General features: G+C 41.6%; 103 protein-coding genes, 1 tRNA gene, 5 pseudogenes and 4 riboswitches (2 of these 113 only partly in view). Of the genes and pseudogenes, 32 read left to right on the forward strand and 77 right to left on the reverse strand.

Annotated elements, in window-relative coordinates:
* The 3 genes and pseudogenes from D0466_RS04520 to D0466_RS04530 all read left to right on the forward strand — a co-directional run.
* Positions 1–133 carry the final stretch of an RDD family protein gene (locus D0466_RS04520; protein WP_158555829.1) on the forward strand. Its footprint begins 422 nt before the window's first position, so the window shows 133 of its 555 coding nt (coding positions 423–555); its start codon lies beyond the left edge, outside the window; its stop codon occupies positions 131–133.
* A gap of 422 nt (positions 134–555) precedes the next feature.
* Positions 556–1,256 (forward strand): annotated as a pseudogene (locus tag D0466_RS04525) (IS1595 family transposase); the annotation flags it as partial.
* A 52-nt stretch (positions 1,257–1,308) separates the two neighbouring features.
* Entirely contained in the window at positions 1,309–2,184 is an 876-nt protein-coding gene (locus D0466_RS04530) for an alpha/beta fold hydrolase (RefSeq protein WP_117321351.1), read from the forward strand.
* A 115-nt stretch (positions 2,185–2,299) separates the two neighbouring features.
* Here the strand turns inward: D0466_RS04530 and D0466_RS04535 are convergent, their stop codons facing one another.
* Positions 2,300–2,779: a metal-dependent hydrolase gene (locus D0466_RS04535; RefSeq protein WP_117321352.1), complete on the reverse strand. Its 480-nt coding sequence runs from the start codon at positions 2,777–2,779 to the stop codon at positions 2,300–2,302.
* 367 nt (positions 2,780–3,146) lie between these two features.
* Complete coding sequence (locus D0466_RS04545) at positions 3,147–3,701, reverse strand: HD domain-containing protein (protein WP_117321354.1); 555 nt, start codon at positions 3,699–3,701, stop codon at positions 3,147–3,149.
* 216 nt (positions 3,702–3,917) lie between these two features.
* Between D0466_RS04545 and D0466_RS04550 the strand changes: the two genes are divergently transcribed.
* Positions 3,918–4,385: a low molecular weight protein-tyrosine-phosphatase gene (locus tag D0466_RS04550; RefSeq protein ID WP_117321355.1), complete on the forward strand. Its 468-nt coding sequence runs from the start codon at positions 3,918–3,920 to the stop codon at positions 4,383–4,385.
* Positions 4,386–4,841: 456 nt separating this feature from the next.
* Positions 4,842–5,588 carry a hypothetical protein gene (locus D0466_RS04555; RefSeq protein WP_117321356.1) on the forward strand — a complete coding sequence of 249 codons (747 nt, stop codon included), beginning with the start codon at positions 4,842–4,844 and terminating at the stop codon, positions 5,586–5,588.
* 143 nt (positions 5,589–5,731) lie between these two features.
* On the opposite strand, the gene D0466_RS04560 is transcribed toward D0466_RS04555, so the two are convergent.
* The 24 genes and pseudogenes from D0466_RS04560 to shc all read right to left on the reverse strand — a co-directional run bounded on the left by D0466_RS04560 (position 5,732) and on the right by shc (position 36,366).
* Positions 5,732–6,772, reverse strand: a complete 1,041-nt coding sequence (locus D0466_RS04560) for an autoinducer 2 ABC transporter substrate-binding protein (protein ID WP_117321357.1) — start codon at positions 6,770–6,772, stop codon at positions 5,732–5,734.
* A 68-nt stretch (positions 6,773–6,840) separates the two neighbouring features.
* Positions 6,841–7,809, reverse strand: coding sequence for an ABC transporter permease (locus D0466_RS04565; RefSeq protein ID WP_117321358.1), 969 nt, complete (start codon positions 7,807–7,809; stop codon positions 6,841–6,843).
* A gap of 15 nt (positions 7,810–7,824) precedes the next feature.
* Positions 7,825–8,808: an ABC transporter permease gene (locus D0466_RS04570; RefSeq protein WP_117321359.1), complete on the reverse strand. Its 984-nt coding sequence runs from the start codon at positions 8,806–8,808 to the stop codon at positions 7,825–7,827.
* On the reverse strand, positions 8,805–10,364 hold the full coding sequence (locus D0466_RS04575) for a sugar ABC transporter ATP-binding protein (protein WP_117321360.1): 1,560 nt from the start codon (positions 10,362–10,364) through the stop codon (positions 8,805–8,807). Before D0466_RS04575 ends, D0466_RS04570 begins: the two co-directional genes overlap by 4 nt.
* Positions 10,365–10,387: 23 nt before the next feature.
* Positions 10,388–11,350 carry a ribokinase gene (rbsK, locus tag D0466_RS04580; RefSeq protein WP_117321361.1) on the reverse strand — a complete coding sequence of 321 codons (963 nt, stop codon included), beginning with the start codon at positions 11,348–11,350 and terminating at the stop codon, positions 10,388–10,390.
* Between the two features lie 15 nt (positions 11,351–11,365).
* Positions 11,366–12,052 (reverse strand): ribulose-phosphate 3-epimerase, encoded by a 687-nt coding sequence (gene rpe, locus D0466_RS04585; RefSeq protein WP_117321362.1) that lies wholly within the window; start codon positions 12,050–12,052, stop codon positions 11,366–11,368.
* A 13-nt stretch (positions 12,053–12,065) separates the two neighbouring features.
* Positions 12,066–13,742: a ribulokinase gene (locus D0466_RS04590; protein ID WP_117321363.1), complete on the reverse strand. Its 1,677-nt coding sequence runs from the start codon at positions 13,740–13,742 to the stop codon at positions 12,066–12,068.
* A 181-nt stretch (positions 13,743–13,923) separates the two neighbouring features.
* Positions 13,924–14,715, reverse strand: a complete 792-nt coding sequence (locus D0466_RS04595) for a DeoR/GlpR family DNA-binding transcription regulator (RefSeq protein ID WP_117321364.1) — start codon at positions 14,713–14,715, stop codon at positions 13,924–13,926.
* A gap of 374 nt (positions 14,716–15,089) precedes the next feature.
* Complete coding sequence (gene rhaA, locus D0466_RS04600) at positions 15,090–16,349, reverse strand: L-rhamnose isomerase (protein WP_117321365.1); 1,260 nt, start codon at positions 16,347–16,349, stop codon at positions 15,090–15,092.
* Positions 16,333–17,790 (reverse strand): rhamnulokinase, encoded by a 1,458-nt coding sequence (gene rhaB, locus D0466_RS04605; protein ID WP_117321366.1) that lies wholly within the window; start codon positions 17,788–17,790, stop codon positions 16,333–16,335. Before rhaB ends, rhaA begins: the two co-directional genes overlap by 17 nt.
* A gap of 237 nt (positions 17,791–18,027) precedes the next feature.
* Positions 18,028–18,792 carry a DeoR/GlpR family DNA-binding transcription regulator gene (locus D0466_RS04610; RefSeq protein ID WP_117321367.1) on the reverse strand — a complete coding sequence of 255 codons (765 nt, stop codon included), beginning with the start codon at positions 18,790–18,792 and terminating at the stop codon, positions 18,028–18,030.
* Between the two features lie 184 nt (positions 18,793–18,976).
* The gene (locus tag D0466_RS04615) at positions 18,977–21,046 is read right to left on the reverse strand and encodes a bifunctional aldolase/short-chain dehydrogenase (RefSeq protein WP_117321368.1); all 2,070 of its coding nucleotides are present in this window, start codon (positions 21,044–21,046) and stop codon (positions 18,977–18,979) included.
* Between the two features lie 441 nt (positions 21,047–21,487).
* Positions 21,488–22,687 carry a phosphoglycerate dehydrogenase gene (locus D0466_RS04620; protein WP_117321369.1) on the reverse strand — a complete coding sequence of 400 codons (1,200 nt, stop codon included), beginning with the start codon at positions 22,685–22,687 and terminating at the stop codon, positions 21,488–21,490.
* Between the two features lie 175 nt (positions 22,688–22,862).
* A riboswitch (ZMP/ZTP riboswitch) is annotated at positions 22,863–22,941 on the reverse strand.
* Between the two features lie 116 nt (positions 22,942–23,057).
* A complete protein-coding gene (locus tag D0466_RS04625; protein ID WP_117321370.1) occupies positions 23,058–23,558 on the reverse strand; it encodes a YkvA family protein in 501 nt (166 codons plus the stop codon).
* 434 nt (positions 23,559–23,992) lie between these two features.
* Positions 23,993–25,675, reverse strand: a complete 1,683-nt coding sequence (locus D0466_RS04630; RefSeq protein WP_117321371.1) for a M14 family metallopeptidase — start codon at positions 25,673–25,675, stop codon at positions 23,993–23,995.
* Between the two features lie 312 nt (positions 25,676–25,987).
* Positions 25,988–26,428 (reverse strand): annotated as a pseudogene (locus tag D0466_RS23580) (ASCH domain-containing protein).
* Positions 26,412–27,218 (reverse strand): HAD family hydrolase, encoded by an 807-nt coding sequence (locus D0466_RS04640; RefSeq protein WP_117321372.1) that lies wholly within the window; start codon positions 27,216–27,218, stop codon positions 26,412–26,414. The pseudogene D0466_RS23580 and the gene D0466_RS04640 overlap by 17 nt, the downstream one beginning before the upstream one ends.
* A gap of 48 nt (positions 27,219–27,266) precedes the next feature.
* Positions 27,267–27,632, reverse strand: a complete 366-nt coding sequence (locus D0466_RS04645; protein ID WP_158555830.1) for a DUF2243 domain-containing protein — start codon at positions 27,630–27,632, stop codon at positions 27,267–27,269.
* 115 nt (positions 27,633–27,747) lie between these two features.
* Positions 27,748–28,251: a GNAT family N-acetyltransferase gene (locus D0466_RS04650; protein ID WP_117321374.1), complete on the reverse strand. Its 504-nt coding sequence runs from the start codon at positions 28,249–28,251 to the stop codon at positions 27,748–27,750.
* A 26-nt stretch (positions 28,252–28,277) separates the two neighbouring features.
* Positions 28,278–29,270, reverse strand: coding sequence for a glutathione S-transferase family protein (locus tag D0466_RS04655; protein WP_117321375.1), 993 nt, complete (start codon positions 29,268–29,270; stop codon positions 28,278–28,280).
* 296 nt (positions 29,271–29,566) lie between these two features.
* Positions 29,567–30,142 (reverse strand): competence protein ComK, encoded by a 576-nt coding sequence (locus D0466_RS04660; protein WP_117321376.1) that lies wholly within the window; start codon positions 30,140–30,142, stop codon positions 29,567–29,569.
* A 1,283-nt stretch (positions 30,143–31,425) separates the two neighbouring features.
* A complete protein-coding gene (locus D0466_RS04665; RefSeq protein ID WP_117321377.1) occupies positions 31,426–31,812 on the reverse strand; it encodes an Hpt domain-containing protein in 387 nt (128 codons plus the stop codon).
* Positions 31,813–32,053: 241 nt separating this feature from the next.
* The gene (locus D0466_RS04670; protein WP_117321378.1) at positions 32,054–34,039 is read right to left on the reverse strand and encodes a methyl-accepting chemotaxis protein; all 1,986 of its coding nucleotides are present in this window, start codon (positions 34,037–34,039) and stop codon (positions 32,054–32,056) included.
* A gap of 422 nt (positions 34,040–34,461) precedes the next feature.
* Positions 34,462–36,366: a squalene--hopene cyclase gene (gene shc, locus D0466_RS04675; RefSeq protein WP_117321379.1), complete on the reverse strand. Its 1,905-nt coding sequence runs from the start codon at positions 36,364–36,366 to the stop codon at positions 34,462–34,464.
* Between the two features lie 197 nt (positions 36,367–36,563).
* Between shc and D0466_RS04680 the strand changes: the two genes are divergently transcribed.
* Together D0466_RS04680 and D0466_RS04685 are read left to right on the forward strand one after the other, a co-directional pair.
* The gene (locus tag D0466_RS04680; protein WP_117321380.1) at positions 36,564–37,733 is read left to right on the forward strand and encodes a DUF2515 domain-containing protein; all 1,170 of its coding nucleotides are present in this window, start codon (positions 36,564–36,566) and stop codon (positions 37,731–37,733) included.
* Entirely contained in the window at positions 37,657–38,130 is a 474-nt protein-coding gene (locus tag D0466_RS04685) for a CBO0543 family protein (RefSeq protein WP_325048676.1), read from the forward strand. The genes D0466_RS04680 and D0466_RS04685 overlap by 77 nt, the downstream gene beginning before the upstream one ends.
* 175 nt (positions 38,131–38,305) lie before the next feature.
* Here D0466_RS04685 and D0466_RS22090 read toward each other — a convergent pair whose 3' ends face one another.
* The gene (locus D0466_RS22090; protein WP_158555831.1) at positions 38,306–38,449 is read right to left on the reverse strand and encodes a hypothetical protein; all 144 of its coding nucleotides are present in this window, start codon (positions 38,447–38,449) and stop codon (positions 38,306–38,308) included.
* 80 nt (positions 38,450–38,529) lie between these two features.
* Here D0466_RS22090 and D0466_RS04690 point away from each other — a divergent pair.
* From D0466_RS04690 to cspC, 3 genes and pseudogenes are all read left to right on the forward strand, one after another.
* Positions 38,530–39,181: pseudogene (locus D0466_RS04690) on the forward strand (cupin domain-containing protein).
* Positions 39,182–39,371: 190 nt separating this feature from the next.
* On the forward strand, positions 39,372–40,295 hold the full coding sequence (locus D0466_RS04695) for a S66 peptidase family protein (protein ID WP_117321382.1): 924 nt from the start codon (positions 39,372–39,374) through the stop codon (positions 40,293–40,295).
* 184 nt (positions 40,296–40,479) lie between these two features.
* Positions 40,480–40,680, forward strand: a complete 201-nt coding sequence (gene cspC / locus D0466_RS04700; protein ID WP_101634077.1) for a cold shock protein CspC — start codon at positions 40,480–40,482, stop codon at positions 40,678–40,680.
* Between the two features lie 229 nt (positions 40,681–40,909).
* Here the strand turns inward: cspC and D0466_RS22510 are convergent, their stop codons facing one another.
* The 3 genes from D0466_RS22510 to D0466_RS04710 form a co-directional block, all read right to left on the reverse strand.
* Positions 40,910–41,083, reverse strand: a complete 174-nt coding sequence (locus D0466_RS22510; RefSeq protein WP_199484504.1) for a hypothetical protein — start codon at positions 41,081–41,083, stop codon at positions 40,910–40,912.
* Positions 41,084–41,123: 40 nt separating this feature from the next.
* A complete protein-coding gene (locus D0466_RS04705) occupies positions 41,124–41,339 on the reverse strand; it encodes a hypothetical protein (protein WP_142919893.1) in 216 nt (71 codons plus the stop codon).
* Positions 41,340–41,664: 325 nt separating this feature from the next.
* The gene (locus D0466_RS04710) at positions 41,665–42,057 is read right to left on the reverse strand and encodes an SET domain-containing protein (protein ID WP_117321384.1); all 393 of its coding nucleotides are present in this window, start codon (positions 42,055–42,057) and stop codon (positions 41,665–41,667) included.
* A 186-nt stretch (positions 42,058–42,243) separates the two neighbouring features.
* Between D0466_RS04710 and D0466_RS04715 the strand changes: the two genes are divergently transcribed.
* Complete coding sequence (locus tag D0466_RS04715; protein WP_117321385.1) at positions 42,244–42,519, forward strand: stage V sporulation protein S; 276 nt, start codon at positions 42,244–42,246, stop codon at positions 42,517–42,519.
* Positions 42,520–42,662: 143 nt separating this feature from the next.
* On the opposite strand, the gene D0466_RS04720 is transcribed toward D0466_RS04715, so the two are convergent.
* Positions 42,663–44,108, reverse strand: coding sequence for a DEAD/DEAH box helicase (locus D0466_RS04720; protein ID WP_117321386.1), 1,446 nt, complete (start codon positions 44,106–44,108; stop codon positions 42,663–42,665).
* A gap of 427 nt (positions 44,109–44,535) precedes the next feature.
* On the opposite strand from D0466_RS04720, the gene D0466_RS04725 reads away from it, so the two are divergent.
* Entirely contained in the window at positions 44,536–45,429 is an 894-nt protein-coding gene (locus D0466_RS04725) for an MBL fold metallo-hydrolase (RefSeq protein WP_233522534.1), read from the forward strand.
* Between the two features lie 244 nt (positions 45,430–45,673).
* On the opposite strand, the gene D0466_RS04730 is transcribed toward D0466_RS04725, so the two are convergent.
* The 6 genes from D0466_RS04730 to D0466_RS04755 form a co-directional block, all read right to left on the reverse strand.
* The gene (locus D0466_RS04730; RefSeq protein WP_117321388.1) at positions 45,674–47,242 is read right to left on the reverse strand and encodes a SagB family peptide dehydrogenase; all 1,569 of its coding nucleotides are present in this window, start codon (positions 47,240–47,242) and stop codon (positions 45,674–45,676) included.
* Between the two features lie 22 nt (positions 47,243–47,264).
* Entirely contained in the window at positions 47,265–49,208 is a 1,944-nt protein-coding gene (locus tag D0466_RS04735) for a TOMM precursor leader peptide-binding protein (protein WP_117321389.1), read from the reverse strand.
* Positions 49,205–51,169, reverse strand: a complete 1,965-nt coding sequence (locus D0466_RS04740) for a putative thiazole-containing bacteriocin maturation protein (protein ID WP_117321390.1) — start codon at positions 51,167–51,169, stop codon at positions 49,205–49,207. The genes D0466_RS04735 and D0466_RS04740 overlap by 4 nt, the downstream gene beginning before the upstream one ends.
* A gap of 170 nt (positions 51,170–51,339) precedes the next feature.
* Positions 51,340–51,597, reverse strand: a complete 258-nt coding sequence (locus tag D0466_RS04745; protein ID WP_117321391.1) for a heterocycloanthracin/sonorensin family bacteriocin — start codon at positions 51,595–51,597, stop codon at positions 51,340–51,342.
* Positions 51,598–52,077: 480 nt separating this feature from the next.
* Positions 52,078–52,173: a YjcZ family sporulation protein gene (locus D0466_RS04750; protein WP_117321392.1), complete on the reverse strand. Its 96-nt coding sequence runs from the start codon at positions 52,171–52,173 to the stop codon at positions 52,078–52,080.
* Positions 52,174–52,633: 460 nt separating this feature from the next.
* On the reverse strand, positions 52,634–52,732 hold the full coding sequence (locus D0466_RS04755) for a YjcZ family sporulation protein (RefSeq protein ID WP_117321393.1): 99 nt from the start codon (positions 52,730–52,732) through the stop codon (positions 52,634–52,636).
* A 231-nt stretch (positions 52,733–52,963) separates the two neighbouring features.
* On the opposite strand from D0466_RS04755, the gene D0466_RS04760 reads away from it, so the two are divergent.
* From D0466_RS04760 to D0466_RS22515, 5 genes are all read left to right on the forward strand, one after another.
* On the forward strand, positions 52,964–53,830 hold the full coding sequence (locus D0466_RS04760) for a hypothetical protein (protein WP_117321394.1): 867 nt from the start codon (positions 52,964–52,966) through the stop codon (positions 53,828–53,830).
* 327 nt (positions 53,831–54,157) lie between these two features.
* A complete protein-coding gene (locus D0466_RS23280) occupies positions 54,158–54,289 on the forward strand; it encodes a hypothetical protein (RefSeq protein ID WP_267897380.1) in 132 nt (43 codons plus the stop codon).
* Between the two features lie 188 nt (positions 54,290–54,477).
* Positions 54,478–54,786, forward strand: a complete 309-nt coding sequence (locus D0466_RS04765; protein WP_117321395.1) for a hypothetical protein — start codon at positions 54,478–54,480, stop codon at positions 54,784–54,786.
* Between the two features lie 300 nt (positions 54,787–55,086).
* A complete protein-coding gene (locus D0466_RS04770) occupies positions 55,087–55,437 on the forward strand; it encodes a hypothetical protein (RefSeq protein ID WP_117321396.1) in 351 nt (116 codons plus the stop codon).
* A 65-nt stretch (positions 55,438–55,502) separates the two neighbouring features.
* Positions 55,503–55,673, forward strand: a complete 171-nt coding sequence (locus D0466_RS22515) for a hypothetical protein (RefSeq protein ID WP_199484505.1) — start codon at positions 55,503–55,505, stop codon at positions 55,671–55,673.
* A gap of 195 nt (positions 55,674–55,868) precedes the next feature.
* On the opposite strand, the gene D0466_RS04775 is transcribed toward D0466_RS22515, so the two are convergent.
* The gene (locus D0466_RS04775; RefSeq protein WP_117321397.1) at positions 55,869–56,750 is read right to left on the reverse strand and encodes a LysR family transcriptional regulator; all 882 of its coding nucleotides are present in this window, start codon (positions 56,748–56,750) and stop codon (positions 55,869–55,871) included.
* Between the two features lie 173 nt (positions 56,751–56,923).
* Here D0466_RS04775 and D0466_RS04780 point away from each other — a divergent pair, with 173 nt between their 5' ends.
* Positions 56,924–58,066: an AbrB family transcriptional regulator gene (locus D0466_RS04780; protein ID WP_199484523.1), complete on the forward strand. Its 1,143-nt coding sequence runs from the start codon at positions 56,924–56,926 to the stop codon at positions 58,064–58,066.
* 444 nt (positions 58,067–58,510) lie between these two features.
* Here D0466_RS04780 and thiE read toward each other — a convergent pair whose 3' ends face one another.
* The 6 genes from thiE to D0466_RS04810 all read right to left on the reverse strand — a co-directional run bounded on the left by thiE (position 58,511) and on the right by D0466_RS04810 (position 63,563).
* Positions 58,511–59,158 carry a thiamine phosphate synthase gene (thiE, locus tag D0466_RS04785; protein ID WP_117321398.1) on the reverse strand — a complete coding sequence of 216 codons (648 nt, stop codon included), beginning with the start codon at positions 59,156–59,158 and terminating at the stop codon, positions 58,511–58,513.
* Positions 59,159–59,166: 8 nt separating this feature from the next.
* Positions 59,167–59,970 carry a bifunctional hydroxymethylpyrimidine kinase/phosphomethylpyrimidine kinase gene (thiD, locus tag D0466_RS04790; protein ID WP_117321399.1) on the reverse strand — a complete coding sequence of 268 codons (804 nt, stop codon included), beginning with the start codon at positions 59,968–59,970 and terminating at the stop codon, positions 59,167–59,169.
* Between the two features lie 24 nt (positions 59,971–59,994).
* Entirely contained in the window at positions 59,995–60,804 is an 810-nt protein-coding gene (gene thiM / locus D0466_RS04795; protein ID WP_117321400.1) for a hydroxyethylthiazole kinase, read from the reverse strand.
* 15 nt (positions 60,805–60,819) lie between these two features.
* Positions 60,820–61,581: a 3-oxoacyl-ACP reductase gene (locus tag D0466_RS04800; RefSeq protein ID WP_117321401.1), complete on the reverse strand. Its 762-nt coding sequence runs from the start codon at positions 61,579–61,581 to the stop codon at positions 60,820–60,822.
* 72 nt (positions 61,582–61,653) lie between these two features.
* Positions 61,654–61,763: riboswitch (TPP riboswitch) on the reverse strand.
* A 162-nt stretch (positions 61,764–61,925) separates the two neighbouring features.
* Positions 61,926–62,936: a S8 family peptidase gene (locus D0466_RS04805; protein WP_117321402.1), complete on the reverse strand. Its 1,011-nt coding sequence runs from the start codon at positions 62,934–62,936 to the stop codon at positions 61,926–61,928.
* Between the two features lie 291 nt (positions 62,937–63,227).
* Positions 63,228–63,563 (reverse strand): hypothetical protein, encoded by a 336-nt coding sequence (locus tag D0466_RS04810; RefSeq protein WP_117321403.1) that lies wholly within the window; start codon positions 63,561–63,563, stop codon positions 63,228–63,230.
* A gap of 312 nt (positions 63,564–63,875) precedes the next feature.
* On the opposite strand from D0466_RS04810, the gene D0466_RS22795 reads away from it, so the two are divergent.
* On the forward strand, positions 63,876–64,124 hold the full coding sequence (locus D0466_RS22795; protein ID WP_233522535.1) for a hypothetical protein: 249 nt from the start codon (positions 63,876–63,878) through the stop codon (positions 64,122–64,124).
* Between the two features lie 322 nt (positions 64,125–64,446).
* On the opposite strand, the gene ftsZ is transcribed toward D0466_RS22795, so the two are convergent.
* On the reverse strand, positions 64,447–65,562 hold the full coding sequence (gene ftsZ / locus D0466_RS04815) for a cell division protein FtsZ (protein WP_407675620.1): 1,116 nt from the start codon (positions 65,560–65,562) through the stop codon (positions 64,447–64,449).
* Positions 65,563–66,438: 876 nt separating this feature from the next.
* Entirely contained in the window at positions 66,439–67,206 is a 768-nt protein-coding gene (locus D0466_RS04825) for a sulfite exporter TauE/SafE family protein (protein ID WP_117321405.1), read from the reverse strand.
* A 219-nt stretch (positions 67,207–67,425) separates the two neighbouring features.
* Here D0466_RS04825 and D0466_RS22095 point away from each other — a divergent pair.
* Both D0466_RS22095 and D0466_RS22100 read left to right on the forward strand, forming a co-directional pair.
* Positions 67,426–67,511 (forward strand) — tRNA-OTHER (locus D0466_RS22095).
* Between the two features lie 133 nt (positions 67,512–67,644).
* The gene (locus D0466_RS22100) at positions 67,645–67,821 is read left to right on the forward strand and encodes a hypothetical protein (RefSeq protein ID WP_158555832.1); all 177 of its coding nucleotides are present in this window, start codon (positions 67,645–67,647) and stop codon (positions 67,819–67,821) included.
* A gap of 202 nt (positions 67,822–68,023) precedes the next feature.
* On the opposite strand, the gene D0466_RS23285 is transcribed toward D0466_RS22100, so the two are convergent.
* The 8 genes from D0466_RS23285 to D0466_RS22805 all read right to left on the reverse strand — a co-directional run bounded on the left by D0466_RS23285 (position 68,024) and on the right by D0466_RS22805 (position 74,884).
* Complete coding sequence (locus tag D0466_RS23285; RefSeq protein ID WP_267897381.1) at positions 68,024–68,152, reverse strand: hypothetical protein; 129 nt, start codon at positions 68,150–68,152, stop codon at positions 68,024–68,026.
* A 407-nt stretch (positions 68,153–68,559) separates the two neighbouring features.
* Positions 68,560–69,840 carry an SLC13 family permease gene (locus D0466_RS04835; protein ID WP_117321407.1) on the reverse strand — a complete coding sequence of 427 codons (1,281 nt, stop codon included), beginning with the start codon at positions 69,838–69,840 and terminating at the stop codon, positions 68,560–68,562.
* A 302-nt stretch (positions 69,841–70,142) separates the two neighbouring features.
* Positions 70,143–70,700, reverse strand: coding sequence for a gamma carbonic anhydrase family protein (locus D0466_RS04840; RefSeq protein WP_233522536.1), 558 nt, complete (start codon positions 70,698–70,700; stop codon positions 70,143–70,145).
* Positions 70,701–70,738: 38 nt separating this feature from the next.
* The gene (locus tag D0466_RS04845; RefSeq protein WP_233522537.1) at positions 70,739–71,533 is read right to left on the reverse strand and encodes an enoyl-CoA hydratase-related protein; all 795 of its coding nucleotides are present in this window, start codon (positions 71,531–71,533) and stop codon (positions 70,739–70,741) included.
* A 17-nt stretch (positions 71,534–71,550) separates the two neighbouring features.
* Positions 71,551–72,762 carry a CaiB/BaiF CoA transferase family protein gene (locus D0466_RS04850; RefSeq protein WP_117321410.1) on the reverse strand — a complete coding sequence of 404 codons (1,212 nt, stop codon included), beginning with the start codon at positions 72,760–72,762 and terminating at the stop codon, positions 71,551–71,553.
* A gap of 270 nt (positions 72,763–73,032) precedes the next feature.
* Positions 73,033–73,677 carry a GntR family transcriptional regulator gene (locus D0466_RS04855; RefSeq protein WP_233522538.1) on the reverse strand — a complete coding sequence of 215 codons (645 nt, stop codon included), beginning with the start codon at positions 73,675–73,677 and terminating at the stop codon, positions 73,033–73,035.
* A gap of 69 nt (positions 73,678–73,746) precedes the next feature.
* Positions 73,747–74,565, reverse strand: coding sequence for an ABC transporter ATP-binding protein (locus tag D0466_RS04860; RefSeq protein WP_117321412.1), 819 nt, complete (start codon positions 74,563–74,565; stop codon positions 73,747–73,749).
* A gap of 142 nt (positions 74,566–74,707) precedes the next feature.
* On the reverse strand, positions 74,708–74,884 hold the full coding sequence (locus D0466_RS22805) for a hypothetical protein (protein ID WP_233522539.1): 177 nt from the start codon (positions 74,882–74,884) through the stop codon (positions 74,708–74,710).
* Positions 74,885–75,174: 290 nt separating this feature from the next.
* On the opposite strand from D0466_RS22805, the gene D0466_RS04865 reads away from it, so the two are divergent.
* The gene (locus D0466_RS04865) at positions 75,175–76,047 is read left to right on the forward strand and encodes an SDR family oxidoreductase (protein ID WP_117321413.1); all 873 of its coding nucleotides are present in this window, start codon (positions 75,175–75,177) and stop codon (positions 76,045–76,047) included.
* 1 nt (position 76,048) lies between these two features.
* Here D0466_RS04865 and D0466_RS22810 read toward each other — a convergent pair whose 3' ends face one another.
* On the reverse strand, positions 76,049–76,243 hold the full coding sequence (locus D0466_RS22810; protein ID WP_233522540.1) for a hypothetical protein: 195 nt from the start codon (positions 76,241–76,243) through the stop codon (positions 76,049–76,051).
* Between the two features lie 236 nt (positions 76,244–76,479).
* On the opposite strand from D0466_RS22810, the gene D0466_RS04875 reads away from it, so the two are divergent.
* Entirely contained in the window at positions 76,480–76,635 is a 156-nt protein-coding gene (locus D0466_RS04875; RefSeq protein WP_117321414.1) for a DUF1540 domain-containing protein, read from the forward strand.
* 301 nt (positions 76,636–76,936) lie between these two features.
* On the opposite strand, the gene D0466_RS04880 is transcribed toward D0466_RS04875, so the two are convergent.
* The 4 genes from D0466_RS04880 to D0466_RS04895 form a co-directional block, all read right to left on the reverse strand.
* Entirely contained in the window at positions 76,937–79,021 is a 2,085-nt protein-coding gene (locus D0466_RS04880) for a methyl-accepting chemotaxis protein (RefSeq protein ID WP_117321415.1), read from the reverse strand.
* A gap of 478 nt (positions 79,022–79,499) precedes the next feature.
* On the reverse strand, positions 79,500–81,932 hold the full coding sequence (locus D0466_RS04885; RefSeq protein WP_117321416.1) for a heavy metal translocating P-type ATPase: 2,433 nt from the start codon (positions 81,930–81,932) through the stop codon (positions 79,500–79,502).
* Positions 81,933–82,145: 213 nt separating this feature from the next.
* Positions 82,146–82,352, reverse strand: a complete 207-nt coding sequence (gene copZ, locus D0466_RS04890) for a copper chaperone CopZ (protein WP_117321417.1) — start codon at positions 82,350–82,352, stop codon at positions 82,146–82,148.
* A 16-nt stretch (positions 82,353–82,368) separates the two neighbouring features.
* The gene (locus D0466_RS04895; protein WP_117321418.1) at positions 82,369–82,713 is read right to left on the reverse strand and encodes a metal-sensitive transcriptional regulator; all 345 of its coding nucleotides are present in this window, start codon (positions 82,711–82,713) and stop codon (positions 82,369–82,371) included.
* A 211-nt stretch (positions 82,714–82,924) separates the two neighbouring features.
* Between D0466_RS04895 and D0466_RS04900 the strand changes: the two are divergent.
* Together D0466_RS04900 and D0466_RS23585 are read left to right on the forward strand one after the other, a co-directional pair.
* Positions 82,925–83,072: pseudogene (locus D0466_RS04900) on the forward strand (IS3 family transposase); the annotation flags it as partial.
* Between the two features lie 46 nt (positions 83,073–83,118).
* Positions 83,119–83,292 (forward strand): IS3 family transposase, encoded by a 174-nt coding sequence (locus D0466_RS23585; RefSeq protein ID WP_407675604.1) that lies wholly within the window; start codon positions 83,119–83,121, stop codon positions 83,290–83,292.
* Between the two features lie 155 nt (positions 83,293–83,447).
* On the opposite strand, the gene D0466_RS04910 is transcribed toward D0466_RS23585, so the two are convergent.
* The 10 genes and pseudogenes from D0466_RS04910 to thiC all read right to left on the reverse strand — a co-directional run bounded on the left by D0466_RS04910 (position 83,448) and on the right by thiC (position 96,890).
* Positions 83,448–84,653, reverse strand: a complete 1,206-nt coding sequence (locus D0466_RS04910; protein ID WP_117321420.1) for an NAD(P)-dependent malic enzyme — start codon at positions 84,651–84,653, stop codon at positions 83,448–83,450.
* 393 nt (positions 84,654–85,046) lie between these two features.
* Positions 85,047–86,390 carry a (Fe-S)-binding protein gene (locus tag D0466_RS04915; RefSeq protein WP_117321421.1) on the reverse strand — a complete coding sequence of 448 codons (1,344 nt, stop codon included), beginning with the start codon at positions 86,388–86,390 and terminating at the stop codon, positions 85,047–85,049.
* 17 nt (positions 86,391–86,407) lie between these two features.
* Positions 86,408–87,844: an FAD-binding oxidoreductase gene (locus D0466_RS04920; RefSeq protein WP_117321422.1), complete on the reverse strand. Its 1,437-nt coding sequence runs from the start codon at positions 87,842–87,844 to the stop codon at positions 86,408–86,410.
* Positions 87,837–89,753 carry a sigma 54-interacting transcriptional regulator gene (locus tag D0466_RS04925; RefSeq protein ID WP_117321423.1) on the reverse strand — a complete coding sequence of 639 codons (1,917 nt, stop codon included), beginning with the start codon at positions 89,751–89,753 and terminating at the stop codon, positions 87,837–87,839. The genes D0466_RS04920 and D0466_RS04925 overlap by 8 nt, the downstream gene beginning before the upstream one ends.
* A gap of 146 nt (positions 89,754–89,899) precedes the next feature.
* Positions 89,900–90,613 (reverse strand): aconitase family protein, encoded by a 714-nt coding sequence (locus tag D0466_RS04930; RefSeq protein ID WP_117321424.1) that lies wholly within the window; start codon positions 90,611–90,613, stop codon positions 89,900–89,902.
* Between the two features lie 25 nt (positions 90,614–90,638).
* Positions 90,639–91,805 (reverse strand): pyridoxal-phosphate-dependent aminotransferase family protein, encoded by a 1,167-nt coding sequence (locus D0466_RS04935; RefSeq protein ID WP_117322215.1) that lies wholly within the window; start codon positions 91,803–91,805, stop codon positions 90,639–90,641.
* A 229-nt stretch (positions 91,806–92,034) separates the two neighbouring features.
* Positions 92,035–92,730: a TerC family protein gene (locus D0466_RS04940; protein WP_117321425.1), complete on the reverse strand. Its 696-nt coding sequence runs from the start codon at positions 92,728–92,730 to the stop codon at positions 92,035–92,037.
* Positions 92,731–92,788: 58 nt separating this feature from the next.
* A riboswitch (yybP-ykoY riboswitch) is annotated at positions 92,789–92,886 on the reverse strand.
* A 225-nt stretch (positions 92,887–93,111) separates the two neighbouring features.
* Positions 93,112–93,849 (reverse strand): polysaccharide deacetylase family protein, encoded by a 738-nt coding sequence (locus D0466_RS04950; RefSeq protein WP_117321427.1) that lies wholly within the window; start codon positions 93,847–93,849, stop codon positions 93,112–93,114.
* A gap of 166 nt (positions 93,850–94,015) precedes the next feature.
* Complete coding sequence (locus tag D0466_RS04955) at positions 94,016–94,891, reverse strand: gamma-glutamylcyclotransferase (protein ID WP_117321428.1); 876 nt, start codon at positions 94,889–94,891, stop codon at positions 94,016–94,018.
* Positions 94,892–95,108: 217 nt separating this feature from the next.
* A pseudogene (thiC, locus tag D0466_RS04960) lies at positions 95,109–96,890 on the reverse strand (phosphomethylpyrimidine synthase ThiC).
* 133 nt (positions 96,891–97,023) lie between these two features.
* Positions 97,024–97,138: riboswitch (TPP riboswitch) on the reverse strand.
* 248 nt (positions 97,139–97,386) lie between these two features.
* On the opposite strand from thiC, the gene D0466_RS04965 reads away from it, so the two are divergent.
* Complete coding sequence (locus D0466_RS04965; protein WP_117321429.1) at positions 97,387–98,880, forward strand: peptide MFS transporter; 1,494 nt, start codon at positions 97,387–97,389, stop codon at positions 98,878–98,880.
* Positions 98,881–99,128: 248 nt separating this feature from the next.
* Here the strand turns inward: D0466_RS04965 and D0466_RS22520 are convergent, their stop codons facing one another.
* On the reverse strand, positions 99,129–99,275 hold the full coding sequence (locus D0466_RS22520; RefSeq protein ID WP_199484506.1) for a hypothetical protein: 147 nt from the start codon (positions 99,273–99,275) through the stop codon (positions 99,129–99,131).
* Positions 99,276–99,314: 39 nt separating this feature from the next.
* On the reverse strand, positions 99,315–99,503 hold the full coding sequence (locus D0466_RS04970; RefSeq protein WP_117321430.1) for a hypothetical protein: 189 nt from the start codon (positions 99,501–99,503) through the stop codon (positions 99,315–99,317).
* Between the two features lie 300 nt (positions 99,504–99,803).
* Between D0466_RS04970 and D0466_RS04975 the strand changes: the two genes are divergently transcribed.
* Positions 99,804–100,586, forward strand: coding sequence for a class I SAM-dependent methyltransferase (locus D0466_RS04975; protein ID WP_117321431.1), 783 nt, complete (start codon positions 99,804–99,806; stop codon positions 100,584–100,586).
* Positions 100,587–101,036: 450 nt separating this feature from the next.
* Here the strand turns inward: D0466_RS04975 and D0466_RS04980 are convergent, their stop codons facing one another.
* The 6 genes from D0466_RS04980 to D0466_RS05005 form a co-directional block, all read right to left on the reverse strand.
* Positions 101,037–102,461: an amidase gene (locus D0466_RS04980; protein WP_117321432.1), complete on the reverse strand. Its 1,425-nt coding sequence runs from the start codon at positions 102,459–102,461 to the stop codon at positions 101,037–101,039.
* Positions 102,458–102,637: a hypothetical protein gene (locus tag D0466_RS04985; protein WP_117321433.1), complete on the reverse strand. Its 180-nt coding sequence runs from the start codon at positions 102,635–102,637 to the stop codon at positions 102,458–102,460. The genes D0466_RS04980 and D0466_RS04985 overlap by 4 nt, the downstream gene beginning before the upstream one ends.
* 343 nt (positions 102,638–102,980) lie before the next feature.
* The gene (locus tag D0466_RS04990; RefSeq protein WP_117321434.1) at positions 102,981–103,955 is read right to left on the reverse strand and encodes an MBL fold metallo-hydrolase; all 975 of its coding nucleotides are present in this window, start codon (positions 103,953–103,955) and stop codon (positions 102,981–102,983) included.
* Positions 103,956–104,037: 82 nt separating this feature from the next.
* The gene (locus D0466_RS04995) at positions 104,038–105,255 is read right to left on the reverse strand and encodes an MFS transporter (protein ID WP_117321435.1); all 1,218 of its coding nucleotides are present in this window, start codon (positions 105,253–105,255) and stop codon (positions 104,038–104,040) included.
* A 285-nt stretch (positions 105,256–105,540) separates the two neighbouring features.
* The gene (locus tag D0466_RS05000) at positions 105,541–106,701 is read right to left on the reverse strand and encodes an acyl-CoA dehydrogenase family protein (RefSeq protein WP_117321436.1); all 1,161 of its coding nucleotides are present in this window, start codon (positions 106,699–106,701) and stop codon (positions 105,541–105,543) included.
* Between the two features lie 12 nt (positions 106,702–106,713).
* Complete coding sequence (locus D0466_RS05005) at positions 106,714–107,883, reverse strand: acyl-CoA dehydrogenase family protein (protein WP_117321437.1); 1,170 nt, start codon at positions 107,881–107,883, stop codon at positions 106,714–106,716.
* Positions 107,884–108,411: 528 nt separating this feature from the next.
* Between D0466_RS05005 and D0466_RS05010 the strand changes: the two genes are divergently transcribed.
* The 5 genes in view from D0466_RS05010 to D0466_RS05030 are tightly spaced (at most 43 nt apart) and all read left to right on the forward strand, a layout consistent with a single transcriptional unit that may run on beyond the window.
* Complete coding sequence (locus D0466_RS05010) at positions 108,412–109,971, forward strand: class I adenylate-forming enzyme family protein (RefSeq protein WP_117321438.1); 1,560 nt, start codon at positions 108,412–108,414, stop codon at positions 109,969–109,971.
* Positions 109,972–110,014: 43 nt separating this feature from the next.
* A complete protein-coding gene (locus D0466_RS05015) occupies positions 110,015–112,045 on the forward strand; it encodes an ABC transporter ATP-binding protein (protein ID WP_117321439.1) in 2,031 nt (676 codons plus the stop codon).
* Between the two features lie 22 nt (positions 112,046–112,067).
* Positions 112,068–113,018 carry a nickel ABC transporter permease gene (nikB, locus tag D0466_RS05020; protein ID WP_117321440.1) on the forward strand — a complete coding sequence of 317 codons (951 nt, stop codon included), beginning with the start codon at positions 112,068–112,070 and terminating at the stop codon, positions 113,016–113,018.
* Positions 113,019–113,055: 37 nt separating this feature from the next.
* Positions 113,056–113,970 (forward strand): ABC transporter permease, encoded by a 915-nt coding sequence (locus D0466_RS05025; protein WP_117321441.1) that lies wholly within the window; start codon positions 113,056–113,058, stop codon positions 113,968–113,970.
* A 42-nt stretch (positions 113,971–114,012) separates the two neighbouring features.
* Positions 114,013–115,343, forward strand: the 5' portion of a protein-coding gene (locus D0466_RS05030) for an ABC transporter substrate-binding protein (RefSeq protein ID WP_117321442.1). It continues 292 nt past the right edge of the window; the window shows 1,331 of its 1,623 coding nt (coding positions 1–1,331); the start codon lies at positions 114,013–114,015; its stop codon lies off the right edge, out of view.

Here is a 115,343-nt window from a genome sequence, read left to right on the forward strand (position 1 = left end):
CGGGCTTGGACTTTCCGGAATATTGTTACTTATAAGTGCTCTTATGATTGGGGTTCGGAATGATAAACGCTCCATTCATGACTTCATTGCAGGTACTGTTGTTGTGTATGGACAAGGAACGGAAACCCGATAAGGTTATGATTTAGATAATATGAAGACCGTAAAAAAGACTATCTACCTAGCGGGACCACGCAAGGGAAAAGCTTAGGCATTTGCGTGCTTAAGCTTTTTTCCTATTGATTTCGACGCTGTTTTACGGGTTGTTTCGCTACCCATTTATCCAACCGTAACACCAGGGTTTTGATAAATATTGCAGCAACCTCTTCCAATGCAATTATATTGGTTACAAAAAAGGGGAGCCGATGTAACCCTGCTCCCACTAAGTTCTTCGATTCTCTTGAGTTTTTAGCCGATTTTGCTGGTCAGGATGACGTCGCTGATTTTGGAAATTCTTGCTCCTGCTTTTGTTCGTCCACTACTTTTCTCTCATAATCCTGGTTTTCGCTGCCTCTCTGTTTGTTGCCCATACATATCCTTCCTATTAATCTATATTTTCTTATAGAAGGCTACTCACTACGTAAATCGTCAGAGCTTTTAGAAATTAATTATGTAACTTTGTTTTATTGGAGACACAAACTCCTTTCAGACATCAAAGAGATTGACTTTGACCAATTCAAAGGTATTGTGGAAATGGACGAGACTTATTTCCTATTCTCGGAAAAGGGAAAACGCAAAGTGGAAGGTCGAAAAGCTCGTAAACGTGGTGGTTCGTCTTCACAACGAGGCATCAGCAAAGAGCAAGTGTTTGTCCTTGTCCAAGAGACCGTCAGAAAGTAACATATTCAAAAGTGGTTGGTCAGGGTCGGATTGTAAAGACCCGATTGGAGGAAGCTATTGGCTCTAAACTGTCTCCTTCCAACGTTCTTTGTACCGACGCTTGGCGGGCATTTATGACTTACGCAAAAGAAAAAGGAATTGAGCATTACAGGTTTAAATCTGATGGTAAGGAACGTGTCCGAGGTGTGTACCATATTCGAAATGTGAATAGTTATCACAGTCGCTTGAAGAGATGGATAAATCGTTTTAATTGCGTGGCGACAAAATACCTCGACCATTATTTGAGTTGGTTTCAATTTTTAGACCAAATCAGACATCGCAATGACGACACAACGGTTAGCCAGATGATTGTTGAAAGCTGCCTGTTCTCAACGGATACGACCTATGATAAACTCAGATTATCAGAATTTTCCAATTGAGCATTTAAACTTATAAACATTTATTTCTATAAGCATAGGGGAGGGATGTTTTTTGGGGAAAGGAACCATTTATAAAAGTGAAGGGAAAACGCTTATTACTCAACATTACGATAATTATCTAAAGTCGTTTGATTTTGATGTCGAGCAGATATATGTTGATACAAGTTATGGTAAAACACATATTCTTGTAGCAGGACCACCAGAAGGAAAACCTATTTTTATATTTCAGGGTGGTAATTGTATAAATCCAATGACTTTATCTTGGTTTTTACCACTCGTAGATAAATACAGAGTTTATGCACCAGATACAATTGGACATCCAGGATACAGTGATGAAAGTAGAATTTCAGCGAAGGACAATAGTTTTGCCCAGTGGATAAAGGAACTAATGGATTACTTTAATTTAGATAGTAGTGCATTTGTTGGTCCGTCCTACGGTGCAGGTATTATTTTGAGATTAGCCACATTTATGCCAGATAAAATTGCCTGTTCTGTATTGGTATCACCAGCAGGAATAAGATTAGGTTCTAAGATTAGAATGATTAAAGATATCTTACTTCCTTTAGTCTTATTTAGTGGTACTTCATCACAAAAACATCTCAATAAAATTACTGATACTATGTCAGATAATAGTATGAGAGAAATTGATAAAAAAATTATTGGAGATGTATTTAAATATATTAGACTTGAACAAGAAATGCCCAAATTAACTACGAAGGAAGAATTGTTACATTATAGCTCACCCACTTTAATCATAGCAGGGAAAAAAGATATCTTTTTTCCTGAAAGTAGATTAAACAAAGTTGCTAGAGAAATCATTCCAAATTTAATTGCATTTAAGACCTATGATATGGGACATTTCCCATCTGAAGAACATCTGATAAAAATTAACAATGATATTGTAGAGTTTTTAAATGATTATTACTAACCCTGTCCCTGTATCTCTATTAAACTTATGGGAGCTTTAAACAAGGGAACTCCAAACCAATACGGGGTTCCCTTTTATGTTTTAAAAAATCAACACTATTCTTTAACATAGCTAATTATTTAAAAAACAATCGATATCCGCAATAACCTATAAATACGATTAATACTGATAAAAATCCTTCTTCCAAAGCACTGCCTGTCTTAATTCCCTTTGGAAAACCGATATCCAGTTTTATTGGCCAAAATAATTTTATGCCTTTAACAGTAATCATATCCAATACCAGATGGCTGGCCATTCCCAGCCAAATTCCGAACTCAACAGCTTCAGCCCAAGGGGTCTTTGTAAATAATAGAAACGCCAGAAACAAGAATAATAAACTATGGGTGAAAGCACGGTGGCCGAACAGCGCGCTCACCACATTATCAAGCAATGGAATCTTGCGTCCGATCGTAGACCCTTTATGGTCTATATCCGGCATTAATGCACCGGCCGCACAACTGGCGAAAAATAAAGCTTCCTGCGGCACCGAACCGCCGGCAGTTAAATAAAATGCGCCAGCGGCTATGCCGCCGGCAATATGTGTTTTACCTTTCATGAGGCGCTCCTAACTCTATTACATTTTTCTCATTATGTTGGTATAAAGAAGTTTCTCTACTTGAGTATTCTATTTTATACTGAAACGAATACGATGTATAGAGATTTTCAAACACTTGTTCGCCATGATATCCATACTGTTTAATACAAGTATGAAAACCCTTGAATTTACCCCTATCTTTTTTCATTTTTATTATATCCTTTAGTCCCATCGCGATATTCTTTTACTGGTTATCTCGCAATCTAGCACAGGCCCGTCCGGAATGTCTACAAAAGTCCTATGCAATCAGCAGTATGTACATGTAAGTTATTCCTGCTGTTCGTCGCTGTTTCGCCAAATGGAGTCAACCTTTTATGAGCAAACAAACTTATTGGGCATCCTTCCTGCCACCAAATAGCCTCTCCACCTCTTCCTGCAATTCGTTCAGTAGCTTAAAGGGCGAAGCATAGCCCAAACTATCCACCAGATTACGGTAGTACCATTCTTGTTTTTCACGTCCGCGGGTGAATCTGCTCCAGACGCCCTCCCCCATTTGTTCGTAATCCTGGATTATGGACTTGATATTATGAAGCTTATCCGCACAGGCAACAATTCGGATTTCATTTGATGCACTCTTTAAAAACTCGATGGTGTGTTCCTTTCTTTTTTCCCACGAAAGCGATTTGTCTGGTTCAGAACATCCCGCCACGATTCCGGCAATTTTAGTTCCAAACATCTTTTCGATATCACCCAATGTGATGGATGTATCTTCCACAGTATCATGAAGAATCCCTGCGGCGACGATTTCTTCACCGAATCCCTCCTTTAACAGGACAATTCCAACCGCCACAGGGTGTGTGATGTATGGAATATCAGTGTTTTTCCGGTACTGGTTTTCATGGGCCTTGCTCGCAATCTGTAAGGCCTTTTCGATTAGTTCCACTATTTTGCCTCCTGTCTAATTCTGTTTTTTTCCTGCTGCTGTAATTTCCTTTTCATTTAAAGGTTCTATTTAATTTATGTTCTTAATGTGAAGAATAATATACCCCCTTTATTTCAAAAACATTTTTACCGAAACATTTAAATTAAGATCCAGCACCAAAGGACGAGGATTTTAAGTTAATATAAATGGTGAATTTATTATAAAGGAGCTGTTAACATGATCAATGTTTTATTTGTCTGTCTTGGAAACATTTGCCGTTCACCAATGGCTGAAGCTTTATTTCGCGACCTGGTAGAAAAAGAAAATCTGACTGACAAAATCACTATGGATTCCGCAGCTACGAGTTCATGGCATATTGGATCTCCACCGCATAAAGGGACCCTTGCCATTCTAAAGAAAAATAGCATCTCATCAAAAGGCCTTGCCGGACGCCAGCTAACAAAGGAAGACTTTGAAAAGTTTGATTATATAGTCGGAATGGATGAAAGTAACGTAAAAAACATCCGCGAGATAACCGGCAGGCCTGACCATCCCAAAATCCTTCGCCTTCTGGATATAGCGGAACTTAATAAGGATGTGCCGGACCCTTATTACACAGGGGATTTTGAGGAAACATATCAACTTGTCTCGGAAGGCTGCACAGCATTGCTGGAGAAAATCAAAAACGAACATAACCTGTTTTAGTACAGAAATGGGGTGCCGTTAAAAGGTCTATCCATTAGCGGCACCTTACTTTATTAACTCCATTTTCACCGCCATCCGCGATAACCACAAAATTGCCCTTTAAATTCAGCAGCTACTTTTTTTTGTAAATAGTTATTATATACGTTTCCACGTCTTTTTGGGTGGTGGTTGCTGTTTTTTAACTATTGCCGCAGCTCCTCTAGATACAGGCCCCGTACATTTTTAATCCCAATTCCAACTTTATTGCTATTCGCTGCCACGGAGAGTTACTAATCCTTCAAGTGTAGATTAAATCCGTGTCTCCACACACAACAGAACTTTAATTAGAATAACAATATTATGCTTTTCGACAGAATGTTAGTTATGGCATAATTATAGGACCAGGTATTAATAATTAATTCCATAATTTTTAATTTAGCTGCTTGAGAAAATCATAAGGCAAGGATTGAAGTGAATATGGCCAATCACCTGATCATTAAAAATGTAAATGAAAAATTAAACACCCATGGTTTTGGGCAATACAAGCTGAATTTCATTTGCGGTAACGATGTGCTTCATTTTGGCCATCCAACCGGTATATTAAAAATAATCCATCGAAAGCCGGTCAAAGGTAGAGATTACAGTACGGCTGACATTGATTCAATCATCGAACTTATTGATCGTTATGATCTGGTTTTCTCACTGACTGAACTCAGTGTCTCGAGATTGAAAGAACTGGGGCCACGGGTGAATTTTGAAATAGGCTACTTTTCTTTCTGCAAGGGAGCTTGCTACAATTACATAAGGAAAACGATTTATTTAAATCCTTCACGAATATTCAGGCGATGGAATATGCATTTTAAAAATTCAATCGATCTTTCCCATTTCATAACCATCCTCATTTTGCATGAGCTTGGCCATGTTTTGCAGGACCAGGAGCAACCAAGGATTACAAGATTAAAGCAGTTTGTTTCCGGATTCAACCATTTTAGAGTTTCCAATCAAGATGCCGAAAAGTATAAGCACTTCCTGATGCACGAAGAAAAAGATGCATGGGACAGATGTGAAAAGTATTTATGCGGTACCACGATAGCACCTTCTTCATTTTCCAAGATTAAAGCTTATTGTTTGAGTACCTATGCCACATTGGAATTGACAAGAGTGAAAGCGAATCTCAAGGCGTTATTCCATGATGTTCATTTGAAAAAAGGACTGTTAGAATAAATTGGCCTTGTTCATGATAGCCAGGCTGCAGGTTCCTTTTTTACGTGGACTTTTTTTGCAAATCGAAACCGAATTCCTGGGTATATTTAACGCACAAAAAGCCCTTCCCAAAAAGAGAAGGGCCTGATACTTAAAATTAATGATTAATAGTTAAAGTCGCCGGCATTTTCAGCTGTGAAGTCTGTTGGAGGGCCCATGATGACTGTTTTCCCGTCTTCCCAAACCTCAATCTTGCCAACATTTTCAACTTCCTGGCCATTTTCAGGTTTCTTTCCGTCAGCTAAGTCTTTTGCAAGAGCTACTGTTAAATAACCTAATTTATCTGGCTCCCAAAGAATGCCGACATCTAATGATCCATCTTCAAGGAATGGCTTTGAATCCTTCGGCAGGGCAGTTCCTACTACGGCAATCTTATCTTGAAGCCCCTTTTCTTGGATAGCCTGTGCTGCTCCGATTGGTGCAATTGTGGAATACGCCATGATGCCTTTTAGCTCCGGATTAGACTTAATTAAATCAAGTGTTTTTTGATAAGCAACTGGTTGCTTTTCGTCGGTTGCAATCTTATCTGATACAAGCTTGATTTTAGGGAAGTTTTCATCAAGCTCTTTCTTGGCTCCATCAATCCAGCTGTTTAAGTTTGCAGCTGAAAGTCCGCCAGTAAGGATGGCAATGTCACCTTCTTCAGATCCTATTTTTTCGATTAGTGACTTGGCAATATGGCGGCCAAACGCTTCGTCATCAATTTGGTGCACTGATAATTCAACGACAGATTGATCAGCTGGTGTATCCCAGTCCATAACTTTAATTCCTTGTTCTTTTGCTTTCTTCAAAACTGGTGTCAAAGCCGCTGGATCATTTGGTGCAACTGCAATGACATCCACTTTTTGGCTGATTAGATCTTCGATTACTTTAACCTGCTGGGCAGCATCTGCTTCAGTAGGGCCAGTATAAATAACATCGACGCCTAAATCTTTTCCTGCCTGGATGGCTCCTTTTTCGGAAGCATTAAAGTATGGAATTCCAACAAGCTTTGGCACAACGGCAATTTTCAATTTACCGTCTTTCCCCGATTCTTTGCCGCTGTCTTCTCCACCGCTTTTTGATGAAGAATTAGAAGACACACAGCCTGTGAGCAATCCAATCATTAACACTAATGAAAGCATTGTTACAAGAAACTTCTTCATGATAAAAATCCCCCTTTTTCCCCTTTTAATATATGGAAAACCTGATCTTTGACCAGAGTAAACCCAAATTAAGCTGCATTCGCTTCCTGCATTTTTTTCTGTTTCTTTTCATCGAATTTGGCTTTGGCGAAATTAATGATCAGTACAAAAATCAATATCGCTCCAGTGATAACCCCTACTATAGAACGGGGAACCTCCAATAGATTCAAGCCGCTTGATAGAACCTGGAAAATAACCACAGCATAAACAGTTCCCATCACTTTTCCGTAACCGCCTTCAATTGCCGTGCCGCCAAGGACTGCGGCTGCCACACTTTGAAGAAGGTAAGAAGACCCTAAATCCACTTTTGCCATATTATAGCGCGAGGTCATGATGATAGCCGCTATGCTTGCAAGCAATGCTGAATACATATACACACCCATAAGGATCTTGCTGTTGTTCACCCCTGAGAATAAGGTAGCAATGGGATTGCTTCCGACCATATAAACACTTCTGCCCCATTTGGATTTAGTCAGAAGGACTCCGGTCAATATCGCAAATAAGATAAATATAATGATTGATAACGGAACCAGTCCCATATAGTAACCATTTCCTATCAAGCTATAACTCTCGCTGAAGCCTGAAATTGAATTTCCTTTTGTAAGGCTTAAGACAATTCCTTCAAATAAAACCATTGTCCCCAACGTTACCAGAATCGAAGAGACACCGATTTTTGAAACGATAAAACCATTAATGTAGCCGCACACCAACCCTACAACAATACCGACCAGTATGGATAATAGCATAGGGTATCCATTGCTTTGCATAAGTGCGATTGCTACACCTGCCAGTGCTGCTGTGTATGTAATGGAGAGATTGATCCCGCCGGTTACAATAACCACCATCATCCCTAATGCAATTAATCCGAACTCGGGAATTTGGAACATCATATTGGTTATATTTTGCGAACTTAGAAACCCTGGTGCTAGGACGCTCATCACGACAATTAACCCTAATGCAATAAGGCCCAAAATACTCTCTTTCGACAGAGCTTTCATGTTTCCACCCCTTCCTTATGCCTCTACTTCAATTTTTGCCAGTTTATCCTTTGAGCGTTTATATTGAATTTGATCATAAGAAACCGCTATTAAAATAATCGTGCCTACTACTACCTTCTGCCAGAAAATATCGATGCGGGCAAGGATCAGTCCATTTTGCATAATTCCCAATAAGAGGACTCCAAGGAATGTCCCCATAATCGATCCGCGTCCGCCCAAAATATTGGCCCCGCCCAGTACGACAGCTGCAATGACCTGAAGTTCAAATCCGAGCAGGCCGTTTGGATCGACAGCCTTTGTATATGAGAGTTGAGCTATGGCCGCGATTCCCGCCAATAAGCCCATATAGCCATATACAAAGATTTGTACCTTGTCAAAGTTGATTCCGGCCCGAATGGAGGATTCTTTATTTCCGCCTACAGCCAACACTTCACGTCCAATGACCGTATATTTCAAGATATACCAGGTTCCCACCGCGATGATCGCGAAGATGAAGACGATTACCGAGACACCGAATATTTGAAAATTGGCAAAGTCGACAAATATTTTTGGAAAACTTGTACTGTTTAAGTATGTTCCATTTGTAAGGTATAAGATAATTCCATTGATCATGCTCATGGTTCCAAGCGTTACAACAATGGCCGGGATTTGAATTTTTGAAACCAATATCCCGTTTAAAGCGCCCAGCAGCACACCGATCAAAGGAGCAACGATGAATAACAGGAGAATGGAGATCGGGCTATCTGGAAGGACAGTCAAAAACTTTCCGGCCATGACACAGACCGCGGTTGTAACGGCCGCCACAGAAACGTCAATTCCGCCAGTAATGATGACCAAGGTCATCCCAACAGCCAGAATGCCTAGAACTGCGTTGCCTTTAAGGATGTCAAAAATGTTTTCAAATGTTAAAAATGCAGGGCTGACAAAAGAGAGAGTAATGGACAGCAATACAACGATTGCCACAATGCTCATTTCTTTCGATTGAAGAATAGACTTCACATCGGTATCCCCCTTTCTTCACCGAGATCTGGATTTTCTCTATGGACTCCAGTTTGTTTTGAACCCAGTAAAGCGTAGTTCATAATGTTTTCCTGTGTAGCTTCATTTATTGAAAGTTCCCCTGCTATTTTTCCATGCCTCATGACCAGGATACGGTCGCTGACCGCTAAAACCTCTGGCAATTCCGAAGAGATAACAATGACTCCCATCCCTTCTGAAGCAAGTTTTCGCAGAAGTTTATGAATCTCGGTTTTTGCGCCGATGTCAATTCCGTTTGTCGGTTCATCGATGATCAGGATTTTAGGTTTAGTGGACAACCATTTTCCAATGACCACCTTTTGCTGATTCCCTCCGGATAATTGGCCTGCTTCCATTTTAGGGAGTGCAGGACGGACATCCAGCGTTTCGACATAATGGTCTGCCAATGCCGTTTCTTTCTTGCGGTTGATCAATCCCAAGGCGTTTCTCAAAGTTTTTAAAACGGGAAGAGATATATTGTTGATGATGGATTGCTGCAGAATCAATCCCTGTGTTTTTCTGCTTTCAGGTATGTAGGCAATCCCTTTTTTTACCGCATCCTCCGATGACCGGACCTTCACTGTTTCTCCATTAATCTTGATCTCGCCGGTAAATGGCCTGTTCACACCGAAAATTGCCTGGGCAAGCTCCGTACGGCCTGAGCCGACGAGGCCGGTAATCCCCAGAACTTCTCCTTGCTTTAATTCAAAGGAGATATCTCTAAAATTCCCTTCCTTCGATAAACCCTTTACTTCGAAAATCGTATTGCCGGCTTTGATTATGCCCTGATTTTTTTCGTAAAGCACTTGCCGTCCGACCATCAGCGTTATCAATTTATCTTCATCTAAATCGTTGGTTTCATATGTTCCAACAAATTTGCCATCGCGTAAAACGGTAAAACGGTCAGAAACTGTAAAAAGCTCCTTTAGTTTATGGCTTACGAAAATGATGGCGATTCCCTTTCGCTTCAAATCATTAATTACTTTATATAATTTTTCTACTTCTCCGGCAGAGAGTGAGGATGTCGGTTCGTCCATCACGATCAATTTTGCGTCAAATGCTAAAGCCCTTGCTATCTCTATTAACTGCTGCTGGGCAATGCTTAACTTTTCGACCGGCATGTTTAAATCCACTTGCACATCCAGTTCTTTCAGTGCTTTTTCCGCTGTTTCCTCGATCTTTTTCCAATCTATCTTTTTCCAGCTTTTACTGGTGCTTTCTCTTCCCATATAAATATTTTCAGCGACGGACAGGTTCGGGAAAAGGCTCAAATCCTGATAAATGATCGAGATACCCTTTAAAGTGGCATCAATTGGCTTATGGATCCCGGCTTCCTTGCCTTCAAAGTAAAACTCAGCACCTGGATCAGGGGCATATATTCCTGCCAGAATCTTGATCAGGGTTGATTTGCCGGCTCCGTTCTCGCCAATTAACGCATGCACTTCCCCTGGCTTTACTTCAAGCATTACATTATCAAGCGCTTTTACACCAGGAAAGGTCTTGCTGATATGGTTCATTTGCAATAAGTATTCAGTCATCTTTATCCTCCTCCCAATGTACTTTATACTTGCGGGGACCGACTTTTGTTTAATTTGTAATAGCTTATATTCCGTTCTTCACAGAATTTGTTAACCTCTTCCAAATTAGGAATGCCGACTTGTGCACCGAGTTTTGTCACTTTCAAAGCGCCTACAATGGAAGCAAACTTCACAGCAGAAACGAGGTCTTCACCTTCCGCAATTGCACAAGCGAGCGCACCCGCGAACGAATCGCCTGCCCCAACGGTGTCCAGGGCTTTCACTGGTATGGATGGAACAAATTCTAACCGGCCGTTTTGGTAAACTAATGACCCTTTTTCAGCCATCTTGATAATTGAATTCTTGACACCCATTGATTCAAAATATTTGGCAGCTTTTAAAGCTGTATCAACAGAAGTGACATCAATATTCGTCAGCTGTTTTGTTTCCTGGCGGTTTGGAACGATCAAATCCGCATATTCCAAAGCCCGTACGGTTATCCCTTCGGCGGGGGCAGGATCGAGAATCACAAACATTCCTTTCTTTCGTGCCTGGATCATCGATTCAATGACCACCTCTTCTGGTATTTCCATTTGAACCAGAAGAACGTTGCTGCCTTCGATTTTCGAAAAAGCCTGGTTGATATCAGTTACGTTTAAATCTTCATTGGCACCTTTAAATACAAGCATGGTGTTCTCAGCAGTACTATCAATCGTGATGATCGCACACCCAGTGGAACTTTCTTCTACCTGTTTAACAAATGACGTGTCAACGTTGCTTTTTTTTAATGACTCCAGAATAATGTCACCATACAGGTCCTTGCCGATGGAACCTATCATATGTACAGAACTTCCTAAACGGGCACAAGCTGTAGCCTGGTTTGCCCCTTTTCCGCCGGGCAATACTTCCATTCGTTTTCCAAACATGGTCTCCCCTCTATTTGGATAACGGTCAGCAAGGGCTGCTATGTCAATGTTGATGCTTCCTACAACCGTAATTTCCGCCATGCTCCACCCTCACTTTCATTTCGCATCAACTTTTACCTGTTGGTTTTTTATAAATTCACGTAAATTTGCAATGCTTTCTTGGAAGGTTGACTCTTGCCCGAACAAGCAGGACGTGCCCAAAACGAGCATTTCAGCTCCGTTTTCTATTACTTCAGGGATCGTGCGGTAACCAATATTTCCATCTACTTGAATGTCAATCTTGTATCCGCTTTCCTCAATCAGGCGTTTCAGATTTTCAATTTTTTTGTTCATTAGCGGGACGAATTTTTGTCCTGCAAATCCAGGATTCACTGTCATTACTGTTACGTAATCAATTACATCCAGTACATACTCGATTTCCGTAAGGGAGGTGGAGGGATTTAATGCAACTCCTGCTTTAATCCCTTTATCGCGCAACGATTGCAGTGTGCGCTGTAAATGCTGGGTTGCCTCAGCATGGATGGAAATCATATCCGCTCCTGCGTCAATGAAGAGGTCCAAATGGTCTTCCGGTTTTTCTATCATTAAATGTACGTCAAATGGCTTCTCACTAAATTCCCTTAGCTTCCGTATCAAGTCTGGCCCCATAGTAAAGTTCGGGACAAACCTGCCATCCATTACATCAAAGTGATAATAATCCACGCCGGCCTTATCCAACCGAATGACTTCTTCCTTTAAGTTCCCCATATCTGCACACATCAGGGAAGGTCCAAGCAATGCCATGTTCATCCACCTTTCATTGGTACTTTTGTCTACTATTGCTTTGAATTTCCATGAGAGATTTCATAAGCAGTGTTTCTTTTCCAAAGTAGTTAGAAACAGATTCATAGATTGCGAATAAATCATCATATTCTTTCATATTTTCAGAAATCGGCAGATAAACGTCACTCTTATAGTGAATCATCTTATTAATGGCTTCTTGTACCGAATCCCACCCACCAGTTTCTGCGCCTGCTGCAACCGCAGCCAAAACGGCTGAACCCATTGCACTTGCGTGTGGGATCGTCACGACATGTACATTTTTTCCTGAAATATCTGCAAACATTTGCATTAATAATCGATTTTTCTCGGCCAATCCGCCGCCTGCATAAAGTTCTTCAATGTTGATACCGCTTTCATTGAACGCTGTTAAAATTTTTCGTGTCCCAAAGGCAAGCGACTCCATTAATGCCCTGTAGATATGCTCTGGCTTCGTATTCAGCGTAAGGCCAATTAATGTCCCTGTTAAATTCGGATCTTTTAATAACCTATCGCCATTCCACCAGTCCAGTGCTATAACCCCGGTTTCACCGATGCCCAACCTCGAAGCTTTTTCCTCCATTAGCTGGTATATTGAGATCCCCCGGTTATCTGCTTCATCTTGGTACTCTTTCGGGATGCAGTTTTTCATAAACCATGAAAATGTATCTCCGCCTGCACTTTGCCCGGCTTCATATGCATAATACCCAGGAATGATGCCGTCTTCGACCACTCCGCTAATGCCTGGTACAAAAACCTCTTTTTCATCAATACACATATGGCATATTGAAGTTCCCATTGCCATGACCATTGTTCCCGGATTGCTGATTCCGGCTCCTAAAACTGCCGCGTGGGCATCAATGATTCCCGTCGCTACGGCAACCTTATCTGATAAGCCGAGTTCATCTGCTATTTCCTTCGATAAAAGACCTGCCCTGGACCCGATAGGCAAAATTTCGTTAGTCAGCTTTTCGTCAACCACATTTTCCATTTGCGGGTGAAGAGTTTTAAAAAAGTCACTCTTTGGGTAACCGGTACGTTTGCTCCAGCTTCCTTTATATCCGGCCATGCAAGAGCTGCGATTTTCCTTGCCGGTCAGCTGCATGACGATCCAGTCGCCTGCTTCTATAAATCTATCAGCTGCATTGTATATTTCAGTTGCTTCATTTAAGACTTGTAAAATCTTAGGAAACATCCATTCCTCTGAAATTTCACCGCCATATCTTTTAATGAAAGGCTCATTATTATTGTATGCGGTTTCATTAATCAGTTTAGCTTCCTTATAAGCTGCATGATGCTTCCAAAGCTTTACCCAACTATGTGGGTTTTCTTTGAATTCTTCACGGAAACAAAGAGGTTCCCCATTTTGCTTGATGGGCAGTATCGTGCTGGCGGTAAAATCGATTCCAATTCCGATGACCTGTTCCCGTTCTACATCTGCCGCCAATAGACAACCTTTTATACATGCTTTTAAACTATGTAAATAATCGCGCGGGTCTTGTAAAGCCCAACCCTTTTTCAGCGCTATATCAGTATCAGGCAAGCAATCAGTGATCACACCATGAGGGTAAGGATTGACAGATGATGCAACCATTTCCCCGTTTGACGCATTTACTAAAATTGCCCTTGCAGATTCGGTTCCAAAATCGATTCCAAAAACAAATTTAGTTTCCATTCCCTTCAACTCCTTGCTTGTTTTCAATTATAAACGGACCTTTTTTGCTTTGCAACATAATTTTCTGGCTTTTCAAAAAAATACAAAGAAATATTTTTGTTTTATATGAATAGTTTGTGGTTGAAAGCGGTACCTACATTTTTTCACACAAAAAAACACACAGAATGTATTTCTGTGCGTTTTATTGATCCGCTACTATTGTGTTGATACCCGTGTTGCGAATCGTGCTTAATTCGTTTACTGCCATTTTGTTATCGGTAATTAAATAATCTACCTTATTGAGGTTTACTAGTTTTATCAGCGATTTTTGTCCGTATTTGCTATGGTCCGCCAGCAAGTACAATTGTTCGGAAATGGAAAGGAACTTTTTCTTTATCTGCGCTTGTTGCTCATGAACTTCACTGATCCCTCGCTTTACATCAAATCCCATGCAGGAGAAGAAAAATTTATCTACATGATAGTCCTCAATCACCTTTTCGGTCGATACCCCGACAAACGACATTGAATCTTCCAATAAATATCCGCCCACCGTAATCACTGTAACGGAAGGATATTTGGCAAGCTCAAGTGTAACGCCTATCGAGTTTGTGATGACGGTAATCTCTTTATCTGTAAGATACCTAGTCATCTGTAAAGCAGTTGTGCTGGCATCGAGGGCGATTATGTCTCCATCCTCAACCAAAGAAGCTGCTTTATAAGCAATGACCTGTTTTTCTTTAATGTTAACCGACTGCCGTTTTAAGACGGGAATTTCAGTTGCGTTCTTTTTAACAGTAATGGCCCCTCCGTGTATCCTTGTTAAAAAGCCTTCTTTTTCCAAGCGTTCCAAATCCCTTCGGATTGTCTCTTCCGTGACCTGGAACCGCTTGCTCATATCAGAAACACGTATCGTCCCTAATTCATCCACGAGCCTAATTAAGCTTGCTTGCCTTTCATTGCCCACCCATGCAATATCCTGTGTGCTATTAATCATGGTCACGATACCTCATTTCTTCTTAATTTCCAAGAAAAACGTTTTAAAACCAATTATCTGATTGTTTATTTTTAATAATAACACAAATATAATCTTTGTTTTCAATATTATTTTTTTGTTTAAAGCAAAATGTTTTTCTCAAGCATGTGGAAAACACTTTTGGTTTTCTTTTAAAAAAATGAAATCCAGAACGAAACTCACAGACAATTTAATTTTGTTAAAGGAAAATCCACAATCCATTTTACCTTTTTCACAGTCCTGCAACAATGTTTAAGCTTTTCCCTATTGATTTTTGAATTATAAAAAACCCTTTACTTCGTTCTTTTAAAAAAGAGTGAAGTAAAAGGCTAAAATCTTTAGTAATTTATAATGTCTCAGCTTCTTTTTGACAGGACATTATCTTCATATTGTTTGACGTGCTCCAGCCACTCTTCTCGAACAGGTACACCTTGGATGGCACAATAATAATCCCACACCGCACCAAATGGATAAGACTTGAATTCCTCTCTCAATGCCAGCCTTGTTGTAAGGTCACCTGAGATTTCGATTCCCTTTAATTTTTCGACAGGCTCCAAAAACGCACGCAGCAGTGCTTTCATGGTATTTCTTGCACCAATCACCCACGCTGCTACACGATTGATGCTTGCGTCGAAGAAATCAAGTCCTATATGAGTTTTTTCCAGCAGGTTATGTGTAACTAATTCCCGGGCTATTTCCAATAATTCATCATCCAGAGTTACTACATGGTCACTATCCCACCTGACAGGACGGCTGACATGCAACAGCATCCCTTCACTGAATAAAGAAATGGATGACAGCTTATTTGACACTGTTTCTGTCGGATGGAAATGGCCTACATCTATTCCAATTAGCTTTTGCCGGGTTATCCCATAACCCATGTAAAATTCATGGGATCCAACCACGTAGCTTTCCGACCCAATGCCGAACAATTTACTTTCCACCGCATCCAGGTTATAGGCGGGGTCAATCTGTTCTTTATAAATTTCATCCAATGATTCTTCCAATCTCTTTCTCGGAGACAGGCGGTCTACAGGAGTATCTTTATACCCATCTGGAATCCAGATATTAGTCACGCATGGCTGTCCGGTCTCTTTTCCGAAATACGCCCCTACTTTCCGGGCACGTTTACAATGATCAATCCAAAAATCGCGGATTTGTTTATTTGGATGGCTTAAGGTAAATCCGTCACTTGAATTAGGGTGTGAAAAACAGGTTGGGTTAAAATCCAATCCAAGATTATTTTCCTTGGCCCAATCCACCCATTTTGAAAAATGCCGGGGTTCGATTTCATTAAGGTCAATTTGCTCTTCTGTATCCGCATAAATGGCATGGAGGTTTAATTTGTGCTTGCCCGGTATTAAGGAGAATGCTTTTTCAAGATCTTGGCGCAGTTCTTCCGGGGTCCTTGCAGCACCGGGGTAATTGCCGGTAACGGAAATACCTCCTGTCAGCTCATGTCCGGCATTCAAAAATCCCCGAATATCATCCCCCTGCCAGCAATGCAGTGAAATCTTTATTTCCTTAAGCTGTTCGATCACCTTGTCTGTATCTATCCCATGTGTGGCATATAACGGCTTTGCCGCTTCGTAATTGCGTTCAGTTTGTGCATTCATAAGAAACTGCCTCCTTATATTTTTGAATGATTGCGGTTCGATCTATTTCTTTTGGTGTATACTGCTTTATTTCAAATGATTCCATGACCAGCCGACGGGCATCTTCTAAATTGTCCACTTCTTTTGCTGCAATCATTTGCATAAGCAGATTTCCGATTGCTGTTGCTTCAATTGGGCCTGCATAAACAACCTTTCCGCTTACATCCGCCGTTAGCTGATTAAGATGCTCGTTGTTTGCTCCGCCGCCAACTATATGTACCCTGCTTATTTGTTGGCCTGTGATCTGTTCCAGCTCATCAAGAGCAATGGCATAAATAATTGCGAGATTCGTATAAATACAATTAGCTAGTTCACCGGCGCTTTCTGGTGCTATTTGGTTTGTTTCTTTGCAAAATCCTTGAATTTCTTGAATCATGTCGAGTGGATTGAGGAACCGATCGTGATTGAAATTTACAAATTGTCGAAAATCGTTAATTTTTTTTGCTTCTTCAACAAACTGTCCAAAATTGTAATCTCTGTTCAGTTTTTTTCTGACTTCCTGCAAAACCCACATTCCCATAATGTTTTTTAAGAAGCGGAATGTTTTGAAGGCACCCCATTCATTCGTATAATTGTTTTCCAATGCCAATTCGTTAATAATGGGTGAACCGCTTTCAATTCCTAATAATGACCAGGTCCCGCTGCTAATATAGGCCCAGCCCTCACCAGCACCAGGTGTTCCAATGATCGCTGATGCTGTATCATGGGTTGCTACAGTGATGACTTTGCAATTTGGCAGGTTGTAGGAGGCGAATCGTTCCATTGCCAACGGGCCCAGCTCTGTGCCAGGTTGTACCAAGTCTTCAAACTGCTCTTTTTTGACCGAAATCAACTCAAGCAGTTCTTCATCAAATTGTCCGTATCTTGGGTTTAACAATTGCATGGTAGAAGCATTCGTCATCTCTGTAGCTCCCACGCCTGTCAAACAATACCCTAAATAGTCAGGCACCAATAAGATTTTGCTTGTTCTTTCTAACTGTTTTTTATCTTCCTCATATAGTTGATAAATGGTATTGAAGGGTAAAAACTGAATCCCTGTTTTGTGATAGATATCTTCTTTTGAAATAATCTTTGTCAGCTTCTGAATCGTCTTTTCTGTCCGTTTATCGCGATAAGCGACAACCTCTTGTAACCGCTTACCATCATGATCCAATAAAACATAGTCTATTGCCCATGTATCGATGCCTAGCGTGCAATCATCATACCCCATCGATTTTACTTTTTCTAACCCCTTAAGAATCTCATTTAATAGATGGTCAATATCCCAATAACATGTACCTGCTTGTATGGTAAAGCCATTTGCAAATCGGTGTATTTCTTTCATCTGCAGTTTTCCGTTTAGGATTTCTCCCAGAACCAAACGGCCGCTTGAAGCACCAATATCCGCTGCTACATATACCAATTGAACCCCATCCCATCTCCCCAAATGTATTTAGATTAATGGTATTATAAAAACACAGGTGAATCAACATAAAAAACAGCATATTTCCTTGGAATATTTTTGTTTCGTTGCGCTCGAAACAAAAGAATACCAATAAAAAAAACCTCACGATAAGGTGAAGTTATTTTTCGTTTGATGATCAACTGAACAAAAGAAAACAAAATACCGCTCCGTTCCTTTATTAATCTGCGCCATAATCTAGTAAGGAACGACCTCCACAATAACATTTCTTTCTTCAAGCTTCTTGATGGTTCCTTCTTCAGCCTGGAAATCAGTTATAATTTCTTGTATTTCATTTAGGGTAAAAATGTGAGAAAAGGCCCGAACTCCGAATTTGCTGGAGTCTATCATCATAATCGTTTGGTCGGATCGCTCAATCATTTTCTTTTTTAAGAGCGCATGCCATTCATTTGAGTCACTCAATCCATCATCTAAGTGGAGTCCCTTGCAAGATAGGAATGCTTTATTAACATGGTACATATCCAGGGATCTCTCTGCCAGGGGCCCTACAAAAGACAGCGATTTAGGCTGAAGTCTCCCTCCCGTGGAGATGACTTCGATTTTTTCTTTTTTGCTGAGCTCCATGGAAACCGGCATCGAATAGGTGATGACGGTTATTGGTATATTAGGGAGGGCCTTTGCCATATACAACGCTGTTGTACTTGCATCAAGTATAATTCGGTCCCCGCTTTGAACCCGTTTAACGGCTTCCCCCGCTATTGCCTTTTTTGCCTTTACATTTGTAATTTCCCGCGTTGAAAAATGTACTTCAGAATCTACCTCTTTTATGCTTACAGCGCCTCCGTGGCTTCGCTGTAGTTTTTTTTCTTTCTCAAGCTTTTCCAGGTCACGGCGGATTGTTTCCTCCGTTACGGAAAAAATTTCACTTAGTTCGGCAACCCGGACGCTGGAACGAGAATTAACCAACTCGACAATCTTTTGTTGCCTTTCAGCTACTAACATGACAAACTTCCTTCCTAGATGGACAATATAAAATTAAACATTGATACATTCAGTTTATCCAATTTCGGATTACAAAACAATCATACAGATTAATAGGCGGAATATATCTTCCGCCTATTTCTATTTAATGCCGTATTGTCTTGTGTATCATTTCGGGAAAGCCTGCAGAAACCTAATGATCCCTTTATCTAGTAAACGCTGCTGGTACCCCGCCATCCACGGTTAACATGCAGCCCGTTGTTTTTTCCGCCTTGGATGAAGCAAAGAATGCAATGGATTCCGCAATATCACTAGGGTAAATGTTTACAAGAAGCGTAGTACGTTTACGATAGTGTTCTTCCAATTGGTCCGGATGAATTCCGTATGCGGCAGCACGGTCTTCACGCCATCTTGACCCCCAAATGGCTGAACCTTGAAGAACTGCATCCGGAAGGACGGAGTTTACGCGAATTCCATACTCGCCGCCTTCTGCAGCAATGCATCTTGCCAGGTGTGTTTCAAGAGCTTTAACAGAGCTATAGGCAGCCGCATTTTTCCCGGCATAAACAGAATTTTTAGAGCCCACAAACACCATGTTTCCGCCAATTCCCTGTGTCTTCATTTGCTTGAACGCTTCGCGGGCAACAAGAAAATAACCTGTACCTAATACGTTCATATTTAAATTCCACTCATCCAGCGTTGTTTCATCAATCGGGTTGGAGGTTGCAAGTCCTGCATTATTAATAATAATGTCCACTCCGCCATAAAACAGGGCTGTTTGGTCGAATGCAGCCTGGACTTGTTCTTCTTTTGTAACGTCCATTTTCATCGCTATGGCACGGTTTTCACCAAATTGTCCGTTTATTTCAGCAGCTACTTTTTCTGCGCCCTCAATATTCAGGTCCGCAAGTACAACATGGGCACCTTCAGATACAAGCCGGTTTGCGGTTGCACTGCCGATTCCACCTGCACCGCCTGTTATAAATGCTACTTTTCTGGAGAACTCTGCCTCAGCCGGAGCTAGGGATAGTTTATATAATTCTAAAGGCCAGTATTCTACATTGTATGATTCGTTTTCACTTAGGGAAACAAATTTACCTAGGCTTGTAGAACCCTTCATGACAGCGATTGCACGATGGTATAATGCCCCGCTCACTCTTGAATTTTTAACATCCTTGCCGGTGTTCACCATACCCACACCTGGAATGAGAATAACACGCGGTGCAGGTTCAGACATAATGTCGCCTTCATTTTTATTACGCTCAAAATATTCTTTATAAGCCTCTTTAAAGCTGGTAACTCCTTCATTAACACTCGCAATTAAAGCGTTAGCATCCTTTGTTTGCGGATCCCAATTAATATATAGGGGAACCATTTTTGTATGGACTAGATGGTCCGGGCAAGCTGCACCGATTTGTGATAGTTCGGGTGCATTGTAGCTGTTAACAAATTGCAGTACATCTTCACCGCGATCGTAAGTGAGTAACATTTTCCTCTCGTCGCTGACTGCCCCTCGGATTACCGGCATAACCCTAGCTAAAATTCTAGTAGCCTCGTCTTCAGTCAAAGTTTGATATTTTTGGCCGCCAAATACAGTAGTTTCATCTATTCTTTCATTAATATAATTTTCTGCTTCATTAATGATTTGAATCGTTTTTGCATAAGACTCTTCAGAAGTTTCTCCCCATGTGACAAGTCCATGCTTTTCCATTAACACCAGTTCCGCATTCGGGTTATTCAGTACACCCTGGGCTATCATTTTTGAAAGGGTAAAGCCTGGACGTACGTATGGTACCCATACAAAACGGTTCCCAAATATTTCTTCAGCCAGCTGCTTTCCATTGTCTGCACAGCAAAGGCTGATGATGGCATCCGGATGTGTGTGATCCACATGCTTGAAAGGTAAAAATGCATGCAATAACGTTTCAATCGATGGTCTTGGATGCTTACTGTCAATCATACAGTGAGATAGATAGGCTACCATTTCTTCATCCGGCATTTGATTACGCTCAAATAAAGGGAGAATATCTTCTAAATTGAGGGCTGTAAAATTAGGCGCCTTCATCGTCGCTAAGTCAGAGCCGCTTCCTTTTACCCACATGACCTCAATATCCCTGCCGCGAAAATCCTTTTCGATCGTTTTCACGGAAGTGTTGCCGCCACCCCAGTTACATACGGCACGATCCGACCCAATGAGATTTGAACGATAAACAAGTTCTTCTACCCCTTTTGTAACCTGTGAAGCGGTTATTGGATCCCAATGATTTTTTACCATCTCATACCCTCCGTTTGTTTTGTATTAATTTTGTTATTTTCTGTTTTTATTATAATATATGTTTGTTTATTTTTGAATATATAATTCTTTTATCTTTGGTTTTTTGAATTCTTGTAATTTATTCTGCAGGAGGTTGGGATTAACATTTAAAACCGCCAATCAGTAATTTTCAATTTAGCGAACCGCTTCTCCAAGGTCACTAAAACACTCCCTTTATTTTTAACCATTCAAATGCTTATAGTAGTTTTCAGTTGCTCTGGAGCTATCATTGAAATTTATTGCTACATTATAGAAAAATAAACAAAAGGGGACTGTCCCATAAGCCGTGATTCGACTTATGGGACAGCCCCCTTGTTTTTTGAAGCTAGTATATGAGTTTGCCGTTATTTTAAAAGGCGCGCCGGAACCCCTTTATCACAACACCTGGCTTTCTTCCTATTATTAAATAAGCCGGGCAGTAACGATGCCTTGAATTTCATTGATTTTTTCTTTTAAACCAGGGATGATATCGCCGTTTACTTTATTGTCAATGTCAATCATCGTATATGCGTACTCACCCCGGCTTCTGTTAACCATGTCAGCGATATTCAAATGATAGCTTGATACCGCCTGTGTGATCTGTCCAACCATGTTCGGAACGTTTTGGTGGAAAACGGCCACACGTGGTTTTCCTGTATAAGGAAGGGATGTGTTTGGAAAATTCACTGAGTTTTTGATGTTTCCAGTTTCCAAAAAATCTTTTACCTGACGAGCCGCCATAATGGCACAGTTTTCCTCTGATTCTTGGGTAGAAGCGCCAAGATGCGGGATTGAAATCGTATTTTTCATTTTGATCACATTTTCATTCGGGAAGTCTGTAATATACCTGCCAACTTTTCCGTTTTCAAGTGCAGCTTCCATATCCGTTTCATGCACAAGCTCGCCGCGTGAGAAATTCAAAATCTGGACGCCCTGCTTCATGATACTGAATGTTCCTTGATTAAACATTCCCTTTGTTTCATCGGTTAACGGTACGTGTACAGTAATATAATCTGAGTTGGCAAACAACTCTTCGATCGTCATGGCGCGCTGGACATTGCGGGACAAGTTCCATGCTGTATCGACAGAGATGAACGGGTCAAAGCCGATTACATCCATGTCTAAATCGAGAGCATCATTTGCAACAAGCGCACCGATGGCTCCCAATCCGATTACACCCAGGGTTTTTCCCTTGATTTCTTTCCCAACAAATTGTTTCTTTCCTGCCTCTACAAGCTTTGGAATTTGTTCGCCTTCACCTTCCAATGTCTTTGTCCAGGCTACACCGTCAAAAAGGTTACGGGATGAAGCCATTAATGTCGTAAGTACCATTTCTTTTACAGCATTGGCGTTGGCACCGGGGGTATTGAAAACAACTATTCCCTGCTCTGTACACTTCTCGACCGGAATATTATTGACACCCGCACCGGCCCGCGCGATTGCTTTTAGATTACTGCCGAAATCCAATGAATGCATGTTAAAGCTGCGGACAACGATGGCATCAGGGTTTTCACTGTCATTATCAATCGTAAAGGTATCCTTTTTGAATACATTTAGCCCGCTGTCTGCAATATTATTTAAGGTTTTGATTGTTTTCACTTTGTCTACTAGTAATGTGCTCATGGTTGTAGTCTCCTCTTTCTATATATGATAGTTTTAAAATTTCTGAATTAAGTAACAAAACGTAAGCAATGTAACTTGCCGCTCTACCAATCTTACTACACTAATGGGAGGTAAAAGTAGTATCGACTCCAATATCATCTCCTAATAAGCAGAAAGAGGCAAGGGATATTTCCCTTACCTCTGCCCAGGCGAACGGCTGCGACACTATGTGCTCCCTCACGGTTATCCGCGTTTCGCCAGTTACACATAGCCTTTTCATTTATTTTATTTTATCAAATTTTCCGTCAACCTTCAACCTCAATTTACAATTATCCCAATGAATTCCTTTGCTATACTGGTATACCTGTATTTTTTTTCACCTATGCTGAATTTAAATCCCCCCCTTAAATCCTTCCTGATGAATGCTTTCTTTTCTGCTTTTCCAGGCTATAAATTTATCAAGATCATCTTTCACTTGTTTTATTGCGAATGCTATAACTGCTGCATCATCTGTAAACCCTAGACCCACTAATACATCAGGAATGGAATCTGCCGGCATAACGAAATATAAAATGGATCCTATTATTACAATCAGGGATTTGTAGGGAATATTTCTATAATCACCTGTGACATAAGCTTTTATAAGCTCGCACATAGATTTTAAGCTGTCCAATGTTTCTTCAACAAAACCTTTCTTATATTTGTTTTGTTCTGTTTTTTCTTCGGCATCTCTTATCAATCGTTTAAGTTTATCATCATTTTTTAAGTATTCCTTTACCTTTATGATGGCTTCCTCACTTAAATCAACCACTTTAGATCCAAAACTCTTTTCTTTCCTTTCCTCATCTGTTAAACGCATTTCAGTATCTTGTTCTTTGCTTTTCCAAAACATGCAATCACCCCTATTAAACTTGTGTGTATCTTATCATCTCTCGAAATTTATATTTCTTTTTATTGTGTCATTGTCACCTTCAGAAATATTTCGTTGACATTTCACGTCCCATTCCTCAACCATTCTTTGTAAACGATACAAAGAATATTTCGAAGTCGTTCTCTTTCCTTTTTTCCTTTTTTCAATCAACCGAAACTCATACATAATAAAGCAATCTTTTCAGCCGAAATAAGGAACTATCTTAACCTGTTAATGCAGCTAGATGAATGTTAAAAAGACCCTAGTGAATTTATTGAATCATGTAGAATCCTAAGCAATGAAAATGCATTAATAACATAAAAGCCGATTTCCTTTATATGTTTCTATCTCAAACGCAAAAGGCCAGCGGTATATCGCTGACCCTTTCCTTTTATATGAATCATATGATTTTCCCTTTATCTAATAGAAAGTTTTCGTTCCTGCATATAGCGGTACACAGGAATTTCATCCCCTTTTTGCACTGGAATGAAATTAAATGTTACATAACTGTCTACCGATTCAGGTTCAAGTGCCAAAGCAATAAAGTTTGCGTTTGCTTGCGACATTTGGAAAACGTAACTTCCTTTAGGGAAATTTTGTGTTTTTGTTGAGACCGTCGTTGTCACCTGGTTCGTATAATGACCGTTCTCAAGTATAGTTGAGACCTTATTGTCCGTAACTTTGTAACTCTCGACAGAAACTGTCGCTGGTTTTGCCAGCTTGTTCACTTGAACGCCCAGAATCCTCAGCTTGCGTGCAATATCATGATAGCCTGGAGGCATAATATAGGCGGTTGGCCGTTCACGTTCAAGAGTTGAAAAGGCTTCTGTGGAATCTTCCCAGTCAATCGTTATGGCTTGCCGCTCTGCTTTTGCAAGATCGACCACATCGAGGGATTGGTCTGGCATGAGCTTGTTTTCGCTCTTAATAACGATTTTGTCATTGTCATTGACCTTCTTGCCTTTATTGATCACTTCTTTACGGGCTTCGCTTACAACTTTTTGAATCGCTTTGGCGTTTTCCGCTGTTGATTTAATAAAATTGGATTGAGCGACAGCCTGGGCAAAGACCCGACGTTCAAAATCCGCCCGCCCAATATTGATACCGCGGGTTTCAATCAGGTAGGTTAGCGTATTTTTCAACCCAAGTGCGTTTCGGCCTATCCGGGTTTCTGTACTTCCTTCGGTAGCGACAAGGTTGCCTGCGTCATTTGTATCAAGGGTGTAGTAATCGTGATGGGTTAGTTTTTGCTTATCAAGCGCCTTGTTGACGTCAGGCAGAAGAAGGTTATCTGAAGTCTTGCGTAGCTTTTCCGGGATGTTTAAGTTTTTCGCAGATGAAATTAACAGGTCATAGGATGAAATGGAACCTTTCTCTCCATACTTTTTTAGTAAAGATGAGTTGACCGTATACTCATGGGCATCCACGACTACTTCAGGCTGGTAGTCGTTAACAGCCCTATTTACGGCCTGCACTTCCGGATACTCGACTTTCATATAATCCCGGTTTGCATCCAGGTTTGTAGCGATAAAACGTTTGAAATAATATGACCCATCCGGATTCACTCTCGGAATGATCGCCACATTTACCTTGTCAAGGACATTGCCAAGCCCCCCTTCCGCTAACAACTTTGCCATGACAAGGGTTGACTCCCCGGCAGCCGGTTCATTGCCGTGAATTTGTCCTTGAATCCATATAAGGGGCTTTTTCCTGTCCTTTCTGATTTGTTCTGGTTTATCTTTCGTAAATAGGAGCATCGGAATTTCACGGCCCTCTAGAGATCTGCCAATGGTCTTAAGGTGGACATTCTTGTTTTTACTGGAAAGTTTTTTCAAAAAGGACATCATTTCTTCCTGACTGGAAAAGGCAACTTTCCCTTTGCTAAAACCAGGCGTTTTAAACTGCACGTTCGGTTTCGGGAAAAGATGGGCAATGTTTTCGGGCTGGACATAGCTTGGGCCTGTCCCATAGTATGGAACAAATTCACTCTGCTCCTGGGCGGCTGAAGCTTTTTCCTGAATTCCCGCTCCCGAAAAGGGCAGCCCTGAAGAAATGGCAAGCACGGCAGCAAGGGACGTAACACGGAACATTTTTTTCATAAACTTTCCTCCCAATCTCTTTAGTGTAAGACTATTCTAAAAATTATCACAATAGGAAGAAAAATGAAATGTTATCGGCTACAATCATCGAAAAACAGGAATCCCAGACTATGACAGAGCCAATCCTATACTCTAAAATATGCTATACTGCCCAGGTCTCTATACACTGTAATTGATAATTTTAAAAAGCTGCCTTAAGACATCCTGGATACATATCATTTTGTTTAGAAGTCAAAAAAGACACCAAATTCATATATTATGACAATGAATTTGATGTCAAACTAGCAAACATTTGAAATCTAAACTACCTACTTATACATCGACCAATTTCAAACGATCACATACCACCATGATATACTCTGAAAATTGGGTCCTAAATTACTCAACTCTATCGTAAAGAGATTTTCGTAAGATTCCTACAAATATTGATAAGTTTTCTGTCCCCTTCGCCTTCTCATTCCAAAATCATTGGGAACCTCATTCTTCGGCATGCTCTGAACATCTACTGTGTTTAATAATCGCTAAAGGTATATCTTTAAGATGACACTATAATCTTCAACCGAAGGCAGTGGCCTGTTTTCCATTACATAAAATATTCATCCTGAACATGTGGCTGTTTTAATCCTATCTATGACCAACCTGCGCTAAATAGTCCGGATTAGCTCCGAATTGCCACGAACTAACCGATTTTGGTTGTTTCTGGCCTAGAGACTTCCAAAATTCATCCCAATACATTTCAGCTGCTTGTTTCATTTTTCTCCTTCAACTGCTCCAAGATAGGAAAGAGTTCTTCTAAATGATGAATTTCATAGCCCGGCTCAACTTCTTCACGTTCCTTATCATGGCGGTTAATCCAAACCGACCGGATGCCGGCCCGATTCGCGCCAAGAATATCAGTCATTAAGTTATCCCCCACCATGATCACTTCATCCTTGTTCAAGGACATGAGTGATAAAGCATGTTCAAAAATCCCAGGATCCGGTTTTCCTCTTCCAAAATCACCTGAAATGACAATCTGGTCAAAATAAGGAACCAGTTCTGAAGTAATCTTGAGTTTTGTTTTTTGCAGGTCCGGAGAACCGTTTGTTAGTAGCAAAAGCTGATATTCCTCTTTTAACCGATCAAGGGTACTAAAGCTTTCCTCATAAACAAAGGGAACCTTCCTGCGCTCTTCTGGAAATCGTTCCGCCAGCTCAAACCCAAAGTCCGGGTCATCAATGCCCATCCTCTTTAGTCCCAATGTCCATGCTTCTTTTCTGTAAGTTGGAACCTGGTCCTTCATTTTTCTAAAATCATCATGATCATCTAAAAAATTGCCCCATAGCCCTTCAAACGGGTTTATGCCAATCAACTGTGTAAAAGGGTATATTTCATACGAGGCGTACAATTTCCTGGCCTCATCCCGAACCGCCTCCTCAAGCTGTCCGGAATCTACACCGTACCGTTCCTGCGCAATTTTACAGGTAGCGGAAAAGGCTTCCTTTACACTTTTTTGGTCCCAGAGAAGAGTGTCATCCAAATCAAAAAAGATTGCTTTTATCATAATGGCCTCCATGTCTTAACATAACTTAGTCAGATAACTTCCAATTGTTTAACCTTGAAACGCATTTGTGTTGTTTTCCAGCTTGGCATTTTGCCGTTCCTTGCTTATCCCATACCACACAAAAAGGCTGCCTGACACAATCAGTATCGGTTCCAGCCAATTAGCCTCTGGCCCATTCGTAATTCTATGAAGCTGAAAAATCCAGTGAAATACGAGAATGTCGAAGCTTAAGAATAATCCGGCAGCCACTATAAAGCCCTGGAAGAACGATCTTGAAAAAAACCGTTTAAAAATCCCCATCAATAGGATGAGAACCACCATTCCAAAAACAACTGCCCCTATTCTTTCTGCCTGGCTATCAGCCTTTAACCCTGCTGCAAACGCATTTATAATATGAAAAAATGAATCTGCCACAAAAAAGCCCGTTATTACTCCCAGAAGTCTCAAACGATCAATCCTTTATATGTATAGATTTCCTGCTGCCTTAAAACAAAATGAAAATGGCAGTGGCTAGCCTGCCATGTCACACTTATTTAAAAGTAAGCCGATAGGCTTTTACGATTATGCCATCGTTTGCCGGTTCAAAATCATATTGGGGTTCCCTTTGAAATCCCATTGTTTCATACAAGCTCATGGCGCCTTCCATGAATTGTCCCGTATGAAGCCCAATGGATGTGAACCCTTTTGCCTCTGCCCTCCTGATACACTCAGAAACCAGCGCCTTGGCAGCCCCTTTCCGCCGGGCCTCCGGAGCCACGGCGAGCATACGGATTTCAGGATAATCCAGCTCGTCAACTTGCCCTTCGTATGCATCGCTTTTAGCAGGAAACAAAGCCACACTGCCGACAACCTGGCCATCCACCTCTGCGACAATTAATTCAACGCCATCCTGTGTATCAGCGTTGGATGAGATTGCCTTTTTTAAAGCGTTCCAATGATCCGCCGGAATACCTCTTGCATGTTCTTGATAAGAGCTGACTCTCTGCTCACGGATAAAAGGAAGTTCACTTTCATGTGCTTCACGTATAATCATAGCTTATCCCACTCCCTGTTGTGACTTTATTTAATCAAAAACTTATGTTTCATGCCGTTCAATCCTTCACGATTATGTGCAGTATGAAGTCCTGAAAGATCAGGTCCCTTAGGCAGAATATTCTTGCTTTTATGATCATCACTCGCAATGTGGTTTGACAGATGGTAGTGCACTTTTATCGCGTGGAAATCAGTTGTATCGCCAAACCCGGGGGTTTGATATAAATCTCGTAAATAACCCCATAGATTAGGGAAATCCACAATCCGGTTCCGGTTCGTCTTAAATGCTGCGTAATAGGCTGCGTCGAAGCGGATTAATGTCGCGTACAGCCTGACATCTGAATCTGTTATAAAATCACCCGCCAAGAAACGCTTCTCTGACAGCCGCTGCTCCAATTCATCCAATCTGGCAAATAAAGCATCATACGCCTCTTCGTATGACTCCTGGGAACGGGCGAAGCCGCACTTATAGACCCCATTGTTGACATCATGGAAGATTACATCGTTTAAGTGATCAATCTCATCACGCAAGTTTTCCGGATACAAATCTGGAGCATTTTCTTTATGGAACGGAGCCCACACCGTTTCGAAGTAGTTTGTCAGTTTAAAATAATCATTATTTACAACCTTATTTTCCTTAACATCTACAATTACAGGTACAGTTGGCCTGCCGCTGTACTCCGGGTCAGTCTGTTTATAAATTTCACTCATATATCGAATCCCAAGTATCGGATCTACCCCATCCTCATCCAGGGAAAATTCCCAGTCTACACGAGGCAGATTGGGACGCATTGGACTTGCTGTTCCCAGGCTGATTGAATCTTCCAATCCAAGGATTCTCCGCACAATGACAGACCGATGGGCCCAGGGACAAACCGCCGACCACAATAAACGATATCTGCCAGCTTCTACCGGAAGTTCACCAGGAAGTGTCCCAAACGGTACAGTAAACTTGTTTACCTGCCGATTGAATGACCCATCCGCCTTAATTTCGCCAGACGTTCCTGAACCTGATGACATTGTATCCACCTCTTGGATTTTTATCCTAATCTTACAACAGGTTGAACGTTTTTCCAATTGTAAGTTTTTCAAAACCAAACCTGTTTTGTCGTAAGAGTCTTCTAGCCTTAACAACTTTTTGATTTGCGGATGTAAAAATGACATAGTAATAAATTTAATGAGTGTAAAGGAAAATTACTCTTAGTGCATATATATATAACTTTTTTGTATCCCAAAGGGGAAAAATGTGATTATTGACGTGCCTTGCATACAATAAACTAAAAAGAGCAGCCAACTATAGCCAGCTGCCCTCCTTCCTAATCGTCTTCCATTTTTGCCTTGTCTTTTCTTACATCCAGGTTATATTCCCCGCTTTTTTCAATCACAATAAATCCACTATTCGGTTCGTATAAAATCGTGGCGCCCCTGGTTGTCCGTTCAATCATTCTGATATGAAGCAAGGCCCCAAGCTGTTGCCTGCTTTCTACATTTCTTCTTTTCATATTGAGTATAATGCTGTGGCCGAAATTTAAATGAAGCCTTGTGCTCCGTGTATTTATTTTTTCCGGATGGATAATGTGGGAATAAGCCAGCCACAGGTTCCCCTTTTTTCCAGATGTTTTACATGGAATCAAGATATTGAATACCCTCGGATTTACGGCGATGGGTAAATTATATTTATCGCCAAGTATTGCCTTGGACCCTTGGGTCGCACCCGCTAAGCTGGATCCGTAGTATTTTAATGTTTCGTCAATGATTTGAATTGGCCGCCTATTGACCAGAAAGGTTTTTTTTCCTTCGATGATTCTGGACAATTCTTTTCCAAAGTTGTCAAATTCCGAGGCAATCAAAACCGTTTTTTGATTAATAAGATAATGGTTCCTCTTCCTCATACATGTGCCCCCTATTTAATTTTATAAATAATAGGAGTATACTAGAAATGTAGATGGTATACTCCATCTGACAGACCCTTTAGGCCAAGGTCCCCGAAGACAGTGCCTAAAGGTTTTTGTTTTATGGCTAAAAGTAAATGTACTTTTAGATCCATAAAGGATGCAGCTATGCCTCTGACTTCTCCCCGACCTTGCACGCCAAAAAACTGGTTTGCTATTTGTGGTCACATATTCCTCACCTCCCGCAAAATTACCTCCATCTTACCCCAGACCAATACACTTCTTAAATATTTCTGCGCCCAGAGAAAAAGTCTTCCTCGCGAGGCAGTCCATAATGAATTGGCTGATATCTGGGCGCTTATCTGGACTACATAAATCCTCTTAAAATTATATGTGGCTGTGAAAATCTCCATTGGAAATCTTTTTTATAAATCCATTAAAGGCACTGAGCAGGAAAAGAAGCGTTCCTTTGTTCGTAAGTCTATCTTCCTATGTCCTTTAGTTCGATTATGCATTTATTAGCAAATCTTGTAAATGTACTTTTATCAAACAACTAGTCTTGACACAAAAAATACAAATATTGTATATCAAGAATTGTTTTTGGCGTCTTGATGAGATTTTGCTATATTTGTTTGCGTTAACCGTATAACATAAATTTACAGATATATCATAAACTTAGCTGAAACCAACGCTGTCAAACCAGCAACACTCCCTGATTGGAGTTACCCCCCTTAAATTGAGCAATCTCGTAAGCCGGATATTTCTTGATTACAGGAATTCTGTTTTCCCTATGAGAGACTTGTTGTTATGAAAAACTATAATGTTCTGGTATTAAGAATGAAGGAATAATATGGTCCTTGTTGAATAGCTCGTGTATTCGTTTATATTTTTATTAGAGAGGAAAGTTTATGGCTAATAATGAGGCAATGCGTATATATCATCTATAATTGAGGGTTAAAAAACAAGGGATAGCTTGGTGCTATCTCTTTTGTTTTCGACCAAGCAGGATTCTAACGAAAATGATTACAGAGGGGCATGAAGAGCCCCGAAAACACTGTCTAAGCTTTACCCTGGTTTTTCCCAATGGTTTCTTCATTGCTGTCCACGATTTCCGCGTCTTGTTAAGTTTAAAAATTTGAGATTAAATCTAAGGCGCATACAAACAAAACAAGGCTTCAGTCAAATGGTCTGAATTTGCAGTTGCTTTTTCAGCATATTACCGGTTCACATCATCCGATCCTTCTTCGTAATCGCTTGTCTATTCTTAAAATTCATGCGTTCGGTCACGCAAATCGTCCAACTTGTTCAAGCATTCGCACTAACAAGGAAACCTCTCCCCTCCCATCGCCGCATTGTCTGATGGAATCCACCATGCGTTCTAACGCCTCAATTGATTCAAGTATTAAATCCACGAGAGCATCGGTCACCGGCAATTTCCTTTTCCTCATTAAGTCGAGGACATCTTCCATACAATGAGCCAGATCAGCAATCCTTATAAAACCCATTGTGTCAGCTATCCCTTTGAACCTATGAACGGACTGAAAAATCTGCCCTACTATTTCTATATCCTCTCTTTGCACTTCCAATTTTAGCAGATGATCGTTTAGAGCTTGCAAATACACCAAACTTTCTTCTATAAAAAGCTCTTCATATTGAATATTTATTGCCATTTATCCTTTGTCGCCTCCTTATGGATTTTTGAATTTAACAATGCATGTAGACACCTTTCAGGCCCTTTAAAAAAGCAGCTTTTTTGTCCAATAAGCTTTAATGCCTGGATTTTTTTTGCACGATACAATTAAATTAACGATCACTGCTCTTTCACAGTTACCGTGTGAAAAGTAATTTGAAAAAGCACCGTTATTAGTACTATGCTAACGGTGCTTTCCGATGCACTCAATTTTTATAATTTTATGAGATTTTAAATTTCCCAATAGTATGTTGTAACTCATCAGCCATATTGGTAAGTGCATTCGCGGATGCTGATATCTCTTCCATAGAAGCTAATTGTTCTTCAGTAGCAGCCGCAACATTTTGGGTTCCTGCAGCCGCTTCTTCTGCTATTTTAGAAATGATCACAGCGGATTCGACAACTTGTCCGGTGCTGAATGATATTTTATCTACCGATGACGAGATATCAGAGATTTCGGCAACGACTTCATTAATGGCAGATTTGATCTGGCCGAACGTCTCCCCGGCCGTATTCACTACTCCGATTCCCTGCATTACTTCATTAGAAGCCTGATTCATTGAAACGACAGTTTTGTTGGTTTCATCCTGGATAGCTGCAATCAGATTTGAAATTTGCTGAGCCGAATTTGATGATTGTTCCGCCAATTTTCTAACTTCATCCGCTACAACGGCAAATCCGCGTCCGTATTCTCCCGCCCGTGCAGCTTCAATGGCAGCATTTAACGCAAGAAGGTTAGTCTGCGACGATATATCTGTAATAACGTCAATGATTTTATTAATTTCATTTGAACGAGAACCCAGGGATTCAATGGATAGCGAAAGATTTCCAAAAGTTTTTTTGATCGTGTTCATTTGTTCCATGGCCAGCTGAATACTTTTCTCTCCTTCTATCGCCTGTTCGGATGTATGAACGGAAGATTTGGACGCACTTTGCGCATTGTGTGCTATACGCTGCACTTCAGAAGTTAACTCCTCCATCTTGACTGCACTATCTTCAACGCTTCCCAGCTGTTTTTCAGAGCCTGACGCAACTTCTTGAATGGTATGAGCAATTTGCTCTGTTGCTCTGCTCGTTTCTTCAGCATTAGCTGTAAGTTCTTCTGCTGAGGCTGCAACTTGATCCGTGTTAAGTCCTATTTGTTTGACTAATGCACGGAGATTTTTGGTCATATCGTTAAAGCTGTCCCCTAGCTGTCCTAATTCATCACCCGACTTGAGTTCGATTTCTTCCGTCAGATCACCATCACTTATTTTTCCTGACGCAGCAACCAAAGTTTGTAATGGTCTTGTAATCGAGGAAACGATTATATATATGATCCCCAATCCGATAATCAATGAAATGGCCAAAACAAGTATGGTCTTATTAAAGATAGGCTGTGCCTCTTTATCGACCTCATCATAGAAGAGTGTTCCTGCAACTTTCCATCCTGTTCGTTCATTTGTAACAAAAAACATATGTTTAAGTACCCCATCAAGCGGATAAGCAAAATCTCCATTTTGGGATTTGAAAATCGGGTCTATAGATCCGCCTGGCAATTCTTCCGTAGGTTTCGTTGTGGGATGTACAACTACTTTCCTGTCCTTATCTAAAATAAAAGCATAACCTTCTTTTCCCACTTTAACTTGATTGGTGAAAGCTTCGACTGTTTTTAACTTGATTTCAGCTCCTATTACCCCGGAACCATCCTTTAATGCCTTAGAAACCGATACGACAAAATCTCCGGTCGTTTTTGAAACGTAGGGAGTTGATACAATTACTTCACCTTGTTGCTTCATCGCCTCTTGATACCATGGCCTTTGACGGGCGTCATAACCTTCTGGCATCTTCTTTGCCGGAGCATTGATAAATCTCCCGTCTTTTCCGCCGACAAACATGGTTGAGATCTCCTGGTGGGTAGACACGAATGGGATCATTGTATGTAATTGGGCCTTAGAATTCGCACCCTTATAGTCATCAGAATGTATGGTTTCAGAAAGGAAATCTATGGATTTTATTTCAGGTTCTATAAACCGGTCGAGATTTGAATTCAATAGTTTCGTTGTCTCAGCTGCGGACATGGTAATTTGTTCTTGTACTTTTTCTTTCGCTGTTTTAAAAGAAATCCACCCTATGGTAAGGCAAGGAATCAATAACATGATAAGAAATGAAATGAATAATTTCGTCTTTATTGTCAAACCAAAAAAATTCTGTTTCGAGCGTCGCATGTAATTACCCCTTTATATGTCTATTATTCCATTACTTCCATCCCAATTCGAAGCTATTACTTTTTACCCATTTTGTCAAAATCGGTTCAGACAAAAATCTGTCACATTCGACACCTTTTTCCATCCTTTCAAACAGCATAATATTCATTTAAGACAAAAAAAGACAATTTCAGGAAAATAAAAAAATTTCCCCAGACTCTCCCTCTGTAAATATGCTGCGTCGGCCTCAGAAAAAGAAGCAATAGCTTGTAACCGGATGACATACGACATCAACAGTCACCTGTCACCCCTCCAGTTTCTGTCTGTGGTCCCTGCTCTACGCGGCATCAGCAATCTTTAGGTATATCATCTCTTTGGCCAAAAATAAAAACATCCAATACAATTGGATGCCGTTTCAATGAGTCCTTAGCCGGTCTTTTTATCTATTGTTTTTCAGTTAAAAACTTCTTTCTATAGTGACTCAACGCAAGTATCGGCCAAATGTACCGATAGCTATGATAATGGATATAGAAAGCCCCTCCCATCCCTTGTCCTTTGGGATATTGTTCCGTCCAATCCTGTCTGTTTCCATTTTCAATTAAATATTTGATCCCAGCCTGAATCTCTGGGGTTGGTGTGTCTGAAGCAGCAATCAAGGCATCTATTGCCCATGCAGTATCGGTTAATGTGCTTTCACCTAAAGGAACATATTTTTTTTCAGTATCGCTATGACAAGATTCTCCCCAGCCACCGTCCTCATTTTGAATAAGCCTTAACCAGGCTGCCGCATTTTGTATTACAGCAGATTCCGGCCGCTTCCCGCTCGCAATCAACCCTGTGACTGCCGCCCAAGTTCCGTATATATAACAAATCCCCCAGCGGCCGTACCATGAGCCATCCCTTTCCTGATGGCTACTCAGCCAGTTTCTCCCTCTTTTTAGGGAAGGATGATTCTTATTTAAGTTGGTATGGTTTCCTAAGAATTCAAGGGTCCTTCCCGTTAAATCTGCTGAGGAAGGGTCAAGCAAGGTGAATTCAGCCCCCTGCACCGGCACTAAGTTTAATAGTTTTTTATCAACATTTCTCTCAAACGCCGGCCACCCGCCATCTTTATTTTGCATGGAGAAGACCCAGTTGATTCCCCTTCCCCATGCCCCAGAGTATTCCGGCAACCTGCCCGCCATATGACGAATGGAACGCAGGCTTGCGGTAGTATCATCAACATCGGGATTGAACGAGTTAATGTTTGAAAAACCCCATCCGCCGGGCAATGTATCAGGATTATGGACCACCCAGTCCCCATACTTGGAATGCTGCCTTGAAAGTAAGTATTGGTTTGCCTTTTGAATGGATTCAGCAGATTTAGGAACACCCGCTTCCTGTAATGCATAACTGATTAAAGAAGTATTCCACACGTCCGCAGTCGTATATTGCATGTGGACATGACCGTCAATTTCACAGGCCATTGATTTTAGCCCTTGCACCGCTTTCTTAATGGTTGAATGGTGTTTAGGGTACCCGAGTGATAACAGTGCAAATATCATGAGGAAAGTGGAACTGAAATAGCTATAAAAAGTCCCATCCGGTTCAATTCGGCCCAGCATATACTGTTTTGCCTTGTCAAAAGCCGCGGTCCTTAAATGTTCAGAAAAACCAGTAAGCGATTTCATACCTTCCTTAAGGACAGTAATCAGATTCCTCCATTCATTAACATCATCCGAACGAAAAAAAGGTTCATCTTCATTATTTTGTAAACGGTTCACATATAAATCTGATAAGTCTGGACTATGGTCTGTTTTTAACTGGAACTTTTTGTTTCCCACAATCAGAATCGGTGTCAGGTTTGCTCTGGCATAAACGGAAAAATCGTAGAAATTGACAGGGAGAGGGATGGGTGAAAGGAATATTTCGATCGGGACGGGAAAGATCGCGGGCCAGGGGGATTGGCCCGTTAAAGAGAGCAGAACCTTCGTAAACATTCCTGCCTTTTCTATTCCCCCCTCCCGCAAAATAAATTGTCTGGCAGCCCTCATCCTCGGATCTTTTTTATTGATATAACCGGAATATAGAAGTCCATAATAAGCTTCAAGGGTAGCCGGCATATTTCCTGATCCTTCGTCATGATATAACTTCCAGGCTCCATTGCTTTCCTGTTTGCTTAAAATCCTTTTAACCAGTGCTTGTATCAACTTATCATCATGTATCTCCAATGAACGTAATAATATGATCATATAAGAATCTGTTGAAATTCCCGTTTCAAAGGCATAGTCCCAAGAACCATCGTGGGACTGGTCATTTATTAATTTAGCAATGAGTCGGTTCATTTCTGAAATAACAGCTCGCTTCATTTGGAATCAACCCTCTCATGTGAAAAATGATTTTCTTGGCAGAACACAGACTAATCCTTAGCAACTGTGCCCCGCATCCACTGGGCCTAACTTCCCCTCTGCCTTGGCCTGTACAGGGCTCGCCAATAGGCGAGTTTTCTTTACCTATTTCTATTCAATCATACAAATGTACATTCCTGGAGAGGAGTGACCCCATCATGTTTAATAAAAAGAAAAAACAAACAACAAACACTCCAGCATCTCAAGCTTTATGTAACATCCATCAGGAATTAAAAAAGAAATCCGGAACACAAAGTCCGATATCAGCAGCAAATTCACCTTTAATGCCGGAAGAAATGGAACTCGTCCACAAAATCGAAGCATGTGCAAGATACCTGAATGCCAATAATGTAACACGTACACGGGCCTATCTTGAATTCTATCGCAAACACCCTGAAATCGAGTGGGCGTTTCTTGGGCACATGGTATCCAGAAATGCCGGTTGGAATATGACCGACCTTAAAGGGGAGCTGCTTTCAAAGCTTCTTTCAGAGAAGGAGCAGCATCAGTTCTTTCGATTTTTGGAAAGGGGGAATTGGTTAATTTTCCAGGATATATATCCTCAGTTTTTATTATATGAGGAGGGATTAAAAAGAAATAAACCATTATTTCATCTATTGTCTGCCTTTGGGGTGTCAACTTTTATGGAGACGATATGGAACTCTTTTTGGATGAATGAAAATCGCTGTACCCTGGCCATTGCATTGATCATAAATGAGCAATATTACTTAGAACAAAGAGTCATTCAAAATAAAGGCTATCAACAGTCTGTTCTTGAGACGATCGAATTCAAGCTGCAAGACGTTTTAAGCTTAAACCATATTCTCTTTCCATATGAATCCGGAAAATCTGAAAAAACGAAGCTTCTCGGGCAAACACTTCACCAGTTTGCCTCTCTCCATGAACGAATAAGCCTCGGAAAACGGTTGTACTCGCTGCTTTTTTCCAGCCAAAACATTTTGAATCAAATTGTGGACTGGGCAATCTCTAATCCTCATACCGGATCCAGAAAAGATTTCTGGCCGCACCTATTTAATGATGTGAAAGTATCTGTGCCGGGGAGCCTGTATATCCCGCAAATAAAAAATTGTACCTTAAAGAAAAATGCACCTCGATTATATAGTCCAAAATTACAGCATGTCTGGAAAGATATGAAACATGAACCGGCCGAACAAATGGATTGGTTTCAGGATTGGAGTATCATTGATTACTTTGAAAATCCATATAAACATGTAGACGGGGAGATTAAACATGAATATTGCAAGACAATCGAAAAGCTCGAGCTCGCCATCTTCACAAAAAAGGCCCTTTTTCTCCGGAAGGAATAAGGCCTCTCTTCATTCGTATTGGATGTCCATGCTGTTTGCCTCCTGGTTGGCAACCTACCTCGAATTAATCTTGACAGGAACACAATTATATACGTTTCAGGCCAGGCCCCTTACCAATATCTTTTCCATTGATATTCGATTCACCCTGATAGGAATCCCGGTAATGACACTATTTTGTGTAACGGCTTTGTCCTGGATGAATTTGCTACAAAGGACTCTTTTTCTAATCCTTATCGGTTTGGCCATGATGCTCTTCGAAAAGATTTCAGGAAGGCTGGGATGGATCGGTTACAGTGATCAATGGCAGCATATGTATTCATTCTTAGGATACCCTGCATTTATTCTGGTTGTCTTTTTCTTTTTTACCTGGTGTGAATCAGCCAGGGGCAACATTTGACCTGGTACTACAATCGGAATCTTGAAATCTCTCAATTTACACGTTTACAAGGTTCATGATAGTTAAAATGGGGTAAAAAGGATGTTTATTAATGATACTTAGGATTTAGGACAAATACATAATAAGTATTCTTATTGTTGATGGTAATGAAGCCAATATATTTGTTATTGAGAAATTATTGAATCGGGCCGCCAAGCGGTGTCCTTAATTCATGGCTGACCGTGCTGACGAATTTCGATTTTATTTGATCGACTTTGTATTCCTTCATTAGGTTCAATTGCTTCACGATTAACAAAATAACATTCTTCCTGTGTTTCATAGAATAGGTACCTGCACCAGTTTTTAACGGCTGCATAGATTAGTATGTGAACAAAATCATAAATAAGCGCAGGAATATAAATGGTTTCGGATATGGATTACACCTCCCCCGATGCTACATTCGCTTTCGATGTAAACAAAAGTACCTTATTCAGAAAGGATAGCCGGAATTATATTAATATCTTAGGCATTAACCAATTAATACATTGGAAAATATATCATTACTGGATATTTTTTTAAGTGCTAATAATGTTATAGAGCCTCACTATCACCAAAATGCAGCAGAGCTCGTTTATTGCATTTCAGGCTCTTCTTTAGATTCTTTATTTAACCCATTTACAAAACGAATCCAAAACTATCCGATTAAACCGGGCCAGGTTGCCAATATTCCTCAAGGATAGCGGCATTACGAAGTGGCAGCTGAAGATGACACACACCTCGTGGACATATTTAACGCACCAGAACCTCGGTTATTTTAGGTTCTGAACTTTTAAAGTTCACTCCGGCAAACGTCATGTCACATACTTATTTTCCAGATGAAAATCAATGGAAAAACTCCATTGCTCCTGTACAACCTGGTACATTTATAGGTCCTCCTGAAAATTGCAAGCCTCGGCAGAAACATGATGAAGAAGCCAGGTTGACTGATCAAAGAAACGATGGTCAACATTATGTTGCGAGAAACTATTCTTTTCAACAATATCAACCACCTCGGTACTGGGATCGGCCTTAATTTTTTAAAAATCGATGGGAAAACCATTTTAAGTGATTTTTTGATTGATGTTCCCAGGGACACTACATGATAAAGAACAAGGGCAAACCACTCTGTTACTTAGTGGGTTTCCTTGCTCAGCAAAGTCATAATATAGACCGACGTAGAGTCGCAAATGATTATGCAAAAGGGAATACAGGGAGAGGAAAACATGGCAGTAAAACCACCATTGTTGCAAAGAGGAGACACAATCGGAGTGGTTACACCCGGCAGCCCTCTTGATGCAAATATCATTAATGCAAGGGCACAAACTTTGAGGGACATGGGGTTTAATGTAGTCTTTGGCAGGCACGTTTATTCTTATGAGGGTATTGTTTCTGCATCGGCCGAGGAAAGGGCCGAAGATGTAATGAACATGTTCACTGACAGTAGAATCAAAATGATCCTGCCAACCCGGGGAGGCACAGGGGTCCAGACCATTCTTCCCCATCTGGATTACGAAGTCATACGAGATAACCCTAAAATAATTTCTGGTTATAGCGACGTAACAATCCTTCTGAATAATCTGTACCAAACCAGCAATTTAATCACTTTCCACAGTTTATTGCTTATTGATTTTAGACCGGACACACCTTCTTACAATTTTAATCAATTCTTTCAAACAACGTCTACAACGACTTCCCCTAAAGCTATCCAAAATCCACCGGATATGCCTCTAAGAAGCCTGGTGCCGGGAAATGTAAGAGGACCTATTGTAGGCGGAAATATGACTTCGTTAGTCAATGCCCTTGGAACACCATATGAAATTGATACACGCGGAAAAATCCTTTTTTTAGAAGAGACCCATTCACCTACTAACATGATTTTTAGGTATCTGACCCAATTATCGCTGTCAGGTAAATTCCAGGATTGTCTTGGAATTATTATGGGACAATGTACCAATTGCCCTGTATCTTATGGTACAACGTATGATGAATTAATAAATGATTTGTTAGTCCCCCTGGGAAAACCCCTGATGGTCAACCTTGCTACCGGGCACGGTTATTATAAAGCTGCCATACCAATTGGTACCAATGTTAATCTCAATACACAAGATAATACATTGACTGTTTTGGAACCTGCGGTTTCTCCTTGATATAAAATATTTTGTTGTGGGAATAACAATAATTTGCAAACTTATTCGATTTCTGTTATATTAAAAAAGAATTATTTTTGTTCGGTGTAAAGGATAGCATTAGTTTTGACTTTTCGTCTTGATGATCACTTTGGGCAAGGATAGTAATACATTGTGTGCGGTAACGCACTAGGAGGCAACAAAAATGGAACAAGGTACAGTTAAATGGTTTAATGCAGAAAAAGGATTCGGCTTCATTGAACGGGAAAATGGAGACGACGTATTCGTACACTTCTCTGCTATCCAAAGCGAAGGTTTCAAATCTTTAGACGAAGGTCAAAAAGTAACGTTTGACGTTGAGCAAGGTCCTCGTGGAGCTCAAGCTGCTAACGTTCAAAAAGCTTAATCTTGAATGATATATACACAAACAGACTCTGTAAAAAGAGTCTGTTTTTTTGTTTTTCTATTAGATAATATAATAATAAACCCTGCTTTACGAGCAAGCAGGGAGTTGGTACAGGTAATGTAAAAAGATTTAAAGCTTCAAAGGTTGCTTTCAGTATAGCATACTGGTTGGCAAACAGCTAATTAAATTTTTAAGGTTATTACTTTGGTGTCAGGATTCAATTCGGCAATCACCCATTATTAATTAATTCATCTTCGAAATAGAATGTTGCTGGATGCTCTTTTACGGTATAAGAGTACTGCTTCATGCTCTTTACATACTGCCATTTGTTTATGGTTACTAATTCATCAGTTGTTTTTATTCTTACTATTTCTCCAGTTTGGTGCTTGTTTTTATCCGCCATCTTTACACCTCTTTCACTAAAACCGGCCGCCTAACGGTGTTTATTTATCGTCATTTGCTACTATTCGTATTCCAATTAATAATTGTGTAGTATGATGAGGCAGAAAATGAATTTCCTCTAATTTCGGATTTAGAAAAGAAAGCTCAACTGTGCTTTCAGGATTTAGTCGTTCATGGTCTTGAGTAATTTGTTCGATTTTGCGATCCAATTCCTTCTGGTTGTTTGCAAAAGTGATGGTGGTCATTGTGGTCATCATTAGTACTCCTTTTAATCTATAGAGTTGACAAAAAGGTGACACCTTTCCTCCAATCCACTTTTAGCATTTTGTCCATTCGATTAATTCCTAACTACTATGTTACCATTATTCCCAGATTTATGCGTAATTATGTGCCTGTCTGAAAAAATCTCTTCGTACCTGTTTTTTCACCATATATTAATAAAGCTTCTCTATTTTTGTTCACGAAACGCATGCGAGGAATATAATCAAAGTAACCATAAAAATTGGACTGAACCAAAAATTTTATATTAAATCAGTCCTTTTGGCGTGCGACAAGAATTTATTCTATAGCTTTATTACGTATTCAGGCTTTTTCACTGTCTTCCTCATTAAACCATAGAGCATCCTTGTTATCGACATCACCATTATAGTTGATCAGGATCTCCTCGCCTGCTTTTATATCTGTGTATGCATAAAATTCAAACGTGTGGTTATCAAAGTTAATATCATATGTGGCATTAGGCTCATATGAATGGTTAAATAGCATACCATAACCTAAAAGGATTGCAGAATGGTTAATACCATACTCAAAAGCGTAATCAGCAAGTAACGTTTTCTCTATGAAAACATGCTCCTTATTGGGATAAGGAATGACCGGCGCTTCATGTATAAGCTCACCTTTAGTTATATCGCGTGTTGCAAATACCCCTCTATTTAGTTCACCATTGCTGAGTGTGGAAGTCTTTATTTCAATCATGTTAGTCACCTATACTATTCTTTCTTGGAAGTCTGTTGTCTTCTTAAGTTTGCCAGTTAATAAGGATAAAAGCAATCCATTTAATTGGTTCTGTTTCATTTGGAAATGAATATTAGTTAAAGATACATTACTTGCGTTCCTTTCACTGATCAAATAAGCGATTAAATAACAGGGGGATCAATTTATATGGATCATGTTTTAAAGGTATCATCAAAATCAAATCCGACTTCAGTTGCAGGTGCGATTGCTGGTGTCGTGAGAGGAAAAGGCAATGCAGAAATTCAAGCGATTGGCGCTGCCGCTGTAAATCAAGCAATTAAAGCCATTGCCATTGCAAGAGGATATGTCGCTCCTGGCGGCGTTGACCTGATATTTGTTCCTGCCTTTACAGAGATATTAATCAATAATGAAGAAAGAACAGCAATCAAATTAATTATACGTCCTCGAAAAATTCGAGCTTAGAAAAAAAATTGTATATCAAATGTTTTTTAAAATCATGAATCGATAAACATGTATGTTGCTTTCATTAAATTTTTTCTAATCAAAAGTTTAACTGCAAAGGACCATTATGCGAGGGGCATAATCGTCCTTACCTGAGGATTTAGTTACTTAATCGCCTTGCTGACTTTCAGCTTCTTTCCTTTAATTGTTGTATGTTCCATGGCTTGTAAAACTAGTGAGCCCTTTCCATTAAGAATATCAACATACGACAAATTGTCCTGGATGGTGATAATTCCAATATCATCTGCTGTTACTCCTGGAATATTCGCAATCGTTCCAACAAAATCCACAGCCCGAAGCTTCTTCTTTTTTCCTCCACTGAAATGGAGTTTCATGATATCTTTGTTTATTCGGGCCGTTTTATTATTTTTCACGACTCGCCGGCCGCTGATTTTCTCATCAAAAGCGGCTTTTCTTCCTGTAACTTCCTCATGTCCGGGAGCTTCCATGGAAGGGATTTCAAAGCCAATATATCTTTCGATAGCTTTAATAAATTTTCCTTCATAAGGTGTCGCAAACGTAATCGCTTTCCCTTTATTGCCCGCACGCCCCGTTCTTCCTGTTCGATGGACATAGCTCTCTTTTTCCATTGGAACGTCATAGTTAATGACAAGTGTCACATTATCTATATCAATTCCTCTAGCAGCAACATCCGTGGCCACAAGGTAACGGAAATTCCCCCTTTTAAAACCATCCATCACGGCAAACCGATCTTCCTGCTCTAATCCTCCATGGAGTCTTTCACAAGAATAATTGGCTTCATCCAATTCGGTAAACACTGTGTCGACATGATCTTTCGTTCTGCAAAAAATGATACAGCTTTCTGGATTTTCAACAACCGTAACGTCTTTAAGCAGGGAAATCTTTCCTTCCTCTTTCACTTCAATTAAATAATGGTCAATTGTATCAGTTGTCATCCCTGTAGCAGCAATCTCGATATTGATAGGATCTTTCATATATTTATGGCAGAGATTTTCAACATCTTTAGGCAATGTAGCAGAAAATACCATTGTTACTCTGTCTGAAGGAAGTTCTTGAATAATCGCTTCTACTTCATCGATAAAACCCATATTAAGCATTTCATCCGCTTCATCAATAATAAAATACTTCATTTGGTCTAAGACCAGTGTTCCTCTTTCAATATGGTCCATCACTCGTCCTGGTGTACCGACGACTACATGCGTTTTTTGTTTCAATTCTTCTTTTTGTTTCGCAAAAGGTTCTTTTCCATAAACGGCCATAGCTTTAATCCGTTTAAACCTTCCTATATTCGTTATATCTTCCCGAACTTGAACTGCAAGCTCTCGGGTTGGCGTAAGAATCAATGCCTGTGGGTTCTTTTCCTCCCATTCAATCATTTCACAAATAGGTATACCAAAGGAAGCAGTCTTTCCACTGCCTGTTTGGGATTTTACTACAACATCTTGATTTCCCAGTGCTACTTGTAATACTTCACTCTGGACCTCTGTGGGAGTTTCGTATTTTAACAATGCAAGTGCTCTTCTTATTTCATCGCTTAGCTTATAATCCTCAAAACTTCTTTCACTCATGAATAAACCTCGTTTTTTTATTTTTATCCGATTTATATATAGGATTCTCTATAAGAAATATCATATGCAAAATCTGACTATGGTTAATTATACTTGAAATGCCGGTCATATCGGCTTTTATTTGAAATTATCAATAATAGTATATATAGCTTGCATTCTGTAGCTGTCGATTTGTGTGTTATACCCAGACACGAGTAAGTGTGCGCGACTAAAATAAATATGAATAAAGACTTTATCGATAATGTGATTAATACATCTTTCAATTAGAAACCTCCATGATACCATTGAGGATAAGGTTCGATTATGTTTCAAGATCCGAAATTTTATGGTATTATGAATGAACAATCATTCAGATTTTGGATGAATAAAATCCCTTACATAATAAAGCCGAGGAAAAGAAAAAGATATTTTAATTTTAGAGGTGAAAATGATGAATCGCATAGGTCCACTTCTGATCGTGGAAGGTGCCAACAACAGTAAGGTTCCCTATTCACGAAGCCTGTACATTGATTGTAAAGATAAAGTATTGATCGATTCAGGTGGTGATCCCGATGCCCTATTAGAAGTTAATCGGCAATACGGGGTTGAATTGATCGTAAACACACATTACCATCCGGACCATACGCGCCACAATCACCTGTTTCGGGACGCAGCAAAATGGATCAACCAGATTGAATTTGAAAAAGCTCAAACGATTGAAGGCATCGCAAGGCTTAATGGAGTGTATCAGGAATGGGGTCCGGAAGGTGTAGAGATGTGGCGTAAAAACCTGCCGCAGGACTGGGTTGAAAACCTGGGTGGCTATTCGAAGTCGTATGAATATGAGAAGGAATATTCTTTTGGCGGAGTTAAGGTCAGCTTTCTTCATACGCCGGGACATACCTCAGGACTTTCATGCCCTTATTTTCCGGAATTGGGTGTTGTCTATGTTGGCGATTATGACATGACTTCATTCGGCCCATGGTATAACGGTACCGACGGGAGCATCGATGATTTCATTGAGTCGGGAAACCGCCTGATCAGCCTTGATGCCGACACATTTATAACAGGACACCAAAAAGGGGTCTTCTCCAAACTTGATTTCCAACAAGCAATGGAGAGTTTCCTGGCTATCATTCAAGAACGGGATGAAACCATTGAACAGTATGTACGTGAAGGGCTGACCTTTGAAGAGCTCACGAATGTGGGGATATTCTATCCGAAACAAACTTTGGATGTGCCCCTCCTGAAAACCTGGGAACGCAGTGGCATACGCAAGCATCTGTACCGTCTTGGACTAACTATACCTGAATCCAGCACGGTATTTGGAATGGCAAAATAGAGCAAAAAGTTTAAGGGTCGCCGAAGCGACCCTTATAACGCTAAAAACTAACGTTAATTCCAAAGATGTTAACATTTAAGTTAAATCCGTTGTTCCATAGTTGGTTATATAACGACTCCCAGTTTTTAGTCCTTTTAAAATCCATTTACGCCATGCGCATAAAATTCAGGGGTTATTATAATTTCCTCTCAAGCCTACTTCATGGACACATCTTTGTTGTCTCATTTTTATTCTTGCTTGCTTTTTAACTGTGTAAACTTCCCTTCAGCCAAGGACGGTTTCGATAAGGGCCGATCGGTATTTGGATCAGGCTTGTTTTTCCTTGTGAATCCAACTTGTAAATTTCATCACTCACATTCGCATCATACCCAAGCAGCGGGTGTCCCGCCATCCCGATGGCAGATGCAGCTATCAGTAATCGTTGCACAAGCATACCTGCTTCCATCTGTTGTATACGGTATCCTCGGTACCCCAATTGCATCGTCAAGTGATCCTTGTCCCCTGCAACATGCAGGCAAATAGGTACTTGGTACAAATTCACATTATCCGCAGACATTCCGTATTGCAACAGGCGTCTATGGTCTCCAGGATGTAGCAGTCTTAATGCATGGGCATCGCTGTCATATTGATAGGCACCATCTTGAAGGCCTTCAACATTATAAAAACAGCCATAAAGTGAAATACGGGACTCGTGACCTTGGTCCAAATCATTTCGATATTGGAAGGAAGCAGTTGCCTCATGAAGCAAATTAGCCAGCTGTTGTATACTTACCTTTCCCATAACGAAATCCATATCCGGTGAATACCGCTTTTTGCAAACTGCCGCCAGATCATAGGACAACCGATTAGCGGGAGGCAGAACTACCCTTTCGCCGTCAAGATCCATCCTCTCCTTTTCAATTAACCAGCCAAAAGAACCCGTTGAATTCATTATGCACGCTTCATTCATTTTGGTTAACATCGGATACTCTTTAATCCGCCGCGACCGGACATAATGATTAAACTGAATGGGTGTCAACTGCTGGCATAATTCAGAATCCAAAAACGGCCCTTCTATATTCCCCACATTAGGTAACCATATTGTTGGATTGACCGATAATGGAATAACTGCATATGTGCTTTCCTCCTGTTCGGATAGCCCTAGCAAGTGGTTGATGGTCCTGTCAAGAAATTGGAAATATACTCCTGATTCGAAGGCAAACCGTTTCGCTACTTCGAGCAATTGACCCATCAGCACACCGGCATCCAAACCTTGCAGCCTGTAGGAAAAATTATTGTATTTATAGAAATTCTTCCAAAACATTGTCGATACAAAAATAGTTCCAAAGCAAGTGGATATGTCACAGCGATTACCAAGAGCCCGGGCTATAAGTGAATCAAAATTTCCTTCCCGCAACAACACCAAGCGGTGATGGGCCACATCATAATGGTATACCCCGCGAGGGATATCTTCCATCTTTAGATACACGTACAATTCGTTTGGATACAAGGCTCCTCCGGAAGGAGCAAAACGCCGAAATGACTGGATTAGTTCCGCTTTTTGTTCTGATGGTTCCAAAGTAAAGACTGACTGGCTATATTGAGTTAGACCTGACACAAACCAGAGAAAATTGCCGATTTTGCGATGGTCGGGCTTTGAGGGTTCAAACCATTCATCCAGCGCAATCGGTACTTCCAATGAAAAAGGAACCACAGGCAAGCCGCGGTAGAGTTTATATGGAAGCGGAGCGTCTTCCCAATCCACTTCCCAATCCGGCGGGCTTACCTTGTCAATGTCAAAATGCAAATTGTGCAAAAACTCCTCTAGACTCATCCTCCTGCCCCCTATACACTGCTTATGGAAAAGGATGCGGATGTGGATTAAGCTCTTTATGTTCCAGCGGTTTTTCCGCATACCCGAGCTCCATTGGTATCCGGAGTACCCTTTCCAGCCCTGTTAGACGGGTGAGATGGTGTCCGAATGTCATCGGTAACATCCCCGGAATCAACACTTTCACGCAATACAATCCGTTCCGCCTGGTTTCCTGTGTCGTCTGGTCCACCACAATCACATCCAGGTTCAAATGACGCAACACCTTAAGAATGTCTTGCAGATCATCGGTCAGGTCTGAATGACTTGCCTTTCGCTTGAACTCGTTGTCAAAAGTTCGCATCGGACGATTGCCATCAAGCAAAAACTTGAAGCGCTCCTCAGCTTTAGGCAAGCCGTACAGCATCCCATGATCATCCATCTTCTTTACCAGTGAAGAATCTTGCAGCATTCTCACATACTCCTCCTGGTTCGCCTCCAATTTCTCGTCAATTGTCAGCATCATGCCAGCTAACTCGTGAACGGAGCTTTTCACCGCCCGCACCGGGTCGAGATGGGCTCCAGCCGCACATATGATATTCAGTCCCTTTTGCTTCCTGTTTTTCGCCAGCGCAAATACACTTGGAATACCATGCTCCATGGTAGAATTAAACAAATATATTTCATATCCAGCCACCGCTTGCACCCGTTCGATCATTAACTGCAATTCTTGGTCGTTTGCCGAACTTGGATCAAGTCGCGGGAGGGCCAAATTCGCATACCAAGTCATCAAAAACGAATCACGCTCTACTACTTCAAAAATTCCGTACAGAATAGCCTCCTCCAAACTTCCCCCTAATGCACATCCGTTGGAAGTTTCATAGACAAATCCTTCCCCGCCGCCCAGGCTGTAATAAGCAAGCAGCTCCGGGACCAGAATCGGCCGCTCTTCTAAGAACGAATAGCCCCATACCCAATTGATCGGGCGATCAGGATTAAATGGTTTGAACGGAAAACCAGGTTGTGCATACTGTTCTTTTCCATGAACACCTACCTTGATTGGATTGAGTGCCTGTTCTTTCAAATTGCGGAAGCTGTCATGGATTACGGTTCTTTTGCCACGGGGCTCGAGACCGCAATACCGCTCGATGCCTTCCAAAATGGCAGTCAACTCACTTGCCGCATATGAATGGGTTCGGCCAGCTGTCCCTTCGTCCCCAAAGAACAAAGGCAGATTGACACTTGCGTCGGCAAAAGGTGGCACGAGGTCATACATTTTGCCATTGAACAACCCAGTCCGATGGTCCAGATAATCTTTGGCTAGAACTTTACTCAGATCATCCATCGAACGGCTTCGGTAATTGTCTATGCTTATCTTGGGACTTGGCTGCAGTGAAATTCGGGCCGCGGCTGGTGAATCGTCAGGCAATTGGCCGCACACCGTACACAACGGGTCCGGGAGAAAGGAATGCCTGGAACTATTCAGTGTTTTCAAGTTAACTAACAATACCCTGCCTTCCAAATTGGGCTGGTCGCCTTGCAATACCCTCTGTAACTCCGCTTTGATCAAGTGAGCCATCTGCAAAAGTCCCGTCGCTGATGCCGCAACATCACGCGGTACTCTTCCTTGTACCTGCAATTGCTGCCGTATCTCCCACATCTCCTTACGGTCGCGTCCCGCCATGATTCTCCGCAGGTCCGCACACTGGTAGCATCCCGGCGTACCCGGTTGTAGCAGCGGACCGACCACACCCTCGCCAAATGAAACGAAGCCTGGCAGCCATGGAGTGCCGGTTGCTCGCAGTAACTCTTCCGCATTATGATGAACAGCAGGATTCCAAGCATCTTGCAGTACAAGGGCCACATCAGTCGTATCTGGTATTCCTGACTCGAAATCGGTCTGGCGAGCTATCTGGTATTGTCCGGACAGTTCTCCGCACACGCTGTCAGCCAACACTCCCTCTCCGACAACCAACACGACTGCATTCACCTTGTTTCCTCCTCTCGCAACAACACCCCGAACACCCCTGCCAGCTCCTCTTTCAAAAACGGTTCAAGTTCCAGTTCGAAAACCAAGAGCTGTATGCGGTTCCGTTCCAACACCTTCAATGCTGACTCTAATATTTCAGGTTGTGTTGAATCTTTTTCAGAGGGGATTGCAAGGTTCACTTGCACCGGTTCTTCCTGAAGTACAGTTGAAGCTTCTAACCCTTGCGCCGGGAGAAAAGCCCCTTGGTTTTGGACTTTCATTATTGCCTTTTGTAATGCATTTCGCATAGCCACTGTTTTATTTAAGCCTACACAGCCAAACCAGCCGCAGCTTGTGCCGACCCATACTACAGGGAAACCTGACACTTCCCTTCCTAAGCCTATCATCGGAGATCCCTGCATCGTTGTAAGTGCCTGCATATAATACCGGCAATGTTCATCTTCTACCGCACCCAAGAGCATCCGGTGAACAATAATCTTCTGATTGACCTGCTGCTTTCGGAACTCCTCGTCCAAATACCTTTGCAGCCCGCGGCAAACACCCTCCGCAACTGTTTCCCCTGCTCCGATGCCTACAAATCCCTGTATTTCTAATAAACTACTCTCTACTTTCGGATTAGACGGCAGCGTCTTAATGAGAAGGTCGGCTGTTTGTGACACATAGGCTTCAATCCCGGTGAGACCCGCTTCCTTCCGTGCCTCCTCATGCGTCAGACCTGCACAGACTGTTTCTGGCAACAGCTCAGCCGGTCCCTCCGACAACGGATCGACTGCCTGAACACGGCATTGAGCCAAGGGCAGCTGCTTTAAATCCCCCTCCTCCCAAACGTGTAATATTCCTGATTTTTCCGATGTCAAATGGCCCAGAGCAAGAAACAATCCCTTTGGCTCAACTCTGTTCGATTTGTTTTCAATCGCTAGATCAAAGTCTTCAACCCATTGAGCTTTACCATGTCCGGTCACCAACGGGTGAGGCATGAACGAATGCCATTGCCCCTCTAACGTCTCCAAATCAAGCAGGAAGAATCGATTATTTTGTTCCGATTCCGTCACTCTTGTAGTCTCTTTAAACAATTCAAACACAATCAAATTGGCCAGCATCGCTCCTGCAGTAGAGGAAAATACCGGTAACTGCTGGTCTTTGCCCAGCACAGTTTGGTGTATTCGGCGCCAGGCAGACTCCCAACACCCCTTTGATTCCGAGTGAACCAGCGGACCTGCCAGACCTGATTGATGAAAGCATATAGCGGGGAGAAACAACTTGTTCTCCTGCCTGCAAACCGTATGAAGTTCCCGTAATTCCTCTATATCTCCCTCTTGTGATACATATAATATCGAATCAAACGGTTTCACAATCTCGTTCCAGGAACTTACCCTTTCCTTCTGGACCATAACTTCCTCTACCGCTACTTCGTGGTCTGTTTTATGTGCATGTGCCACGAGCTCCCTTAACCGCCGTCTATTGGTCGGTACCAAATCCGTAATGAAAGTATGGAATTTAGGTAATCCGGATTCAAGCAAGGAAGAAACCAACGAAACAAAAAAAGGACCGGATCCAACTGCCAACACTTTTACCTGACGATAGGCCTGAAAACGAAACGCACCCGAATCGCCGAAACTGTCCAAAAACTCAATTTGAGAAGCATGCTTGTTAAGGATTTGATCCGTCAATTGATGGGGACGATCTTGACTGACATCTCGAACGAAGCCGTTTATATACAGAACTTCTGCAATTTCATAGACCCTATCCCGGTATGGGGCCGGCAATCCTTCTGTCAGATTCGCTAACGTGTATTCACCGTTAAACATCGGCATTAGTTTTTCAATCCACTGCACGATCGTACTGCCTTCCATCGAGAACGAACTCGAGTTGTTCCGAAAATATACACCTCTGTTCGGATCTGGGAGATAAAACGTGTCCCTTTTAACTTTCAGGCGCATAGAAGGGGTCAAATTTATCATTGTCGCTCCTCCAAGCTGTTTTAAATCTGCATCACCACTGTCTCTACAATCCTATGTATCGCAATTTGTCTCTTATGTCTGATTTTAATGAGAAGAGGTCCCTACCACGACTAATGCAGGGACCTCTTCTACTCTTTGGCAACAAAAAGGCAGTCTTTACAAAACTACAATTACCAACCCCAGCAACGCCCGCCACATCTAAAGCAACTGTGGCAACGGAAACAATTGAAGCAGCGGAAGCAGCTAAAACAACCAAAACAACTGCCGAAACAACCACCGAAACCGAAACCACCGCCGAAACAGCCTCCGAAACCACCGAGTTGCCGGGACGAATCCATATAGTATTGGTTTTGATCCCAAGGAACAGCCTCACTTGTCTGGAAATCTCCAAGGTTCAACATTTGGAGTTCGTTTTGAAAATCATTCATCCTGATAACCTCCGTTTATTAAAAAAACATGATGTGAAAGCAACATGCTGGTAAATTTACAAATGATTCAAGTACTTTCCCCATCAAAATATGAATGTCCTGTAGGTATTGTTACCACTTCAACTGCCTATTTTCACCATTTGTAAGCTGCTGGAATGTTATCACACTGAATATAATGTTGTATAAAAACAAAACCCCTTTCCTAAGTCGTACTTTAAAGGGGCTAAGAAAATAATCAAACGGTTGCGATGACCAATGTTAAGTCAAAGTTTTGGACAGGCAAATTTGTAATAATTCTTCAAACTTGTCATGAATATCTTTTTTTTAATATTCAAAAGGAGTATGATGATGAGTTACTGACGGCTTAAAAATGCATATGTAACAAGCTTTTGAAATGCCTGTCTGGTTCAGTAAGTCTGTAATACCTGAAAAAGCCTGATAAGAGAATTCTAACCTATTATCAGGCTTTAAAATTAGTTATTAATAACCACCCCAGCAAGAGCAGCCTACAATAACCAACAAAACAAAAATCACAACGATAAACGCAAAAGTACCGCCGTATCCTCCACCAGACATATTTTCCCCTCCCTTGCATCGAATTCTCTTCATTGTATGTACAACCAGTTGAAACGGACAGGGTAGACAGTTTGTCCTATATAAAATGTGTCTTTTCACCAATGTGCTTAACTAATGTGTTCAAAATGGAGATATATGGATCCATGTTATTTTTGAAAATAGAATAAACTCTCAAGGCTTGGCCAATTAACTGGCTTGTTTTGGAAGAAGCAAAACAATATATCGTATAAAAGATGGTCCGTGTATAAGAAACCCACCAAACATAATGAAAAAGCAGGAGAAATTAATCCTCTGCTTCTCTGTGTGAGATCACTTCACGCCTTTCAGCGATAGTGACAATTAGGGAATAACGGCTTAACGTATCCTATTTAACAAACGGCTAACATATTAACCTTTTTATAACTGGAATAAAAAAACCTGATAACTGGACACAAACCCAGTATCAGGCTTTTTCTGATGATTAATATCCGCTAAAGCAAGCGCAACCCACAATGACCAACAAAACGAATACTACGATGATAAATGCAAAGCTGCTGCCGCCAGCATATCCGTCACCCATATATTCTCCCCCTTTGCCGTTACTTGAAATGTTACTTACGCTTTATAATATGTCCAACCGATGTAGAGGGGTAGGGTAGAAAGGTTGTCCTATTTAAAATGTGTTTTTTCCTCAGTTTCTTTATGTGAATTGTAATTTATATCCAATCAGTGCAAATACTAAACTTTTTCCAGAAATTTCGTTTATTGGATCGCGTTTATCGAGTCCATTATAAAAAAGAGGTGAACCATTATGAAATTACAACGATTTGCCATTGCATTTATCATCATTTCATTGTTTGTGTTTCCTGTGAAAGCTTTGGCTGGAACTGAATATTTAGAGAAGTATGATAACCCGATTAGCTTTATGGTTGAAGTATTGCCTTGGCATAAAACAAATCAAATTTTGCCGAAAGGTTCGGTCTTTACCATCATTGATGTTGAAACGGGGTTACAATTCAAGGGACAAAGAAGAGCAGGGAGCAGACATGCCGACGTACAACCATTAACGAAGAAAGACACAAGATTGATGAAGAAAATATATAACGGAAGATGGAGCTGGAAAAGGAGACCGATCCTTATCCGTGTGAAAGATCAAATGATAGCTGCTTCCATGCATGGAATGCCGCATGGGGCAGGTGCTTTAAAGAACGGTTTTCCTGGACATTTCTGTATTCATTTTTTCGGCAGTACCACACATGGATCGCGTAAAATGGATGTAATTCACCACTTAATGATATTAAAGGCTGGCGGAAAGATGGACGAATATTTAGACACACTTGGGCCTTTCGAATTAATTAATGTATTTTCCATAGCCGTTAATTTGGACGATCTGGACATCCTCAAGCAAACTGTAGACGGCATAAATAAAGAATCCGAACTAAAAAAGGCACTAGAAGAGATTAGCTATTTCGAGGTAACAGGTTTGTCAACGATCGATGTAAAAGAGCGCGATCAACCGGTACTCCTCGAAATACCTGTCAACGCTGTCCTGATAAAGAAAAATAATGAAAAAGAAAAAACAATCATTCACTTTATTATCAGACGAAATAGTCTAATCGATGGGTGGTATATTGACGGCGCTAACTTGATGAAAGAACTTTCACACATTGAGCGTTAATTGGTTGGTGCATGAGGAGAGTTTTGATATTGGTAATTGTTTCATCCGATTAGTTTGCCAATGAGGCAGGTAACGGTGGAAAGGACTGACAGTTACTATTGTACTTCAGTCCTTTTTTTGGCTATTTTTATCATGTTTTCAGCTTTTTTAGAAGGTTTTGTCGAAGCCCTTCTAATCCTTAAGAAAGTGTTACATAATTAAAAAATATATCGGGATATCAAAGTATTAACGATGCTTTATGCTATTTCTGAATCTGCTTCTCCTGTTTTATTTTTAAAATCGGTCATTGCCTGACACAAAATAAAATACACAAGGAGGCGATATATCATGGAATCAATTGAGCTTTTTGCATGGGTCTTATCATCAATTTTAGGGGTTTGCTTTGTTATTTCTCTAGTGGCTGTTTTCAGAAAACCGCGTTTCAATGACAAAGAACGCAAAAAGTCGAGAATTATTTAAAAGGCTCGGCGAGATGAATGATCATACTGTATTCCAATAATCCATCGGAGATAAATTCTTTTCAGGCTGAAATATTGCATTAATCTTACTAACGAATGCAATCAAAATGTAAATAAACTGTCATTCCAATAGAGTTGATAGGTGTATTTTAAAAGTATACACTTTCATACTATATGAGGAGTGATAAAGTGGAAACAATAACAGTGGATAAGATAAAATTTAAAGAAAAACTATCGATGATTGAACAATTAGCAATTAAAGAGTTCATGAATAAATGGGTGGGTAGATCAACCGTCAGTATAGATGATTTTCTTCCGCTTGAATACAAAGAAAATGTCTTTGCCAAGATGGAAGCAAAAAAGGATGCAAATTTCATCATTCATGGTGATGAACAATTTAGATATGCCACACTCACTGAAGATAATCAAATTATTATTGGCGTTTTAAATTCTAATAAAGAGCTAACCCATAGAACCATCTCATTGGATGAAGTTTAGCGGTAAGCACTTAAATGTGCTTACTTCTTTACTAAAATGAAATACAATCGACAGACTTCTCCCATAGCTTTCTTCCTTTTACATACCCAAATGAAGGTCTTTTTTGAAAAGTACACTTTAGTTTCTCAGTTTCACTGCCACCGAATTACGCCAACCACCTCCCCTTTTATCATTAGACCAGGTTTCTGAACTAGAATAATTGCTGAGTGACACTGAAATTAAGAGAGCACAAATTGATAGGCCAGGACAATGGTTATAATAATACGTATCAAATAAACAATCATCAAAAGGGGCACCCAAATGGAAATATGCTCGTTCTCATTCTCCGGCCGGCCTGTTTATCATGTATTGCCTGGCATTTACGAAGGTCTTGGCCTGCCTGAATTATCCTCGTACATAGAACAACATTTTGATTTTACTTATACCCTGGGTAAATCGGAATCAACGGGTCATGGGAGAATTCGTTTTTACAAAAGCAGCGGTCAAGTTAAAGTGGATCTTCCAGAAAACCTGCCTGGCGTTGGACCGGTGCGACTGCAAAAATTGAAGGAACTGTTACTTGAGAAAGCCAAAAACCCTTTTATGGGAAATGCAGAATCAGCTGCGGAGGAAAGAAAAGTGTACCACGCCCATTTCCGTCGCAGAAAATAGTGAGGCAAAGGCTGGCATCTCTTTAGTGTGGTATAATTAACCAAAACACGAGAGGAGACCCACACATGAACGGTGATGAACTTTTTGCCTTTTTTCCGATCTTTACGATTTTCTTTTATATAGCACCGATCGTATTCATTATCTGGTTTCTGCTTAAATTCCTGAAAATACAGCAGGAAAAAAACATGATACTTAGAGACATTTCTGAAAAGCTTAATAACACAGATGAATCCTAATTAAAATAGGAATTGATTTGTTTAACAAATAATCTTTTCAACCCTGACTTCTTTTCTAAAGATTTTTCTCAATAAAAGTATGAAACAAGCAGCAAAATGTGCGGATCCATAGTAAAAGATCAATGATTCCGCACTATTTTTCCTTTCCCCCACACCATTACACTCCGTTTCACTTCAAAAGACTATCTGTTCTTCTTAATTGGATATATCGAAATTATATAAGTCGATACCTTCTATGAATTTCACAAAAGCAGCCACCATATTTAGTTTCATAGAGTGCTCATGATAGAACATCCATGTATTGCGCAATATAGGCTTTCCTTCTTTTGTTGTCAGATCGGTCCTATACAAGTTGTCTATATCTTTAAGTTCCAAAGTAGGCATTATGGCATAACCAAGTCCATTGACCACCATTTTTTTGCAGGTTTCTGCTTTATCAACCTCTATGCTGATTAATGGAGCCTTTGAATAATTTTCTGCCCACCAATGATCTACTGTAGTTTTCAATAAGTAGTCTGTACTGTAATCGATCCTGGGTAAGTACGGCAGCTGATTAATGTCAATTTTTTCTTTTGATGCAATGCAAATTTTTTCATCAAATAATAATCGTTTACACTCTTTCCAGCTATGGTCACCCTTCACAAATGCAATATGAATATCTTGATTGTATAATAAATTGGTGATTTCACTGCTCCAGCCCGTCGTCACTTTGAATTCAATATCGGGGTATTGATCCTTGAACAGCTTTAGGAGGTCTGGAAGCATGTAATGGGCAAAAAAGTTGGAGACACCCAACCTTAAAGTTCCGGCTACTTTATTCTCCATATTGCGTACATTTTCTTTAATTTTCTGGATTTGCAATAAAATTTGATCTGCACTTTTTGCCAAATATTCACCTTGATGAGTGAAGGTGACTCCCCTTCTCCCCCTTTCGACAATTCTGACTCCAAATTCTTTCTCGATTTGCTTCAAGCGGTTAGTTAGAGCAGGTTGTGATATATACAACATTTTTGCAGCTTTTGTAATGTTATTTTCATGAAAAAGCGTCCGTAAAATGATCCAATCCCGTTCATCCATAGAGAAACAACCACCCAGCCATAATTTTTGATTATGGTTTATTATACAATATTCGTATTTTAATTATTGCTTAGTATGCTTTATATTTTAATAGACAGAACTTTTACATAAAATCAAAAGCGTTGTGTTTTTTTGCAGAAATTTATTTGATATTCATGAAAGAAGGAGTTTATTTGAAGGATAATAGGAATTTGTTTCAAACTATCCGGTTTATCGCATTAAGCAGTATTGGCGGTCTTGTTCTTTCATTAACAGGTCTTTCGATTGGGTGGATAATTGGCACCTTGATTATGGCTGCCCTGCTATCTATTACAAAACCCCAATTTTTAAAATTGCCTGAAGGCCAACAAGGCATTTCAAGAAAGTGGATGAATGTTGGACAATTAATTCTTGCCATTGAGCTGGGACAAAGTATTAATTTATCCGTTTTACACACGCTCAGAGATAATTGGAATACGATTGTTATCATGCTTGTTTTCTCTATTATCCTTTCTTTGCTTTCTGGATTTGTCCTATGGAAATTCAGCAATACGGATATGCTGACAAGTTTATTCGGAACGGCACCAGGAGGGATTGCGGCAATGCCTTCAATAGCGGAAGAATTGGGAGCAAATACTGCTGTCGTAAGCATTATCCAGACAATGAGGATTTTTCTCGTAATATTCACCGTACCCATTCTTGCATCATCCTGGTATCATAATCACGTTGAACAGGCGGTCTCTTTAAGCAATCCGGCAACAATAACAGCCCCGGAATTTGAATTGAGCCAGCTTCTTTGGACGGCATTGTTGGCACTGGGAGCCTGGGCAGGGATTTATGTAGCTAAATATGTAAAAATTCCGGCACCATGGCTTGTAGGCGGAATGATAGGTGCTGCTTCGGTACAAATGCTTAGCACATTCATTTCAGGACACGAGATGATAGCGTGGTGGCCTAACCTTGCCATGATTTTATCTCAAATTTTCATCGCTTCTTGTGTAGGTTCCCGTTTTTACAAAGGGATGTTCGAGGGGATAAGAAAAACATTGATAATATCTTTATTCAGTACATTGGCACTTATCATGTGTATGTTACTATGTGCCTTGTTTGTAGCAAAAGTTACTGGAATTTCGCTGCTGACCTCGCTATTGGCTTTTGCACCAGGAGGGGTTGCGGAAATGGCCACTACTGCAGCGGTTCTTAACGCAGATGCCACTTTTGTTGTAGCAGTACAGGTCCTTCGAATCGTTGTTGTTTGCATTACCTTGCCTCCGCTTTTTCGATTGTTGAATTCATGGGAAGTAAGGAGAATGAAGAGTTCACGGCTGTCTGCGTAATTTTCTGCCAAATCCTAGCTTTTGCCAAAAACGAATTTGGGGATCTATGATGAAACCAGTTACTTTAAAGAGCTTTTATGATGGCCGTTTCGTTTAACGTTTGTAACGGCCTGCCTTTCCCCTGACCAATACCGCCAAAAATTTGTTAATCTTATGAAATGATGCTTTCTACTACCTACTCTTTCCGCATCATATCTCCTGTATTGCTTGTATATGTTATTAGCATAGCAACAGTGCATCCCTTTTACTTATTCCTAAAAAAGAGGAGTATAACGAAGAGTCATATTATTCTTCTCTCGCATAATTGGAATAATCACATTGTTCGATAGTACACTATGCAAAAACCCGGATGCTCCTGGATCCGGGTTTTATTGCGTCTATTTCTATCACTGTGGATCTGATACTTGGCGATTTAACGCGTTGAAGCGTCGGGGGACTGACCCCCTAGACATTTTTTCTTAGTTCCCTTGCGGCATCCGTTACTGATATAGCCTGGCTGATTGCCGTAATGACGGATACTCCGTCAGCACCGGCTTTCATGACAGTCCCGGCATTTTGAGCTGTAATGCCTCCGATTCCCACAATGGGGACCGTTATTCCCCTTTTCCTGAACACTTGAATGAGCGATGTTCCCTGGACAGGGGTCGTATCCGTTTTTGTATTAGTAGGGAATATGGGACCTAACCCAAAATAATCAGCTCCCGCCCTGATGGCAGCCTCGGCTTCATCAATCGTATGGATGGATACTCCGAGTATTTTATCGCCGATCTTCTCCCTGACTCTTTCAGCCGGCTCGTCTTCCTGTCCAATATGCAGACCGTCTGCATCTATTTCCATTGCCAATTCGAGATCGTCATTTACGATGAAAGGGATGCTGCTTGCTCTGCAAATTTTCTGCAGTTGTCTGGCCAGAGCATATTTTTCGTCACCCTTTAAGGCTCCTTCTCCCTTTTCCCGGAATTGAAACAGTGTAATACCCCCATTAATGGCTTCTTTTAGAACTTCTTCAGGATTTTTTGCAGTATTAGTACTGCCCATAATAAAGTATACCTTTAATAAATCGCGCAATTCTTCGCTGTTGATTCTGCCCATTTTGCTTCCTACTCCTTATGTGAGCTTTTTCTATAAGCCCAGTGATTCGTAGGACCGTGACCATGTCCAATAGGTACTTGCCCTTTGATAGCAGCCTGAATGAAGCTTTTGGCTGTTTGAACAGCTTCGTATATACTGGCACCGTTTGCAAGCCCGGCCGTAACAGCAGCAGAAAAAGTACAACCCGTACCATGTGTATTATTCGTAGGAATCCGCTTCGTAGACAAGGTGACAAATTCAGTACCGTCAAAAAACAAATCGGATGATTGATTCGGATCTTCATCGTGTCCGCCCTTGATCACGACATTTTTCACTCCCAGTGCCAACAATTTTCGGGCAGCTTCCTCTTTGTCTTCCCTTGTGCGAATCGGGGTATCCGTTAATGCCTCGGCTTCCGGTATATTTGGAGTGATCACTATGGAAAGCGGCAGTAAATGCCGTATTAAAGCATGGACAGCCTCAGCTTGGAGCAAGGATGCTCCTCCTTTAGCGATCATGACTGGGTCGACGACGACATTTTCCCACCCATACTGCTTTATTTTTTCTGATACAGACTCGATGATTTCCGCATTAAAAAGCATGCCGGTCTTGACGGCATCTGCGCCGATATCCTCGCCGATGGATTCAATCTGTTTTGCCACCGCTTCGGATGTCATTGGATATACAGCCTGTACTCCCAATGTATTCTGTGCAGTTACAGCAGTGATCGCTGACATCCCGAAAACGTCCAGTTCCTGGAATGTCTTAATATCGGCCTGGATTCCGGCCCCTCCCCCACTGTCAGAACCGGCTATGGTCAAAGCTTTATTCATTGTTGTCCCGCGCCCCTTTCTTGTTTACTCTATTTTTGTCACAGAACTGTATTGTTCAATGTCAACTGATGAAGTCATTGATAATTGATTCAAAAACTCGATTTGGAAACTGCCCGGCCCTTTATCCACGGTTTTTCCTGCAGCTCGTTCAGCTGCAACTCCGTAGAATGTGACTGCCGCCAGGGAAGCCAGCATCAAATCCTTTTCCACCGCAGCAAAAGCGCCAATCACCGAAGTCAACAGACAACCGGTCCCGGTTACTTTTGTCAGCATGGGGTGCCCATTATGACCGATGTAGGTGGTCTTTCCATCTGAAATGACATCATCCTTTCCTGTGATGGCGACAAGAGTTTGAAGTTTCTTGGCTGTAGATATCGCAAGCTCCACGACATTGCCCTCGGCATCACCAGCGTCCACCCCCTTGATTTCCCACCGTTCACCTGCGACATTTGCTACTTCAGCCACATTACCCCTTATAACATTAATATCTACCTCGGCCATTATTTTTTTAGCGGTTGCGGTTCTATAATCGGTTGCGCCTGCACCGACTGGATCCAAAATAACAGGTACACCGCTCTCATTTGCTGATTTTCCAGCGATAATCATGGATTCTACTTCAATCGGATTCAATGTACCGATATTCAAAACAAGTGCTCCCGCAATTTTGGCCATATCGGCCACTTCTTCGGCTGCATATGCCATGACAGGAGAGGCTCCAAGGGAGAGAAGACCATTGGCTGTAAAATTGGTAACGACCACATTGGTTATATTATGAACAAGTGGATTTACATCCCTTACCTTCTGTAATGTTTCGCTTATTTTCGTTGTCATCATAGAAAAAACCCCCTTTTAATCCATCACCAGGCCGCCGTCGACAACCAGGTTTTGTCCGGTCACAGCCCTTGCCCAGGGAGAAGCAAAGAATACAATCGCATCTGCAACTTCGGCTGGATCTGTTACTTTACGAAGCGGTGTAGAGGATTCAATCATGCCGAATACCTCTGCAGAGGTTGCGGCGCTGGCATCTGTCATTTTTAAAAGTCCGCCCGAAACCATATTCACGGTGACCCCGTATTGTCCCAGCTCATTTGCCATATTTCGTGTAAAACCTAAAAGAGCGGCTTTACTTGTTGTGTAATCATGATAAGCTACAACCGGATTTTGAAAAAGGTTGGTCCCAATATTGATAATCCGTCCATAACCAATTTCTTTCATATCAGGCAGTCCGGCCTGAACAGTGTATAATGCGCCCTTTATCGCGCTCTCCAACTGGCCTTGGAAATCTTGCCACGAGATTGATGAGGCATCCTTTTTTGTAACGGGATCAAAGCGGAAGTTCACAAGGGCATTGTTCACTACCGTTGTAATCGGTTTGCCAAAATGCTCCTTAGCCTGATGAAACATCGATTGAATTTCATTTTCATCACGAATATCAGCCCTTAAAGCAATGGCATGATCTCCGATTTGATTTTGTAAATCCTGTGCCCTTTCCTCACTGTTAAAGTAGTTAATGACTACCTTGGCACCTTCTCTAGCAAATGCCTTTACTGTTTCACTACCTAACCCCCGGCTTCCCCCTGTTACAAGCACCACTTGATTCTTCAATTCCATGATCTCAACCTCCAGAAATATGAAAAGCCAGACCCCTAATAGGACCTGGCTGTAGTTAGTAAGAGAAAAAAATCTTCCGCTTCACTACTTTCCTACGCTGGTATGATCCAGATCAGGTCCGAAGGGTTGAAAAACATTCATTTTTCTCTCAGCCCATAGAATGGGCACCCCTAGTAGTCTGCTATTCTTTTCTAAATCATATCCCTCGTATACCGATGTGTCAACATGTATTGCTTGAGTAATGCGGGTGAAGCAATGCGCAGCTATCTTTAATGCTTTTCTACCACCAATCTTGTACCAACAGACAGGTTTTACTTACAGCATTCACTGATTCTTTAAATTTCTCACCTATTCTCTTCCTTAATCTGTGCCATGAGGATCCTTTTAAGAAGACGACCTTTCTGTGTTTTACGATTTTTCAGCAGCAGCATGCCGTTACCTTCCTGGCTTCGTGGGTAACCCAAAGATTTTGTGTGCCTTATCAATCTATTAAAAAGCTCGCGCTCGGTTAAACGGCGCTTCCGTTTTTTCTCGTATTTCTCAATCAGAAGTGCCAGCGCTCCGGACACATGTGGTGCAGCCATGGATGTACCAGACAGAGAAGCATATTGATTATGGGGATATGTGGATATAATTTGCTCGCCTGGTGCCACTAAATCAACTTCACTGTTCGTATTGCTAAATCTTGAAGGGAGTTGGAGGTAGTTAACAGAGCCGACTTCCACTACTTCCTGATATGCACCCGGATAACTGTATTCCTGCGTTGACGAATTTCCGTCCCCTTCGTTTCCTGCAGCACATACGACCAAAATGTTATTTTTAACTGCATCTCTTATCGCAGAATGAAGGGCTGGATCATCATCCGGTCCTCCAAGGGACATCGAGATGACTCTTACCTTTTCACCTTGTGGGCCAGTCCAACTTACAGCATATTTTAATGCTGAAACAATATGTTTGATTTCTCCCACCCCTGAACCCGTTAACACTTTTAACACGAGAAGTTTTGCTTTTGGAGCGACTCCCGCTACCCCTGTATCATTTTCAGCTGCTGCTATCGTTCCACAAACGTGTGTCCCGTGTCCATTATTATCGGAGAAATTATCGGGATCCCCTTTGTAGTCGTTCGTGAAATTGTATCCACCGATAATTTGTTGCTGTAAATCAGGGTGATCTATTTGGCAGCCGGTATCAAGCACCGCCACGACTACATTTTCTCCCTTGATTCCTTTCCGCCATATGGAAGGCGCCTGAATCATTCTTATTCCTGGAGGGACTTCGGTTAGGCACGTTTGAACTCCTTCTACCTGAAATGGGATCAACTGCACTTTTGTCAATCTATCAACTCCTTGTTTCATTCCTTCTCTTCAAGTTATGAAGGGAAACAGGGACATGCTTGTACCACTGACTATTGATGACACATAAAAACACCGCCCGTTATTCGAGCGATGTAAATCGGAAGAGCTCTACTGATAATTCTTGTTGAAAATACCAGAGGTTCCTCTGTATACGATTCAATATTTACACTTCTTTTTCGCCAATGACGAGCAGGATTCATCAAGGAGATGAAAATCCGTTCGTTTTCTTTTTGGTTGACCTCCGGATTTGTTCTCTTCTCCACTTAACATTGATTTCGTCCTTAAGGAAGGTCAATCCCATCCAATTCTTTTACTAAGCATGTAGCAAGTGCCATCTTCTGCAAAATACAGGTATTGACCGCTTGCAACGTTAAAATCAACATCTTTTTTATCGTAAAGCAGCCTGCCTTCCTTTTTAAATTGCATGATAACGTCATTTGCTGGATTCAGGATAATTTCTTCGCTGTGAATTGTTGTGACAAATCCCTTTGGATTGGTTATCCTTTCAGGCTTTACTTCTGTATTCCATTCCCCATAGAGAAGGACGGTGCTTGCCGTGATAGTCGTTTTTCTGTTTTGTACAGACCAAAGCTTCCTGCAATTACATCGGTGAATTCTGCTCTTCATCAGCCAACCCCACTCTCATGCACATATGGTTGGTTATAATATATTTTAATAATTCAACTGGACAACCCTATGTTTTTCAAAAAAGGAAACTTTTCTTTTTAGGGCTGTGCATGTTTAGCTTAATGGACAACTTCCATAAAAAAGCTGGTATCAAACAGGAATAAATTAACATACATTAAAAAAGACCGTCAGTGCTGCGCACACCAGACGGTCTAACAATAGAAGGTTCCTTCGAAGGGTCAGCTATTATAAGGTATAATCCACCCTGTCATGGAGGACTTTCTGCCGGGGTGGATTACTTTTTTTGGTTAAATGACAGAATTGCCACGATTAGGCTTGCAAACGCACATGCAAACATCAACGCTTCAAAGGCCGTCATCAGCACCACACCCTTTCCGTGAGGATGTGCCGGTACCCTTGAGAAATCCTGTTTTGGGTTTTTATTGGATGCTGCATCATTTGCTATATGTAATGACTGGAATATTTATCACAAATAATTTCTGCTTTGTTACTATTGTGTCACCTAATTTCGCTTTTCTCAAGCCCATTTTCCCACTGTAGAGAGCAGTATGTTTATCTCATATAGAACAATGATGGCAAGTTGCTTGTTTAATTGGTTTGGACGCCTAAATTATGATAATGCTCTGTATAAAAGTGAATGAATCAAATACCCATTTTTTCAGGTTGGATTACATCAGCTATTTAGCTATTTTTATCTCTTAATTATTTCCATCACATCTACAGAAAATTACTCACTCTAGTCCTTTAATTCAACAGGGACCAATGTGGAATTTTTCAAAAAAAATTAATTTACAGAGCCTACAAAAAAAGCCGTCTTTACGCCCGGTATCCCCATGAACGGCGTCTAGACAGCTTTGTACTATTAATATCTGTTATTGCGGTTTCGGAGGAATGTTGGTACATCGAGTGATTCTTCTCTCTTCTTTGATGGCCTGCCTCGATTGTCATGTTGTTCCTGACCCCGATTAGTTTGAGGGTAAGCTTTTGGAATCGTGTCCGTTACTTGACCGGAACGAGAGGTAATCTCTTGCTCATTGAAGCCCGTGGCTATAACGGTTACCATGATCTCATTTTTTAAATGGTCATTGATCACTGATCCGAAAATCATGTTTACCTCCTGGTCTGCAGCTGATCCGACAATATCGGCTGCCTCTTGTATCTCATACAGACTCAGGTTGCTAGCGCCTGTAATGTTCAGTAGTACACCCTGAGCCCCATTGATGGAAGTTTCAAGCAACGGACTGGAAATGGCTTGCTTTGCGGCTTCTGCAGCACGGTCTTTACCTGACGCGACACCTATTCCCATCAAGGCGGATCCTTGATTGGACATGATCGTTTTCACATCGGCAAAATCAAGGTTGATCAATCCGGGGACAGCAATTAAATCCGAAATACCCTGTACACCCATGCGCAGGACACTGTCCGCTTCCCGGAATGCTTCTACCATTGGTGTTTTTTTATCAACAATCTCCAGTAAACGATCGTTCGGAATAACAATCAATGTATCCACCGCATTTTTCATCGCGTCAATCCCGCCTGCCGCGAAGGTAGAACGCTTATTGCCTTCAAACTTGAACGGACGCGTTACGACTCCAATCGTCAATGCACCAAGCCCGCGCGCGATTTCAGCAATGACAGGAGCTGCCCCGGTTCCTGTCCCGCCCCCCATCCCTGCAGTAACGAAGACCATGTCAGCACCTGATAAAACTTCCTGGATCTGCAGTCTGCTTTCTTCGGCCGCTTTTCTGCCTACTTCCGGATTGGCGCCTGCGCCCAAGCCTCTTGTCAACGTTGAACCGATTTGCATCTTAATTTCAGCTTTCGATAAATTAAGCGCTTGTGCATCTGTATTAACGGCAATGAATTCTACACCCTCAACATCGTCTTCAATCATACGGTTAACGGCATTGTTTCCACCTCCGCCAACACCGATTACTTTTATCGAGGCCAACCTGTTTTCACTGGCAGCAAACTCCATCAATGATTCCCCCTATACATATATTTCAATCATTCAAAAAGACAATATGACATGATTTTCGTTACAAAATCGTGCATCAAAGCAAAAGAGGAAATGAAAAAAAGAGGCAGCCTTCACCCCTTTTTCAATTTTTCTATCCAAGATTATGTCAGCTTACTTGTTGTGTTTTCCTGTAAAAATTTCCAGACTCTACCTCGTCATGTATAATGGATTTCAAGATAATCCATTACATTTTATATACGACAAGTAACGCGGAAACACCTTGTTCTAATTTGCTTCATCCAGGCATAGACGTATATTTTTTCGCTCTAGAAATAAAAAAATGTGGTCCTTCTTTAAAAATTCTCATTCATTCTTTGCAAGGACAATCGATAATTTCATAGCTTGTTATATTAAAGCCTTTCCTCATTAAAAACCGCAAACCTAGATTCAACTCCAATTTATCGGCGGCAATGACATGTATGTTTCCATCTGCAATCTCGCTTTTGAAACGTCTTAGATATGCATACGGTATGTTCATTGATATTTTGTCAGAATCAGAGCGTGAGTCATTATAATCCCTTATATCCAACAAAATAGTGTCGTCGTCCCTAATGAAATGTTCATTTTTAATACAAGGGATATTTTTAACAGGATAATGACGTGTATAAAGAAACCAAAAGACTGCCAGTATGGAAAATATCAGTAACGCAAGAATGATCGTCACAACCTTTATTGAAAATTTACTCCTCTAACTATACATGCAGATAAGGGTATGGTGTCAAATAACTGAATTGGATGTATATATTTGAACTCGGTCAACCTCTAAGTATTAATTACTTTTAAAAAAAGACGATGCCCGGATAAAGGGAATCGTCATGGTTAAAACAGAAAATTCTAACTAATAAGTTTGATACCGCTGATTAAAATTATGGTTGCGATAATTGCCTGGAGCGGTTTAGGCGATACTTTAAGTGATAGCTTGCTGCCCAATAACACGCCTGGTATGGAACCCAATAGCAAATTGGCTGCCAATAAGTAATCCACGTTTCCAAAACTGGCATTCATAATACCTGCTACAGTTACTAGCAGAAAAGCATGTGCGATATCTGTTCCGACCATCTGGGAAGGTTTCATATTAAATAAATAGAGCATAGCAATCGCAAATAAGGATCCGGAACCAAGTGAAGTCAAGCCAACGATAAATCCAAAGAATGCACCCACCATTATCGTTAGTGTCTTCTTTTTTTCCAAAGGCAGCTTTTGCCAGCGGTTTGGCCCCATCTTCCGATCAAAAAAGACTCGCAGAATGATGGAAATGGAGACCAATGTCAATACATATCCCAGTGCATGTTTAATGATATTTTCTTGATGCTGTTGAAATGCCGGAAAAAGATGCAAAGAACCGATTGCAATGACTGCACTCGGAATACTGCCCATTGCTAAATATTTTACCAATTTAAAGTCAATTGTTTTTTGCCGCCAATGCTGGGCTGCCCCAAATATTTTTGTAATCGAATTATAGACAAGGTCCGTTCCTACCGCAATCGCAGGATTGATGCCCATCACTATTAAAAAAGGAGTCAAAAGGGCTGCTCCCCCCACTCCGGTCATGCCAACCAGAGTTCCTACTATAAATCCCAAAACCGTAATACCGACAGTCATCGTGTTGCCTCCCATTTAAATCCGAGTTGTCTTATGCGATTATATACCAATGGGGCAGAAGAGTAAATAATATTCTGAATCTCTTTTCGTTATGGCTGGCTGGTTGCAATATCATTTCGTTCTTGGTTGGTTCTAATGCCTGAGTGGCAGACCAACCTTAATAGGCTTTTCAGAAAATTATGTGCATATTATTACTCTTTTTGTTAAGAATACAGCTATGGACTTGTAGCTCAAAGCACAGAGCAACCAGCAGTTTTATGCGCAAACTGCTGTGTGTTTTGTGGGTTCAAATCCCACCAAGTCCTCCCCCTGTTTCCCCACGGTCAATTGCCCTCCATTGGAAATAAAAACGTAAACCAGCCATTTCATCAAGTCATTTGCCCTCACTTTACCTTCCTGATGTGAATATAATAATCCATCATGAAGGAGGTGGCTCGGATGTCTTTCTGGAACTTGGATTGGGAAAAAAACAGAGATTGCGGCTGTGAAGATGATTGTAAATGCGATTGCGGAAAAAATGAAGATTGTGGCTGCAATGATGATTGCGAGTGCCAGTGTGAGGATGATTGGTTTTCAAATGAAGATTTTTTTAAGCAATTTTTTGAACGCTTTTAATCTTGCCCTATCGCATGAAGAGGCAGGACAAAGGCTAACTCTTTTTTGGTTATGGCCGTTATTTAAGCAGCATAAAAACATTCGTTTGTCCTCGAACCTTCCTAAAAATCATAAACGGCCTTGCCAGTTCTCATTCAGAACAAGCAAGACCGCTTATATTAATTGGGGCATCATTTTATTATCCTTGATGTTCTGCTTTGCTTCATTCATTGATTGCTTGAAGATTCGGTTCCGATCCACCTGTACTTGCTTGTTCAAACAGGTACGTTAAGTATGTGTTTAATTCAAATCCATCTTCATGAGCGAAATCAGTAAATTTATATTCTTCCATGATTTTTCCTCCTCCTTTGTATAATCTCCTTTGATTTATCGAATATATTCCCCAAAAAACAGCTCTGCTAACATCAAAAAATATGATTCTAGAAATTTCCATGAAAAATTCGCAGGCCCGCCAGGATTTTTACACCGAGAAGCAGTAAACCACGATGTACATTTGCTCTGTACACCTAGTTTAAATGAAAACGCTTTCAAATTCAAGGTTTTATTTCGCCCTTTTTTATTAAATAGCTGTAATCTTTTAGCTGTTTAGCATGTTGTAAAGCAAATGATCAGTTAGACGCTTGAAAATAGGCAGTTTTATTTCTTCATATCCGCAAAAAAAGAGGAGTACTAAAGTACCCCCCTCTCATCGTGCCTATTTATCTTTTCATAAAATCCTGACATGCTTTCATTTATATATTAGAACCATGGCAATCCCAGGACTACGAATACCAGCCATGCCAATCCCGGTCCAAGTATGACAAAACCTGCAGAAACAATCAGCATCTTGATAAAGAAATCCCGTTCTTTCATTCCTTGGGCATTGGCAAGGATAACGGCTCCACTCGTTGAAAACGGACTTAAGTCAACAATGCTGGAGGCCATGGAAATTGCTGCGATCACACCGACGGATGAAATGTTTGGATCCTGGAGAATAGGCGTAGCAAGCGGGATGATTGCTGCCAGGAATCCAGTTGTAGAAGCAAAGGCAGATATGATTCCACCTACATAGGAAGCCAGTAGAGACGCTCTGACAGGGTTATCCACAGTAGCGATTAAATCTCTCATATAGGCCAATGCGCCAACTTTATCAAGTACTTCTACATAAGTAACGATACCTGTAACCATAAAGATAACCGGCCAAGGAACTTTAGTAAGTACCTGAGACTGTTGCTTCGGAGCCATAAGTGCGAGTGCCAGCGCAACTATCATTGCCGCAAGTCCCATGTGCATTTCGAACTTTAACGCCATGACAATAAGGAGCACAATACCAGCTAATGTTGCTGCCCTATAAGGAGTTAATTTGACTTCGTTAGATGGTGCTGCACCAGCTTCCGCGGTAGCGGCAACATATGCCTCTGAAGCGTTTACATTTCTGATTAAGCGAAGGCCGCCAAACGCGATAAACAACACAGCCGCCATAAGTGTACAAAAGAATAATGAATTGATATAGAGCAGAACTGGCTCATGAGCCAAATTATTCGATTCCATTACACCTTTGACAATTAAGCCAAACAGGTTGATAGGCGAGAAAGCTCCCGCTGTTGCGCCAGTAACCACCATAGTTCCTACCATGATAGGGTTTAAATTATACTGGGCAGCCAGTCGCAGCGCAATTGGTGCAATAATAATAACACATGATGTTGCCTGGGTTCCGATACTGGCCAGCAGCGCGGTAAGTGCAAACATGACCCATGGAATCAGGGCTATTTTTCCTCTGACAAGCTTAAGCCCCCAGCCTGTAATCAAGTCGATCGTTCCGTTATTCTGGACGATTGCGAACAAGTATGTGACCCCTGCAAGGAGAATAAATAAATCCCCTGGATAGCCCGCGAACAGTTCATCAACTTCCAAACCGCTGATGAGCACACCCACGATAAATGAAGCTACAAATCCCAACAGGCCTATATTGATTGGCAATACCGAGCCTACTATGAACATGAGCAAAAGAATAAGAATTGAAATAAGTTCAATACTCATATGAATTTCTCCCCCAAAATTTTTTATGTGCTTAAGTCCGTGATCGTCCGATTAAGATAGCAAATTGGATGTATTAGCCATTTGGAGGTAGTGTGGGCATGCTGCCTTAAACGAAAGCGTTCTAAAGATCCACGGGTTACGCGGATGCATTTTTCACTTTGCTTTAAAAGTATGTTCAAGCAATAGGATCATGGAATCTGATTTTAGCCATGTCAGCGGAAGGGAAATATTCGTAGATGAATGAGATGACCAGTTAGGTTCCGTACTCCTGGTGTCTAGGAAATAAGTGATATGAATGGGCCTTATACGTTCTGTCCAATTTTTCCATCGGCTTGGACGATACCGTTTTCCCTGAACCTTTTTCCATTATTGCGGTAGAAGTCTGCACCCTCTTTTGCACGTTTCAATAAATCGGCGTTTAATGGCTTTAACGGTTTCGCCGGGATGCCTGCAGCCAGCATCTTTTCCTCGATTTCTTTTTGCTCGGAAACCAATGCGCCCGCTGCAATAAAAGCTTGCTTTTTTACCAGAGCACCATTCAATACAGTGGCATTCATTCCTATTACCGCACCTTCTTCAATCGTGCAGCCATGAATCACGCAATTGTGCCCTATGGTTACATTTTTCCCGATATGTGCCGGATATCCCGGATCTGCATGGACAACGGCACCATCTTGGACATTCGCACCTTCATCGATGGTCAGCTTTTCGTTATCGCCTCTGAGCACGGCATTGAACCAAATGGTCGCTCCGGCATTGATTTGAACATTGCCGATGATTTGGGCTCCCGGTGCAATATAGGCAGAGGGGTGGATTTGTGGTTCAAACTCGTTCAACCGATAAATTCCTATGATAATCACCTCCATTCAGAATAAAAGCGCTTTCTTATTTCAGAGTATTAAGAAAATTTAAACTCTGGTTTCCTTTTCTCCAAAAATGCGGAAACTCCTTCTTGATAATCCTCAGAAATGAAAGATTCTATTACTAATTTCCCAGTTTCTTCTGAATCATGAGTATCGCCTTCAAGAACTTTGTTAATAATCACTTTGGATCCCCTTACGGCCATTTGGGCGTTCTGGCAGATTAGTCTGGCATATTTATAGGTTTCCTCTTCCAGCTGAGATGTTTCTATGATTCTATTAATCAAGCCTAGGTGGATAGCTTCTTCAGCCTCAATGATGCGGCCGGTGTATAAAATGTCTTTAGCGTTTGACGGACCGACTAAATCAACCAGATTCTTTGTTCCCGGTGTATTATAAATCAATCCGAGTTTGGCTGGAGTGATTCCAAACTTTCCTGTTTGATCAGAAAAACGGAAATCGCAAGCCACCGCTATTTCACATCCGCCTCCGACACAAAAACCTGATATCATGGCAATGCTAGGTTTTGGGCTTTTAGCGATCTTTTCTTCCAGCACCATCGTTGCGTCATTATATTTTGCTGCGCCTTCAGCCGTATATCGTATGGTCTTAAATTCACCGATATCCGCTCCCGCAGAAAAGGCCTTTTCCGTCGTACTGCGAAATACGATTACTTTTACTTCCGGGTTTGCATTGCACTCATCCACCAGTTGAGCCAGGTCAATCCACATGTCATATGTGAGTGCATTTCTTTTTTCCGGCCTGTTAATATAAATGGTTCCTATCTCATTTTCCACGGATAAATATACGTGCTTTTGATCGGTGACAGTCAATTTATACAACTCCTTCCTTATGTGGAAACAACCTGGGGAGATTGTTTCAATATCCCTTTGTCTATTAACGTTTGAATTTGGTCTGTAGAAAAACCAAGGTCTTTCAAGACTTCTTCACTGTGTTCACCATGCAGAGGTGCTGGTGTATTAATCTCTATCTTGGTTTCGGAAAATTTAGTAGGAGTGCCAATCACCTTCATTTTACCAATGACAGGATGGTCTAACTCCTTAATCATATCCCTGGCCAGATAGTGCTCATCGTTTACCGCTTCTCCGAAGTTGTTGATAGGCCCAGCAGGCACACCAGCCTGTTCACATTTATTAATCCAGTAGCTTGCTTCTCTCTGGGTGGTGATTTCCTCTATCTCCCTCTCCAGTTCTTCTACATTTTTATGCCTCAGTGAATTGGTCAGGTATCTTTCATCGTTCACCCATTCAGGTTTTCCGAGTACTTCAGCAGAGAATTTCTCCCATGTGCGCTGGTTTGCGCAGCCTACCATCATATAAGCATCCTTTGCCTGGATGGCCTGATACGGAGCAGACACACGATGCCTATGGCCTGTTGCCTGCGGAATCGTTCCATTTGCAAAGTAGGCCCCTGCTTCCCATGTGAACCATGGCAATCCGGTTTCAGCGAGAGAGATGTCCACCATCTGCCCTTTCCCGGTTTTCAGCTTATGGATATAAGCTGCAAGTATTGCGTATGTAGCTGTTATACCGGCACCAATATCATATACGGCGATACCCGATTTCAGCGGCCGTCCACCCGGTTCCCCAGTCATGCTCATGAGCCCGGTCATACCTTGCATCACCAAATCAAAACCGCCTTTGTGAGAGTATGGGCCCGATTGCCCATAACCAGAAATGGAACAATATACGATTCCTTCATTCATTTCTTTGATTGTCTCGTAGTCAATCCCTAAAGACTTTGTGACTCCTGGGCGATAGTTTTCTACGATGACATCCGCTTCTTTTGCTAATTCGTAGAAAATTTCTCTTCCTTCCTCTGACTTTAGATTTAGTGCGATACTTTTTTTGTTTCGGTTAATCTGAAAAAAACAAGTGGATTCCCCATTCACATATGGTCCCATTTGGCGGGCGTCGTCGCCGCCCTGCAGTTTTTCAATTTTAATGACCTCTGCCCCTAGATCGGCAAGTACCATTGTGCAGTATGGACCGGCCATGATTTGGGATGCATCCAGTATCTTTGCTCCTTGAAGAGGACCCATTTACCATACCTCCATCTAAAATTTTGTTAACGCTTACATGTTTCTTAAGAGTACGATGTAACTTATAACGACTTCTTAAGGTGCCTTGTGTTCTATTACACCCCCAATCCCTGTATGCTGTATACAGGATACAACCATATTGTAATCTGGGCCAGCCTATTAGTCAACAGAATTTTCTAAATATTTTGATCTGTAGTAGCACACAAATAATTTCTTAGAAAAATCAAAAAGCAAACGCGTTCGCGTTTGCTCTTTTAAATCGGGATGATTTCAAGAAAAGTCTTCCAACCCTCTTTTTTGATCATTCAACAGATGATCCTCCATTAACTGTACAGCTCTTTCCACATTCCTGGATTTTACTGCGGCCAGGATTCCGCAATGTTCCTCGTAAATCTCCAGGTTGTATTTGGTTTTTTTATTGATGTTGGCACGATATAGAAGCAGTAACGACCTGACATGATTTAACAGTTCAATCATTCTTTTGTTGGGAAAATGCTGGATTAATAATTCGTGGAACTGTGTATTCAGTTCAAGGATTCGAAAGGCATCTCCCTGTTCGATGGCTTGCTTTGATTCCAAAAGAACCGCATCGGTTTTGTGGTAATCACTGTCGGGAATGATCGTTACAATTGATCTAATAACTTCTTTTTCCAACAGAATACGGCATTGATACAGTTCCAAAAAATCCGGTTTATTTAATTCAACAATCTTCATTCCGGTCTGGTCCTGGACGATCAGTCCTTCTGTTTGAAGCTGCCTCAGGGCTTCCCTCAGCGGTGTCCGGCTTATCTTGTAATCTTCAGCCAATTTTGACATGACGACTTTTTCACCGGGCGCAATTTGGCCAGTTAAAATTAACTTCTTAAATTCTGTATAAGCTTGTTGGTATAAAGGCGGAGCATAGTTTAATTCCAAAGCAATCACCACTTCTGTGTTTTCTGCTGCAGCAGTCTTAACATGTTATGTTTCCCAATCCTGGCTATATCATCTATTCCCAACTGGTGAGTTAACGCGGATCCATGGACGCCCATTCTCCCACTCCATTGATAATGGCACGTTAAAGGTCTTTTCAAGCAAAGGTTCTGTCAATATTGCTTTCTTGTCCCCCTTGGCAATGACATTACCAGCATTCATCAACAGAGCATGTGTTATGGACGGGATAATTTCCTCTACATGGTGTGTCACATATAAAAGTGTCGGTCCGTCCGGCATAGCCGACATCTGTTCGATCGTTGATAAAAGCTGTTCTTTGGATTTGATATCCAATCCATTGCAAGGCTCGTCCAAAATCAACAATTGTGGGGAAGCCATTAACGCCCTCGCAATCATTGCTTTCCTTTTCTCCCCTTGTGAAAAAGCTGTAATCACTTCAGTCTTCAAATGTGCGATGTTAAATTGCTCAAGTAATTGGTTAGCTTTATCCAGATCCTTCTGTGTAATATCCTCATATAGTCCGACAGAAGCAAACTTGCCGCTAAGGACAACTTCGAGTCCCGTTTCATATTGGCGTGTTTGGAATTTGTCATCCAAGGATGTGCTTACCCAGCCAATTGAACGACGTAATTTAGGAAAGTTTGTTTTTCCAAATTGATTTCCTAAAATAGAAACTTCACCGCTGGTAGGCCATTGATAGCCTGTTACCATCTTCAGGATCGACGTTTTGCCAGAGCCGTTCAAGCCCAGAAGTGCCCAATGTTCGCCTCGTTTCACTTCCCATGAAACGCCGTTTAATATCGTTTTTCCCTCTCGTTTCCAACCCATATTCTTTATGGAAATCACACTGCAGCTGTTCGTTTCGCTCATCTCAATCCTCCTATATCCGTTGGAAATCTGTTAATAAATTCAGTAATATATAAAAGCCGCGGACCAACACAATATGTAGATATTCTACTGCCATAATGATTTCTTATTGCCTGAATACGGGATACAGTTAGAATTCTTTGGTTTAATCGTACGTAATTTTCTGAATAATGTCAATTTCCGTATTTAAAAAAGGATGGAAGGCTCCTTCCTTCCAACTGTGTCTAATGAAATTATATTTTACATTCTCAACAATATCTTTCTCAATATCTTCAATAGCGATTTCGATGCTGGCTTTCCACGCAAATTGGGCAGTTGACAAGAAATTATTAACTCAATAAGGAATTCCACAGCGAACCGGCTGCTGATAGTCATAATGAAATCACCTTACATGCATATTTATAACACTAACTTCCTTAACTGTAATTATTATTGTTACAATATTATTTTATGTTTAAGTCTGGATATACTATCAAAAAGTTGTTAGTTTAATCATTGACAAATCCTTTAGATGTAACTAAAATTGTTACATGTAATCATATCGGTTACAATATAGCTTTGATTATTGCCAAAAAAAATTTCAATAAAACATTTGTTGGAGGGAATATCACAATGAAAATGCTAGTTACAGGTGCATCAGGGAAACTTGGCACCAAAATTGTAGAAATATTATTGAAGACTGTACCGGCTAATCAACTGGCAGTCAGTGTCCGGAAGCCGGAGAAAGCGGAAGGATTGCGGGCTCGTGGAGTGGAAGTGCGCCAAGGAGATTTTGATCAGCCGGAATCCCTGGATACTTCGTTTGCTGGTATCGATCGCTTATTAATTATTTCTGCGGATGGGGACAACGAAACAAGAATCCGTCAACACACAAATGCGGTTGCAGCGGCAGAGCGTGCTGGAGTTAAATTCATTGCGTATACCAGTATCGTGAATGCCCAGGAAAGTAAGATCTTCCTTGCTCCAACGCATAAGACAACAGAAGAAGCCATCCTGGAAACAGGCATTCCTTACTCCTTCTTGCGCAATAACTGGTACTTGGAGAATGAAGTCTCAAGCATTCAAGGTGTCCTCGCAGGTGCACCTTGGGTGACATCCGCCGGAAATGGCAAGGTAGGCTGGGCCCTGCAACAAGATTATGCAGAAGCTGCGGCAGCGGTACTTACTGGCAGCGGGCACGAAAACACAATCTACGAGCTTTCTGGCCCACTATTGACTCAGGATGAACTTGCCACTGCCCTTGGTACTGTTTTGGGTAAAGAAGTGACTGTTCAGCAGGTTGATGACGCTGCTTATGCCGAAATTATGAAAAGTGTCGGTGTGCCGGAATTTCTTATTCCTATGCTTGTTGACATCCAAAAAGGCATCAGGGAAGGTGAACTGGCAATCGAGAGCAAGGATTTTGAAAAACTTCTCGGACGGCCGGTTGTTCCAATTAAAGAAGCATTAACTCAAGTTTCAAATGAAATCTCAAAAATTAATTGAATTATAAGTAAAAAACCGGCCTCTCCAAATGATTGGATGCCGGTTTTTCAATGCAGTTGTTCGCGGTCCGAAAAAGCCCCTCTTTAAACCAGTCCTCAGCCATCAAAATGAATGGATCAAAATCATGCCAGCGGTCTACCGGCCGGACCCACCCCTTGTGGATAAACGGCAAACCAGCTTCTTCATACTTTAACATTTCAATGATCTTTCACCCCTAGAGCTTTCATCATGGGGAATTTACATTTTCACAAACAGCTTATGTAGCGGTCAGTTAACTCTGAGTGAATTTCCGGTATTCATGGAGTCCAACTAATACTTAACCGTAAAAGCAATTGGTTTATAAAAATACCAATAAAACCAGCAAAGATTGAAATCCACCGAGTATTGTCAAAAGGTCATCCGTAAAAGATACTAACAGGAGGTGGATAAATCATGGCTAAAGATGTTCTTTGCGAAGTGAATAACTGTACCTATTGGGGTTCAGGAAACAAATGTACTGCTGATGCGATTTATGTGGTAAGCCACAAGGGCAATCATGCATCAAATAGCCAAGAGACGGATTGCAAAACATTCGAACCAGAATTGTAATATTTTTGGGTAACCATTTATATGGTTACCCTGTTGTACGTTTAGTATGATAATAAATCTCAATTATATTCTGATGATGAGTTTATTTTTAATGACCAGAAAGTTTTTTTGCATTAAGATATAATTGCCTTCTATAGTGCCCATACAAACCCACGAATAAATTTAGATATTATAATAAATTAACATTGATGCTTAATACTTTCTGTCCTTTTCCCGTAGTTTCGGCAAGTAAGACCTCCAATAAACATCTTACAAATAAGGCAAAAAGAACCGCCTAGATATACCAGGCGGTGTGTAGTACTTATACTTTAAATTGGCTTAAAGTCTCATGCAGTTCAACGGCCATTCTGCTTAAATTTTCTGCTGAGGCAGATATTTCTTCCATTGAAGCATTTTGTTCTTCCGCAGACGCTGCCACGTTCTGTGTATTTCCTGAAGACTGTTTAGAAATAACCGATATTTCCTCCATCATCTCCACGGTGTTTTTAGAACTGGCGTTAACCTGTTCAATAATCGCAGATACCTCCTGGGATTGGGTACTGACTTCTTCAATCATTTTTACTATATCGTTAAATGATTTACCGGTTTGTTGCACCAACTCTATTCCTTGGCCTATCGATTCGGTTCCTTCATGCATAGATTTCATTGCGTTTGTTGATTCTGACTGAATATGCAGAATCAATTCCTTTATTTCTCCTGCTGCATGTCCTGATTGTTCAGCTAACTTACGAACCTCATCAGCAACAACCGCAAATCCCTTGCCATGTTCCCCTGCTCGGGCAGCTTCGATGGCTGCATTTAGTGCCAATAGATTCGTTTGATCCGCAATTTGAGTAATAATATCAACAATTTGTCCGATTTCCTTTGATTTTTTTTCCAAAGTTTCAACAACCTCAGCTGTTGAGGCAACCCTTTGTTGAATGATATTAATTTGTTCAACTGTTTCACTAACAACTTGACTGCCTGCATTTGCTTTTTGATTGGTTGTTTCTGCTAAATCTGCCACCGACTGAATAGATGTTGCCGCCTCGTTCATGCCGCGTGAGATTTCTGTTACTACATTAGTAGCCTTTGATGCATGGGAGACCTGTGTCTCTGAACCTAATGCAACCTCCTGAATCGCGACCGTAATTTGCTCTGTAGCTTTACCTGTTTGTTCCGCGCTTGCTGATAGTTGCTCTGATGTTGCAGCTACTTGTGAAGCATTAAAGCTTACTTGCCCTATCATTGTTTTCATACTGTTTGTAATGGTTTCAAAAACTTTTGCCAAGGTCCCTATTTCATCTTTTCTCTTCAAATATCTCTCCGGAACATTATCGGTAAAATCACCTTTAGACATATTCTCCCCGATTGCAACAGTAGCAACAATCGGTTTCACTATCGAATTAGTAGCGAAGAATACGACAATAGCCAACAAGATTAACGCAAGCACACCCGCGATAATGGTTGTAATAAGCATTTGATCTGATTCAGCCGTGATCTCGTTTATCGGTATTGTGATTCCTACCGACCATGGAGTCGTGCTATCACCAATATGAATAGGTGTATATACCTTATATAAATTATGTGAGTTATACTCGTATGATTTACCTTCCTGAATAGCGTTCATAATTTTCGTAACGGAGGAATCTTGTTCAACATCAGTTATTTTCTTATTAATTTCATTCGGCTTTGGTGAAGTAACGATCGAACCGTCATTCGAAAAAATCGACGCATAACCGCTTTCATATAACTTAAAGTCTTGCATCATTGTTTGTAAGCCATCAAGAGCAATATCAATACCGGCAGTACCGATCACTTTGTCATCTTTTTTAATCGGCACTACGACAGATGTCATCACTACTTCTTTGTTTCCTACTTTATATGTATACGGATTTAATATCGTTTCATTTCCACTGTTTCTTGCCAATAAATAATAATCCCCAGCACCTGGTTTATCATAATCTCTTAAAGCACTTAAAGAAACACCACTATCTGTTCTGGACCAATATGGAATAAGTCTCCCTGTTTTGTCTGTTCCACGGGTATTTTCAAACTTCTTATCCTGGCCATCGAACGCATTAGGTTCCCATACTGTCCAGGTAGCCAAAAATGAAGGATTTTTCTCCACAACGGTTTTTATCATAGAGTTTACAACAGCCCGGTTTGTCTGGTTGGTGTTTTTTATTCCTTCTAATGTCTGCGAAAGAGTCCGTGCAGTGTCCATTGCCAATTCAATATCGCCTTGCACGGATCGTGCAATCTTGCCGCCTGACTCAGTGGCCAAAGTGGTAGCAGAGCTTACCGCACTTTGTTGGGTCTTATTAGCTACGAATGCAAGCATTCCGCCCAAGATTACCAGAATGGACCCTACTATTACAATAAGCATACGTTGTTGCAGTTTCATTCAATAATCATCTCCATAATAAAAGTGAATAAAAGCTGGATATGTCAATGATATCGGCAAACGATGAAGAATTTATAGAATTCGAAAATGCGCAGCTGAAGCCGGCCAATCATAAATCATATACTTTCGCTAATGAATCTAGTCCTTTGAGAACTAAATAATGTCCGTTTAGACAAAACAAGAATATTTTTTTGATAGGTGTTAGCATAAATTAAGTTCGGGATGGGGGCAGGAAAAATAGTTTGCAGGGACTTAGAGGGAAGCCTGTTATCTGATTTTAAAGATTACTGGTTATGATTCTAAAGCCTTTAAAACCAGACTAGGTTGTCAATATGCGAGCTTTAAGCCAGATGTTCGGTTATAAGCAAACAAAAGCTGCCATAGGTTTGTTCTTGTTATACCGCAGGTGAACTAAACATATTGCGAAATGACCAAATTGGTACGAGCTGGCCATGCGGCCAGCTCTACTTTTAACCATTTAAATTGTTTTATCATTCAACTTTACCCGCTGCAAGCGAAGTGCATTCAATACAACGGATACAGAACTAAATGCCATTGCCACACCTGCAAGCCATGGGGCAAGGAATCCTGCTGCAGCAACCGGGATACCGAGGGAATTATAGGCCAATGCCCAGAATAGGTTTTGTTTGATATTACGGATTGTCTTTTTGCTCATTAAGATGGCATCGGCTATGCTATTAAGATCTCCTCTCATGAGCGTGATATCCGCCGCTTCCATGGCAACGTCCGTTCCAGTTCCAATCGCCATTCCGATATCGGCCATTGCCAACGCCGGCGCATCATTGATGCCATCGCCTACCATCGCTACCCGCTTACCTTTATCTTGCAGTTTTTTTACTTCATCCGCTTTTCCTTCTGGAAGGACTTCGGCAATCGCCCTGTCAATACCGAGTTCATTTGCAATCGCCTGTGCAGTACGCTGGTTGTCGCCTGTCATCATCATTACTTCAAGCCCGGCATCTTTCAAGCGTTTAATCGCTTCTCTGGATGTTTCTTTTACCGTATCGGCGACAGCCACGATTCCCATATACACTCCGTCAACTGCTACAAGCATGGCTGTTTTTCCGTTATCCTCAAGGCGTTCCATCTTAAGTGTTGCTGAATCAATGGAGATGTTATATTTCTTCATCAATCGCCTGGTTCCGATTAAAAGTACCCGATTTTCGACTATGGCCCTGATACCATGGCCTGGAATGGCTTCAAATTCCTGAGCTTCCGTCATGGAAATATTTCTTTCTTTAATGCCCTCAACAATCGCTTCAGCAAGTGGATGCTCTGACTGTTTTTCAGCTGAACCGATCATGGCAAGGAATGTTTCTTCATCTATATTTCCTTCCAAAACTACATCGGTTAATACAGGTTTTCCGTTTGTAACAGTTCCGGTTTTATCTAAAACAACCGTTGTAATGCGGTGGGTCGCTTCCAAATGTTCCCCGCCTTTAAATAGTACACCGTATTCCGCTGCGCGGCCGGAACCCGCCATAATCGAAGTCGGAGTCGCGAGTCCGAGGGCACAAGGACAAGCAATGACCAAGACGGCAATTAATTTCCCAAGCGCTTCAGCAAATTCACCTGGACTTACCCATAGATACCAAATCAGGAACGTGACTACCGCAATTCCTACAACGATTGGCACGAAGATACCGGAAATTTGGTCCGCCACCCTTTGAATTGGCGCTTTTGAACCTTGGGCTTCTTCAACTACTTTAATGATTTGCGCTAATGCTGTATCTTTACCCACCTTTGTTGCTCTCACCTTCAAGAAGCCATTTTTATTAAGTGTTGCACCAATGACTGTATCTCCGACTGTTTTGCTGACGGGTACACTTTCACCCGTTAACATCGACTCATCCAGTGCGGAGCGTCCTTCGATAATCTCGCCATCAACCGGAACCTTTTCACCCGGTTTCACATATACGATATCTTCAGCCGTTACTTCTTCCAGGGGAACTTCCATTTCCTTGCCATCACGTAACACCATGGCTGTCTTTGCCTGGAGACCCATCAATTTTTTGATTGCTTCTGAAGAGCGGCCTTTTGCGCGGGCCTCGAATAATTTCCCTAAAATGATCAATGTGATTAATATAGCACTTGTTTCATAATACAGCTCCAGCATATGTGCCCCGGAACCGATCGATGCGATCGATTGGTATAAACTGTAGAAAAACGCAGCCGAGGTCCCTAACGCCACTAACACATCCATATTGGCACTTTTATTACGCAGGGCTTTATAAGCTCCGACATAAAACTGCCTGCCGATAATAAACTGTACCGGTGCAGCAAGAGCAAGCTGGACCCAGGGATTCATAAATATTTCGGGTACATAGAGGAATGAAGTAAATTCAAGGTGCCCGGCCATGGACCATAATAATGGAAGAGAAAGGATTAAGGAAAAAATAAATTTTCCTTTTTGCTTTTCAATTTCCACCGCCCTGTAGTCGGCAGTTTCCTCGTTATCCTGCTTTAATTTCGCTTCATAACCAATGCTCTCAACCTTGTTGATCATATCTTGGATGGTGACCTCTGAAGGGTTAAATTCTACCGTTCCTGTTTCAAGCGCCAGATTTACTGCTGCATTACTGACACCGCCTAGTTTATTCAACCCCTTTTCTATGCGGGTAGCACATGCGGCACATGTCATGCCGATCAAGTCGAACTCAACCTTTTCTTTAATAACCCCATACCCCAGGTCAGTAACCTTTTTCTCGAGGTCATGAACATTTGTTATTTCAGGATTATACATGACTGATGCTTTTTCCAAGGCTAAATTCACATTAGCATTCTCTACGCCTTCCATTTTATTCAATCCCTTTTCTATCCGGGTAGCACATGCGGCACACGTCATCCCAGAAATAGGCATTTGAACTTCTTTCAAACCGGCACTGCTCATTTTGATCACTCCTTCTAAATAGAAAGACTTTTTATTGAATATACTTATACTTTTATACTATACCCCCCCACCCTATATGTCAATCTCGTTTTATTTATTTTTTAACGCACCATTAATATGTAGAAAACAATTTGCTCAAGTTCCCCTGGAATACCCATAAATGAAAAACAGAACGTGCCGAATACTCAGTCACGTTCTGTGGATGATGCTCAATTATTCCACGTCATATCCTTGATCATCGATCGTTTCTTTAATTTTGTCCAGTGTAGCAACATTAGAGTCAAATTTAACTGCCACCTGGCCTTTGTCAAGGTCCACTTTTACACTTTCCACGCCTTCCAGTTTTCCTACACTGCCTTCAACCGCTTTAACACAATGTCCACAGGACATGCCTTTTACATTTAAAGTTACAATTTCCATTTTCAATCTGCCTCCATTATTTTTTCATTAATTTTTGTACAGTGACAAGAACCTCATCTAGAACTTCAAGATCACCTTCTTGAATTCGTTCCAGCACACAGCTTTTCATATGTCCTTCAAGCAATATTTTTGCTACGCTATTTAATGCTGATTGTGTGGCCGAAATTTGCGTAATTACATCATCGCAGTAGGTATCTTTTTCAATTAATCCTTTAATCCCGCGGATTTGGCCTTCAATTCGGTTTAATCTTGTGACAAGGTTTTTCTTCACTTTATCGGAATGGTGGCTCTTTCTGTCGCTGTGTTCCAGTGAACAGCATTCTTCTCCGATAGTTTCTTCATTATTAAGGTCTAAAGACATTGCCTCGCCTCCTTTAAAAGCATTATATGATACCCTGGTACCGTATGTAAAGCACTATATAAATATTGTAACCAGTTCTTCAAAACTCAATCGCAGAAGGATGTAAGCCCCTCTGTCTTTGGTTCCATTCATCAAACCACCTGGAAAAACCAAACGATTTGAGCCACTGCTTCTTAATTGGACATTTCAATGCTTTATTTCTATATTGAAAGCATTTATACACTCTTATCAAGGATTTCATTACAGGAATCCTACGTATCAAAAAATGGTGAAAGAATATAACCTAGGCAAGGATGTCAAGGAGAGGTAACTGTTTGGATAATGCACCACAGGAATCATTCCTTGGTCACTTCAAAGATTAAAGCCAGTATGTCAAGGAAGGGAAACTGTTGGGATAACGCCTGTATGGAGAACTTATTCAGCCATTTTAAATCGGAGTGTTTCCATCTTTATTCTCACCAAACAGCCGAAGAAGTTAAGGATGCCGTACGTAGATATATTCGCTTCTATAACTATCAGCGTTTCCAGGAAAAATTAAACAACCTGAGTCCATATGAATACAGAACTCAGGCTTCTTAAATATGTTGTTTTATTACTGTCTACTTGACAGAGGTCACTTCACAAAACAGGGATCATCTTATTACAGCTGTCTAGTCTTTTTTTTATATGTCCTTTACAAAAGGTACACTTTAAAATGCCGTGGTCTCTATTGATTTTACGTTGTTACACTTAGCTCAGATCGTAACGGTCTTCGCATCCAGGTTCTTTCTGGCTACCCCGGTTTCGATGGCGGCCTGTGCAACAGCAGTCGCAACAGCTTCAGCCACCCTGGAATCAAATGCGTTTGGAATTACATAATCATTCGTAAGCTCTTCAGGCCCGACTAGATCGGCAATGGCATAAACAGCAGCTAATTTCATCTGTTCATTGATTTCTGAGGCTAATACTTGAAGAGCTCCTTTGAAAATTCCAGGAAATGCAAGGACATTGTTCACCTGGTTCGGCAAATCGGAACGGCCGGTTCCGATTACTGCCGCTCCGGCAGAGATGGCTTCTGCAGGCATGATTTCCGGGTTAGGGTTGGCCATCGCAAAGATGACTGGATTTTCATTCATGGTGCCTATCATTTCTTGCGTAAGAGCCCCTGCAACTGAAACCCCGATAAATACATCGGCCCCTTTAATCACTTCTTTCAATGACCCGGCAGCGTTATTTTTATTTGTAATCTGGGCAATCGATTCCTTCACCGTATTCATGCCGTTAGTCCGCCCTTGATAGATGGAACCTTTCGAGTCACACATGATGATGTCATCCACACCCAATTCATGCAGAAGTTTTGCAATGGCAATTCCAGCGGCACCCGCACCATTGACCACGATCGTTATATCTTCAAGCTTTTTGTTTACGACCTTTAAGGCATTGATAAGGCCTGCAGCAGTGACAATGGCCGTTCCGTGTTGGTCATCATGGAATACCGGTATATTCATCTCCTTTTTTAGCCGCTCTTCAATGATGAAGCAATTCGGAGCCGAAATATCTTCTAAATTGATTCCGCCAAATGTGGGTTCCATTGCTTTCACAATCTGGACAATTTGTTCCGGGTCGGTAGTATTCAGTGCAATAGGGAAGGCATCGACATTAGCAAAAGCTTTAAAAAGTGCCGCTTTCCCCTCCAAAACAGGCATGGAAGCCGCTCCGCCAATATTCCCGAGGCCAAGGACAGCTGTGCCATCTGATATTATCCCGACTAAATTGCCTTTTATCGTATAATCATAGATTTTTTCAGGATGCTGATGAATTTCGGTACATGGCTCCGCAACACCCGGAGAATATGCCAGGCTTAAATCATCGGCATTATTCAATTCTACCTTCAATTCCACGCTTAATTTTCCTTTTGCCTGCTTGTGAAGCTCCAAAGACTTTTCTCTAATATTTCCCATACTTTCATCTCCTTTAAAATAATGATTTTATTTAAAATTAAAATGAATCAAAACTACTTGTAATCCCGAAGATTTTGTTTCCTATTGCGAAACACCGTTTCTGTTTATTCGCAAAAAATCCTTAATCCCTGCTTGATCGGCAGTCGTTGAACTTTAGGATTATTATAAGTTGTAAAAAGCCGGACTGTGGAATACGGTTTCAAAATATGTCAAATTACAGCAGAAAAGAGAATCCATTCAATTTTTATTAATTTTTAAATATTCTGATATTTTATCATACAATTCTCTTATCAACAATATTAAAACGATAAATTTTTCTTAAATTTTTACTTTTATTAAGTTCCTTCATGAAACAGTTACATTTAAGTTTGTTTCATAAAGGAACCAATCTTTTTAGTGAGCCTTCACTTCCGCCCTTTCAATCGATTCAACTAAATAATCGACTACATGCTTGGTTTCGATGACATCTTCCATTCCTTCTCTGTGCACGCCAAGTTTCATTTGCAAAAAGCAGCCAGGGTTGGCTGTAAGAAGAACTCCAGAGCCCGTTTTCTTGACGTTTTCCATTTTCTTATCCAAAATGTCATTGGCCAGGTCCGGTTGTAGCAGATTGTATATCCCGGCAGATCCGCAGCAATATTTTTTCTCAGGCAGCTCCACATACTCTACTTCTGGCACCCGTTTCACAAGCCTTGCCGGTGCGTCCTTTACCTTCATTACGTATTGGAGATGGCAAGAAGGCTGGTAGGTGACCCGTTCACCATGTCCCATTGTTTTTGGCAAATCACCTTTCTCGTGAATGATCTCGCTGATGTCGCGGATCTTCTTGGAAAAAGCTTTAGCCCGCTCCAGCCATACAGGATCATCGCGGAAAAAATCTGAGTATTCAGCTAAAGCAGCCCCACAGCCGCCCGCATTGGTAATGATATAGTCTACTTCCGCCTTTTCAAAGGCTTCAATGTTGGCTTTCGCCAGTTCAATCGTTTTATCTTTTTTCCCGCTATGATGATGCAAAGCGCCACAGCACATTTGCGATTTTGGCGTTACCACATCAAAGCCTGTTTTCGATAACAGTTTAATCGAGTTCTTATTCGTTTCGCGGAACATCACATCCATTATACAGCCTTGAAAGAATGCAACACGGCCCCTTGATTCCTTTCTTTCATTGGCACGCGGAGTATATTCAGGATGTGGTTTCCTCTCTGAAGGGGACAGCACGGCCGGTGTAATTTTCTCCATTTCCCGCAGCTGTTCCGGGAAAAACTTCATGATTCCGATATTTCTTGTCAAGGTTTGAAGCCCGCTTTTTTGATACATCCACAATAAGTTCCCGACCTGATTCAGCCGTTTTTGATCTGCCAGCACCTTATCGAAAAAGAAATTTTTAACAGTACTAGCAAGCCGCCCCGGCTGTTCGATAGAACTTTCGCTATTTTGGAACACTGTTGTTTCGGCTGCTGCCGCGATCTGTTCTTTGGCGAGCATGACAATATCGGGAACCTGGACGTCTATTGGGCATGCGTCTACACAAGCAGAGCATAGCAGGCACCGGTCCAGTTGATCCTTAATCTCCTGGTTCACCGGGATTTCACCATCAATCACGCTGCGCGCCATTAACACCCTGCCCCTGGGACCATCCGCTTCCCTCCCCGTGATATTAAGCGTGGGACATACACCACGGCATGCTCCGCAACGCACACATGTATGCATGGACTCTTCTGGAGTTAATGTTTTCAAAGGTCTCACCTCTAGTCTTAGTTTGGCAGTGCCATTTTGCCCGGATTTAAAATGTTATTAGGATCAATTGTTTTTTTGATTGCGCGCATCACTTCCATTGCTGGACCGTGTTCCACATCCATATATTTCGCCCGCACGATTCCGACTCCATGCTCCGCAGTCGTAGTCCCTTCCATTTTGATAGCCAGTTCGTGGATGTCGTCTATCATCTTTTGGACATTTTCCATTTCTATTTTATTGTTGCTATTTACTACTGGGCCGGTATGCAGGTTCCCATCACCCACATGGCCGTATATGCCGCAAATGATTCCATATTTCTCAGCGATATTATGGATTTCCCGAAGCGTTTCCGGTAAACGGGAAATCGGGACGCAAATGTCTTCTCCGCCATAAACCCTGAATCCTCCTGGTTTCAGAAGACCTACCGCTGCACCGACGAGCTTCCTTGCCTGCCAAAGCTTTTCACACTCTTCTGGCTCATCACTGAATTTTACGTAAGTAGCGTATTTCTCAACCACTTTCTTTAAACGGTTCACCTGAGAAGTGACTTCTTCATTTGCACCATCCACTTCAAAGACGAGAACGGCTTCATTATCCTCAGGGAGATTTAATTCAGGCTTCATCTTGTTTACAGCCTTTGTGCAGTTGAAATCCATGATTTCAATAGCTGATGGCTGAAGTCCGGATGAGAATACGGCGTTTACCGCCTCTCCCGCATCTTCCAATCTTGCAAACGAACAAAGTACAATGCCTCTGGAAACTGGCAGCGGCAATAATTTCAATCTCAGTCGTGTCACAATGCCAAGTGTCCCTTCCGAACCAATCATTAGATGGGCAAGGTCATAGCCTGACACGGATTTTAATGCTTTCGAGTTCGCACCGCCGGTTACGATTACTTCTCCTGTCGGAAGGACTACCTCCATTCCCAGGACGTAATGCCGTGTGACACCATACTTTACGGCACGTAGCCCGCTTGAGTTATTCGAAACCATTCCTCCGATCGTACACATATTTGCGCTACCAGGATCAGGCGGGAAACGTAACCCGAAAGGTTTCAGGGCTTCATTCAAATCATTCTGCACCACACCGGGTTCGATCATGGCTTGCATATTTCTATGATCTATTTCCAGTATGCGGTTCATTTTGGAAAGGTCCAGCATAATGCCGCCTTTGGTTGAAACAGCTCCTCCAGTTTGTCCGGTAGCAGCTCCCCTTGGATACACTGGTATTTTGTATTCATTGGCAAGCTTTACACATTCACTCACTTCATTGGTAGATAAGGCGATGGCTGCGACCTGTGGCTTTTTCGGGTGGAGCTGTGTTTCAAAAGATGCATCATAGGAATAGGTCATCAAGTCAGTATTATTGGTCAAAACGCGATCATCACCAAATATTTCTTTTAGGCGTGAAATGACTTTATCGTCCAGCTGTGCTGGTGCGATAGTTTCATTCATATCTTTCCACCTCATTTTCTTTAATTTTTCTCCATAAGGTCGTCCGCCCGATTCCCAGGATTTTCGCTGCTTCCGTTTTATTTCCATTCACTCGTTTCAGCACCTCAACAATTCGATTGTGCTCATCATTCGGCAAGTTCCCGAAATATTGCCCGTTTGTTTTTGGCAGGCCGCCCCTTTTCATGTCCAAATCTAAAAAGTCCTTGCCGCCTGCTGCCATTACTGTTTCCTCATTAATGAAGTTGTCTTCCGCGAGTATTATGCACCTTTCAACGATATTCCTAAGCTGGCGGATATTTCCCGGCCAGTGGTAATTTTGAAGAATTTCTACCGCTTCATTAGTGAAGCCGGCAATATCTTTTTGAATGTTTTTCTTTAGTTCTTCTGTAAAATAATTACACAACAGTGGAATATCTTCGCGCCGTTCGTTCAAGGAAGGAATCATAATATTAAGGATATCCAGCCGATAATACAGGTCTGCCCGAAACTTCCCTTCATCTACCATGCTCCCTAAATCCCGATTGGAGGCTGCGATTACCCGGATGTCAATCGGAATGACCCTTTCATCGCCAAGGCGCATCACTTCTCCTTCTTGCAGCACTCTCAGAAGCTGTGCCTGCAATGATTCAGCCAGCTCCCCGATTTCATCGAGAAAAATTGTCCCTTGATGTGCAAGCTCAAACAATCCGGTTTTTCCGCCTTTTTTGGCTCCTGTAAATGCTCCTTCCACATAGCCGAACAATTCGCTTTCCAAAAGGTTTAAAGGGATAGCCGCACAGTTTACCGCCACAAACGGTCCCTCCGCCCGCTTGCTGAACCTATGGATTAACTGTGCAAAAACTTCTTTCCCAACTCCCGTTTCGCCGCTTAGCAATACGGTGGAGTCCACCTGTGCATACTTTTTGGCTTTATCAATCGCTTTAATGAAAATTTCGCTTTCGCCAACGATGTTGTCCTCATGGTATTTTGTCACATGTCCGCGGTGCATTAGTTTTTTTCGGATTTCCTGTTCTTGCTGCTGCAGCTTTTTAAGTTCCTGAAAGGTACATACAGCCCCAAACACAGAATTCTCATGACGGATCGGAATGCGATTGGCGATTATTTTCACGCCATTTTCGTCCTGTATCTTGTTAAGCTCTTCCTTGCCCGACGAAATAACCTCTTTTAAACGGGAGTGGACAAGGAAATGGTCAACCGGTTTTCCAATGATACCTTCATTTGTAATATTCAAAATTTTCCTTGCGGAAGGATTGCACACAGTGATAATTCCATTTTCATCAACAGCGATCACCCCGTCCGCGATGAAATCGAGGATGGCCTGCAATTGTTTTGTCCGCTTTAGTTCAGTGCGGCGCACCTCGAGCAAACTTTTGGCTTCATGTATCGCCTGCGATACCGATTCAACCCCTGAAGACAATATGACTGTGTTCACATTCAGCTTTTTCACTTGATTCACATAGACACTTTTGCCGATTAGCACATCAATGTTTCTTTCAATCAGCGTTTGTACCGCAGTTCCAACATCTGTTTTGGCGTCCATCACATATTTTTCGATACTGAATCCTAGGGAAGCTTCAATGCTTTCAATGCCATGAATGACTTCAAGATCATCCGCAATCCCGATTTTTTCCCCATTTTTATAGGCTTTCATAATGGTGCGAAGCAAATCAAAACCAGTGATCGGAATTTGGACTACCGGAATTCCTATATCCAATTCAATGATTTTCATCGCCAACGTACCCCGGCTGATAATGACTTCTGTCCCTTCTTTTGCAAATTTCCTGGCAATGGCAGCCGCTTCATCAAAATGAACCATCTTCACGGTTATGTCTTCTTCCGCTTTTTCACAAGCTTCCAAAGCAACGGGCATTAATTCCTCAATCGGTACCAAAATAGCAATCTCTGACATATGAGCACCTCAATTTTACGTTTCATTTGGAACAATCTGTGTTTTCATTGTAAACGATTGCAATCAAATGCCAACAAAAATTTTGGAATTACGTGTTTCAAAGTGTTTAACGTCAAAGAATTGCTATCTAGGGAGCCTGTTTGCTCCTAAATAGAGCGGGCGTCGATCTTCATTACACTTTCAACCTGTCCAAAGGGGCCACCAGACGAAATGATTCCCAGTGTCGCCCCTGATTCGTATATGAATCTTGCTAGCACTCTTCGCCCTGTTTCATCTAACTGTTCCACTGTTTTTCCGCCTATTATGATTCCATATCCTGCCAAACTATCATTGAAATAATCCAGCAAATAGCTACACATTTTTTCCGCGGTTACTCCTGCATTCAAGGCTCCGTCCACCTCTATGTAAACCATCTCAGGTACGGCCAATTCCACTTTACCTGTACCTAGGCAATCAGCCATTGCCCGTAGGGTGACAAGGAGAGGAATCGCTCCCTGTGCTCCAAACCTTCCGATAAAGCTATCTATTCCAGCGACAACATACCCCTGCAAATTACTGTACTTGCCGTCCATTGCATCGATGGTGTATATTTCTCCTTTTTCCAGCAGCGAGACCCCGTGTTCATCACAAAAATTTTTCATTTTGGATAATTCGCTAAAAGGAGTATCCGTTTCTGAAGTGAAAATGGCACGGGAAGGATTAAGCACTTTTTTGTAGCCTAATTCTATGAATTCCCTGATAACATTCATCGCATTTTTTCCTGTAATAAATAGAAACCTTGGCTCGATTGTAAGGCGTTCACCAGGAGTGACTATATCGAGATTTGCTTGAATGGCAATAGCTTTTTCAATGATATTCACTTAGGCAGTCACTCCTTAGCAGGTGTTAACAATTCGGATTTTCAAGCCAGTGTCTTTGGGCAGCCGAAACCCCTGCACCGAGTTCTACTTCATGGCCGCTTTTTTTCAACCCTAATTCAATTGCAGCAAACATTTTTAACATGTCGGCAGCATCCGTGTAGCCCATGTGGCCGAGGCGCAAAAGCTTGTTTTTCACTTTTCCCAATCCTCCGCCTAATGCAATATGGAATTGTTCACGCATCATCTTCCGAAATGCGTCGGCATTCTCTAGCTTCACTGCCGTCAATGTCGGACTTGCTGCAGAATCATCGACCAACAGTTCAAGACCAAGTGCCCGTACACCGGCTCTAGTCATGTCACGAAGGGCCGCATGGCGCTTATATTCGTTCTCGATTCCTCCGGCCCTTTCTATCATGTTGCAAGCTTCAAGCAAGCCGCATACAAGGGCGATATTTGGTGTATAAGGAGTGCCTCCCCCTGATTCCAGGCCTTTTCGATATAATTTCAAATCAAAGTAGAAGGATGGGCATTGGTGTTTCTCCATTACGTTCCAGGCTTTTTCACTCATCGTAATTAACGCAAGACCCGGAGGCTGCATCAAGGCTTTCTGGCCGCCAGTAGCTACGATATCGATTCCCCATTCATCCATATAAAGCGGGGTGCCCACAATGGAACTGACCGCATCTACCATAAAAATCGCATCCGTTTCCTTTACAATGGCCGCAATTTCCTGAATATTATTGATCGCCGATGTTGACGTTTCGCAATGGGTTGCAAAAACAGCCTTTGCTTCCGGGTGTTCCTTCAAGGCCTTCCTGACATCTTCTGGATCAATGACCTCGCCCCACTCAGCATCGAGCCTTACAACATTGCAGCCGATATGGTTCGTGATGCCCTGCAGGTATTCACCGAAGTAACCAATGACACAAAGGATGATGGTATCATCCTTCCCGACAGTATTGATAATGGCGGTTTCAAGCGCTGAAGCCCCGCTGGCTGTTAATGGAATGACCAAATTTTTGGTTTGAAAAATCATTTTCGATTTTTCAATGGTTTCATGCAGTACATCCTGAAACGCAGGATTACGGTAGTCCATCATTGGATGATCAAAGCTTTGCAGCATCGCACGCTGAATTTCCTTAGGGACCTGGACCGGCCCTGGCAATCTTAAATCCATTTTTTCTTCAAACATTTTCTCTCTCCCCTTTGGCTGTATAAATTTCATAAAATGATTTCCTTATATTTTTCTTTATGCAATTTCCGTGCCAACTTGAAATCCCTTTCATTCTTAATTTCTTTTAGTTGGTAATTGTTCCGATGTTTCAATATGGAACATAAAATGAAACGAGTCTCCCGATTGAAACACATTGCCGATTCAAAAAAAGAGACTCTTTAATTAAAAAGTCTCATACTTATACATTCTATTGTAGATTTTGTTTCAACAGCATTTCATTCCTGGCTTCCTTTGCAAGATTTACCTTTTGCTGTTTGTAATTCCCCGCTAACAATATCAGAATGACAATCAACACTTCAAAACCATATTTCACAAATGAGTTCGAAAAATAAACCTGATTCAGAAAAGGCTCTGCGACGATCATTTTGGCTGCTGTCCACCCTAAAATCCCTGCCCCGATAGTGATAATTACAGGATAACGTTCAATCATTTTAAGTATTAACGTGCTTCCATACATTACGATCGGAATCGAAACAACCAAACCGATCACAACAAGCAGGAAATTCCCATGCGCAGCCCCCGCAACCGCCAACACATTATCCAATCCCATCAAGGCATCCGCAATGATCACAGTCCGGATCGCTGCCCACATGGAATCAGCTGCTTTCACATCATGTTTTTCTTCATCAACTAATAGCTTATAAGCAATCCAAACCAGCAGCAAGCCGCCGACTAAATGCAGCCCGGGAATATCCAGCAGTACTACGACAAGCAGCGTTGCAATAATCCTGATCACAATTGCCCCGACAGATCCCCAGATGATGACTTTCCGCTGCTGTTCTTTCGGAAGTTTCCGTGCTGCCAAACCAATTAGGATGGCATTGTCACCGGCAAGAACCAGATCAATCATGATGATAGCAAACAACCCTGTTAAAAATTCCATCTTCGTCCCCCTTTTACAAAAATAAAGAGACCTCTGCCATGACGGCAAAGGTCTCGCTGAGCCTAGAGCTTAGGCCAATAAAGCCGATGGAAATATTCCATGTAATGACGACTTTATTTCAGGATGTCCCTGACGCTACTCCCCTTTACGGAAGGAAACTCATAAAATTCCAACTATTCCACACTACAATTGTATTCATCTTAGAATGTTTCATTCCTGATTTTTTCCTGCAGTTTTATAAAGTATACAAATCTTCCATGGCCACTTTCAACAAGTCACAAACATGTCCTCCATTTTTTCAGTCAGGAAAATTCAGCAAAGGGTTAGCTTTGCATTTTTCGCTCCCTTATTTCAAATGTCTCTTTCGGAAAGGTTTTTTTATTATTGACTTACCCCCACTATCTTCGCAAAATCTGTTAATGTAGTTGAATATTTGACATATGTTCTTGGAATTAGATACAGTTCGTTTTCCAGCCCTTTTTCTATATATGGTCCAGGAGTGGTGGTGATGCCAAACTGATAATATTTTTTAGTCTCTGCCACAACCCGGGCATTGAAGTTTCCATAGGGATAGGAAAGGGCGATGACCGGTTTGCCTGTGATTTTCTCAATTTTATCTTTGGACCCCTTCAGCTCAGACAGGAAATCTGTTAGTTTGGTCAAATCAGGATGTGTGGCAGTATGTGATTGTATGGAAAAATAACCTGAATCAGCCATCCTTTTAAGGTCCGTTTTTAATAATCTATTCGGACGCCCAACGAAATCTGATATCGCAAAAATGGTACCGACAGGCTGAAATTTGTCATCAGACAGCTTCCTAAAAATCGCAAATGCAGTTTCAACATTCTTATATCCATCATCAAATGTAATGAATACTGGTTTACTGACTCGGCCGATCTCATTCCAGCGTTCAAATGAAAGCAATGTAAACCCTTGATCTTTGAGATATCTAATTTGTTTTTCAAAGTTTTCAGGTGCCACAAATAATTCCTTCGATCCCTGCCCTTTATACTCGGCAATTGAATGATAAACCAAAATAGGGACTGCCTTCTGGGCAATAACGTCTGCTGGCATCAAAAATAATAGAAGAAACAGGATTAGTAATATATTCTTTTTCATAACCCACTCTCCTGGCTCTGTATCAACTACGCCTATTGTTCCTCAAAATGGAGGGAATATAACTGCATGGCAGTAAGAAAAAGCAAAAAAGGACACTAAATACATAAATGATCAAATAGTTATTTTATAATATGAACTCTGTCTAGTAATAATTTACTTTTCAACCCTATTCTAATGATAAATTAAAAGATGCTTCAAACCGCTTTTTCATTTCTTCCATGTAGGTTTCACTCAAAAAGCCGCTCCCGCCACGGAATATTTCCTCAAGATAATGAGCCGATGGTGCCGTTTCTTCATCTTTATCAACCACGATAAATGTCAGCACATTTTCGACCGTTTTGCCATTTAATTCGATATCGACCAACGCAGGCCTGTAAATGCTGAAAGCTACACCTTCACGCTGGTACAAATAACGAAGGCATTCCTCTGATACTTCATACAGTATACCTTCCACAATCCCCCCTTCTTCTACGATATCGGCACGTCCGCCGTCATATGATTTCCTGGTAAACCTGAGGGAGTACCCCCGCAGCGTTCCACGACCTTTGATGTTTTGAAAATGATGATCTACACCCGCAGACTTAAACCGTTGATGATCCATACAGCTAGCATAAGCAAAATATAAAAACTTGTTTTTTTTCTTTAGGAGGCTGTGTATCCTCCAGTCCCCGCCCTCAATTGATTTCATGTCTTCGTTTTTCTTTCCATTAGGAATCACGTAAACAAACGCTTTTAAAGGGCCTCTATCGGTATGCACCATTTGTTCCACTCTACAATAAAAGTTTGATTGCCCTGAACCCTTGAAGCCTTCCAACCGATCCAGATGTTGAAGCAGTGCTATGTTTACTTCATACAATTCGCCGTATACCCTTCCTCCTTCCATTGGGTCCAAGAACGGCAATCCAGAAATTGATTCAAAAAGCCTGCCTTGTGTCCATGATTGTTCGGCTACACAGCGTGCACTTTTTAGAAAACAGTGATTTCCATTATGCTTTCGTAGTGTCCCATAAACGAATACAAGCGTTGTTTCCTCCATGCCCATCACTCCGTTTCGGCTTATCCATTTGCCCCGAAAAAAATAAAAATCGCGGCTACAACTGTGTAACCGCGTAATAACTAATTTCCCTATTTATGTATAATATGTTTAAAGCGACTGGTTATTCCTAGTCAACGCCTCATCCATGGGCTTGGCTGTATTCGTTATTACAGATGTTCACAATGTAACCTCCTTATAAAAAGCTTTCTTTCGTTTATGCTGTTTATTTATAGATTTCACTTCCGGATTTTATAAATTCGTCAGCTTTTTCTCTCAACCCTTCATTAATGACAGACTCCAACCTAATGCCCTTATTCTTAGCCAGTTCCCGAATATCCTGTGAAATTCTCATGCTGCAGAATTTCGGGCCGCACATGGAACAGAAATGGGCTGTTTTGGACCCTTCGGCCGGAAGTGTTTCATCGTGATATTCAAGGGCTCTTTAACGGTCAAGAGATAAGTTAAACTGATCGAGCCACCGAAATTCAAATCTTGCTTTTGAAAGTGCGTCATCCCGCTTTTTGCACCTGGATGCGCCTTCGCGAGATCAGCCGCATGGGCAGCAAATTTGTAACTGATAACCCCCGTCCTGACATCCTCTTTATTTGGCAAATCCCAAGTGTTCCTTAGGTGCCACATAGCAAAACATAGCAGTGCCAAACCAACCAATCATGGCAGCACCAATCGCCGATGTAATATGGTCGTAACCGGGTGCAATAAAGTTGTAAGCGGTCCAAGTGTATAAAAAGGGGCTTCCTGGCAGATTTCCATTTGTTTATCTACATTTTCCTTAATCAAGTGCATAGGGACATGGCCGGGGCCTTCGATCATCACTTGCACATCATGTTTCCAGGCAATCTTGGTCAATTCCCCTAACGTATCCAATTCTGCAAATTGCGCCTCATCATTCGCATCGGCAATCGAGCCTGGCCGAAGCCCATCCCCCAAAGAGAAAGATACATCATATGTTTTCATAATCTCGCCGATTTCCTTAAAATGAGTATAAAGGAAGTTTTCTTCGTGATGAGCCAAACACCAGCTGGCCATAATCGAACCACCCCGTGAAACGATCCCTGTCACCCTCTTCGCTGTTAACGGAATATAGCGAAGAAGAACACCTGCATGGATATTAAAATAATCACCGCCTTGTTCCGCCTGCTCAATTAATGTATCGCGAAATACTTCCCAATTTAAATTTTCAGCGACCCCATTCACCTTTTCCAGCGCTTGGTAAATAGGTACCGTTCCAACAGGTACGGGCGAATTTCGAATAATCCATTCACTGGTTTTATGTATATCTTTGCCGGTAGAAAGATCCATGATGGTATCTGCACCCCAACGGGTCGCCCATGTCATTTTTTCCACTTCTTCCTGAACGGAAGAAGTAACGGCAGAATTTCCAATATTCGCGTTTACTTTTACATGAAAAATTTTTCCCAATGATCATGGGTTCGCTTTCTGGATGGTTAATGTTACAAGGAATAATCGCTCGTCCGCAGGCCACTTCATCCCTAACAAGCTCAGGGGAGACATTTTCCCTAATGGCTATAAACTCCATCTCCGGTGTGATGATGCCTTGACGGGCATAGTGTAATTGGGTGACGTTTTCACTTCTTTTCGCACGAAGAGCATTTCGTTGCAGACCCGGAAAGAGATCAATATTTGCCCTGGGATCATCATTTTTATATCCGTTATCCTCAGCTTTTTCTGCGCGTCCTTCATATGCCTCTACAGCCCCGCGTTCAAGAATCCAGTTCCGCCGTATAGGACTAAGACCATTCCGGATATCAATTGAATGAGCAGAATCAGTATAGGGACAGCTTGTGTCATAGACACGTACTGGCTTGTTTTCCATTTCAACAAACGAACCCGTTGTTGTGCTCAGTTGTATTTCACGCATTGGCACTTTAATATGCGGCCTGGATCCTTCGACATACACTTTCTTACTTCCTGAAAAACTGGACATGATGGAAAAATTCATTTCTGTCATTGGATGGTTTACCATGATTTTACTCTCCCCTTTTTAACATAAAAAAGGACAAAACCCAGTTTAATTTACAGCGCGAAAAAGCCGGATCTTTATGCAAGACCTGGCTCAGGTTAGGATGAACGGAATAATGGCGTTTCTCCATTATGGATTCAGTAAATTCTAACTTCCCCACGCTGGTATGAACCAGATCAGGTCCTGAGGGTTAAGAAACTTCATCGCATTTCTCTCTCAGCCCAACTAATTGGACACACCTAGTTTCAACTTATTCAATTGTTCAAATTGATATAAACTTTACCTATAAACTTGTAAATAGTGCCGAAGTCCCTTTAAATATTTTTTTGATTATTAGTATTAGTGACATATTTTAAAATTTATAAATTATTCTAAAATATTTTATTTACCACTCTTTTCATGATTTTGCAGTAATTTTTATCTAAAAACAGGGAATTTCTATTTACATATAGGAAGCAAATTCGTTATTATAGAATAATGAAAAAAAGGAGGAAGAAGAATGTCATCAATAAATAAACAGAAAATTGCGGACAGTGTTCCTCAGAAGGGTTTCTTCGGACACCCTAAAGGCCTTTTCACACTTTTCTTTACAGAGTTTTGGGAGCGATTCTCTTATTACGGAATGAGAGCAATTCTCGTTTTCTATATGTATTATGAAGTATCAAAAGGTGGTTTAGGTTTAGACGAGACGACTGCGATGGCGATCGTTTCCATATATGGATCATTGGTCTACATGTCCGGAATTATCGGCGGTTGGTTGGCCGACAGGATCTTTGGAACATCAAAAGCCGTGTTCTACGGCGGTATTTTGATTATGCTGGGACATATTGTTTTAGCCCTTCCTGGCAGCCTTGAGATGTTTTTCGTATCGATGGTATTGATTGTCATTGGTACTGGTCTATTAAAACCTAACGTTTCCAGCGTTGTCGGTGAAATGTATTCTGAAAATGACAACCGCCGTGATGCAGGTTTCACCATATTCTATATGGGGATTAACATGGGTGGTTTCCTTGCACCCTTAGTGGTTGGGGCTCTCCGTACAAACTACAATTTCCACGTAGGTTTCGCCGCAGCTGCAGTAGGTATGTTACTTGGCTTAATTGTTTTTGTAACAACAAAGAAGAAGAATTTGGGCCTGGCCGGTACAATTCCTGCGAATCCTTTATCTTCTGATGAAAAGAAAAAAGTTTTCACAATGATTGGCTCTTCAATAATAGTTGTTGGAATTATTGTTGCAATTGCCATCTCTAGGGATGCATTGACAATTGAGAGCTTTATTAACCTTGTCGGGGTTCTTGGCATTCTAATTCCAACTGCATTTTTCATTTTTATGTATCGCAGTCCGAAAACAAATTCTGTCGAGCGTTCTCGATTGATCGCGTATATCCCGCTGTTTATTGCGGCAGTTATGTTCTGGGCCATCCAGGAACAAGGATCAACCATTTTAGCGAACTATGCGGACAAACGTACTGATTTAACGTTCGGTGGAATGGAGATCGCACCAGAGTGGTTCCAATCTCTAAATCCATTGTTCATCATTATTCTGGCACCGGTGTTTGCATGGTTATGGGTTAAGATGGGAGACCGCCAGCCAACTGTGCCTCAAAAGTTTTCGTTGGGGTTACTGTTTGCAGGCCTGTCATTCCTGGTGATCTTGTTGCCAGGTTACTTCACCGGCAATGATTCTTTAGTGAATCCATTATGGCTGGTGCTAAGCTACTTCCTTGTTGTGTTGGGAGAATTATGCTTGTCCCCTGTCGGACTTTCCGCCACAACCAAATTGGCTCCTGCCGCTTTCTCAGCGCAAACGATGAGCTTATGGTTCCTGGCAAGCGCTGCTGCACAAGCCCTCAATGCCCAACTCGTCCGATTCTACTCTGCTGAAAATGAATTGGCTTATTTCGGTGGCATTGGAGCGGCATCACTTGTTCTAGGTATCCTGTTATTAGCGTTATCACCAAAGATTCAAGGCTTTATGAAGGGCATACGCTAACCCATAAAATAGAAGCAACAAAGACAGCTTGTACATTTTTGCACAGGCTGTCTTATTTTATTTGTTTCTTTTATAGCAAGTCAAAATTATAGGATTTACTCAATTTTGACCTATCCAGTTATACGGAGACATACCAGACACACTATTTCCCTCCCAAAAAGCAAAGGCAAGTATTTTTTTCCTGTAAAGAAGCCGGACTTTCTTTAGATAAAAAAGACAGCCAAGTATGATTGGTCTGTCTTATACTGTTACTGTTTATTTTTAGTTTGTTCAGAGCTTCCTGAAGTATTTCCCCGGTCGGATCCAGCCTTTCTATTCTTTCCCGCACCACCGGCAAATATTTGATTGTCCTGTGTAACTTTTGCGCCTTCGGAAAAATCATCTTTAGTTTTCATTGTATCACCCCGCTTAATCAGTACTTTCTTAATTGCAAATTAGCGAAGACGGCCTCTAAATCCATCATCTCCCGTAAGAGTATCTCCATTTTTGGGTTTGTCGGTCAATTTCGCCCCGTCTGTCGCCCAATCAAAGCCGGATTCATTTGTGCCAGTTGCCTTTATAGGTTTTTGAACATCTTTGTTGTCTGATAAACGGTCTGCATTTTTTAATTGATCTTCCTGCACAATTTTACCCCCTGCCCGAAATCATCTCTTATATGATTTGCTGTATGTGAATTTCCTATACGGATTTGTTTCCGTTTTCATTTACAGTTTTCAGTCCATAATAGGGGTTTTTTCATTCTGTTAACATTTGATTTTAATAAATGATTCTGCCCGGTACGTAAAATAGTATAGTATATTAATAATGGAAGTATTTAGGATTCGCTGAGACTTTGTGGAGTGGAGTGAATTCGAGTGTTCATGTTTATGTTCTACCTCCCATTCTTCTCATTTTTAACCCAAATTGAAAAGGAGAAAAATCAAATGGCTGAAAAAGCGGATTCCACCAAAAAGAAAGTGCAGGAGCAATTCGGAAAACATGCAGAAAAATATGTAACAAGCACCACCCATTCGAAAGGTTCTGACCTGGCCCTTCTGCCTGGCTGGCTTGAGCTAAAACCTGACTCGATCGTACTTGATATTGCCACAGGTGGCGGCCATGTTGCAAAAGCCTTATCTCCACATGCCGCCCAGGTTTTTGCAACGGATCTCACTTATGAAATGCTGGGGACTGCCAAGCGGCACTTGGGCTACACACACTCCAATGTTTTTTATGTACTTGCGGATGCGGAATCTTTGCCGTTTTTAGACAACACATTTGACGCAGTAACCTGCAGGATTGCCCCACATCATTTCCCCCAACCTGAAAAGTTTGTGAAAGAGGCAGCCCGGGTTCTAAAACAGGGTGGCAAGTTTCTCCTCATAGACAATATTGCTCCCGAAGAAAAGGAATTGGATGATTTTGTGAACCTGCTAGAAAAAATGCGTGACGAAAGCCATGTACGCAGTTATTCTATTAAGGAATGGAAAGATTGGTTTGAGCAGACCGGCTTAACATTGATAAAAGCAAAGCAGCGCAAAAAGAGATTAACTTACGCTGACTGGGTGAAGCGTACTGCAACATCCGAAGAACAAGTTAAAAAAGTAGATTCCCAATTAGTTTCTGCCAGTGATCAAATTAAGAACTATTTCTCTGTTGAGACATCCAATGGCGTGATTCAGGCCCTAACCATCGATGAATGGATGGCGCTTACACTAAAAGGATAGACTGATGTTGTGATCTTTGTGAATTATTAAAAAGCATTTCCACTTCACAGAAAAACACCTCCGTATCCTGTCAATTCATGCTTTATTCGGACCATAAGTATAATACGGTGCTGGCACTTGTTTTTCCTCCACGTTCTTATAGTATATTTATTCAGTATTAAGAACCTTCAATTAGCCAATAGAAGTAATCCATATTGTATATCATTTATTATAAGAAAAACTTTGAGATTTACAGACTTTATAAGGGGTAAGGCAATGTGATAGTCGCCTTGATTCATAAATTAGTAACAACTTTTACAGATTTATATTAATTTACAATGCTGTATGGATATTACAAATCTGGTAAAAATCAACCGATAAAGATGAGACCTTCCCGGGTTGTCCCAAAAGAAAAACGAGGAGCTGACTACAGCCAGCTCCTGTTCATGACATTACTATATATCCAACTTACTAGCTTGAAACGGCACCCCGCAAATCAGCTTTCCTTCCTTTGAGAAGGTTTAGCTTTTCAAGGGCATAAGCAACATTTAAAACCTTTTCCTCCTTAAATGCAGCACCCATAATTTGAAGCCCTATCGGCAGCCCGTCCGCAATCGCGCATGGAATGCTTAAAGCCGGGAGCCCTGTTAAATTGCCGGGGCCGGTAAAACGGATTACCTGGTCAAGAAAGCTTAATTGTTCTCCATTTATATCGACTGTTTGTTCACCAATATTTGGAGCCAGGAAAGGCAAGGTAGGTGAAATCAGTACATCAATTCTCTTAAACGTGCTGGCAAACTCATTGCTCAGCTGACGGCGGATTTGTTGCGCCTTCAAATAGTCGACGGCAGAAATGAGCTCCCCGAATTCAAGCAGAAAGCGCACGTCATCCCCAAAGTTCTCAGACTGGGAAACCATGTTATCGTGATGGATGGCACTGGCTTCCGTCGTAATCGTTACAAGTTCTCCGAATTCAGAAAGCGCAAGCGCTGGAATTTTAACAATTTCAATGTTGGCCCCTAATTTTTCGAGTTCCAGAATCGCTTTTCTGACACTCTCTTCAACTCGCCTGTCAACATTGTTAAAGAAATATTCTTCATTTATGCCAATAACAGTGCCTTTTACGTCATCTGATAGAATTTCTGTGAAGTTTTTAACGGGGACATCTGCAGAAGTAGGGTCTTGTGGGTCATAACCTGAAAGGGTTTCAAGAAGCAAGGCAGCATCATATACAGTTTTTGTCATTGGGCCAATATGGTCTAAAGACCAGGATAACGGGAAACACCCATGTTTACTAATTCTTCCATGAGTCGGTTTTAAACCAATAATTCCGCAGCAGGAAGCTGGAATTCTTATTGACCCGCCTGTATCCGTCCCCAAGGAAGCAATCGTCATATCGCTGGCAACTGCCGCTCCTGAACCTCCGCTTGATCCTCCCGGAATTTTGCTTAAATCCCAAGGGTTCCGGGTTGCACCGAAATGCGGATTCGTAGTTGTGGCTCCCCAAGCGTATTCATGCATATTAAGTTTGCCTGTAAATATGGTGCCTTCATCTTTCAATTTAGATACAACCGTTGCATCATAATCAGCTACAAAGTCTTTGTGGATTTTGGAGCCCATTGTCGCCTTTTCATTTTTAAAATATAAAATGTCCTTTAACGCCATAGGAATCCCATGAAGCCGTCCGCGGTAATTGCCGTTCATGATTTCGACTTCAGCGTGTTTGGCAGATTCGATCGCTTTTTCTTTCTCAATTTCAATATATGCATTCACTTGTCCATCATAGGAATCTACATTTTCTAATACCGCTCTTGTGACTTCTACTGGAGAAATGCTTTTATCGCGTATTAGGGGTGTTAACTCTTGAATCGACTTCGCAGCTAATTCCTGATTCATTGCCGGTCACCTCCGGGTACATGTTTTAATCCAATATCAAAGTCTGCATGTTTCACAGCATCCACATTCTTTTTTAATTGCAGATACCCCTGCCATTGGGCCATTAATGGTTGAATGTGATGCTCAGGTACCTTAATGTTCTTACCTTCCAAAACTTTCACAATTTCGTTCTCCATTTTTTTCCTCTCTTTCTCATGTATTTGAGTTAGACAAAACTCGTAACATCAATTAATTCAGCTGGGAATTAATATGGACGTTCAAATATTAGTTTAACACTAATGAATTACCTTAACACACTATTATGTTCTGATTATTCAAAATGTTTTTTTCTGATATATAGCAAAGCTTCTAGGGAATTTTCTATTCGCAATCGCATTAACAATTAGGAATTAACCTTCCGTTAGAAAAATAAAAAACGGTATTTCTACCGTTCCCATACAGAAAATTTGAATTGTATTTTATGCTTTTATTAAATACAGATAATTTATTATCTTGATGATGGACGCTCATTGAATCATATCAAGCATGATAATACAGTACTCCGCTTTCATTTTCAGAAAAAATTTCCCCTCTTTCCAATAACAAATCCAATAACCCGATCATATCGGATGCCAGCACAATAATGGCTTTTTCGAACCGGTCTGGATAAATTTCCCGCACCAATTCATAGCCTGTTTTCCGGCCATTCAATAGCTTGCTTTTTACTCTGTCTGCCCGCTTATCAATCTTTTGCAATGTTTCGTTTATAAGTGCCGGCAAGTTATCAATGATGTCACCATGTCCGGAAAGTGCGGCACGGACAGGAATATCCAGGCACTTTTTCAGATTGTTTATATATTGGATTAACGGTTTAGAACGTTCTGTTTCGGGAAATATAGGCGATTCCAGAAAAATCCCTGCAGGTGTATGCTTAATCAGATGGTCCCCGCACAACAGCACCTGGTCACTCGACCGGTAAAGAGAAATATGGCTTTGTGCATGGCCTTTTGTTTCAATCACTTGCCATTCGGATAACCCTGGAATGGGTATTCCCTCATCCAATTCCAGGGTGATTTCGATTTTGTTTCTTTGCCCTTGGTTCCATCCTCTTGAACCGGCCAGTTCTTTTGCTGATTCCTCAGAAATTCCGAATTCCTTATAAAAATTCGCAAAAAATTCAACTCCTCTTTTAAAGTGGAAATCATCCCTGCTCAAATAAGGCCGGCAATTTGTGTGTGCAAAAACCGGCACAGGGTTTTTCTCCAGGATCCAATCTAAAAAACCGGTATGGTCGCCATGATGATGGGTTAGGACGATTTGTTCAATATCCATAATGCTTAAACCGCACTCCCGCAATACTGAATTAAACGTGTTCCATGCTTTCTCCAATTTCCTGCCGCAGTCTACCAATGTCAATTTCTCGCCGCGGATCAGGAATACGTTTACAGGCCCCACCGGCCATTCCGTAGGCAGCTCTATGATATCAATGCCTGCGATTTGTTTTGAAGTTGCCATTCTACAACACACCCATCTTATCTAACCTTCTTTTACAGATTATGTTACCAAGTAAACGAACCTTTTCACTTGGAATCGTCGTTTACACTTCTTTATTCAACGCGTTTTCATGGTTTTGGCTATTCAAGCTCCATACGCCAATTTTATTTCTGCCATTAACCAGCACTATGAAAAATAACAACACACATATGACAGAAGAACCTACGAAAGGGAATGTGCTATGGACTGCGAATAGTACGCCGCCCACTAAAGGGCCTAAAATCCTGCCCAAGCTGTCTATTGCCTGGTCAAGTCCCATGGTTATGCCCCTTCCCATTCTTTGCTGTTTCGACAATAACGAAATAACAGTAGGCCTGATACACGCTGAACCAATCCCTATCAAAGCACATCCTAGGATTACGACCCATACACCGACGGAAATGGCAATGAATAAATAACCGGCCGTACATACGATAAAACCAAATTTTGCAATCCAGTTATCGGGCCTTATACGGTATAGATGTTTTAATAGGAAGAATTGAACAAAGGCTGACCCTCCTGCAAATATGCTGAAGCCCATACTGACTTCTCCAGGGGTAGCCGTAAAGCGTTCAATCATAAAGTAACCAAGCATCCCGAATAAACTGGAGGCGGCAAGCGATTTCCCCAAAGTAAGGATATATAATTCACGGTAACCTGTCTTGGTCACAAGCACGAGGGAATTTAGAAAGGATGGGTTATCGTTTTTTACCGTTTGCTTTGGGGGTTCCTTAACCAGAACCCAGACAAATGGAAGGGATATCAGCGCTAATGATCCTGCCGCAATGAATGGGGCATTGACACCGAATGGAGAAAATACGCCTCCCAGAGCTGGCCCGCATAAAAAACCGAGACCATTCACCGCGCCCATTTTAGCCATCGCCGCCCCCCTGTTTTCCTCATCCGAGGAATCGGCAACGATTGTGAAGGCGGCCGGCAGAGATCCTGAAGACAAAATGGCACCGATTATGCGCGCAACCAATAATTGCGAATACGACTCAGCGAAGATAATCAGAAGAAAAGCAATCCCAAAACCAAACAGACCAAAGAACAATATCGGTTTCCGCCCCAACCGGTCAATCAATCTCCCCCAAACAGGCGTCGCCAAAAACTGGGCAAGGGCCCATCCGGTGATCAAGCTCCCCATTTCAAAAGAGGACAAACCCAACCGTTCGGCTACATAAGGCAAACTAGGAAGAACGATGCCATAACCCGTCATCGTGAGAAACATCGTAAAAGACAAAATGATAAAAGCCCTGCGATCCATGGTACTCTTCCCCATTCCGTATTTCCAAAGTTTGGCCTTTTACTAGAAGTCGTTAGAATTATTTGAATTACATTTTACATTCACAAACCTTTCTAAGAATGGCTCAGCCTTACATTCATTTATAACCTTGTGTTTCTTACTAAGATTCTATGAAAAAATGAGCGAATTTTGAAGAATGACGCGAAATATAGAATGTAGAGAGGATGGTATATTAGTTGGCATAAACTAAAATGATAACAGCATTTGACAAAATCTAAAACAGGGCAACCTTTTCAGGAATGCCCCGGTCCTTTTCATGGATCAAACAGGTACAGACTCCGTTCTCTTGGAATATTTATCCTGCACGCTTATCCCTTCATCAATTGCAGCTTTTGCAATCTTTTCCCTGTGCGAATAAACATCACCTAGAACAGCTGCACTTCGCCTTGCCCGTTTAAAATATAAATGCATATCGTTTTCCCATGTGAAGCCAATGCCTCCATGCATTTGGATGGCATCGCCGCATACCTGGATCCCTGCTTCAGATGTATAGGATTTAGCAATGGAAATCGCTAATTCAGCTTCCTCATTCTCTGTATCCGCCGCCCAGGCAGCGTATTCCACTGCAGCTTTTCCGCTTTCAACCTTTAAATACATGTCTGCAGCCAAATGTTTCACAGCCTGGAAGCTGCCGATCAAAACGCCAAACTGTTTTCGCTGCTTCGTGTATTCCACCGTTTCGTATAATGCCCTTTCCGAACAGCCAACAAGCTCGGCAGAGATAAGCAAAGCGCCAATTTGCTTCATTTTGTCCATCAGGGTGCGGCCTTTGCCCATGCCGAATCCTTTTACAACCTGTTCTGCCTTGAGCGGATAGTTCAATAGACTTATTTCATACAGTGGATATGTTTCATCCATTGAATTGGAATTTCGGATGGCGATGCCCGGACTTTTTGTGTCAATCACGACAAGCGTCTCTTCCTCTTCAGGTGTAAAACCTTTGCCACCAACTCTTACATTTGCCAATATCACGTCTGCTTCATTGGCAAATGGCACTTCCCTGAGTGTCCCGTCCAGCACATAGCCATCCTCAGACTTTTTCGCTTTTGCATCAACATTGACCCAGGCGACTGTCAGTACTTTTTTGCCTGCCTCAATTTCCTCGGCCAACCTTGTTTGCTGCCTGCAGGTTTTTAGTGCAGCCAACCCAGCCATCGCCTCAACAAGAGGATAGGTCAACAAATGCCTGCCGGCTTCCTGTGCAACCAAAATCGCGTTCATGAGCCCTTTCCCATCTTCACCAGAACCCTCCATGTCAATGATCCCCAATAACCCCTGGCTGGCAAGCAGCTTTTGCATTTCTTTTGGGATCGCTGGATTTTCAATAAACGCCCTGACATGCTCCGGTGTATTGCGGGATTTGAACATGTCCCTTACACTTCTGCGCAGCATTTTCTCTTCATCACTGAATCCAAAAAACATTTACAAGGCACCTCACTTTGGCATGCCGAGTACTCTCTCGGCAATGATATTTTTTTGAATTTGCGTTGTACCTGCATAAATGGTCGCTCCCCGTGATCCAAGGTCAATCTCCTGTAAAATGCCGCGCCCAATGCTTTCTTTCCCGATATATGGCCCTTGTTCACCCAGGATTTCATGGCCTAATTTGCCCATATTTACATGCATGGTCGACCAAAACAGTTTTTGCAAAGAAGCTTCCGGTCCCAATTTCCCTTCATTTAACAGCTGACTGATCGTTTTTAAACCGTGATACCGCAGGATGCGGATTTCGGCGAACAGTTCCGCCATTTTTTGCCTGTAATAGCTTTCTTCAGACTTTTTTAGCGATGAACTGATCCGGGCTAATGTATTGAACTCATTTTGGAATCGCACCTGGCGCCCGAGAGCCAATGTGCCACGCTCAAAACCAAGTGTCCCCATGGCCACTTTCCATCCATTGTTGATTCCGCCAACAACATTTTCCTTAGGTATGTAAGCGTTATCAAAAAATACCTCATTAAAATCCCTGTTCCCATTTATCTGGACCAGCGGCCGAACAATTATCCCTTCCGTATTCATCGGGACTAAAAAGAATGTGATGCCTTTGTGCTTCGGCAGCTCATGATCCGTTCTGGCCAGTACAAAGCACCAATCAGCATGATGGGCAAAGCTGGTCCAAACCTTTTGACCATTGATCACCCATTTATCGCCCTCAAGTTCAGCACGTGTCTGGATGGCAGCAAGGTCGGATCCGGCATTTGGTTCTGAAAAACCCTGGCACCATACCTCATCACCCCGGAGCAGTGGCGGAAGAAAGCGTTGCTTTTGTTCTTCCGTCCCAAACAGGAGCAATGTCGGCCCTAGCAGCAGTTTTCCCAGCACATTAACGCCGCTTGGCGCGTTCAGCTTCCCTGCTTCCTCATCATAAATGATTTCTTCAACATGTGATAAACCCTGTCCTCCGTATTGCTTGGGCCACGATATCCCCGCAAACCCGCCTTCATATAATTTGCGGTCCCATTCCCGAAGGATCTTGCCTCTTTCTGCTTCATCATCCGGCCAGTTGAATTCCGGCGTCCCCCATCCTTGAGGAATATTATTAGTTAACCACTCCCTAACATGCTGTCTATACTCTTCCTGTTCTTTGCTAAAAGATAAATCCATTTTTTCCACCTCACCTAATATACTTTCATCTATTAATTGGCAGACTTCCGGATTTTGATCCCTCCTGCAATAAATAATATTCAGAATATTAATACTTTTCTGACGCTATCTTATCATATTATTTTATCCCAGTAAAAGTATTTTCTATAAATTTCCTTCATCACCTCTCCTTCAAATTCTTGCTGACTATGGAAACTCTCTTTTTCGGTAAGCTAGGTGCAGACTTATATTTAGCTTCATAGAAATAATTAATCATGTACCCTCCAGGATATTCATGAAATATTACCAAATAAAAATTTTTTTACTTCAAGTCTCGTAAAAACGAACATAGTATTTGATTCATTCTTGAATCTTAAAGTCCCCCTGAAAATCTGTCATTTTTTAAAAAAATATCTATATATTTACTACAAAAAGGTAGTGGGGGAAACTTATAAAACTTTTAGAAAACGCTTTCATAATACTGAATTTTCTGATAAAATCCAAAATAAGCTAGTTCCCACTCATACTTTTATCCTAAGGAGGTACAAAATGCTGTTAACCAATTTAATAGACCATACGAAGGATCATTATGGGGAATATCCTTTTCTCTATTTCGAGGATAAGGAATATTCAAACCTTGATGTAGAAGAAATGGCAAAGAAAATTTCCATTTTATTAAGAAACCGTAATATCGCTGATGGAGAAAGAGTCGTTGTCAGCATGCCTAACTGTCCCGAGGTCATTTTCTCGTATCAAGGCATTTTGCGTTCCCGCAGCATTGTCATCCCGGTTATGTTTCTACTCCACCCTAATGAAGTCCACTTCATCTTGAATGATTCGAAAGCGAAAGCGATCATTACATCTTCTCAAGTCCTTCCGAATATGATTGAAGCTTCTAAAAACCTTTCTTATAAACCAATATTCATCATTGTCGATTCGCTGGAAAACAAAGATGCCTATCAGGGCTTCGAAATAATCGAGCTTTATAAAGAAATAGCGTCCATAAATGCATCGCAGGAGCAGTTAGCGGAGGCTTCGGAAAATGATGTCGCGGTCATTCTCTATACCTCGGGTACGACTGGCAGGCCAAAAGGGGTTATGCTCACCCATAAAAACCTTTATAGCAGTGCAAAATCAGGGTACGAATTATCCAAGGAACGTGAGGACGGCGGTCGGGGGACTACACTTGGCGTATTGCCGCTTGCCCATGTCTACGGCTTCAGTGCCATGAATTCTTGCTTTCTTTTAGGCAGTTCTGTCGTTATTTTTCCTAAGTTTGACGTCGATCAAATTTTTGCAAGCATAGAAAAATATAAGGTTAGGAGCTTCTCGGCCGTTCCCGCTATGCTGTACGCCATGGTCTCCTCTCCTAATGCAGGCAATTACGACCTTTCCAGCCTCGAGTCCGTAGGCAGCGGGTCGGCTGCATTGCCAGTGGCTGTGATAGAAGCATTCAAGCATACATTCAATGCTGAAATCCGTGAAGGATACGGCCTCTCTGAAGCCGCTCCTGTCGTTGCCGCCCATCGGGATGGAATGCCAATCAAACCTGGTTCTGTGGGTATCCCGATCCCTGGCATCCAGGTCCGGGTCGTAGATGAAAATGGGAATGACGTCCCTAGAGGAGAAATCGGCGAGCTCATCGTAAAAGGCGATAATATCACTCCGGGTTATTATGGCTTGGAAGAGGAAACGAAAAAGGCAATCAGGGAAGGCTGGCTTTATACAGGCGACCTGGTGACAATGGATAACGATGACTATCTATATATTGTAGACAGAAAGAAAGACTTAATTATCCGGGGAGGTTTTAATGTTTACCCTAGGGACATTGAAGAAGTTCTTGCAAAACATGAGGCGGTTGCAGAAGTAGCGGTAATCGGGATTCCAGATGAAAGAATGGGGGAAGAAATCGTTGCCTGTGTCATCAAGAAACCTGGAGCTACCGTGGCTGGCGAAGAACTTATCGCTTATTCCCAGCAGAAACTGGCAAAATATAAAACTCCTAAACGGGTTCTATTTTTAGAGCAATTGCCAAGAAACGGCGTCGGCAAAATTTTGAAAAGAAAATTGAGGGACATGTATGAAACTACTGACTCCCCTGTCTCCTAATGAGGTCCTCGGCGTACTATTATGAACGAAAGAGGTGTATTTTTTGGAGAAAAGTACAATCCTTAGTGTTGACGGTTTAAAAACCGTTTTCCAAACCCGCCATGGATATGTTGATGCCATAAACGATATTACGTTTACCATCTCCCAGGGAGAAACAGTAGCCATTGTGGGCGAATCCGGATCCGGCAAGAGCGTAACAGCCTTATCAATTATGAAATTATTGGAGAGTTCTGGCCAGATAGCATCAGGGCAGGTTTTGTTTAATGATATGAACCTAGCGGAATTAAGCGACAGGAAAATCCGGGACATTCGCGGAAAACAGATTGCGATGATCTTCCAGGATCCCATGAGCTGCCTGGACCCTTTATATACAATAGGCGACCAAATCATGGAAATCTTGAAAATCCATGAGGATCTTACCCCGGCTGAAGCCGATAACAGAGTTTTAGAATTATTGAAGCTGGTTGGCATCCCGGATGGTGAAACCAGAAGGAACAGCTATCCCCATGAGCTTTCCGGAGGCCAAAGGCAAAGGGTTATGATTGCCATTGCTTTGGCCTGCCGGCCGAATCTATTAATTGCCGATGAACCGACAACGGCTCTCGATGTGACAGTGCAAGCACAAATCTTAGGATTGTTAAAGCAATTGCAGGCCGATTTTGGAACCTCTATCATTCTTGTTACGCATGACCTGGGTGTTGTGGCGGAAATGGCTGACCGTGTTATCGTTGTTTATTCCGGTACGGTTGTCGAGCAAAGCGGGGTGCATGAATTGTTCTCTAAGCCAGAGCATCCATATACGGAAGCACTGATCAGAAGCATTCCAAGAGCTGATACAGATAGGACCGCACCCTTGCATATCATACGTGGTTCAGTTCCAGGCTTGCATGAAATGCCATCCGGGTGCCGCTTTCACCCCCGATGTGATTACGCAACGGAAATTTGCACACAACAAGAACCTCCCCTCTTCCATTTAGAAAGTGACAGGTCCAGTCGATGCTGGATGAAGGATGGGTCCCTTGCAAAAGAGTTTCAGCACAGACTTAATACCGATAACCTTGATAGCCGGCACCCCGCTCCTCCCAATGATGCCTATACCGCTAGCAAGAAAGAGATTTTGCTGGAAGTACATAATATGCAAAAGCATTTTCCTATCTTAAAAGGGATCCTTTCGCGAAAAGTGGGCGCTGTCAAAGCCGTTGATGGTGTAAGTTTCGAAATTTTCAAAGGGGAAACGTTAGGCTTGGTCGGGGAGTCTGGATGCGGAAAGTCAACTACCGGCAGGCTGATTCTGAGGCTTTTGGATATTACGGATGGAGAAGTTAAGTATGGAGGCATAAACCTTGCTGAATTTAAAGGAAGACAATTGAAAGAACAAAGAAAGAAAATGCAGATTGTCTTCCAGGACCCTTACAGTTCCTTGAATCCTCGCATGACAATCGGGGACATAATCAGTGAACCGCTGGAAATCCACAGGATTGCGAGCGGCAGTGAAAAAATCCGCCGAGCAGGTGAATTGCTTGAAATGGTAGGACTTTCAAGCAAAGATGTTTATAAATTTCCCCATCAGTTCTCTGGGGGCCAGCGGCAAAGAATCGGCATCGCCCGCGCCCTGGCTACAGAACCGGAACTCCTTGTATGCGACGAAGCTGTCTCGGCACTTGATGTATCCGTACAGGCGCAAATCCTGAATTTACTCAAAAAGCTTCAAGGAGAGCTTGCACTTTCTTATTTATTCATTTCCCACGATTTAAATGTAGTAAAGTACATTGCTGATCGAATTTGCGTTATGTATCTTGGAAAAATAGTTGAAACCGCAGATTCTGAAACACTCTTTACTAACCCTACCCATCCTTATACACGTGCACTTCTCTCATCCGTCCCAGTACCTGACCCAACGATCAAAAAAGAACGAATCATTTTGGAAGGAGATGTTCCAAATCCGGCGAAGCCGCCATCGGGATGTGCATTTCATACCAGATGCGAGCACGCCAAAGAGATCTGCAAATCAAAAATTCCGGAATTCAAGCAAATGTCACTAGGGCACAAAGTGGCTTGTCACCTAATCAATTAGAAAGAGGTGAAATCGCGAGGTTATGGTAAATTACGTAATTAAACGTTCTGTATATGGCTTGATTGTCCTTTTGATCATGATATCTTTTGTTTTTATTGTGATGCGGTTAGTTCCCGGTGATGTGGTGGCCCTTCAATTATCCGGGGCCGGTGCCGTATCGGAAGAACAAATTGCACAGTTACGGTCCGAGCTGGGATTGGACAAATCGGTCTGGGCCCAATTTTTGGATTGGACAAAAAACGCGGTCACAGGAGATTTGGGTAAATCTCTTTGGTCCAAAATGCCCGTAACCACCCTGATTGCTGAAAGGATTACCGTCACACTACAGCTGGCGTTTATGGCGATTACCATGGCAATACTCATCGCCATACCAGCCGGGATCTATTCTGCCATGAAAAGAAATACATGGATTGATCACATGATCAGGGTCATTGCCATCGGTGGCCTTTCTATTCCGAATTTTTGGTTTGCCTTATTGCTGATCATCTTTTTGTCACTATTTTTCGGCTGGATCCCGCCGCTTGGTTATCAGTCTTTTTTTTCAAACCCGATTGTTAACCTTCAGCAAATGATTTTGCCGGCTCTTGTCCTTGCTTTGTCGTTAAGCGCAAGCATCGTCAGGATGACGCGTTCTTCGCTTTTAGAAGTATTGCATGCTGATTTCATCAGGACCATCCGTGCAAAAGGCGCAAAAGAAAAATTGGTGATTATGAAGCATGCACTCAGGAATTCACTCATCCCTGTTATTACATTGATTGGGCTGCAGGTTGGCTTCCTGCTTGGCGGTACCGTCATCATTGAATCCATCTTCTCTTTACCTGGAATTGGCAGCCTTATATTTGAAGGCGTTACAAAACGGGATTATCCGGTCGTCCAGGCAACTGTCTTAGTCTATGGAGCCCTGTTCATGATCGTGAACTTAATCGTCGATATCGCGTACGGATGGATTGATCCAAGAATGCGTCCAGATTGATGCAGTTAAACAAATGATTGAAAGGAAGTGAAATTCTATGAACCCAGCCCCCCAGATAAATCCAGGATTGCCTAACACGAGCATCAAACAGCTTTCGACAAAACGAATCAGGCTTAGAAAATCACTGGATGAGACGAAACGTTTCATCAAAACCCAAAAAATAGGGGTCATATCGCTCTCGATCATTATGCTGTTCATCCTATTGGCCGCTTTCGCACCTTTGATCGCCCCATACGATCCGATCGAACAAGACAGGTCTGCCTTTATGCTGGCACCGACAGCGGCTCATATAATGGGCACCGATGATTTAGGACGGGATATTTTTAGCCGCATTATATTTGGGGCCCGAGTATCCTTGCTTGTTGGAATAGCGACCGTAGCCATCTCGATGATTTGCGGAACGATTCTTGGAGTGATTTCCGGCTATTTTGGAAAAGTGATCGATATGGCCATTCAAAGGGTGATGGATGCTATTATGGCGATCCCTCCACTGATTTTAGCATTGTTTATTGCCGCTCTTCTTGGGCCGGCCATTAAAAATGTCATTATTGCCCTGACCATTGTGAATATCCCCCATTTTGCGAGGATTACCAGGGGGGAAATGCTGCGGATAAAGGAAATGAATTACGTAGAGGCTTCGCGGTCTGCAGGATCAGGTGCATTGCGGATCATTGCCAAGCATGGAATCCCAAATATGATGGCTCCGATTATCGTAATCGCAAGTCTGACATTTGGCCAATCCATTATCGCTGAAGCATCGCTGAGTTTTTTGGGAATCGGCACCCCTCCTCCGAACCCATCGTGGGGATTGATGTTAAGCGGAGCCAGCAGTTATATGGAAAACGCCCCTTGGATGGTGCTTTTTCCCGGCTTGGTTTTAAGCATTGCTGTACTGGCTTTTAACCTTCTGGGAGATGCATTAAGGGATTTCCTTGATCCAAAGTTAAATTAAACACAGAAACCTGTAAAGAAAATAAGATAAGGGGGAAATTTGATGATGAAACAAAGTAACTGGCTTTTAATTATCGTAGCATTAACCTTTCTTCTATCAGCTTGTTCTAACAAATCAGAGACTACGAGTGGTACGAATCAGGGGAAAAATGGCTCAGGAGATGGGAAACCGAAATCAGGCGGTGTTGTGCAGATCTTGAATCCCGCTGACCCGGATATGCTGGATCCCCATAAAACGTCATCCATTTATGCACACAATATTTTGGGACTGGTATATAGCAAGCTTGTTACTTATGAAACGGGACCTGACGTTGAATTCTCAGATTATAATATCGTTCCAGACCTGGCAAAGGATTGGAAAGTTTCAGAGGATGGGAAAGTCTATACCTTTCATTTACGTGAAAATGCAAAATGGCATAACGTCGCTCCTGTTAACGGAAGAAATGTGAATTCCGGGGACGTAGTTGCCACCTTTGAAAGAATTCAGTCCATACCTGGTCACCAGGCGTATATGCTGGATCAAATCGATAAAATAGAAACACCCGATGACCTCACTGTCGAGTTCCATCTGAAACAGCCTTTCGCGCCTTTCTTAAGCTATATGGCCAATCATTTTATGTGGATCCTTCCAAAAGAAGCTGCAGAAGGAAAAATCAATTTAGAAACTGCCGCCATTGGCACTGGCCCATTTGTTTTAGATAAATGGGAAAGAAATGTCGAAACAAAATTCAGTAAAAATCCGGACTATTTCCTTGAGGGATTGCCGTATTTGGATGGAGTCAATTTCAAAACAGTGCCTGACGAAGACACAAGATTGGCTGCATTCAGGACGAAACAAGCAGATACGACAGGCCTCCTTTCACCACAGCAATTTGCAAATCTAATGAAGCAAGATCCGAATTTACAATACCGGGAGACTCTGTTTCCAACACAGACTCAAGTTTACATGAACATGACACGGAAGCCTTTTGATAATCTAAAAGTCCGTCAAGCCATTGCCATGGCTATCGACCGCAAAAACGCCGTTAAGCAAATCTTTGGCAACGGGGAAGTCAGCGGCCCGGTAAATCCGTCATTGGGCAAATGGGCACTGCCAAAAGAGGAGCGGGAAAGCCTGCAGCCCTACGATATTGAACAGGCTAAAAAGCTGCTGAAAGAAGCCGGGTATCCCGACGGTTTTGAAACAAAGGTAATGGTAACGGACGGTTACGGAGAAGCGACTGTACGAATGGCACAATGGGTCGTGGAGGATTTGAGGAAAATTGGCATCAAAGCAAAACTGGAAGTGGTCGAATATGCCACATACTTTTCCCAAAAATGGCCGAAGCTCGATTATGATATTGGCGTCGGGTTCCAGTCATACCTGCAGGAACC

The organism is Peribacillus glennii, assembly GCF_003429105.1.
Classification (GTDB): domain Bacteria; phylum Bacillota; class Bacilli; order Bacillales; family DSM-1321; genus Peribacillus; species Peribacillus glennii.

Bases quoted from the DNA above. Each gene is read 5' to 3' on its own strand.
- D0466_RS04880 (WP_117321415.1), bottom strand. From the start codon at position 79,021: ATGAAACTGCAACAACGTATGCTTATTGTAATAGTAGGGTCCATTCTG.
- D0466_RS04875 (WP_117321414.1), top strand. From the start codon at position 76,480: ATGGCTAAAGATGTTCTTTGCGAAGTGAATAACTGTACCTATTGGGGT.
- D0466_RS04550 (WP_117321355.1), top strand. From the start codon at position 3,918: ATGATCAATGTTTTATTTGTCTGTCTTGGAAACATTTGCCGTTCACCA.
- D0466_RS04995 (WP_117321435.1), bottom strand. From the start codon at position 105,255: ATGGGGAAGAGTACCATGGATCGCAGGGCTTTTATCATTTTGTCTTTT.
- thiE (WP_117321398.1), bottom strand. From the start codon at position 59,158: ATGGGCAGAATCAACAGCGAAGAATTGCGCGATTTATTAAAGGTATAC.
- thiM (WP_117321400.1), bottom strand. From the start codon at position 60,804: ATGATGACAACGAAAATAAGCGAAACATTACAGAAGGTAAGGGATGTA.
- D0466_RS04925 (WP_117321423.1), bottom strand. From the start codon at position 89,753: ATGTCAGAGATTGCTATTTTGGTACCGATTGAGGAATTAATGCCCGTT.
- D0466_RS04985 (WP_117321433.1), bottom strand. From the start codon at position 102,637: ATGGAGAACGAAATTGTGAAAGTTTTGGAAGGTAAGAACATTAAGGTA.
- ftsZ (WP_407675620.1), bottom strand. From the start codon at position 65,562: ATGGAGTTTGCTGCCAGTGAAAACAGGTTGGCCTCGATAAAAGTAATC.
- D0466_RS04860 (WP_117321412.1), bottom strand. From the start codon at position 74,565: ATGAGCGAAACGAACAGCTGCAGTGTGATTTCCATAAAGAATATGGGT.
- D0466_RS04730 (WP_117321388.1), bottom strand. From the start codon at position 47,242: ATGAGTCTAGAGGAGTTTTTGCACAATTTGCATTTTGACATTGACAAG.
- D0466_RS22810 (WP_233522540.1), bottom strand. From the start codon at position 76,243: ATGTTAAAGTATGAAGAAGCTGGTTTGCCGTTTATCCACAAGGGGTGG.
- nikB (WP_117321440.1), top strand. From the start codon at position 112,068: ATGGTAAATTACGTAATTAAACGTTCTGTATATGGCTTGATTGTCCTT.
- D0466_RS04965 (WP_117321429.1), top strand. From the start codon at position 97,387: ATGTCATCAATAAATAAACAGAAAATTGCGGACAGTGTTCCTCAGAAG.
- D0466_RS04775 (WP_117321397.1), bottom strand. From the start codon at position 56,750: ATGGATGAACGGGATTGGATCATTTTACGGACGCTTTTTCATGAAAAT.
- D0466_RS04695 (WP_117321382.1), top strand. From the start codon at position 39,372: ATGGCAGTAAAACCACCATTGTTGCAAAGAGGAGACACAATCGGAGTG.
- D0466_RS04810 (WP_117321403.1), bottom strand. From the start codon at position 63,563: ATGAAGAGCAGAATTCACCGATGTAATTGCAGGAAGCTTTGGTCTGTA.
- D0466_RS22515 (WP_199484505.1), top strand. From the start codon at position 55,503: ATGAACGGTGATGAACTTTTTGCCTTTTTTCCGATCTTTACGATTTTC.
- D0466_RS22520 (WP_199484506.1), bottom strand. From the start codon at position 99,275: ATGAAAACTAAAGATGATTTTTCCGAAGGCGCAAAAGTTACACAGGAC.
- rbsK (WP_117321361.1), bottom strand. From the start codon at position 11,350: ATGGCGGAAATTACGGTTGTAGGAAGCATCAACATTGACATAGCAGCC.
- D0466_RS04835 (WP_117321407.1), bottom strand. From the start codon at position 69,840: ATGAGTATTGAACTTATTTCAATTCTTATTCTTTTGCTCATGTTCATA.
- D0466_RS04625 (WP_117321370.1), bottom strand. From the start codon at position 23,558: ATGTTTTGGAAAAGCAAAGAACAAGATACTGAAATGCGTTTAACAGAT.
- D0466_RS05025 (WP_117321441.1), top strand. From the start codon at position 113,056: ATGAACCCAGCCCCCCAGATAAATCCAGGATTGCCTAACACGAGCATC.
- D0466_RS04865 (WP_117321413.1), top strand. From the start codon at position 75,175: ATGAAAATGCTAGTTACAGGTGCATCAGGGAAACTTGGCACCAAAATT.
- D0466_RS04575 (WP_117321360.1), bottom strand. From the start codon at position 10,364: ATGACTGAATACTTATTGCAAATGAACCATATCAGCAAGACCTTTCCT.
- D0466_RS04850 (WP_117321410.1), bottom strand. From the start codon at position 72,762: ATGGGTCCTCTTCAAGGAGCAAAGATACTGGATGCATCCCAAATCATG.
- D0466_RS04660 (WP_117321376.1), bottom strand. From the start codon at position 30,142: ATGAGGAAGAGGAACCATTATCTTATTAATCAAAAAACGGTTTTGATT.
- rpe (WP_117321362.1), bottom strand. From the start codon at position 12,052: ATGGCATTGCTTGGACCTTCCCTGATGTGTGCAGATATGGGGAACTTA.
- D0466_RS04955 (WP_117321428.1), bottom strand. From the start codon at position 94,891: ATGGGCATGGAGGAAACAACGCTTGTATTCGTTTATGGGACACTACGA.
- D0466_RS04630 (WP_117321371.1), bottom strand. From the start codon at position 25,675: ATGAAAAAAATGTTCCGTGTTACGTCCCTTGCTGCCGTGCTTGCCATT.
- D0466_RS04760 (WP_117321394.1), top strand. From the start codon at position 52,964: ATGAAATTACAACGATTTGCCATTGCATTTATCATCATTTCATTGTTT.
- D0466_RS04950 (WP_117321427.1), bottom strand. From the start codon at position 93,849: ATGAAAAAGAATATATTACTAATCCTGTTTCTTCTATTATTTTTGATG.
- D0466_RS05000 (WP_117321436.1), bottom strand. From the start codon at position 106,701: ATGTTTTTTGGATTCAGTGATGAAGAGAAAATGCTGCGCAGAAGTGTA.
- D0466_RS04720 (WP_117321386.1), bottom strand. From the start codon at position 44,108: ATGAGTGAAAGAAGTTTTGAGGATTATAAGCTAAGCGATGAAATAAGA.
- D0466_RS04725 (WP_233522534.1), top strand. From the start codon at position 44,536: ATGATGAATCGCATAGGTCCACTTCTGATCGTGGAAGGTGCCAACAAC.
- D0466_RS04610 (WP_117321367.1), bottom strand. From the start codon at position 18,792: ATGTTAGTAGCTGAAAGGCAACAAAAGATTGTCGAGTTGGTTAATTCT.
- D0466_RS23280 (WP_267897380.1), top strand. From the start codon at position 54,158: ATGGAATCAATTGAGCTTTTTGCATGGGTCTTATCATCAATTTTAGGG.
- D0466_RS22100 (WP_158555832.1), top strand. From the start codon at position 67,645: ATGTCTTTCTGGAACTTGGATTGGGAAAAAAACAGAGATTGCGGCTGT.
- shc (WP_117321379.1), bottom strand. From the start codon at position 36,366: ATGAAGCGAGCTGTTATTTCAGAAATGAACCGACTCATTGCTAAATTA.
- D0466_RS04920 (WP_117321422.1), bottom strand. From the start codon at position 87,844: ATGAATGAAACTATCGCACCAGCACAGCTGGACGATAAAGTCATTTCA.
- D0466_RS04805 (WP_117321402.1), bottom strand. From the start codon at position 62,936: ATGAAACAAGGAGTTGATAGATTGACAAAAGTGCAGTTGATCCCATTT.
- D0466_RS04560 (WP_117321357.1), bottom strand. From the start codon at position 6,772: ATGAAGAAGTTTCTTGTAACAATGCTTTCATTAGTGTTAATGATTGGA.
- D0466_RS22795 (WP_233522535.1), top strand. From the start codon at position 63,876: ATGACAGAATTGCCACGATTAGGCTTGCAAACGCACATGCAAACATCA.
- D0466_RS22090 (WP_158555831.1), bottom strand. From the start codon at position 38,449: ATGAAACACAGGAAGAATGTTATTTTGTTAATCGTGAAGCAATTGAAC.
- D0466_RS04975 (WP_117321431.1), top strand. From the start codon at position 99,804: ATGGCTGAAAAAGCGGATTCCACCAAAAAGAAAGTGCAGGAGCAATTC.
- D0466_RS04895 (WP_117321418.1), bottom strand. From the start codon at position 82,713: ATGTCTTTAGACCTTAATAATGAAGAAACTATCGGAGAAGAATGCTGT.
- D0466_RS04680 (WP_117321380.1), top strand. From the start codon at position 36,564: ATGTTTAATAAAAAGAAAAAACAAACAACAAACACTCCAGCATCTCAA.
- D0466_RS04655 (WP_117321375.1), bottom strand. From the start codon at position 29,270: ATGTCATCAGGTTCAGGAACGTCTGGCGAAATTAAGGCGGATGGGTCA.
- D0466_RS04885 (WP_117321416.1), bottom strand. From the start codon at position 81,932: ATGAGCAGTGCCGGTTTGAAAGAAGTTCAAATGCCTATTTCTGGGATG.
- D0466_RS04980 (WP_117321432.1), bottom strand. From the start codon at position 102,461: ATGAATCAGGAATTAGCTGCGAAGTCGATTCAAGAGTTAACACCCCTA.
- D0466_RS04940 (WP_117321425.1), bottom strand. From the start codon at position 92,730: ATGGAATTTTTAACAGGGTTGTTTGCTATCATCATGATTGATCTGGTT.
- D0466_RS04800 (WP_117321401.1), bottom strand. From the start codon at position 61,581: ATGGAATTGAAGAATCAAGTGGTGCTTGTAACAGGGGGAAGCCGGGGG.
- D0466_RS23585 (WP_407675604.1), top strand. From the start codon at position 83,119: ATGGAGAACTTATTCAGCCATTTTAAATCGGAGTGTTTCCATCTTTAT.
- D0466_RS04755 (WP_117321393.1), bottom strand. From the start codon at position 52,732: ATGGGTGACGGATATGCTGGCGGCAGCAGCTTTGCATTTATCATCGTA.
- D0466_RS04615 (WP_117321368.1), bottom strand. From the start codon at position 21,046: ATGGTAAAAAATCATTGGGATCCAATAACCGCTTCACAGGTTACAAAA.
- cspC (WP_101634077.1), top strand. From the start codon at position 40,480: ATGGAACAAGGTACAGTTAAATGGTTTAATGCAGAAAAAGGATTCGGC.
- D0466_RS04640 (WP_117321372.1), bottom strand. From the start codon at position 27,218: ATGATAAAAGCAATCTTTTTTGATTTGGATGACACTCTTCTCTGGGAC.
- D0466_RS04935 (WP_117322215.1), bottom strand. From the start codon at position 91,805: ATGTTTGAAGAAAAAATGGATTTAAGATTGCCAGGGCCGGTCCAGGTC.
- D0466_RS04620 (WP_117321369.1), bottom strand. From the start codon at position 22,687: ATGAGCACATTACTAGTAGACAAAGTGAAAACAATCAAAACCTTAAAT.
- D0466_RS04665 (WP_117321377.1), bottom strand. From the start codon at position 31,812: ATGGCAATAAATATTCAATATGAAGAGCTTTTTATAGAAGAAAGTTTG.
- D0466_RS04745 (WP_117321391.1), bottom strand. From the start codon at position 51,597: ATGAATGATTTTCAAAACGAACTCCAAATGTTGAACCTTGGAGATTTC.
- D0466_RS04650 (WP_117321374.1), bottom strand. From the start codon at position 28,251: ATGATTATACGTGAAGCACATGAAAGTGAACTTCCTTTTATCCGTGAG.
- D0466_RS04910 (WP_117321420.1), bottom strand. From the start codon at position 84,653: ATGGGAAATATTAGAGAAAAGTCTTTGGAGCTTCACAAGCAGGCAAAA.
- D0466_RS04565 (WP_117321358.1), bottom strand. From the start codon at position 7,809: ATGAAAGCTCTGTCGAAAGAGAGTATTTTGGGCCTTATTGCATTAGGG.
- D0466_RS04750 (WP_117321392.1), bottom strand. From the start codon at position 52,173: ATGTCTGGTGGAGGATACGGCGGTACTTTTGCGTTTATCGTTGTGATT.
- D0466_RS23285 (WP_267897381.1), bottom strand. From the start codon at position 68,152: ATGGAAGAATATAAATTTACTGATTTCGCTCATGAAGATGGATTTGAA.
- D0466_RS05005 (WP_117321437.1), bottom strand. From the start codon at position 107,883: ATGGATTTATCTTTTAGCAAAGAACAGGAAGAGTATAGACAGCATGTT.
- D0466_RS04595 (WP_117321364.1), bottom strand. From the start codon at position 14,715: ATGATTAATAGCACACAGGATATTGCATGGGTGGGCAATGAAAGGCAA.
- D0466_RS04555 (WP_117321356.1), top strand. From the start codon at position 4,842: ATGGCCAATCACCTGATCATTAAAAATGTAAATGAAAAATTAAACACC.
- D0466_RS22510 (WP_199484504.1), bottom strand. From the start codon at position 41,083: ATGGCGGATAAAAACAAGCACCAAACTGGAGAAATAGTAAGAATAAAA.
- D0466_RS04705 (WP_142919893.1), bottom strand. From the start codon at position 41,339: ATGATGACCACAATGACCACCATCACTTTTGCAAACAACCAGAAGGAA.
- D0466_RS04770 (WP_117321396.1), top strand. From the start codon at position 55,087: ATGGAAATATGCTCGTTCTCATTCTCCGGCCGGCCTGTTTATCATGTA.
- D0466_RS04590 (WP_117321363.1), bottom strand. From the start codon at position 13,742: ATGGAAACTAAATTTGTTTTTGGAATCGATTTTGGAACCGAATCTGCA.
- copZ (WP_117321417.1), bottom strand. From the start codon at position 82,352: ATGGAAATTGTAACTTTAAATGTAAAAGGCATGTCCTGTGGACATTGT.
- thiD (WP_117321399.1), bottom strand. From the start codon at position 59,970: ATGAATAAAGCTTTGACCATAGCCGGTTCTGACAGTGGGGGAGGGGCC.
- D0466_RS04710 (WP_117321384.1), bottom strand. From the start codon at position 42,057: ATGATTGAAATAAAGACTTCCACACTCAGCAATGGTGAACTAAATAGA.
- D0466_RS04685 (WP_325048676.1), top strand. From the start codon at position 37,657: ATGAATATTGCAAGACAATCGAAAAGCTCGAGCTCGCCATCTTCACAA.
- D0466_RS04990 (WP_117321434.1), bottom strand. From the start codon at position 103,955: ATGGCAACTTCAAAACAAATCGCAGGCATTGATATCATAGAGCTGCCT.
- D0466_RS04825 (WP_117321405.1), bottom strand. From the start codon at position 67,206: ATGACTGTCGGTATTACGGTTTTGGGATTTATAGTAGGAACTCTGGTT.
- rhaA (WP_117321365.1), bottom strand. From the start codon at position 16,349: ATGAATGCACAAACTGAACGCAATTACGAAGCGGCAAAGCCGTTATAT.
- D0466_RS04535 (WP_117321352.1), bottom strand. From the start codon at position 2,779: ATGAAAGGTAAAACACATATTGCCGGCGGCATAGCCGCTGGCGCATTT.
- D0466_RS04715 (WP_117321385.1), top strand. From the start codon at position 42,244: ATGGATCATGTTTTAAAGGTATCATCAAAATCAAATCCGACTTCAGTT.
- D0466_RS04740 (WP_117321390.1), bottom strand. From the start codon at position 51,169: ATGATAAATTTGACCCCTTCTATGCGCCTGAAAGTTAAAAGGGACACG.
- D0466_RS04670 (WP_117321378.1), bottom strand. From the start codon at position 34,039: ATGCGACGCTCGAAACAGAATTTTTTTGGTTTGACAATAAAGACGAAA.
- D0466_RS05010 (WP_117321438.1), top strand. From the start codon at position 108,412: ATGCTGTTAACCAATTTAATAGACCATACGAAGGATCATTATGGGGAA.